Annotated in this window: 99 protein-coding genes (1 of these 99 running past the window's edge); 38 read left to right on the top strand and 61 right to left on the bottom strand. The window is 62.2% G+C overall.

Going from position 1 to position 115,343, the window contains the following annotated elements; genetic code table 11:
* The 4 genes from dgcA to J2X24_RS17245 all read right to left on the bottom strand — a co-directional run.
* Positions 1-422, bottom strand: partial view of an N-acetyl-D-Glu racemase DgcA gene (gene dgcA, locus J2X24_RS17260; protein WP_209724385.1) — the start only. Its footprint begins 556 nt before the window's first position; only the first 422 of its 978 coding nucleotides appear in the window; it begins with the start codon at positions 420-422; the stop codon falls past the left edge of the window.
* Positions 423-595: 173 nt separating this feature from the next.
* On the bottom strand, positions 596-3,232 hold the full coding sequence (locus tag J2X24_RS22815) for a tipN (protein WP_281064972.1): 2,637 nt from the start codon (positions 3,230-3,232) through the stop codon (positions 596-598).
* Positions 3,233-3,530: 298 nt separating this feature from the next.
* Positions 3,531-3,701 (bottom strand): hypothetical protein, encoded by a 171-nt coding sequence (locus J2X24_RS17250; protein WP_209724381.1) that lies wholly within the window; start codon positions 3,699-3,701, stop codon positions 3,531-3,533.
* A gap of 111 nt (positions 3,702-3,812) precedes the next feature.
* Complete coding sequence (locus tag J2X24_RS17245) at positions 3,813-4,334, bottom strand: DUF805 domain-containing protein (protein ID WP_209724379.1); 522 nt, start codon at positions 4,332-4,334, stop codon at positions 3,813-3,815.
* Positions 4,335-4,430: 96 nt separating this feature from the next.
* On the opposite strand from J2X24_RS17245, the gene J2X24_RS17240 reads away from it, so the two are divergent.
* Positions 4,431-5,438 carry a cupin-like domain-containing protein gene (locus J2X24_RS17240; protein WP_209724377.1) on the top strand — a complete coding sequence of 336 codons (1,008 nt, stop codon included), beginning with the start codon at positions 4,431-4,433 and terminating at the stop codon, positions 5,436-5,438.
* Here the strand turns inward: J2X24_RS17240 and J2X24_RS17235 are convergent.
* The 10 genes from J2X24_RS17235 to J2X24_RS17190 form a co-directional block, all read right to left on the bottom strand.
* Entirely contained in the window at positions 5,435-5,950 is a 516-nt protein-coding gene (locus J2X24_RS17235; RefSeq protein WP_209724375.1) for a DUF805 domain-containing protein, read from the bottom strand. The two genes, J2X24_RS17240 and J2X24_RS17235, sit on opposite strands and share 4 nt — an antisense overlap.
* Before the next feature lie 57 nt (positions 5,951-6,007).
* The gene (gene hisIE, locus J2X24_RS17230; RefSeq protein ID WP_209724373.1) at positions 6,008-6,652 is read right to left on the bottom strand and encodes a bifunctional phosphoribosyl-AMP cyclohydrolase/phosphoribosyl-ATP diphosphatase HisIE; all 645 of its coding nucleotides are present in this window, start codon (positions 6,650-6,652) and stop codon (positions 6,008-6,010) included.
* 6 nt (positions 6,653-6,658) lie between these two features.
* Positions 6,659-7,426 carry an imidazole glycerol phosphate synthase subunit HisF gene (hisF, locus tag J2X24_RS17225; RefSeq protein ID WP_209724371.1) on the bottom strand — a complete coding sequence of 256 codons (768 nt, stop codon included), beginning with the start codon at positions 7,424-7,426 and terminating at the stop codon, positions 6,659-6,661.
* Complete coding sequence (hisA, locus tag J2X24_RS17220; protein WP_209724369.1) at positions 7,416-8,147, bottom strand: 1-(5-phosphoribosyl)-5-[(5-phosphoribosylamino)methylideneamino]imidazole-4-carboxamide isomerase; 732 nt, start codon at positions 8,145-8,147, stop codon at positions 7,416-7,418. The genes hisF and hisA overlap by 11 nt, the downstream gene beginning before the upstream one ends.
* Positions 8,144-8,731, bottom strand: coding sequence for an imidazole glycerol phosphate synthase subunit HisH (hisH, locus tag J2X24_RS17215; RefSeq protein ID WP_209724367.1), 588 nt, complete (start codon positions 8,729-8,731; stop codon positions 8,144-8,146). Before hisH ends, hisA begins: the two co-directional genes overlap by 4 nt.
* On the bottom strand, positions 8,728-10,212 hold the full coding sequence (gene hisB, locus J2X24_RS17210; protein ID WP_209724365.1) for an imidazoleglycerol-phosphate dehydratase HisB: 1,485 nt from the start codon (positions 10,210-10,212) through the stop codon (positions 8,728-8,730). The genes hisH and hisB overlap by 4 nt, the downstream gene beginning before the upstream one ends.
* 3 nt (positions 10,213-10,215) lie before the next feature.
* Complete coding sequence (gene hisD / locus J2X24_RS17205) at positions 10,216-11,520, bottom strand: histidinol dehydrogenase (RefSeq protein WP_209724363.1); 1,305 nt, start codon at positions 11,518-11,520, stop codon at positions 10,216-10,218.
* Positions 11,521-12,402 (bottom strand): ATP phosphoribosyltransferase, encoded by an 882-nt coding sequence (gene hisG / locus J2X24_RS17200; RefSeq protein ID WP_209724361.1) that lies wholly within the window; start codon positions 12,400-12,402, stop codon positions 11,521-11,523.
* Positions 12,403-12,405: 3 nt separating this feature from the next.
* Positions 12,406-12,693, bottom strand: coding sequence for a YerC/YecD family TrpR-related protein (locus J2X24_RS17195; RefSeq protein WP_209724358.1), 288 nt, complete (start codon positions 12,691-12,693; stop codon positions 12,406-12,408).
* Between the two features lie 128 nt (positions 12,694-12,821).
* Positions 12,822-14,060 (bottom strand): Hsp70 family protein, encoded by a 1,239-nt coding sequence (locus J2X24_RS17190; RefSeq protein ID WP_209724356.1) that lies wholly within the window; start codon positions 14,058-14,060, stop codon positions 12,822-12,824.
* Positions 14,061-14,197: 137 nt separating this feature from the next.
* On the opposite strand from J2X24_RS17190, the gene J2X24_RS17185 reads away from it, so the two are divergent.
* Positions 14,198-15,325, top strand: coding sequence for a serine hydrolase domain-containing protein (locus J2X24_RS17185; protein WP_209724354.1), 1,128 nt, complete (start codon positions 14,198-14,200; stop codon positions 15,323-15,325).
* 1 nt (position 15,326) lies between these two features.
* On the opposite strand, the gene J2X24_RS17180 is transcribed toward J2X24_RS17185, so the two are convergent.
* From J2X24_RS17180 to J2X24_RS17170, 3 genes are read right to left on the bottom strand one after another with little or no spacing between them, the layout of a single operon-like run.
* Entirely contained in the window at positions 15,327-16,022 is a 696-nt protein-coding gene (locus tag J2X24_RS17180) for a TPM domain-containing protein (protein ID WP_209724352.1), read from the bottom strand.
* An 11-nt stretch (positions 16,023-16,033) separates the two neighbouring features.
* The gene (locus tag J2X24_RS17175; RefSeq protein WP_209724350.1) at positions 16,034-16,855 is read right to left on the bottom strand and encodes a TPM domain-containing protein; all 822 of its coding nucleotides are present in this window, start codon (positions 16,853-16,855) and stop codon (positions 16,034-16,036) included.
* Between the two features lie 26 nt (positions 16,856-16,881).
* A complete protein-coding gene (locus J2X24_RS17170; RefSeq protein WP_209724348.1) occupies positions 16,882-17,553 on the bottom strand; it encodes a LemA family protein in 672 nt (223 codons plus the stop codon).
* Positions 17,554-17,815: 262 nt separating this feature from the next.
* On the opposite strand from J2X24_RS17170, the gene J2X24_RS17165 reads away from it, so the two are divergent.
* Positions 17,816-18,169 carry a CPBP family glutamic-type intramembrane protease gene (locus J2X24_RS17165; protein WP_209724346.1) on the top strand — a complete coding sequence of 118 codons (354 nt, stop codon included), beginning with the start codon at positions 17,816-17,818 and terminating at the stop codon, positions 18,167-18,169.
* Here the strand turns inward: J2X24_RS17165 and J2X24_RS17160 are convergent, their stop codons facing one another.
* Positions 18,170-18,667 carry a GNAT family N-acetyltransferase gene (locus J2X24_RS17160; RefSeq protein ID WP_209724344.1) on the bottom strand — a complete coding sequence of 166 codons (498 nt, stop codon included), beginning with the start codon at positions 18,665-18,667 and terminating at the stop codon, positions 18,170-18,172.
* A 290-nt stretch (positions 18,668-18,957) separates the two neighbouring features.
* Positions 18,958-19,452, bottom strand: coding sequence for a GNAT family N-acetyltransferase (locus tag J2X24_RS17155; RefSeq protein ID WP_209724342.1), 495 nt, complete (start codon positions 19,450-19,452; stop codon positions 18,958-18,960).
* A gap of 128 nt (positions 19,453-19,580) precedes the next feature.
* Here J2X24_RS17155 and J2X24_RS17150 point away from each other — a divergent pair, with 128 nt between their 5' ends.
* Positions 19,581-20,447, top strand: coding sequence for a tetratricopeptide repeat protein (locus J2X24_RS17150; RefSeq protein ID WP_209724341.1), 867 nt, complete (start codon positions 19,581-19,583; stop codon positions 20,445-20,447).
* Here the strand turns inward: J2X24_RS17150 and ald are convergent.
* A complete protein-coding gene (ald, locus tag J2X24_RS17145; RefSeq protein WP_209724339.1) occupies positions 20,444-21,541 on the bottom strand; it encodes an alanine dehydrogenase in 1,098 nt (365 codons plus the stop codon). The genes J2X24_RS17150 and ald overlap by 4 nt on opposite strands.
* A 109-nt stretch (positions 21,542-21,650) precedes the next feature.
* Between ald and J2X24_RS17140 the strand changes: the two genes are divergently transcribed.
* Positions 21,651-22,115: an Lrp/AsnC family transcriptional regulator gene (locus tag J2X24_RS17140; RefSeq protein ID WP_209724330.1), complete on the top strand. Its 465-nt coding sequence runs from the start codon at positions 21,651-21,653 to the stop codon at positions 22,113-22,115.
* Between the two features lie 103 nt (positions 22,116-22,218).
* Here J2X24_RS17140 and J2X24_RS17135 read toward each other — a convergent pair whose 3' ends face one another.
* The 5 genes from J2X24_RS17135 to J2X24_RS17115 form a co-directional block, all read right to left on the bottom strand.
* Positions 22,219-22,641, bottom strand: a complete 423-nt coding sequence (locus J2X24_RS17135) for a periplasmic heavy metal sensor (protein ID WP_209724328.1) — start codon at positions 22,639-22,641, stop codon at positions 22,219-22,221.
* Positions 22,638-22,934, bottom strand: a complete 297-nt coding sequence (locus tag J2X24_RS17130; protein WP_209724326.1) for a hypothetical protein — start codon at positions 22,932-22,934, stop codon at positions 22,638-22,640. Before J2X24_RS17130 ends, J2X24_RS17135 begins: the two co-directional genes overlap by 4 nt.
* On the bottom strand, positions 22,927-23,541 hold the full coding sequence (locus tag J2X24_RS17125; RefSeq protein WP_209724324.1) for a sigma-70 family RNA polymerase sigma factor: 615 nt from the start codon (positions 23,539-23,541) through the stop codon (positions 22,927-22,929). Before J2X24_RS17125 ends, J2X24_RS17130 begins: the two co-directional genes overlap by 8 nt.
* Positions 23,542-23,620: 79 nt before the next feature.
* Positions 23,621-23,806 carry a hypothetical protein gene (locus J2X24_RS17120; protein WP_209724321.1) on the bottom strand — a complete coding sequence of 62 codons (186 nt, stop codon included), beginning with the start codon at positions 23,804-23,806 and terminating at the stop codon, positions 23,621-23,623.
* Between the two features lie 218 nt (positions 23,807-24,024).
* Positions 24,025-24,225, bottom strand: coding sequence for a DUF465 domain-containing protein (locus J2X24_RS17115; protein WP_209724319.1), 201 nt, complete (start codon positions 24,223-24,225; stop codon positions 24,025-24,027).
* A 165-nt stretch (positions 24,226-24,390) separates the two neighbouring features.
* Between J2X24_RS17115 and J2X24_RS17110 the strand changes: the two genes are divergently transcribed.
* From J2X24_RS17110 to J2X24_RS17100, 3 genes are all read left to right on the top strand, one after another.
* Positions 24,391-24,981, top strand: coding sequence for a UbiX family flavin prenyltransferase (locus J2X24_RS17110; RefSeq protein ID WP_209724318.1), 591 nt, complete (start codon positions 24,391-24,393; stop codon positions 24,979-24,981).
* Positions 24,971-25,444 carry a TIGR02444 family protein gene (locus J2X24_RS17105; protein WP_209724316.1) on the top strand — a complete coding sequence of 158 codons (474 nt, stop codon included), beginning with the start codon at positions 24,971-24,973 and terminating at the stop codon, positions 25,442-25,444. Before J2X24_RS17110 ends, J2X24_RS17105 begins: the two co-directional genes overlap by 11 nt.
* Positions 25,445-25,539: 95 nt before the next feature.
* A complete protein-coding gene (locus tag J2X24_RS17100; protein ID WP_209724313.1) occupies positions 25,540-25,941 on the top strand; it encodes a DUF465 domain-containing protein in 402 nt (133 codons plus the stop codon).
* Between the two features lie 76 nt (positions 25,942-26,017).
* On the opposite strand, the gene nagA is transcribed toward J2X24_RS17100, so the two are convergent.
* The 6 genes from nagA to J2X24_RS17070 form a co-directional block, all read right to left on the bottom strand.
* A complete protein-coding gene (gene nagA / locus J2X24_RS17095; protein ID WP_209724312.1) occupies positions 26,018-27,166 on the bottom strand; it encodes an N-acetylglucosamine-6-phosphate deacetylase in 1,149 nt (382 codons plus the stop codon).
* Between the two features lie 83 nt (positions 27,167-27,249).
* Positions 27,250-28,317 (bottom strand): SIS domain-containing protein, encoded by a 1,068-nt coding sequence (locus J2X24_RS17090; RefSeq protein WP_245344814.1) that lies wholly within the window; start codon positions 28,315-28,317, stop codon positions 27,250-27,252.
* A 31-nt stretch (positions 28,318-28,348) separates the two neighbouring features.
* Positions 28,349-29,089 (bottom strand): GntR family transcriptional regulator, encoded by a 741-nt coding sequence (locus J2X24_RS17085; protein ID WP_209724310.1) that lies wholly within the window; start codon positions 29,087-29,089, stop codon positions 28,349-28,351.
* Positions 29,090-29,137: 48 nt separating this feature from the next.
* Positions 29,138-29,938 carry a copper homeostasis protein CutC gene (locus J2X24_RS17080; RefSeq protein WP_209724308.1) on the bottom strand — a complete coding sequence of 267 codons (801 nt, stop codon included), beginning with the start codon at positions 29,936-29,938 and terminating at the stop codon, positions 29,138-29,140.
* A gap of 3 nt (positions 29,939-29,941) precedes the next feature.
* The gene (locus tag J2X24_RS17075; RefSeq protein WP_209724305.1) at positions 29,942-30,871 is read right to left on the bottom strand and encodes a glucosamine kinase nucleotide-binding domain-containing protein; all 930 of its coding nucleotides are present in this window, start codon (positions 30,869-30,871) and stop codon (positions 29,942-29,944) included.
* A gap of 9 nt (positions 30,872-30,880) precedes the next feature.
* Entirely contained in the window at positions 30,881-32,158 is a 1,278-nt protein-coding gene (locus tag J2X24_RS17070) for a sugar MFS transporter (RefSeq protein ID WP_209724303.1), read from the bottom strand.
* Positions 32,159-32,555: 397 nt separating this feature from the next.
* Here J2X24_RS17070 and J2X24_RS17065 point away from each other — a divergent pair, with 397 nt between their 5' ends.
* A complete protein-coding gene (locus J2X24_RS17065; protein ID WP_209724301.1) occupies positions 32,556-35,198 on the top strand; it encodes a TonB-dependent receptor in 2,643 nt (880 codons plus the stop codon).
* 330 nt (positions 35,199-35,528) lie between these two features.
* Positions 35,529-37,820: a beta-N-acetylhexosaminidase gene (locus J2X24_RS17060; protein ID WP_209724299.1), complete on the top strand. Its 2,292-nt coding sequence runs from the start codon at positions 35,529-35,531 to the stop codon at positions 37,818-37,820.
* A 203-nt stretch (positions 37,821-38,023) separates the two neighbouring features.
* Here J2X24_RS17060 and J2X24_RS17055 read toward each other — a convergent pair whose 3' ends face one another.
* Together J2X24_RS17055 and J2X24_RS17050 are read right to left on the bottom strand one after the other, a co-directional pair.
* Positions 38,024-39,763, bottom strand: a complete 1,740-nt coding sequence (locus J2X24_RS17055; RefSeq protein WP_245344812.1) for a tetratricopeptide repeat-containing sulfotransferase family protein — start codon at positions 39,761-39,763, stop codon at positions 38,024-38,026.
* Between the two features lie 60 nt (positions 39,764-39,823).
* The gene (locus tag J2X24_RS17050; protein ID WP_209724297.1) at positions 39,824-40,999 is read right to left on the bottom strand and encodes an acyltransferase family protein; all 1,176 of its coding nucleotides are present in this window, start codon (positions 40,997-40,999) and stop codon (positions 39,824-39,826) included.
* A gap of 83 nt (positions 41,000-41,082) precedes the next feature.
* Here J2X24_RS17050 and J2X24_RS17045 point away from each other — a divergent pair, with 83 nt between their 5' ends.
* Positions 41,083-41,943, top strand: a complete 861-nt coding sequence (locus J2X24_RS17045; protein ID WP_209724295.1) for a LytTR family DNA-binding domain-containing protein — start codon at positions 41,083-41,085, stop codon at positions 41,941-41,943.
* Positions 41,944-42,228: 285 nt separating this feature from the next.
* On the opposite strand, the gene J2X24_RS17040 is transcribed toward J2X24_RS17045, so the two are convergent.
* The 8 genes from J2X24_RS17040 to J2X24_RS17005 form a co-directional block, all read right to left on the bottom strand.
* Positions 42,229-43,242: a sulfate ABC transporter substrate-binding protein gene (locus J2X24_RS17040; protein WP_209724293.1), complete on the bottom strand. Its 1,014-nt coding sequence runs from the start codon at positions 43,240-43,242 to the stop codon at positions 42,229-42,231.
* A 78-nt stretch (positions 43,243-43,320) separates the two neighbouring features.
* The gene (locus J2X24_RS17035) at positions 43,321-45,690 is read right to left on the bottom strand and encodes a TonB-dependent receptor (protein WP_209724291.1); all 2,370 of its coding nucleotides are present in this window, start codon (positions 45,688-45,690) and stop codon (positions 43,321-43,323) included.
* 89 nt (positions 45,691-45,779) lie between these two features.
* Positions 45,780-45,983 (bottom strand): YezD family protein, encoded by a 204-nt coding sequence (locus tag J2X24_RS17030; RefSeq protein ID WP_209724289.1) that lies wholly within the window; start codon positions 45,981-45,983, stop codon positions 45,780-45,782.
* Between the two features lie 47 nt (positions 45,984-46,030).
* The gene (locus tag J2X24_RS17025) at positions 46,031-46,450 is read right to left on the bottom strand and encodes an RrF2 family transcriptional regulator (protein WP_245344810.1); all 420 of its coding nucleotides are present in this window, start codon (positions 46,448-46,450) and stop codon (positions 46,031-46,033) included.
* A gap of 414 nt (positions 46,451-46,864) precedes the next feature.
* A complete protein-coding gene (locus J2X24_RS17020; RefSeq protein WP_209724287.1) occupies positions 46,865-47,899 on the bottom strand; it encodes a sulfate/molybdate ABC transporter ATP-binding protein in 1,035 nt (344 codons plus the stop codon).
* Positions 47,900-47,904: 5 nt separating this feature from the next.
* Complete coding sequence (gene cysW, locus J2X24_RS17015; protein ID WP_209724285.1) at positions 47,905-48,750, bottom strand: sulfate ABC transporter permease subunit CysW; 846 nt, start codon at positions 48,748-48,750, stop codon at positions 47,905-47,907.
* Positions 48,747-49,640 (bottom strand): sulfate ABC transporter permease subunit CysT, encoded by an 894-nt coding sequence (cysT, locus tag J2X24_RS17010; protein ID WP_209724283.1) that lies wholly within the window; start codon positions 49,638-49,640, stop codon positions 48,747-48,749. Before cysT ends, cysW begins: the two co-directional genes overlap by 4 nt.
* 155 nt (positions 49,641-49,795) lie before the next feature.
* On the bottom strand, positions 49,796-50,974 hold the full coding sequence (locus J2X24_RS17005) for a BaiN/RdsA family NAD(P)/FAD-dependent oxidoreductase (protein ID WP_209724281.1): 1,179 nt from the start codon (positions 50,972-50,974) through the stop codon (positions 49,796-49,798).
* Positions 50,975-51,116: 142 nt separating this feature from the next.
* Between J2X24_RS17005 and J2X24_RS17000 the strand changes: the two genes are divergently transcribed.
* From J2X24_RS17000 to J2X24_RS16985, 4 genes are all read left to right on the top strand, one after another.
* A complete protein-coding gene (locus J2X24_RS17000; RefSeq protein WP_209724279.1) occupies positions 51,117-51,245 on the top strand; it encodes an entericidin A/B family lipoprotein in 129 nt (42 codons plus the stop codon).
* An 86-nt stretch (positions 51,246-51,331) separates the two neighbouring features.
* Positions 51,332-51,457 carry an entericidin A/B family lipoprotein gene (locus J2X24_RS16995; RefSeq protein WP_209724277.1) on the top strand — a complete coding sequence of 42 codons (126 nt, stop codon included), beginning with the start codon at positions 51,332-51,334 and terminating at the stop codon, positions 51,455-51,457.
* A gap of 171 nt (positions 51,458-51,628) precedes the next feature.
* Entirely contained in the window at positions 51,629-52,222 is a 594-nt protein-coding gene (locus tag J2X24_RS16990; protein WP_209724275.1) for a DUF1287 domain-containing protein, read from the top strand.
* 15 nt (positions 52,223-52,237) lie between these two features.
* Entirely contained in the window at positions 52,238-52,813 is a 576-nt protein-coding gene (locus tag J2X24_RS16985; protein ID WP_209724273.1) for a hypothetical protein, read from the top strand.
* Here J2X24_RS16985 and J2X24_RS16980 read toward each other — a convergent pair.
* Positions 52,775-53,803 (bottom strand): adenosine deaminase, encoded by a 1,029-nt coding sequence (locus J2X24_RS16980; protein ID WP_209724271.1) that lies wholly within the window; start codon positions 53,801-53,803, stop codon positions 52,775-52,777. The genes J2X24_RS16985 and J2X24_RS16980 overlap by 39 nt on opposite strands.
* A 139-nt stretch (positions 53,804-53,942) precedes the next feature.
* Here J2X24_RS16980 and J2X24_RS16975 point away from each other — a divergent pair, with 139 nt between their 5' ends.
* Positions 53,943-55,019, top strand: a complete 1,077-nt coding sequence (locus tag J2X24_RS16975; RefSeq protein ID WP_209724269.1) for a sterol desaturase family protein — start codon at positions 53,943-53,945, stop codon at positions 55,017-55,019.
* A gap of 99 nt (positions 55,020-55,118) precedes the next feature.
* Here the strand turns inward: J2X24_RS16975 and J2X24_RS16970 are convergent, their stop codons facing one another.
* Positions 55,119-55,841, bottom strand: a complete 723-nt coding sequence (locus J2X24_RS16970) for an SDR family oxidoreductase (protein WP_209724267.1) — start codon at positions 55,839-55,841, stop codon at positions 55,119-55,121.
* A 188-nt stretch (positions 55,842-56,029) separates the two neighbouring features.
* On the opposite strand from J2X24_RS16970, the gene J2X24_RS16965 reads away from it, so the two are divergent.
* The 3 genes from J2X24_RS16965 to J2X24_RS16955 all read left to right on the top strand — a co-directional run bounded on the left by J2X24_RS16965 (position 56,030) and on the right by J2X24_RS16955 (position 59,305).
* A complete protein-coding gene (locus J2X24_RS16965) occupies positions 56,030-56,602 on the top strand; it encodes a TetR/AcrR family transcriptional regulator (RefSeq protein ID WP_209724265.1) in 573 nt (190 codons plus the stop codon).
* Between the two features lie 152 nt (positions 56,603-56,754).
* A complete protein-coding gene (locus J2X24_RS16960; RefSeq protein WP_209724263.1) occupies positions 56,755-57,444 on the top strand; it encodes a YoaK family protein in 690 nt (229 codons plus the stop codon).
* An 88-nt stretch (positions 57,445-57,532) separates the two neighbouring features.
* Complete coding sequence (locus tag J2X24_RS16955; RefSeq protein WP_209724261.1) at positions 57,533-59,305, top strand: chloride channel protein; 1,773 nt, start codon at positions 57,533-57,535, stop codon at positions 59,303-59,305.
* Positions 59,306-59,443: 138 nt separating this feature from the next.
* On the opposite strand, the gene J2X24_RS16950 is transcribed toward J2X24_RS16955, so the two are convergent.
* The 8 genes from J2X24_RS16950 to rhmD all read right to left on the bottom strand — a co-directional run bounded on the left by J2X24_RS16950 (position 59,444) and on the right by rhmD (position 68,669).
* Positions 59,444-60,061 (bottom strand): SOS response-associated peptidase, encoded by a 618-nt coding sequence (locus J2X24_RS16950; RefSeq protein ID WP_209724259.1) that lies wholly within the window; start codon positions 60,059-60,061, stop codon positions 59,444-59,446.
* A 4-nt stretch (positions 60,062-60,065) separates the two neighbouring features.
* Positions 60,066-60,641, bottom strand: a complete 576-nt coding sequence (locus tag J2X24_RS16945) for a uracil-DNA glycosylase family protein (RefSeq protein ID WP_209724257.1) — start codon at positions 60,639-60,641, stop codon at positions 60,066-60,068.
* A 36-nt stretch (positions 60,642-60,677) separates the two neighbouring features.
* Positions 60,678-61,979 (bottom strand): sugar porter family MFS transporter, encoded by a 1,302-nt coding sequence (locus J2X24_RS16940; RefSeq protein ID WP_209724255.1) that lies wholly within the window; start codon positions 61,977-61,979, stop codon positions 60,678-60,680.
* Positions 61,980-62,047: 68 nt separating this feature from the next.
* The gene (gene metE / locus J2X24_RS16935) at positions 62,048-64,384 is read right to left on the bottom strand and encodes a 5-methyltetrahydropteroyltriglutamate--homocysteine S-methyltransferase (RefSeq protein WP_209724253.1); all 2,337 of its coding nucleotides are present in this window, start codon (positions 64,382-64,384) and stop codon (positions 62,048-62,050) included.
* 140 nt (positions 64,385-64,524) lie between these two features.
* Positions 64,525-65,412: an amidohydrolase family protein gene (locus J2X24_RS16930; RefSeq protein ID WP_209724251.1), complete on the bottom strand. Its 888-nt coding sequence runs from the start codon at positions 65,410-65,412 to the stop codon at positions 64,525-64,527.
* A 146-nt stretch (positions 65,413-65,558) separates the two neighbouring features.
* Positions 65,559-66,305, bottom strand: a complete 747-nt coding sequence (locus J2X24_RS16925; RefSeq protein ID WP_209724249.1) for an SDR family NAD(P)-dependent oxidoreductase — start codon at positions 66,303-66,305, stop codon at positions 65,559-65,561.
* Positions 66,305-67,177: a 2,4-didehydro-3-deoxy-L-rhamnonate hydrolase gene (locus J2X24_RS16920; protein WP_209724247.1), complete on the bottom strand. Its 873-nt coding sequence runs from the start codon at positions 67,175-67,177 to the stop codon at positions 66,305-66,307. The genes J2X24_RS16925 and J2X24_RS16920 overlap by 1 nt, the downstream gene beginning before the upstream one ends.
* Before the next feature lie 295 nt (positions 67,178-67,472).
* Positions 67,473-68,669, bottom strand: coding sequence for an L-rhamnonate dehydratase (gene rhmD, locus J2X24_RS16915; RefSeq protein WP_209724245.1), 1,197 nt, complete (start codon positions 68,667-68,669; stop codon positions 67,473-67,475).
* Positions 68,670-68,844: 175 nt separating this feature from the next.
* Here rhmD and J2X24_RS16910 point away from each other — a divergent pair, with 175 nt between their 5' ends.
* The 5 genes from J2X24_RS16910 to J2X24_RS16890 all read left to right on the top strand — a co-directional run bounded on the left by J2X24_RS16910 (position 68,845) and on the right by J2X24_RS16890 (position 74,313).
* Positions 68,845-69,654: an IclR family transcriptional regulator gene (locus tag J2X24_RS16910; RefSeq protein ID WP_209724243.1), complete on the top strand. Its 810-nt coding sequence runs from the start codon at positions 68,845-68,847 to the stop codon at positions 69,652-69,654.
* A gap of 18 nt (positions 69,655-69,672) precedes the next feature.
* Complete coding sequence (gene lra1 / locus J2X24_RS16905) at positions 69,673-70,449, top strand: L-rhamnose 1-dehydrogenase Lra1 (RefSeq protein WP_209724241.1); 777 nt, start codon at positions 69,673-69,675, stop codon at positions 70,447-70,449.
* Between the two features lie 42 nt (positions 70,450-70,491).
* A complete protein-coding gene (gene rhaT, locus J2X24_RS16900; RefSeq protein ID WP_209724239.1) occupies positions 70,492-71,547 on the top strand; it encodes an L-rhamnose/proton symporter RhaT in 1,056 nt (351 codons plus the stop codon).
* Between the two features lie 133 nt (positions 71,548-71,680).
* Positions 71,681-72,832, top strand: coding sequence for an FMN-dependent L-lactate dehydrogenase LldD (lldD, locus tag J2X24_RS16895; protein ID WP_209724237.1), 1,152 nt, complete (start codon positions 71,681-71,683; stop codon positions 72,830-72,832).
* Between the two features lie 74 nt (positions 72,833-72,906).
* On the top strand, positions 72,907-74,313 hold the full coding sequence (locus J2X24_RS16890; RefSeq protein WP_209724235.1) for a rhamnogalacturonidase: 1,407 nt from the start codon (positions 72,907-72,909) through the stop codon (positions 74,311-74,313).
* A 458-nt stretch (positions 74,314-74,771) separates the two neighbouring features.
* Here the strand turns inward: J2X24_RS16890 and J2X24_RS16885 are convergent, their stop codons facing one another.
* The 3 genes from J2X24_RS16885 to J2X24_RS16875 all read right to left on the bottom strand — a co-directional run bounded on the left by J2X24_RS16885 (position 74,772) and on the right by J2X24_RS16875 (position 81,773).
* On the bottom strand, positions 74,772-76,379 hold the full coding sequence (locus J2X24_RS16885; RefSeq protein WP_310004443.1) for an MFS transporter: 1,608 nt from the start codon (positions 76,377-76,379) through the stop codon (positions 74,772-74,774).
* 180 nt (positions 76,380-76,559) lie between these two features.
* Positions 76,560-77,750, bottom strand: a complete 1,191-nt coding sequence (bglB, locus tag J2X24_RS16880) for a beta-galactosidase BglB (RefSeq protein ID WP_245344807.1) — start codon at positions 77,748-77,750, stop codon at positions 76,560-76,562.
* Positions 77,751-77,768: 18 nt separating this feature from the next.
* The gene (locus J2X24_RS16875; protein ID WP_245344799.1) at positions 77,769-81,773 is read right to left on the bottom strand and encodes a beta-galactosidase; all 4,005 of its coding nucleotides are present in this window, start codon (positions 81,771-81,773) and stop codon (positions 77,769-77,771) included.
* Between the two features lie 162 nt (positions 81,774-81,935).
* Here J2X24_RS16875 and J2X24_RS16870 point away from each other — a divergent pair, with 162 nt between their 5' ends.
* Positions 81,936-83,030: a rhamnogalacturonan acetylesterase gene (locus tag J2X24_RS16870; RefSeq protein ID WP_245344798.1), complete on the top strand. Its 1,095-nt coding sequence runs from the start codon at positions 81,936-81,938 to the stop codon at positions 83,028-83,030.
* A gap of 8 nt (positions 83,031-83,038) precedes the next feature.
* Positions 83,039-83,353, top strand: a complete 315-nt coding sequence (gene rhaM / locus J2X24_RS16865) for an L-rhamnose mutarotase (RefSeq protein ID WP_209724231.1) — start codon at positions 83,039-83,041, stop codon at positions 83,351-83,353.
* 184 nt (positions 83,354-83,537) lie between these two features.
* Here the strand turns inward: rhaM and J2X24_RS16860 are convergent, their stop codons facing one another.
* Both J2X24_RS16860 and J2X24_RS16855 read right to left on the bottom strand, forming a co-directional pair.
* Positions 83,538-84,356 carry a DeoR/GlpR family DNA-binding transcription regulator gene (locus tag J2X24_RS16860; protein ID WP_209724229.1) on the bottom strand — a complete coding sequence of 273 codons (819 nt, stop codon included), beginning with the start codon at positions 84,354-84,356 and terminating at the stop codon, positions 83,538-83,540.
* A gap of 183 nt (positions 84,357-84,539) precedes the next feature.
* The gene (locus tag J2X24_RS16855; RefSeq protein ID WP_209724227.1) at positions 84,540-85,943 is read right to left on the bottom strand and encodes an FGGY-family carbohydrate kinase; all 1,404 of its coding nucleotides are present in this window, start codon (positions 85,941-85,943) and stop codon (positions 84,540-84,542) included.
* Positions 85,944-86,091: 148 nt separating this feature from the next.
* On the opposite strand from J2X24_RS16855, the gene J2X24_RS16850 reads away from it, so the two are divergent.
* The 10 genes from J2X24_RS16850 to J2X24_RS16805 all read left to right on the top strand — a co-directional run bounded on the left by J2X24_RS16850 (position 86,092) and on the right by J2X24_RS16805 (position 104,981).
* A complete protein-coding gene (locus J2X24_RS16850; protein ID WP_209724225.1) occupies positions 86,092-88,200 on the top strand; it encodes a bifunctional rhamnulose-1-phosphate aldolase/short-chain dehydrogenase in 2,109 nt (702 codons plus the stop codon).
* A gap of 112 nt (positions 88,201-88,312) precedes the next feature.
* Positions 88,313-89,629, top strand: coding sequence for an L-rhamnose catabolism isomerase (gene rhaI / locus J2X24_RS16845; protein ID WP_209724223.1), 1,317 nt, complete (start codon positions 88,313-88,315; stop codon positions 89,627-89,629).
* 165 nt (positions 89,630-89,794) lie between these two features.
* Complete coding sequence (locus J2X24_RS16840) at positions 89,795-90,547, top strand: DUF1961 family protein (protein WP_209724221.1); 753 nt, start codon at positions 89,795-89,797, stop codon at positions 90,545-90,547.
* Positions 90,548-90,630: 83 nt separating this feature from the next.
* Positions 90,631-92,568: a sialate O-acetylesterase gene (locus J2X24_RS16835; RefSeq protein WP_209724220.1), complete on the top strand. Its 1,938-nt coding sequence runs from the start codon at positions 90,631-90,633 to the stop codon at positions 92,566-92,568.
* A 10-nt stretch (positions 92,569-92,578) separates the two neighbouring features.
* Positions 92,579-93,892: an oligogalacturonate lyase family protein gene (locus J2X24_RS16830; protein ID WP_209724218.1), complete on the top strand. Its 1,314-nt coding sequence runs from the start codon at positions 92,579-92,581 to the stop codon at positions 93,890-93,892.
* 507 nt (positions 93,893-94,399) lie between these two features.
* Positions 94,400-98,140, top strand: coding sequence for a TonB-dependent receptor (locus tag J2X24_RS16825; protein ID WP_209724216.1), 3,741 nt, complete (start codon positions 94,400-94,402; stop codon positions 98,138-98,140).
* A gap of 172 nt (positions 98,141-98,312) precedes the next feature.
* On the top strand, positions 98,313-101,039 hold the full coding sequence (locus J2X24_RS16820) for an exo-rhamnogalacturonan lyase family protein (RefSeq protein WP_209724214.1): 2,727 nt from the start codon (positions 98,313-98,315) through the stop codon (positions 101,037-101,039).
* 30 nt (positions 101,040-101,069) lie between these two features.
* Entirely contained in the window at positions 101,070-102,626 is a 1,557-nt protein-coding gene (locus tag J2X24_RS16815) for an alpha-N-arabinofuranosidase (RefSeq protein WP_209724212.1), read from the top strand.
* 4 nt (positions 102,627-102,630) lie between these two features.
* Entirely contained in the window at positions 102,631-104,199 is a 1,569-nt protein-coding gene (locus J2X24_RS16810) for an alpha-N-arabinofuranosidase (protein ID WP_209724210.1), read from the top strand.
* A complete protein-coding gene (locus tag J2X24_RS16805; RefSeq protein WP_209724208.1) occupies positions 104,151-104,981 on the top strand; it encodes an alpha/beta hydrolase in 831 nt (276 codons plus the stop codon). The genes J2X24_RS16810 and J2X24_RS16805 overlap by 49 nt, the downstream gene beginning before the upstream one ends.
* On the opposite strand, the gene J2X24_RS16800 is transcribed toward J2X24_RS16805, so the two are convergent.
* The 3 genes from J2X24_RS16800 to J2X24_RS16790 form a co-directional block, all read right to left on the bottom strand.
* Positions 104,978-106,051 carry an aldose epimerase family protein gene (locus J2X24_RS16800; protein ID WP_209724206.1) on the bottom strand — a complete coding sequence of 358 codons (1,074 nt, stop codon included), beginning with the start codon at positions 106,049-106,051 and terminating at the stop codon, positions 104,978-104,980. The genes J2X24_RS16805 and J2X24_RS16800 overlap by 4 nt on opposite strands.
* Positions 106,052-106,394: 343 nt before the next feature.
* The gene (locus J2X24_RS16795; protein WP_209724204.1) at positions 106,395-106,883 is read right to left on the bottom strand and encodes a hypothetical protein; all 489 of its coding nucleotides are present in this window, start codon (positions 106,881-106,883) and stop codon (positions 106,395-106,397) included.
* Positions 106,884-106,886: 3 nt separating this feature from the next.
* Positions 106,887-108,038 carry a zinc-dependent alcohol dehydrogenase gene (locus J2X24_RS16790; RefSeq protein WP_209724202.1) on the bottom strand — a complete coding sequence of 384 codons (1,152 nt, stop codon included), beginning with the start codon at positions 108,036-108,038 and terminating at the stop codon, positions 106,887-106,889.
* 273 nt (positions 108,039-108,311) lie between these two features.
* Between J2X24_RS16790 and J2X24_RS16785 the strand changes: the two genes are divergently transcribed.
* On the top strand, positions 108,312-108,836 hold the full coding sequence (locus J2X24_RS16785; RefSeq protein ID WP_209724200.1) for a hypothetical protein: 525 nt from the start codon (positions 108,312-108,314) through the stop codon (positions 108,834-108,836).
* Positions 108,837-108,868: 32 nt separating this feature from the next.
* Here the strand turns inward: J2X24_RS16785 and J2X24_RS16780 are convergent, their stop codons facing one another.
* Together J2X24_RS16780 and J2X24_RS16775 are read right to left on the bottom strand one after the other, a co-directional pair.
* Entirely contained in the window at positions 108,869-110,413 is a 1,545-nt protein-coding gene (locus J2X24_RS16780; RefSeq protein ID WP_209724198.1) for a tryptophan halogenase family protein, read from the bottom strand.
* A gap of 114 nt (positions 110,414-110,527) precedes the next feature.
* Complete coding sequence (locus J2X24_RS16775) at positions 110,528-113,530, bottom strand: TonB-dependent receptor (RefSeq protein ID WP_310004464.1); 3,003 nt, start codon at positions 113,528-113,530, stop codon at positions 110,528-110,530.
* A 659-nt stretch (positions 113,531-114,189) separates the two neighbouring features.
* Here J2X24_RS16775 and J2X24_RS16770 point away from each other — a divergent pair.
* Entirely contained in the window at positions 114,190-115,032 is an 843-nt protein-coding gene (locus tag J2X24_RS16770) for a PhzF family phenazine biosynthesis protein (RefSeq protein ID WP_209724197.1), read from the top strand.
* The last annotated feature ends 311 nt before the right edge of the window (positions 115,033-115,343 follow it).

The following is a 115,343-nucleotide window of genomic DNA, read 5'->3' as shown; positions in this document are numbered from 1 at the left end:
CGAGCGTTTTCGGCGGCCTGTGCGCCCATGGCTTCGGGCGCGGCGAGGCTGAGCGTATAGGCCGTCTTCAGCGGATCGAGCCGCTTCAGTCCGGCGGTTTTCCAGGCGGGAACGCCGCTTTGCTTGGCGCGCAGATCCCACAGTGCGCAATCGAGCGCATTGCGCGCCGCGCCCGGTTTCATCAGGCTTTGCAGCTGTTCGATCGTGATCCCGGCCTCGACCTGACCGCGCACGGCTTCCAGCTCGGCCAGCGATGCCTCGATGCTTTCGCCGTAGCGCGCATAGGGCACGCTTTCCCCGCGGCCGACATGACCGCCGTCTTCGACCTCGACATAGACGACGTGGGCCTCGGTCTTTGATCCGCGCGCAATGGTGAAGGTGCCCGCTATTGGAAAGGTTTCAGCGCGAAGGGTGAGTTGCATGGGGAGGGCTCGATTTACTTCCCTCCCTGTTTACGGGGAGGGGGGACCGCGAAGCGGTGGAGGGGAGGGCCACAGACACCGGTGATTGTCTATCCTACAGTTTCCCCCTTCCGTCATTTGCTCCGCAAATGCCACCTTCCCCGTAAACGGGGAAGGAAAGGCGCAATGTTGGATCAAATGATGTCGGCAATCGCCGCGTCGATCAGCAGATAGGCGCGACCCTTGTCATTGCCGAGCACTTCCTGCAGCCCGCGCGAGGCGTCCTTCGACATCAGGGCGATATTGACCTGCTGGTCGTAGGCAGTGACGAACTCCGAGGCATGCTGGCGCAGGACCGGATCGGACATCAGGCGCCGGTTCAGGCGGCGGACCGCGGCCGGGGCGATGCGGCGGACAAGGTTGCGCGCGCCTTCGTTATTCTCGGCCATGATCGAAGTGATCATCTCGTCGATGCGCGTACGGCTGAGGAGCGAGGCGGCGTCGACACCCATGGCGCTGACCTCGCCGACCATGACCTCATCGAGATCGTCATCGAAATCGGCATCGACTGGCGCCTGAGGCGCCGAACGTGCGCCCGTGTCCGCCGGGATCTCCAAGGGATCGCGTGCCGGATTGCCGTTGCTGTCCATGCCGTTCAGAAGGTCGCGCCACGACCAGCCATTCGATTCGTTGGCGCGGGTTCCCTGCGGCTTTTGGCCCTGGGGCGACTGGCGCTGGGGCTGCGGCGCCGGACGCGTTTCGGCCGGAAGCGGTGTCAGGCGCAACCGCGATTGTTCCCGTGCCGGCTGGGGCGTCGGGGTCGGACGCGGCATGGCCTGGGGGGGCTGCGGCGCGGCGCGCGACATCGGCGGGGGTGGCGTACGCGGATCGCGCGTTACCGGCGGCGGTGTCGGCGCCGACAGATGGGCGGAGGAGAGGGGCTGGTCGCCGGAAATGACGCCCATCAGGCGCACGGCTTCGGTCAGCATGTCGTAGTTGCGGCGTACGCGATCCTGGAAGGCGCTGTCGACGGCCTCGGTCTCGAGCGCGGCCTTGCGTGCCGCCGCCGTCATGGCCGCCAGACCTTCCTCGACGGCGCTGCGAATCTCGTGCAGGCGGTCCTGGGCCATCAGCGGCAACTGGTCGGCGCTGTGCGTTAGCTCGTTGAGCGCCTCATTGACCTCGGCGATCGTCTGGCGGGTATGGGCGAAACTGTTGTCGAGCCGCTCGGCGGTCTGGTCGCCCGCCTGGTTGATCAGTTCGGCCGAGTCCTCGATCAGGCGGCGCGCGGCGGCAAAGCGCGAGTCGAAGACTTCGTCGGCCTTCTTCGAGGCTTCGAAGATCGACTCGTTGAGGCGGTCGACGCGGCCCTGAGCGACCTGCGCGGCCGTGTCGGCGGCCTTCTTGGCCTCGCCGGCGGCGGTCGTCAATTGCTCGAGAGAACGGCGCGTCTCATTGATCAGGTCGTCGCGTGCATCGGCGGCCATGACCGAGATGTTGGAAAGCGTTGCGTGGATGCGCGTCTCGAACGAGGTGCGCTCATTCTCCGCCACGCCCAGCACGGCGCGGAACTGTTCCTGGGCCGACTGGACGATGTCGCGCAGGACGTCTACGCCGCGCGCCGAGGTCTCGCCGAGATCGACGGTCGCCACGCGGGTGATGGCCAGGGCCTCGGTCAGCTGTGCGCGCTGATTTTCGATATGGACGGCGAAGTCTTCCTGGTCGGCGCGCAAGGAAAGGGCGGCGGCAACCAGGCCGGCGCGTTGCTGCGACAGGCCTTCCTCGACCGAACGGATCTGGCCTGCGACACCCGAACCCGCCGTTTCCAGGCGCTGGGTCTGGCGGTCCAGATCTTCGCTGATCAGGCGGGCATTGGTCGATACGTCGTTGGCCGCCGTCATCATGTCCGTAGCGCGAACGGCCAGGGTCGCTTCGGCTTCGCGGAGTTGCGTCTGCGCCAGGTCGGAGGCATCGGCGACCATGCGCGCCTGACGGTCGACGGCCTCGATAATGCCGTTGGCCTGCTGCGCCAGCTGCTCACTCATGCGTGCCACGGCCTCGCGTTCCTGCTCCATGGCGCGGGTGACGCTCATGGTGGTGGCGCGGGCGATGTTGGCGGCGTCGTGCAGCCGGTCGGTCTCGCTCTTCAGCTTGGCCTGAAGTTCGGTAATGTCGGCGTGCGCCAGGCGAACGGCGCGGACAGCGTGATCGACCTGGGTGCGCAACTGATCGACCAGTTCGTGCGTCTGCATGGCCGCCGAAGTTGCCGGCGCCAGCATCGAATCGGCCAGGGCGGCGGCACGGGCGGATTGGCGCGACAAGGCGGCGGCGTTGCGCAGCGCAAAGGCCGAGGCGAAGATCAGCCCGACCGGGAAGACCGCCAGGAAAGCGATCACGATCATACGGAATGGTTCGACGGTAAAGGCGCCGCTATTGTTCTGGGCGCCAACCATGAAGGCGGCCAGACCACATGCCCACAACAGGCTGATGAAACCCGTGGTGCCCCAGAACAGCATGGGCGACGCGCCGGTGGCCTTCAGCACGCCTTCGGTTTCCACGCGCGGCGTCAGGTCGCGGCGCAAGCCCGCCTTGGGTTCATCCTGGGCGGTCGCGTCACGGGCAGTGAAACGCGCCGGAGGCGTGTCCGGCGGCGGAGGGGGCGAGAAATCCATGGCGGGCGCGGCGTGCGGGATGTCGAGATCGGCCGTGGCTTCCGTATCCACAGGCGTTGGATTAGCTGCATTCAGGGGCGCGTTGAGGGGCGCGTCCAGGGGCGCTTCGAGCAGGTCGTCAGCGGAGGCATCCAGGTCGGCATCCGCGCTGGTATCCATGTCGGTCTCTGAACGGTTTATCCCGGATTCCAGGCGCGATCTTGTGCGGGTACCGGAGGTGTTCAAAGGGGGGCGTCTCGATTTCATCTAACAGTCCTGCAACCCCGCCGCCTCAGCCGGAATACACATCTCCGGCATCGCCCCGACAGGTTCTCCCATGAGGCGAAAGCTATCTCTAACTCATGTTGAAGGCAAAGGAATTTGTCAGAATCCCGCGTTCCGCCGCGGCGAATCCTGTCCTTTCACGGACAAATTAACGGCCGTGACCACCAGGCTATCCCGCATCGACGCGTGCGAATCAGGCGTCGCCCTGATCGGACGAGGAGGTGGCGGAGTGATTCGCCGGCTGTTCGGCCGGCACGGGCTCGGGCTCGGCGGCAATCGCATCCTTGTCGCCACCGAAATGCAGGAAGGCCGCCGACACCAGAAGCGCGATAAACGCCGTGATCATGTCGATAAGCGAAGCCATTCGCACGTCTGCCCGTTAATTGCCCTGAAAGGCTTATGACGCAGGCGGGGATGCCGCGCAAACAAAACCGTCACATAGGCATGATGACGCGTTAACCCTGCGGCAATTCGGTCACTCGGCGGGCGCGGAATCGTAGCGGTTCGGGCCGGGCGTGGAATTGGCGTTGAGGTTGTACTGGATGAACAGGCTGTAGCAGACCATGGCCACCGCCGCCAGAATGCCGTAACCGCCCAGGCTGAAGGCCAGTCCGACGAGCGGCTGGGTGAGTTCCCACAGGTTCCACAAAAAGCGCATCAGTCCGCCTTCGTAAAGAGCACCCATCAGGACCGTGCTGGCGGTGCCGATGACGAACAGCGTGAACAGCATGATCGGCCACAAAAGCCAGCCCGGCAGGTTGCGGTCGTGCAGCCGGCGGATGGCCAGCTGTGCGTCGCGATATTGCAGATAGAGGATACCGGCAATAACGACCGCCACGACGGCCAGTGACACATAGGTGTTCTGTTTGGTAAAACCCAGCACGACGCCGGCGCCAAGAATGATGGCGATCAGCGAGCTTACGCCGATCTTGGTCTGCGCGGCGCGATAATCCTGGCGGCTCAGACGGCCCCTGGTGTCCCATCCCAGCTTCAGCATATCCGTGTTCCCATAACCCCGTTAACCAAGTCTAAGCCCAAACCGCTCCGGCTGTAAACGGTTGTTGCCGGGCAGGGGCTGCGTTATGCCTTGGCGATGCACCCGTTTCCGTCTGTCGAATCCTGCAGTGATGTCGTCCCCGCCGGCCTGTCCGCCGCTATTAAAGGGCGGGACAGGCCCATGATTTTCAAGGGGCTGGTGCGCGACTGGCCGATCGTTCAGGCAGCGCTTTCCGGCAATGGTGCGCTCATCGACTATCTGAAGGCGCGCGACAATGGCAAGCCGCCGGAGACCTTCCGTCAGGCGCCAGGCGGCGACGGCAAGTACTTCTACGGCGAAGACGCAAAGAGCTTCAACTTCGCCCGTGCCCATGTGCCACTGCGCATGACCCTCGACCGGTTGCTTGGTCTTTCCGGCCAGGCCGGGGCCGAACGCATCTACGTCCAATCGGCGCCGCTCAGCGATTATCTGCCGGCGGTTAAGACTGAAAACGCCTTGCCGGGCATTGCCGCCGAACCGCGTATCTGGATCGGCAATCGCTCGACGACGCAGATCCATTTTGACCTTTACGACAATCTGGCCTGCATGGTGGCGGGCTCCAAGCGCTTCGTGCTGTTTCCGCCCGAGCAGTTGCCGAACCTCTATATGGGGCCGTTCGAGGCGACGGTGTCGGGCGTGCCGACGGCCATGGCCAATCTGGAAAACCCTGATTTCGAAAAGCATCCGCGCTTCGCCGAGGCCTTGAAGACGGCGACCGTAGCCGAGCTGGAGCCCGGCGATGTTCTGTTCGTGCCGTACATGTGGTGGCACCACGTCGTCTCGGACGACGATCTTAACGTCCAGATCAATTACTGGTGGAACTATGCCCCTCAGGAGATGGGCGTACCCATCCAGGCCCTGTTCCACGCCATGCTGTCATTGCGCGATCTGCCGGCGCAACAGAACCGGGCGTGGAAGGCCATGTTCGACCACTTCGTCTTTCACCAGAGCGATCCGGTGGGGGAACACCTGCCGGCTGAGGTCCGCGGTTTCCAGGGCGAACTGACGCCTGAGCAGCGCGCAGCCTTTCGCAAGCAGATCGGCAAGAATCTTTCGGAGGATTAGCCTTCGAGGATTTTAGGCTTGGGCAGCGGGTCGCCGAGATTATTGCTGCCGTATTTATTGGGGCCGCGCGTGCCTGGAACGAACAGCAGCAGAAGGTGCGCGATGAGGATGGCGCCACCCAGGCCCATTCCGATCGTGGCCAGTATTTCCGGCTGAAGATTGAATTCTTCCAGCGGAGGAACAAAGCTGAAGACGACGTAGAAAATGGTCTCGCCAAATAACGGCACTGCGAGGAGAGCTGGCAGGTTCAAGTCGTGGAGGCGTTTGGCGTAGATGCAGAACTGGCCATAAAGCAAGGGCAAGACCACCAGCGTGAGATAGATGGCGGGATACTCATTGATATAGCTCTGGGCAGTGTCGCCTAATATGGCCGAAAATGCCAGGAGCGGCCCTTGGATAACGACGCTTATAATGCCGAGAATCGCGCCGTATATGAAATAGGTCAGCCGATCAATCCGACCTTTCGGATTGAAAATGTCCTTGATCCCTAATGATAAATAGCCCCGACGCATCCGTGCCCCCTGCATTCGCCGAACAGGCAGGAGAGCACATAATGCCGTTATTGTAAATCAGCCCTTGTGGCGTTCGCGCAAAACGTCGAGCACGGCCTCTAGCGACGTGTCGCGCGCCATTAGCAGCACCGACAGGTGATAAAGCAGGTCGGCAGCCTCGTTGTGCAGTTCGTCGAGATCACCGGCGCGGCCTGCCAGTGCCGTCTCCAGGCCTTCTTCTCCGACCTTCTGCGCGATCTTGGCGATGCCCTTGTGCATCAGGCGCGCCGTATAGCTGTCGGCCGGATCGGCGGCGGCGCGATCCTTCACGATCGCGGCCAGATGGCCCAGGAAACCGATGCCGGGCGCGTCTTCGTGGCCGAAACACGAGGTCGTCTTGGTGTGGCAGGTCGGGCCTTGCGGGCGGGCGTAAACCAAAAGCGCGTCTTCGTCGCAATCGGTCAGGATGCGGTCGAGTTGGAGCGTATCGCCCGAGGTCTCGCCCTTGGTCCACAAACGCGACTTCGAGCGCGAGAAAAACGTCACAAGGCCGCTGTTCAGCGTCTGCGTCAGCGCCTCGGCGTTCATGTAGCCGAGCATCAGCACTTGCAGCGTATCGGCGTGCTGGACGACGGCAGGCACCAGCCCGCCTTCCTTGGCGAAGTCGATTTTGGCGATATCGGCGATCGTCAGTGGATCGGGCAGTATGTGGGCGTCTGGCATGGTGCTTTACAGTCTGACGGCGATGCCGTCTCCGCGCAATTGCTGCTTGAGATCGGGGATGGCGATGATCTTCTTGTGAAAGACGCTGGCGGCCAGGGCGCCGGAGACGTCGGCCTGGTCGAAGACGTCGCGGAAGTGCTCGGGCGCGCCGGCGCCACCGGATGCCACCAGCGGGATGTTCAACAAATCGCGAACCTTACGCAACTGGACGATGTCGTAGCCTTTGCGCACGCCGTCCTGGTTCATGCAGTTGAGCACGATTTCACCGGCGCCTCGGCTTTGGGCTTCGACGACCCAATCGAGGGTGCGACGGCCGGCCTGGCGGATCTTGTCCGGATCGCCGCTGTACTGGTGGACGTAGTAGTCGTTGTCCATCTCGCGGCTGTCGATGCCGACGACGACGCATTGCGAACCGGCCATTTCGGCCAGTTCGTTGATCAGGTCGGGCCGTTCCAGCGCCGGCGAGTTGATCGACACCTTGTCGGCGCCCGAGTCGAGGCACTTGACCGCCTGTTCCGCCGAGCGGATGCCGCCGGCAACGCAGAAGGGGATGTCGAGCGCACGGGCGATGTCGCGCACCCAGTTGTAGTCGACTGTACGGCCTTCCGAAGACGCCGTTATGTCGTAAAGCACCAGCTCGTCGGCGCCTTCGTCGCGGTAACGCAGCGCCATGTCGACGGCATCGCCCAGGACTTCGTGACCAACGAATTGGACGCCCTTGACGACCTTGCCGTCCTTGACGTCGAGGCAGGGGATGATGCGTCTAGCCAACATTGAGGGCAGCCTTGAGATCAATGAGACCTTCGTAAATTGCCTTGCCGACGATGGCGCCGTGCACGCCCAAAGCCTTGAGATCATAAAGGTCTTCGACCGAGCGCACGCCGCCCGACGCCTGGATTTCCAGGTCCGGACGGGCTTTGCGCAGCGCCTTCATCAGGTCCATGTTCGGGCCCATCAGCATGCCGTCGCGCGACACGTCGGTGACCAGAATGCGCTGGGCGACATTGGCGGGATACTGGTCGAGCACGCTCCACAGCGAGATACCCGAGCCCTCGGTCCAGCCGTGCAGGGCGGCGTCAAAGTCACCGTCTTCGGTCGGCAGGACGTCGAGCGCCAGCGTTATCCGGTCCTTGCCGAAATCGCGCAGCCAGCCGCGCACTTCTTCGGGATTCTTGACCGCCGCCGAGCCAACGACGACCGCCGACACACCTTCATCCAGCAAGGTTTGAACGTGTTCGCGCGTACGCACACCACCGCCGGTCTGGATTTTGGCGCGCGATGCCTTGGCCAGGCGGCCGATCAGTTCGTGCTGCTGCGGAGATCCGGCTTTGGCGCCGTCGAGGTCAACGATGTGAACCCACTTGGCGAACTCTTCATTGAACATGTTGAGGCGCTTGAACGGATCGGAATCGTAACGCGTCACGGCGTCGAAACGCCCTTGCGCCAGGCGGACACATTCACCGTTGATCAGGTCGATGGCAGGATAAAGGATCATAGCTCTACAAAATTCTTCAGGATGTTGGCGCCGACCGACTGGGAGCGTTCCGGGTGGAACTGGCAGCCCCAGACATTGTCCTTGCGGACCATGGCGGCGAAAGGTGCGCCGTAGGTCGAGGTGGCGAGCGTCCAGTCATTGACCGGACAGACGTAGGAGTGGACGAAATAGGCGAAGTCGCCGTCCTTGATCCCGGCGGTCAGCGGATCGGCCTTGGTGACCTCAAGCTGGTTCCAGCCCATGTGCGGCACGACCATGTCGTTACTGGCTTCCATCTTGGTGACGCGGCCGGGGATGAGGCCCAGGCACTCGACATCGCCTTCGTCCGAGCCGTCGAACAGCAATTGCTGGCCAAGACAGACGCCCAGCAAGGGCACGGTCAGGCCGCGAATGGTGTCGAACAGGCCCAGTTCGTGGATGCGCGACATGGCAAAGCCGGCAGCGCCAACCCCTGGCAGGACAACCTTTTTCGCGCCGGCGATTTCGGCCTGATCCGACGATAGCTTGGCTTCAGCGCCCAGGCGATCGAGCGCGAACAGGACGGAAGCGGTATTGGCGCAGCCGAGTTCAATAACGGTGATCACGCCAGCATTCCCTTGGTAGACGGCAGGGCATCGCCTTCGATACGCGTTGCCTGACGCAGCGCTCGGCCCAAGGCCTTGAAGCAGGCCTCGGTCTTGTGATGGTCGTTGCCGCCTTCGACCTCGACATGGATTGAGGCGCCCAGCGTTTCCGACAGCGAGCGGAAGGCGTGCGAGGTCATTTCGGTCTGGTAGTCACCGATGTGCGTCGATTGAAAGTCGCCCTTGAAGACGCAGAACGGCCGGCCGCCGAGATCGACCGACACCTTGGCCTCGGTCTCATCCATCGGCAGGACAAAGCCGAAGCGCGCCATGCCGACCCTGTCGCCCAATGCCTGTTTCAACGCCTGTCCAAACGCGAGCATGCAGTCCTCAACCGTATGATGCGCATCGATTTCCAGATCCCCTTCACAGGCCAGCTGCAGCGAGAAGCCGCCATGGGTCGCCACCTGGTCGAGCATGTGGTCGAAGAAGCCAACGCCGGTATGAACCTTGACGGGCTTGGGCTCGTCGAGATTGACCAGGACCGAAATCTTGGTCTCTTTGGTGTCGCGCATGATTTCGCCGGTGCGCGGCGCGGGACCATCCATCAGCACATCCAGCGCCTTTAGGATGCGGTTGTTGGTGGCCTTATCGCCCAAAGCCAGCAGCAGGCCGTTGGCCGTATTCTGCGTCGACAGACCAAGCTTTTTCAGCGCCGTCTGGGTCTTCAGCAGGTTGACCGGCCTCAGCAGCATGAACGGCCCGTCGTTGAGATCGAAGCTGTCCAGTTGCGGCGAGCGCGCCAGGGCATCACGCAGACGCGCCTGCTCCGCGCGGATCAGGTCGATCCGCGCCTGGACGCTTAAGGACCGCGATGGCGACAGGGCCGCTTCGGCGGCGCGCACCGACAGGGTCGGGATCGGATGAGGCTCGCAGAACTTCAGCAAACCCTGCAAGGTCTTGGTGTTGGCGATCAACGCGCCGACGCGGGCGCCGGCCATGCCGAACAGGTAGGACAGGCTCTTCAGCACGACGACATTGGGTTCCGACACGGCAAGTTCGACCATGCTGGCGGCGCTCGACGCGTCGAAATAGCTCTCGTCAATGACCAGGATCGAAGGGAAGATATCGACCGCCAGGGTGCGCGCCTTGACCAGGTCCCACGCCTTGCCGTCCGTCTGTTGCGGGTTGTGGACCAGATAGAAGCCCGCGCCCTTCGCAATGGTGCCGGACGCCGGCGGCGTGCGCACAGTCAGATTGTAAACGGCGCCCAGGTCTTCGAGATAATGGTCGGCCGGCGCCCAGATGAACTCATGACCGTGCGTGCGCAGGCGGCGCATCAGCACCTCCATGGCGTGCGACGCGCCACGCGTCACCATCAGTTGATGGGCTTCGACGCCGTAGAAGGCGGACATGCGCTCACGCAGAGGTTCAAGCGACGGCGGCAGCGATTCGAGGCCGGAGCCGGAAGAGGACAGTGAGGCAAAGGGTGAGTTGAACATGGGTTATAACTCAGCGTTCAGGCGGAAATCGGCCGCCAGGGCGTGGGCTTCCAGTCCTTCCAGCCTCGCTAAGCGCGCTGCGGCAGGCGCGATCGCTGCGGCACCTTCGCGGGTGGCTTTCTGGACGACAAAGCTGGTGAGATAGGAACGGACGGTGATGCCGTCCCAGGCGCGGGCAGCACCATCGGTCGGCAGGACGTGGCTGGGGCCTGCGGCATAGTCGCCAAAGGTTTCCGCCGCATAGGTGCCGGCGAAGATGGTGCCAGCGGCCGTCAGTTGCGGGATGATGGCGTCGACGTCCGCGACTTGGATAGCCAGGTGTTCCGGGCCGTAGAGGTTGGAGACCTCGGCGGCTTCAGCCAGTGACGAGACGATAAACAGGCGGGCCTGATCGAGCGACGCCTTGGCGATCGCGGCGCGTGGCAGGCGTTCGACCTGGGCGGCGACTTCATCGGCGATGCGCGCGGCGATATCGGTCGACAGGGCAACGAGAATGACCTGCGCGTCGGCGTCGTGTTCGGCCTGGCTGAGCAGGTCGGCGGCGACCAGTTTCACATTGGCCGTGTCGTCGGCGATGACCAGCAGTTCCGACGGACCCGCGGGCATGTCGATGGCTAGGCCCGACACGCGTTCGGTGGCGTAACGCTTGGCTTCGGCAACGTACTTGTTGCCCGGGCCAAAGATCTTGTCGGCAGCCGGCAGGCCTTCGAGGACACCCAGCGCCATGGCGGCAATGCCATGTGCGCCACCGACGCGCCAGACGGCATCGAGGCCGGAAGCCGCGCCCGCTGCAATCATCATAGGGTGGATTGAGCCGTCCTTCGCTGGCGGGGTAATGCAGATGCGGTTGGGCACACCGGCGACAAGCGCCGGCACAGCGGTCATGATCAGGGTCGAAAACAGCGGTGCCAGGCCGCCCGGCGCATAAAGTCCGGCCGTCGCAATCGGACGATAAACGCGTTGAAGGCTCAGGCCCGGCTTGGGCGCGATCAGCGGCCCGTCGCCCGGCAGTTCGGCCTGCTGGAAGGCGCGGACATTCTCGACCGCCAGTTCCATGGCGGCCAGATCTTCCGACGTCAGTTGCGCGCGGGCGGCATCGACCGTCTTAGCATCTAGGCGCACGGCGTCGGGCGCATGGCCATCCAGCTTTACGGCCCAGTCTGTCAGGCCGGCAAAGCCGCGCGCTTCGACGTCATCGAAGATCTCCCGCACGCGTTCCAGCACGCGCGGATCGCGGCGGTTTTCGGGGCGGCTAAGGCTCGCCTTGCGTTCCGTTGAGGTCAGGTCTTTCCAGACAAACGTCTTCATCTACTTCATCATTTTTTCGATCGGCAGCACCAATATGGCCGATGCGCCGGCGGTTTTCAGCTTGTCGAGCGTGTCCCAGAAAACATTTTCCTGGCAGACGGCGTGGACGGCCACGGTATCGTCGCGCCCGGCCAGTTGCATGATGGTCGGGGCGTCGGCACCGGGGATCATCTTGATGATCTCATCGAGATGCGCCTTGGGAGCATTGAGCATGACGTACTTGGCGCCGGTCGATGCGACCACGCCGTCAAAGCGGCGCAACACCATGTCATACGTATGTTCCAACTCGGGCGGTGGGGCGTGCGGCGCCTTGATCAGGACGGCTTCGGACTTGAGCACCAGGTCGGTGGCGCGCATGCCGTTGGCTTCCAGCGTCGCGCCGGTCGAGACCAGATCGCAGATGGCGTGGGCGATCTTCATGCGCGGAGCGACTTCGACGGCGCCGCGCATTTCGATGATTTCGGCCGAGACGCTGTTCGCCTTCAGCCACTTGCCGAGGATGTTCGGGTAGGAGGTGGCGATCCGCTTGCCTTCCAGGCTTTGCGGGCCGTCATAGACGGCGTCGTTCGGCACGGCGATCTTCAGCGTGCACGAACCGAAGCCCAGACGCATGACGATCATCGATTCGACATCGCTGTCCGGGAAGTGTTCGCTCAACACGTTCAGGCCGACTATGCCCAGTTCGGCGACATTGTCGGACACGAAGGTCGGGATGTCGTCGTCGCGTACGCGCAGCAGCTCGATCGGCTGGTTTTCGATGCGGTACAGCAGTTCGTTGGCGCCCTTCAGGACGCGCAGGCCCGCGCCCGAGATCAGCTCCAGCGAGCGATCGGCCAGGCGGCCCGACTTCTGAACGGCAATACGGAGTCTCGGTTCACTCATTTCTCAGTCTTTCATTCGGTCCAGCACCAGCCGGTATCCTTGATGTGGCATTTCGCGCAGGAACCTGGCGACGCGCGTCACGGTCGTGGTCGAAGCGCCGGTTCGCTCGGAGATTTCGCGATAGCTGAGCTGGCCTTCGTCGAGCAGCCGCGCCACCTTGAACCGCTCGGCAAAGGCGCGCAGTTCGGCCGGCGTGCACAGGTCATCGAGAAAGGCGCGCACCTCCCCGACGTCCTTGAGCATCAGTATGGCTTTCGCCACCGCATCTCTGTCTTCGGCATTGTCGCGCATCTGTATCAACGTGTTAGTGTGTTAGCGTGCTGATACAGATGTGAGGGTGGCTTTGCAAGCGGTTTTCAAAGCAATGTCCGAAAAAGTGTGCAGCGGTTTTCGTTAGATCGGTTGCGACAAAGCAAAAATCACTTTCCGAATCTTTGCTTTGCGGCCAGACCAAGCCCACTGGCGACGCTGGAGAAGCGGTCGCCGTAATGGACGCGGGCATTGGGGAAGGCGGCGCGCATGGCCGCTTCGAAGCCGGGCAGGGCGGTCGAGCCGCCCGTCATGAACAGGGTCTCGATCGCTTCAGGCGTCAAGCCGGCGCGGGCAGTGACGGTGTCGGTCGCGGCGTTCACGACCTTTTCGACGTCATTGTAGGTGGCGCCCAGAAGCGCGGCTCGGCCAATGATATGCGTCCAGCCCTTGTCGACGGCATTGAGATCGACCGTGGTCATCTCGGCATCCGACAGGGCGATCTTGGCCAGTTCGACCTTGTTGGCGATCTCATGGCCAGAATGGTTTTCCAGCACCTTCATCAGGCGCTCGGTCATCGACCGGTCTACCGCCTGATGGTGCAGTTGCCGGACGCCCAGCATCGTCTTTTGCGTATAGAGGAAGTTGATCAGGTGCCAGGTCGAAAGCTGGTGATAGTAGAGGCCGGGCATTTCCAGCCCGCCCTTCAGCTGGCTGCGATAGCCGAGATCGCGCATCAGCGTGGCGAGGCTGAGGCGGGTATCGAAGTCGGTGCCGCCGATATGGACGCCGCCATTGGCCAGGATATCGGAGCTGCCGGGCGCCAGTCTTAGCACGGAGAAATCCGAAGTGCCGCCGCCGATATCGGTGACCAGAACGGTTTCGGCGCCGGTAAGGCGTAACTGGTAATCGCGCGCGGCGGCCAAAGGCTCGTATTCGAAGGCGATGTCCCGGAAGCCCTGCGCCTCGGCAATGCCGCGCAGTTCGGCCTCGGCGCGGGCATCGGCGACATCGTCATTATCGACAAAGCGCACCGGCCGTCCCAGCACGACCTGATCTATACTGTGACCAGTAAAGCGTTCGGCGCGGTCTTTAAGTTCGGCGATATACATGCCGATGATGGCGCGGAAATCCTTGCGGCGATTACCGACCTGGGTCGTTTCGCCGATCAAGCTGGAGCCCAGGATCGACTTCAGGGCGCGCATCAGGCGGCCGTCGTAATGGTCGAGATATTCGGCAACGGCTTGACGCCCAAAGCGCGTCTCACCCGTCTCGAAATTGAAGAACAGCGCCGACGGCAGGGTGACGGAGTCGCCTTCGATCGGCACCAATTGCACGTTCTCGCCTTCTCCCACGCAAACAGCGGAATTGGACGTACCGAAATCGATACCGCAATAGGGTCGGGACATGGCTTGCAACACGAGACAGGAAAGGGGCGCGGTGTTTAGCGTTGTCGCCGCCGAAAAGCGATAGGAAATGTTTGAAATTGGTGGTCACAAAAGCGCTGCAATCGCTTCATAGCGTCGTTATTTCACGGGAGGGCATTATGCGCATTTTCACCATCAGCTTTTTGCTTGCGTTCGCAGCCCCGTCCGCCATGGCTGCATTGCCAACGGATAACCCGCAGGCTTCCGCTTTAGACAATGCGGTGCAGGCGGCGTCGGAGACTTTCTTCGCCGACACCTGCCATGTCGGATTGGCCATTGGCGTCTACAACCAGGGCAAGGTCAGTTTCTACAACTATGGCACGACATCCAAGGTCAAACCCGCTCTCCCCACCAAAGACAGCCTGTTCGAGATTGGCTCGGTCACCAAGACCTTTACCGGCACGCTGGCGGCGAGGGCTCTGCTCGACGGTAAGATGACGCTGGACGGCGATTTCAGGACCTACCTGAAAGACGCCTATCCCAATCTGGAGATGAACGGCAAGCCGATCACCCTGCGCACCCTGGCGGCTCATACGGCCGGGATGCCGCGTGATATTCCCAATAGCGAGGACCTGTTCAAAAATCCGGACTTCGAAAAACTGCCCTATCAATTACAGGCACGCGAAAAGGTTTACGACCGCGACCGTTACCTGAAGGAACTGCGTGATGCGCGCCTGGTCACCGAGCCAGGCCAGACGATGAGCTATTCCAATATCGGCATCAAGCTGGTCGGCTTCGGTCTCGAAGACGCCTACGGCAAGAGTTATTCCGCGCTTCTCGAAGACCAGGTTTTCAAGCCGCTGGGCATGGACGACACCGGCCTGACGGTATCCCGGAAAAACAAGGGCCGCAGGGCGTTGGGCTATGGTCCCACCGGCAAGCCCGCTCCCTATGTCCTGCCAAACCTCGGCGCGGCGGGAGGGCTGATTTCCAGCACGTCAGACATGATGAAATACGCCGCCTGGCATCTGGATGAGGCCAACCCGGTGGTGCGGACTGCGCACACCGTCATTCACGGCGATGAAAAGACCTACGGTGAAACCTTGATGTGGCAGGTGATCACGACCGAAGACGGCGAACGCAAGCTGTGGCAGAGCGGCGGTGTCTTCGGCATGTCAAGCGCGACCATCCTGTTCCCGGACGCCAAACGCGGCTACGTCCTGTTGGCCAATGACGCCTGTTTCGACACTCAGAGCCAGCTTCAGACTCTGGCCCTGTCGGTCCACGCGGCGTTGAAGACGCAGTAGATCAGATCTCGATCAACACGTCGGGCAGTTCATTCGGATTGTTAGGATTCGGCGGGAAATGTCCTGCCAGGGCCACGCCGCAAGCGGCGACCGCTTCGACAAAGCCGGTCGTCAGGTCGCCCGCCTTGATGTGCTTGAGCAACACCGCCACAGTGTCGTTCCACAACGCCTTATCGACCTTCGAATAGATACCTTCGTCGGCGATGACCTCGACGAAGTGCTCTTCCAAAGCGCAGAAGATCATCACGCCGGTACGGCCGGCGGTCAGATGCAGACCGCGTGAATAAAACTGCTCCATGGCCTTTTCGTGCGCCTTTTTCAGGCGTGTCGCCTTGGGCGTCAGCCAGACCTTCAGTGGCGTGAAATTGATAACTGCCCAAGTAATAGCAAACACGACGACCTGCAGGGCGGTCAGGCCCAGCGCCATCTCCCACGTGGCGTACTGGCCGCTGACGCCGATGCTGTGCCAGCCGAGCACGCGGCTGAGCAGGGGTTCGAGCCAGGCGTGCGGCATCAGGCCCATGCCAGCGGTCACCAGCGGCGCCAGAAGCGTCAGGGCTGCCGCCCAGCCGATTGGCGTGGCGCTGTAATCCAGAGCCTTGGCGCGGACGACGCAGGTGATTTCGCCGGAGGTCGTGGCTTCCGCCTGGGCGATGGCCGCATTGACGCGGGCGTGGTCGATTTTCAGCTGTGACATGTCCGCTTCCCCTACCAGCTACCCGACGATCCGCCGCCGCCGAACGATCCGCCGCCGCCGGAGAAGCCTCCACCGAAGCCGCCGCCGCCACCACTCCAGCCGCCGCCACCACCGCCACCAAGGACGTTGCCCAGCAAGAACCACGGCAGCCAGCCGCGCGAGAACAGGATGAAGATGATAATAATGAAGATGATAACGCCGATCGGCAGGCCGCCGCGTTCACTGCGTTCGGACTGGACGTTGGCGGCCGCCTGCGCCTTTTGAATGGCGACATTGCGATCGATCGACAACTGCTGGATGACGGCGTCCGTGCCGGCTTCGACGCCGCCGTCATAGTCGCCCGACTTGAACTTAGGCAGGATGTCGCCCTGGATAATCATGTGCGACATGGCGTCGGTCATGACTGGCTCCAGGCCGTAGCCGACCTCGATCCGCACCTTGCGCTCGTTGGGCGCGATCAGCAGGATCAGCCCGTTGTCCTTGTAGGTCTCGCCCGTCGAAGCCTTGACCTTGCCGCTTTGGCCCACACCCCAGTGGCGGCCAAGCTTGTAGCCATATTCCTCGATCTCGTAGCCCTGCAGGCTGTCGACCGTGACCACCAGCATCTGATCGGTGGTGGTGTCCTCCAGGCCCTTCAGCTTGAGTTCGAGATCCTGTTCGGTGGCCGGCGACAGGATATTGGCCTGGTCGACCACGCGCTTGCCGCCGTGGTCGGGGAATTTCGGATCGGCCAGCGCTGCCGTGGCGATCCATGCCAGCGCAAAGACGATAAGCGCGAGCCAGGGCAAGGCCACCCGGTTCAGGCGGGTTTTATGGATAGAAAACGCCGTCATGGCTGAGTGGCCTTGTTTTTATGGATTTAGTGAGCCGAGGCTGGAGCGGCAGGCGCTGCCGGTTGGGCCGGTTGCGCGCCGATGTCGGAGAAGTCGACGGTCGGGGCGTTGGCGGCGGCCGGCGCGGCGGCGAAATATTCCATCGGCTTGGACGAACCATACATGGTCTTGGCCCAGATGATGGTCGGGAAGGTACGCAAGGACGTGTTATAGTCCTGGGCGGCGGTGTTGTAATCGCGGCGCGCCACGGCGATGCGGTTCTCGGTGCCTTCCAGCTGGCTTTGCAGCGACATGAAGGCGGCGTTCGACTTCAGGTCCGGATAGCGCTCCTGGATGACCATCAGGCGGCCGAGCGCCGACGACAGGCCATCCTGGGCGGCCTGATATTCCTTGAACTTGGCGGGATCGCTGACGGTCGACGCATCGACCTGGGCGGTGATCTGGGTGGCCTTGGCGCGGGCTTCGACCACTGCGGTCAGCGTCGTGCGCTCTTGCGCCGCGGCGCCCTTGACGTTCGCGACCAGTTGCGGCACCAGGTCGGCGCGGCGCTGATACTGGTTCTGAACCTCGCCCCAGGCCGCCTTACCGGCTTCTTCCTTGGTCGGGATGGTGTTCATGCCGCATCCGGCCAGACCGAATGCCAGGGCAGCCCCGGCGGCAAGGCCGGCGACGAGACGGACAACGCGCTTCGAAATCATTTAGGACTCCCTCTGTGACCTATTTTGACAGAGAGCATATGATACGCCCCCCGCATCAGTCTGATATGGTGGGTCATACCCCATTTTGTAAAGCCTAGGAAGGGGAATGGTTAACCGCCTGATCTCAGCTCTCAGGACATGGCCCGACGCCGGGGGCTGAAGGCTGTGCGCGGTCGTTTCCACTGTGGGGCTGGCGGGGATCGCCGTCGTCGCGGGCCTTTCGGGCCTTGCCCGCTGGCAGCCGGATTTTACGGACTGGCCGGTGCGTTTCGCCACCATCCTGCTGGTGCCGGCCGTGACCGAAGAACTCATCTTTCGCGGCCTTTTGACGCCCACGCGCGGCGAGAGCGGCCATGACCCGTGGTGGTTGCTGGCCGGATGGGCGGCCTTCGTCGTATGGCATCTGGTCGAGGCACTGACCTTTCTGCCCGGCGCGGCGTATCTTTTCCTGCGGCTGGATTTTCTGGTCTGCGCCGGATTGCTGGGGGCGGCGTGCGCCCTCATGCGCTATCGCACCGGCTCGCTGTGGCCGGCGGTCCTGCTGCACGGCGTGACGGTCTTTATCTGGCAGACGGCGCTGGGCGGGCCGGGATTCGCCCGCCTCCAGGCCGGATAATCAGTTGCGCAGGTCCTTGTGCATCAGATAGTCGGTAAAGCCGTAGGCGCCGATGCTGACAGGCACTTCGCGGTCGATATTGAAACCATGATGCAGGCAGAAATCCACTGCCGCCTCCTGCACCTTGTGCACGCAGACCGACATGGCGTGGGCGGGCAGGAAATAGTCCTGAACCGCCTGGATGAGAATCTTGCCGAGACCCAGGCCGCGATAGTCGGACAGGACGTAGAGCTTGGTGATCCAGACGCGGCCGTCTTCCATGTGCGCGGCGGCGAAACCGACATCCGTCTGGCCGATGCTGACGACCCAGTAGATGTGGCCGCTTTCGGTCATATCCTGTTCCAGGACGTCGAGATCAAACTGACTGGTCAGCATCTCGTCCATATGGTCGGGAGGAATGAGATTGTGGTGGCACTTCGGCCAGATCTGCAGGGCCAGGTCGCGGACAATATCGAGTTCGGCAAGGCTGATCGGACGGGTACGGGGCGTATAGGGCATTTGGGCTCCCTGTTGTCTATACGTTAGTACGGGCAAGTCAGGACGTCGCGGGTCTGTGCCGGCTTGAGCCGTTAAGGCGGCGTTAACCGCGTTTAACAGCGTATTAATATCTACCATGGATGAGAGTCGCCGGACAGGCGACGAGCGCCGAAGTCACGCGTTTGTTTACGCGAGACGGATAGTTGTGAGCAGTGAAACGCGTGCAATGCCTGGTCAGCACTACCGGTACGATAAGAAATTTCGTTAAGAGGCGGTAACCAATCGTCGCGAGAATAGTAATCGCTGAGCAGCTAGACTGCCTTCTGCATCACATAGTCGGTAAAGTCGTAGGGGCCCATGGTGACCGGAACCTCGGCCTCGACCTGAAAGCCTGAACGCAGATAGTAGTTGATCGCCGGTGTATTGTCGCGATTGACGTACAGCGCCATGTCCTGGATGGTCAGGGATTGGAAGTGCGCCAGCGCGGCCGCGATGAGCGCCTTACCAAGACCAAGTCCCCGGTGATCGTCACGGACATACAGCTTCTTGAGCCACAGCCGTTCGCCGTCGCGATAGGCGGACGCATAGCCGACATCGACGTCGCCGTAGCGCACGACCCAGAAGACATGGCCCTGTTCCAGCATCTCGCGCTCAAGCGCGTCGGTGGCGTAAAGGACGGCCAGCATGGCGTCCACGCGATCGGGACCAATGATGTTGCGGTAGCATTTCGGCCAGATAACCAGCGCCAGTTCGCGCACGATTTCCAGTTCGTCGACGCCAATTCTGCGGACGCTCGATGTCGTCATGTCCGGATCCCTGTGTCTTGTTCTATAGGGCCTGTTTTTTGTCACTATGGGGACAAATGAACTGATTTCCAAGACGTAAGGGCCGTTTTTGCGTTAAAAGCCGACCTATTCGCGCCTTTGGAGGGGAAATGAAACGACGGATCGCGGCCATGACGTGCCTGCTGCTGGCGGCCTGCGAAGGCCAGCGCGTCGACACGGTCGACCAGGCGCTGGCTTACTGTAACGCCCGGCCCGCCGGAAAGCTGAGCGAGACGGACGCGAAGGACCTCTTCTGCAAGGGGCGCGATGGTGAAACTCCGGCGGAGCTTGGCGATCTCAGGAAAAGCGCGGAGATGGGCTATGCGCCTGCCCAGGTCTATCTCGGCTACAGCTATCACCATGGCGAAGGCGTCACGGCGGATGGCCGCGAGGCGCTGAAATGGTACCTGAAGGCGGCCGAGCAAGGCTCAGCCGAGGGGCAAAACCAATATGGCTATGTGCTTTTCTACGGTGACGGCGTGCCTGAGGCGCCGGCGAAGGCCGTACCATGGTTCCGCAAGGCGGCCGCTCAGAACTATACCCACTCCCAGACCCTGCTGGCCGAGGCCTATTATGAAGGCAAGGGCGTGGCAAAGGATTATAATGAGGCATTCCGCCTCTACAGCCTGGCCGCCGACAACACCCATTCCTTCGCGATCTTCATGACCGGGATGCTTTACATTCGCGGTCACGGCGTGGCGAAGGACGAAGCCAAAGGCGCGCGGTTGGTTCAGAGGGCCGCGGAGATGAACATCGTCGATGCCCAGGTCGAACTCGGCCGGCTTTATGAAAAGGGCATCGGCGTTAAGGCAGACGATAACGCCGCGCTGATATGGTACGAAGTGGCGGGCATGAACGGCAGGGATACGGCGGACGAAGTTGCCGCCATCTCGGCGCGCCTGTCGCCCGAGGAGGTCAGGCAGGCGCAGGCCGACGCCGAAATCAACCTGACCCAGGCCGAGCGAAACGCGGGTTAGGCCGCCGATGGCAAGTTTAGCGCCTCGGCGACCGCCTTATAGGTAATCTGACCGGCCGAGACGTTCAGCCCTGCGCGCAGGTGCGGATCGGCGGCCAGGGCCGCCGACACGCCCATCTGCGCCATCTTCACCACGAAGGGCAGGGTGGCGTTGTTGAGCGCCAGCGTCGAGGTCCGCGCCACGGCGCCGGGCATGTTGGCGACGCAGTAATGCACGATGTCGTCGACGATGAAGATCGGATCCTGGTGCGTTGTCGGATGCGAGGTCTCGAAACAACCGCCCTGGTCGATGGCGATGTCGACAAGCACCGCGCCGGCTTTCATCGTCTTCAGCATGGCGCGGCTGATCAGCTTGGGCGCGGCGGCGCCCGGGATCAGCACCGCGCCGATGACGAGGTCGGCTTCCGTAACGGCCTGGGCCAGGGCGGCGCGCGACGAATAGGCCGTCTTGACGCGACCGCCGAACATCTGGTCGATCTCCACCAGCTTGCGGGCATCGACATCGAAGACCGTGACATCGGCGTGCATGCCTGCCGCCATCTGGGCGGCATTGATGCCGGACACACCACCACCGATGATGACGACCTTTGCGGGCGCCACGCCCGGCACGCCGCCGATCAGCACGCCACGGCCGCCGAATGCCTTGTGCAGATAGGTCGCGCCGACATGGACCGAGATGCGGCCGGCGACTTCGGACATGGGCCTGAGCAGGGGCAGGCCGCCCTGGGCCTCCGTGACCGTCTCATAGGCGATGCAGGTGGCGCCCGACGCCATCAGCGCTTCGGCCTGGGGCTTGTCGGCGGCGAGATGCAGATAGGTGAAAAGGGTTTGATGCGGTTTCAGCCGCGCGCATTCGGGCAGTTGCGGTTCCTTGACCTTGACGATCAGATCGCCGGCCGCGAAAGTTTCCTCCGCCGTGGGACAAATGTGCGCGCCGGCGGCGATATAGTCGGCGTCGGAAAAGCCGATGGCGGCGCCGGCGTCGTGCTCGACAAAAACCATGTGGCCAAGGCGCGTCAGCTCCGCGACGGAGTTGGGGACCAGTCCGACGCGGTACTCGTGGGTCTTGATTTCCTTCGGTACGCTGATCTTCATGGCGGTCGCTCCAAACCGGTTGAAAATGAAATTATAATCCGGTTCTGGTGGCAAATTTTCGAAACTTAATGATTTGCCACGGCGGTCGCATGGAGATATTCTCAATTTCATGGCTGGCAGTGATAAATTTTCCGATCTGGATTCTTTCGACCGCGAACTGATCAAGGTCCTGCGCGGCGACGCCCGCGCCACCTCGGCCGACCTCGGCGAAGCCGTCGGCCTGTCGCCGTCGGCCGCTCATCGCCGCGTCAAGATTCTCGAGCAGAAGGGCGTCATCACCGGCTATCGCGCCGTCATCGCCGAGAATGTCCAGGGCAAGCAGGGCACGGTCTTTGTCCACGTCACGCTGCAGGACCAGCGCCGCGAGACCTTTGAAAAGTTCGAGAAGGCGGCGGTCGCCTGCGCAGCCATCGAGGAATGCCACCTGATGTCGGGCGAGGCGGACTATCTGCTCAAGATCGTCCTGCGCGAAAGCCTGTCCTACGAGGACGTCCATCGTGATGTCCTGTCGACGATGCCGGGCGTGTCCAAGCTGGTGTCGCAGTTTTCGATCCGCACTGTAAAGATGGGCTAAGGGCACGCGCTAGATAACTCTTAGACAACCCCTGGCTTTTGATTGGCTGCGGAAGGGGGATTTCCGGAGCTAAACAAATAGCTCAATCTAAAGTCATTATGCTTCAGGATCGCCCGTCGACCGTTTTCAGAATTAGCGCGCGGTCCTTCGGCGACAGCTTGTCGGCGGCGTCGAGCAGCATGCCCTCGGCCACGCCTTGTGCGGCATTAGTCTTGGCGCGCAGATCCTCGAACCGTTTTTTCGCTTCGGCGCGGTTATAGTTGGGGCTGGCGATATAGTGCGCCAACTCGCGTCTTGCCTGATGCGCTTCCTTTAGGCGCTGATGCAGCAAGGGCCGCGCCTGTTCCAGACTGGGGCGGACAGCGTCCTGCGAGACTTGGGGCAATTGCTGGATGTGTTGTTCGGTGAGCGTAACCGGGGCGGGCTCCACCTTATGTGTCCGCATGCGCAGCAAGGCCGCGCCCTGAACGAGATTGAGCGCGATTAGCACGGCGATGACGCCGCCGATAACAAGGCGGTTATTCATGTCGCGGCGTCCGCCATCAGCGCCACTCCGGCGACATTGACGGGAGCGTCTGTCGGGACGCCGCCCATCCCGAAGCCCAGCAGCAGGCAGGCCATGCCCGCCGCCAGCTTGTAACCCAGGCCATAACGCCAGTCCGAAAGACCGCGCGTCAGTTCGTCCATCAGCCTTTCCGGCCACGGGCGCACCTGAGGCAGGGTCAAAGCGCCGGACAGCATGCGATCGGCGGCGGCGGGAGCCATGCCGGGCACTTGCCATTGCCGCAATCGCGTCTTGAGTTCGTTGTCTTCAGACATCGCCTAAACTCGCTTTCAGGGCCTTGCGGGCGCGACACAGCAGCCCTTCCACTTGCTTGAGATTGAGAGACATGATGCGCGCCGCCTCGGGCTGCGTAAAGTCTTCGTAATAGCACAGCACGACCGCCGTCTTCTGCTGTTCGGGCAGGGCGGCGACCGCGGTGGCGATGCGCCGGGCCTCAAAGCCGCGCATCCAGGCGGCGTCGCTGCCTTCTTTCGCATCGGCCAGCTGTTCGGCCAGGTCGTCGATATCCGCAGCGTCGGGCGGGCGCCGGCGCATGCGGTCGAGCGCACAGCGGACAATTATGCTGTAGAACCAGGTGGAAAAGGCCGCACGGCCGGCATCAAAACGCGCAGCGTTGCGCCACACCTTCGACAGGCCGTCCTGGACGGCCTCTTCGGCGTCCTCACGATTGTGGGTGATGCGAAAGGCTATGGCATGGCCCTTAGCCATATGGCGGCCAGCCAGCAGCCGGAAGGCCAGGGCATCTCCGCGGGCCACGCGGGCCATCAGGTCGGCATCGGACGGCGAAACCGTGCTGGTGACGGTCGCGGCACGTGCCGGAAGCCGGAACAGGTCAGGAAAAGCGCGGACAGCCTGGGGCATCGGGAAACACAACCTGCGTGGCGCTTGGGGTAGACCGGGAGACCACGCCACGCAGGTTTGCACTCCGCCTGTGGCGGAATTAGGCCGGCTTGTTCGCGGGCTTTTCAGCCTTCTTGTGGTGCTTGTGCGCCTTGGCCGGCTTTGCCGTTGTCGAGGCGGCGGGGGCCTTGGTGGCCGGCGACGCCGCCGGCGCGGCAACGACGCTGCCGGCCAGAAGCGCGGCGGCGACGAACAGGGGGGCGGCGATCAGAGTTTTCGAGGTCATGAGCTGTGTTCCTTAGGGTGCCAGAACAGGCGGGGATCATTGTCCGCCTGTCTCTGATACGCACGCTTTCGGCGGTTCCCCCTCGAACAGACAAAAATTTTTTCGCTGCCTCTCACGGCAATGAAAAACTCCCGAAAGCCCAGCTTTCGGGGGTTTTCGAAGTCCCGGTCTCCACCCTGCAGGCGGTCGTCCGGGCCTTGATTAGGCTTGGATGAGCGTCACTGTAGCGTCGGCTCCACGACTTCCTGTCGCATGAGCGACTTGATACGCTCGATTTCTTCCTTCAGCTTGAGCTTCTTTCTCTTAAGCTCGCCGAGGTATAAGGAGTCCACGGAGGGCGAACGCTCTTCGCGGGCTATGATGGATTTGAGGGATTGATGACGTTGGTCGAGTTCGCGCACTCTCGCTTCAATGGTCATTAGGTTATCCTTCGCTTCACGCCGGACACCGCGTCCGGCGTGACTATGGAACACCCGTAAACGGGGAATGTAGAATCACTTTGAGTTACATAAGCATCACGGAAACGAGAGAAACTTGGTTAGACAAAGCTTAAATGCGAATTGTCCGTAGCCTGCATAAAAACCATGACAGAAAATAAAGTAACACAAAGACTTACTGTTGCGATTAGCGGTGCCTCCGGCGCCATCTACGGTATCCGGGCGCTTGAGATGTTGCGCCGTGCAAGGATCGAGTCGCACCTGGTCGTTTCCAAGGCGGCAAGCCTGTCCCTGACGGCTGAAACCGACCTGACCCTGGCCGAAGTTCATGCCTTGGCCGATGTGGTGCACAAGTCCGCCGATATCGGCGCCTCGATCGCCTCGGGCTCGTTCAGGACGCTGGGCATGCTGATCGCGCCGTGCTCGATCCGTTCGATGAGCGAGATCGCCACCGGCGTGACCTCGTCGCTGATCAGCCGCGCCGCCGATGTCTGCCTCAAGGAGCGCCGGCGCCTGGTGCTGATGGTGCGCGAAAGCCCGCTGCACCTTGGACATTTGCGCACCATGGCGGCGGTGACCGAGATGGGCGCCATCGTCGCCCCGCCCATGCCGGCCTTCTATACGCGGCCGCAGAGCCTCGACGAAGTCATCGACCAGAGTGTCGCGCGCGCGCTCGACCTGTTCGGCATCGAGACCGGCATGAAGCGCTGGGGCGAGGACATCAGCCTTGACGACTGACCTCTGGGACTGGGCGGTGAGTGTCTATGGTCGCAATGAGGTGGCCGAGGCCTGCCTTGTGCTTCAGGACGATCACGATCAATGCGTGCCGCTGCTGCTGTGGGCGGCGTGGCGGGCGCATGAGGGGCGCGGCATCGATGCGCCGGAGGCCGTGAAGGCGGCGGGAATCGCCCGCATCTGGGCCGATGAGGTCATAGCCCCCTTGCGGCAGGTGCGCCGCCGCCTGAAAACGCCGCTGGAAGAGGGCGATGAGGCCCTGCGTCTGCCGCTGCGTGAAAAAATAAAAGGGATGGAACTGGAAGCGGAACGTGCGCTCATGCGTCGGTTGAGCGACGTGTCTCAAGAAAAACCTTATTTAAAACAAAGAACTGATGAGGCGCTTGTGGCCGTGGCGCGCGCATGGGCGGCGAATGTGCCAAAAGAGAGGCTTAACCGTCTTGCCGAGGCCCTTACCAAGGCGTGATTTTTGCGTTATGATGGCGGGGTTCCGGGCGCCTTTGGGCGTCCATTATGTCCTTATACGTCAACCCCTTAGGGCAGAGAGGAGTCGTCTTTCTCATGCACGACGACAGCAACATCCGCAGCTTGCGCGCAGGTGACGGCCTGCATCTGATCAAGACCGAGGGGGATGTGGGCAAGGGCGATGTGGAAAGACGTGTGGCGCAACGCCGTGACGGTGAGCCGGTCCTGGGCCTGGTGCCCAATATCGAACTGGCCCAGCCAGACGATATGGACCCCACGGTCCGTGAGTTGCCAATCAGCGCCGAAACCGTGGCGCTGCGCAGCCAGGCCGCGCTACTGAAGCAGGAACACAAGGATCTCGACGAATCGATCCTGGCGCTGGAGGCCGTGCCGCAACCCGACCAGATTCTCATCGCCCGCCTGAAGCGCAAGAAGCTGGCCGTGCGCGACAGGCTTTCGACGATCGAAGACAAGATCAATCCGGATATAATCGCTTAGCGATAGACCTTTACAGAGGCATCAAAAAGCCCGCCGGTCTTCGCAACCGGCGGGCCTTTGCATTCAGGTTTGGCGTTTAAGCGGCCACAGCCTCGTCCACACTGGCGCCGATGAAGGTGCCCTGAATTGCCAGATCCTTGTCCAGCCAGACAATATCGGCGCGCTGGCCGACGGTCAGGCTGCCGCGCGCCGCGCAAAGCCCCAGGAACTCCGCCGGCGCCGTCGCCGCCATGATCGCCGCGTCGACGAGCGAAGCGCCGGCCAGGTGGACGGCATTGCGCACCGCCGTGACCATGTCGAGGTCCGACCCCGCCAGGGTCCCGTCAGGTCCGACGCAGACACCGTTTTCGACGTGAATGGCCTGGCCGTTGAGCACAAAGGTCTTAGTCGTGGATCCGACGGTCGGCATGGCGTCGGTCACCAGCATGAAGCGGTTGGCCGGGCGGGTCCGCAAGGCCACCTTCAGCACCGGCCAGTCAACATGGTGGCCGTCCATGATCAGCCCCGAGAAGTTGTCGAGGTTCTCTAACGCCGCACCAACGACGCCCGGGGCGCGGTGCAACATGGGCGACATGGCGTTGAACAGGTGCGTAAAGCCGGTGACGCCGGCGTTCAGCGCCTCGACCGTCTGGGCATAGGTCGCATTGGTGTGGCCGGCCGCGATGATGACGCCGGCGGCGCGCAGTTCGGCGATGTCCTCGGGCGCGCAACGTTCGGGCGCCAGGGTGACCATGGTCTTGCCGCGCTTCAGGCTCTTCAGCAGCGCCTTCGATTCGGCGTCCAGCGTCCGGAACAGGTCTGGATTGTGGATGCCCTTGCGTTCCTTTGAAATGAACGGGCCTTCGATATGGATGCCGAGCACGCCCGGCACGCCCTGTTCGACAGCGGCCTCGACGGCGCGCATGGCGCGGTCGATGACGCTCAGTTCGTCGCTGATCAGGGTCGGCAGATAGCCGGTGGTGCCGTAGGGACGGTGCGCCCGGCCGATGGCGGCGATGCCGTCGACATGGGTGTCATCGTTGAACAGGGCGCCGCCGCCGCCATTGACCTGGGTGTCGATGAAGCCGGGCAGCAGGTAGCCGCCGCGGACGTCGACCGTATCGCCGCCGTGTCCGGTCTCCCCCGGCAGGATCTGCGCGATGGTCTCGCCTTCGCAGACGAGGGCGCCCTGGATAATGCCCGAAGGCGTAACGATCTGCGCGTTGTTGAATACGGTCTTTTTCATCTTGGTCCTGGTCGGCGGCACCGCCGGTGCCACGGCCTTTTGAAAGTGCGAATGGTGTCCGATGAAAGACGGACACCCTAAAATTAAAGGGTCTTTGTGACCTTGTTGAGGTGCGGCGGGCTGTCCGGATCGAGGCCGCGCGCCACCGACAGGCTGTTGGCAAGGCGATAAAAGCTTTGGATCTGCAGAATTGGCTCCAGCGCCGGCTCGGTAGAGAGCGCCGGCAGGTGGATGGCGCCGTCCAGCGCCGCGCCACTGGCCAGCATGACCTTGGCGCCACGCGACACGAATTCGGCGGCGACTTCACGCACGCCTTCGCCGGCGATGTCCGAAGTCGTAAACGCCAGGACCGGGAAGCCGTCATTGACGATGGCCATCGGGCCGTGGCGGACCTCAGCCGACGAGAAGCCCTCGGCGTGCAGCGCGCACGTCTCCTTCAGTTTCAGCGCCGCTTCCTGGGCGACGGCAAAACCATAGCCCCGGCCGATGACAAACAGGTTACGCGCGTCGGTGAGGGCGGGCAGGGCGGGCGTCCAGTCGAGCGCGAAAGCGGCCTTGAGCTGTTCAGGCAGGGCCGGCAAGGCGTCGCTCAAAGCCTCGTCACCGGCCCAGGCGGCGACGATGGCGGCCAGGCCGACCAGCGAGACGATATAGCTCTTGGTGGCGGCGACCGACTTTTCCGGACCGGCCTTCAGCGGCAGCAGCTCATCGGCCAGCGCCGCCAGCGGGCTTTCCTCGTCATTGACCAGCGCGATGACGAAGGCGCCCGACTTCTTGTGCGCCTCGACCGTCGACAGCAGGTCGGGCGAGCGGCCTGACTGGGAAATGGCGATGCACAGTGAGTCGCTGGCCACCACGGGCGCGGCATAGATGGACGCCACCGACAGTGCGGCCGAGGAGGTCGGCACGCCCGTAAGGGTCTCGATCAGGTACTTGCCGAAGGTGGCGGCGTGGTCCGACGATCCGCGCGCGCAGGTCGTCACCGAACGCGGCGGCTGGGCCTTGAGGCGCGTCGCGATGCGCTTGAGCGTTTCGCGATTGTGCGTCAGGAAACGCTGCGCCGCGTCGCCGGCTTCGGCGCTTTCGGCGAACATCAGCGTGGCCTCAGGCTTCAACGTGGAGGGCTTCAACATGGCGTCATCGTGTGGCATTTTTTATTTCCTTGGAGGCGTAGATGGGGGCTCAGCCGAGGTCGTTCAATTCGGCGACGACGTCGTAGGCATCCCCCCGGTAGTAGGATTGGGTGAATTCGGCCGCGCGGCCGTCAGCCAGGAATCCGCGGCGTTCGATGAACAGGCCGGCGTCGCCAGGCTTGATGCCCAGACGTTCGGCCTGGTCGACGGAGAAGTTGACGGCGCGCAGGCGTTGCAGGGCGCGGACGGGGCGGTGACCGGTCTTTTCCAGCGCCTCATAGAGCGAGGCGCCGACCATTTCGACTGACGGCAGGCAGTAGCCCGGAATGGTCGAATATTCGAGCGCCATGGTCTGGCCGTCGGCATAGCGAAGGCGGTGGAAGCGATAGACCAGAGCGCCGGGCGACAGGCCCAGCGACAGCGATTCTTCCGGTGTGACGGCGCCCGCCGATTTCGACACCCATTCTGAATGGGGCTTGCGGCCGCGCGACATCATGTCTTCGGAGAAGGAGGACAGTTTCGAGAAGCTCTTTTCGACGCGGCTGGCGACGAAGGTACCAGCGCCGCGACGGCGCGTCAGCAGGCCTTCGGTGACCAGGCCGTCGATCGCCTTGCGCACGGTGATGCGCGACACGTCGAAGTCCTCGGCCAGGTCGCGTTCCGGCGGAATGGCGTCGTCCTGATGCAACTGGCGGCTCTGGATGGCCTCACGCAGGACGCGCTGCAATTGCAGGTACAGGGGAGAGGGGTCGTCCTTGGCCAGGCGGCCAACGGATTCAGCAAAGGACATCAGGCGTTCCCATGTTTTCTGGATTGGTGGTCTTCCCGGTCAGGCAGCTCATTGGCGGCCACCTTGACGTAACGTCGTTTCTATCGATTCCAGCGCGCCGCGCATAGCCTTGATAAGGTTTTCGTCAGTATCGCGCTGGCCTGCGCGCAACTGCTGGTCCAGCCAGTCACGGGCGTTCGCCGCCGTCGTGGCCGCAAAGGCGGGTGTGGCGCACGAGGCGTGGACGCTGCGCACGCCGCTTAAACGCACGATGTCGGCGACATTGTCCGGCGTAACACCGATGCCCGCCAGGATTTCGATCCGGCCCGCCGCCTGGGTCACCAGGGCTTTCAACCCGTCCGTGCCGTCGCGCGCCGTACGCGCGCCGCCGGCGGTGAGAATGGTCTTCATGCCAAGGCCTATAACGGTTTCGAGTGCCGCGGCCTGATCTGGCACGAGGTCGAAGCTGCGGTGGATGGCGGTTTCAAGGCCGGCGGAATGGTCGCACAGGATGCGCAAGGTCTCTTCGTCAAGCTCGCCCGATGCGTGGTTGGCGCCAAAGACCACCCCGGCAAGGCCGAATTGAAGGGCGATATCGATATCGGCGCGCATGGCGTCGACCTCATCGGCGCTGTAGGTGAAATCGCCGCCGCGCGGACGGATCATGACGCGCGTGGGCACACCGCAATCCACAGCCAACTGCATCAGTCCGACCGACGGCGTGACGCCGCCGATCGCCAGGGCGGAACACAGTTCGATCCGGTCGGCGCCGCCCGATACACCCGCGCGCACGCCGGCGGCCGTATCGGCAACCAGTTCGAACAGGATACGCGAGGTCAGATGCTTTTGGGGCGGGCGGGCGGTGTCCACGGCTCAGACCTCCACCGGTAGCGGGGTCAGGCCGTTGCCGATGCCGTTCTCATGGCCGTGGGCCATAAGGATGGCGCCATCCAGCGCGTCCAGTTCCGGTTCAGCCAGGATGGACGCGGTCCACGGCGCTAGCCAGGGCGCCATCGGCTTGGCCATGCCGCCGACCAGGCAGACCTTGGCGCAGCCGAGCTCATTGAGGCGGTGGATATAGCGGCCGAGGTGCTGCGACGACTGCTCGACCAGTGCGACGGCGACCGAATCGCCTTCGTCGGCATGGAGCATGGTCAGCGGTGCCAACTGGCCGAAATCACGCGGCTTGGCGGTCGTTACCCAATGGACGATGTCCGCCGGATGGCCGCCAAAATGCGCGATGACGGCGCGGGTAAAGTGGGTGGAGGGCCCAAGACCGTCCCAGGCGTGCAACGCGGCGCGGATGGCCTCGCGGCCCAGCGACGCGGCCGAGCCATCATCTCCGACTTCAAAACCCCAGCCGCCGACCGGGTGACCGCGGCCACCGACCCAGGCATAGGCAGCCGATCCGGTGCCGGCGATCAGAAGACCGCCGTCCCGTCCCGAAAATGCGCCGAGGCACGCCGTGTGGGCATCTGTCGCAGCGTCGATGCGGGCGAAGCGCGGCCCCGCCTTGATGGTCTTTTCCACGTCTGACGCGTCAGCGATTCCCGCAAGTCCCAGGCCGATGCTGATCCGGTCCCACGATACTGACGGCTGGTTGGCCTGGCTCAGCGCCTGGTCGAGCGCGGCCAGGATATTGGTCCACACCAGGTTCAGGCCCAGCCGGATATTGCCCGGGCCGCCTTCAGCCTGGCCCAGCAGGCGTCCGCTGGCGTCGCGCAGACGGACACGGCAGTGGGTGCCGCCGCCGTCGACGCCGGCAAAGAGCAAGGGCTTGGGAGTATTTGGAAGGACAGACATGAACCAACCTTAGGCTTTCTTGCCCTGCGCGCCGGCGAACAGGCTGAAGAACAGGATATAGGCGTAGCAGGGCACCATCAGCGCCATGAAGACGAGCTGGAAGTCATAGTGCTGCTTCAGGACGCCGTAGAGCGACATGATGACGCCGCCGCCGGCGATGCCCATGACCAGGAAGGCCGAACCCAGTTCCGTCAGCTTGCCCAGGCCCTTGATGCCCAGCGGGAAGATGGCCGGCCACATCATGGCGTTGGCGAAGCCGAGCGCGGCGACGAAGCCGACGCTGACATAGCCCTTGGTCAGGAAGGCGCCGACCGTCAGGACGATGCCGAGGATGGCTGACCAGGTCAGGTATTTTTCCTGGCTGATGAAGCGCGGAATGGTGATCAGGCCGACGATGTAACCAACGATCATGGCAACCAGGGTGGCCGAGGTGAAATACTTGGTCACATCCAGCGGCAGGCCGAAACTGTTTCCATAGGTGGTGATGGCATCGCCCGCCATGACTTCGGCGCCGACATAGAAGAAGATGGCCAGGAAGCCGAAAAGCATCTGCAGGATGGCGGCGCCGGAGCCCTTGCCCGAATCGGGGTTGGCGTCGTCGCCGAGCGCCGGCAGGGGCGAGAACCAGACAAAGACGGCCAGGGCGACCAGGAAGGCTGCCATGCCCAGGTAAGGCATGTGGATGCGCGCGGCGAAGGCGGTGAGAATCGCGTCGCGCGCGGCCGGGTCAGCGGCGCTTTCGACCTGGGCCGCCAGGTCGCCGATGCCATGCAGAATAAGCGTACCGACGACGATCGGCGCCAGGAAGCCCGCGCCCTTGTTGAACATGCCGAGCACGGCAATGCGCTGGGCGGCGCTGTCGATCGGACCGAGCACCGAGATATAGGGGTTGGACGCGGTCTGAAGAATGGAAAGGCCGCCGCCGATAACAAAGAGGCTGGTCAGCGTGCCGGGGAAATGACGCCCGGAAGCGAATTGCGCGAAGCAGGCGGCGCCGATCGCCATGACGACCAGGCCCACGGCCATGCCGCGTTTCATACCGGTCTTCTTAAGAAGAAGGGCGGCCGGGATCGAAAGAAAGAAATAGGACAGGTAGAAGACCGATGGGACCAGCAGCGCCACGCTGTCGCTGACATTGAAGGCGACCTGCGCGAAGGTGATCAGCGGGCCGTTCAGCCACGTCACGAAGCCGAAGATAAAGAACAGCAGGCAGAACAGCAGCACGGCGCCCCAGGGCGTCTTTTGCGGCGCTGCGCCGGATGCGGTTGTGGACGGTGTCACTGGCATGGGTGTGGTTCCTCCCCCGTTATAATACCAATTGGCATAAGTGGTATGGCTTATTTAAATCCAAATTGCAATCGACGTAATGCAGAATCTACCATTAGCCGTCCTAATCCGCCAAATTAATGTTATTTCCTTAATTTAATAGGCGGCGAATGCCTTTCTCGCGACATTATTATCACAAGGCTTTTGGGATTTGACACTTTCGCGCTGCAGCGAAAAATTAAAGTTGACACTTTTTTAAATCCAAAGTTAGCGTCAGGTCCCAAGATAGGTACTTTAATGGTTCCATGTGGTATTGTTATGGTCCGCTCTGGTGCCTTTCGAGCAGAGTAATGCGGCAAACAAAATCGGGTTTGGGCTGGCCTATGCCGCAGGCGAGCACAATTAGGGAAAGCATCATATGAAATTCAAGCGTCATATCCTTATGACAAGCGCCGTGGCATCGATGGCATTGGGCCTGTCGATGGGCGCCGGCGTGTCCGTGGCCCAGGCCCAGGACGCCGCGGCCTCCGACGCCGATACGGTCGTTGTCACCGGCATCCGCAAGTCGCTGCAAAGCGCTCTGAAGCAGAAGCGCAACTCGGACCGCGTGTCTGAAATCATCACGGCCGAAGACATCGGCAAATTCCCCGACAAGAACGTCGCTGACAGCCTGGCGCGCGCCACCGGCGTCAACGTCGTCACCGGCTCGGCCAATGCCGGCGGCTTCGGTGAAAACGAGCGCATCTCGATCCGCGGCACCGATCCGACGCTGAACCTGACCCTGATGGACGGCCACAATGTCGCGACCGGCGACTGGTTCGTGCTGGATCAGACCAATGGCGGCCGTTCCTTCAACTACACCATGCTGCCGTCGGAAGTCGTCGGCACGGTCGAAGTCATCAAGGCCTCGTCGGCCGACCTGCCCGAAGGCGGCATCGGCGGTACGGTCGACGTTCACGTCCGCAAGCCACTGGACCTGAAGGCCGGCCAGCTGAACTTCTCGGCCCAGGCGCTTTACGCCACCCTGGCCGAGGAATGGACGCCCAACGTATCGGGCATGTATTCGTGGAAGAACGACAATAAAGACTTCGGTTTCCTGATCGGCGGCTACTATGAAAAGCGCCAGTTCCGTCGCGACGGCCAGGAAGTCCTGGGCTACGCTTCGGTCGCCAACTTTGCCGGCTCGGGCCAGACCCTGCTGGTGCCGTCGCTGATCGGCTCGGCCTACTTCACGCAGGAACGCGTCCGCAAGGGCGCCAACTTCATGATGCAGTGGAAGTCGGACAAGCTCGACCTGGCCTTCTCGGGGCTCTACACGCACCTGGAAGCCGACAACGAAAACCACAACTTCATGCTGTGGGGCTCCAAGTTGTCGGGCCAGACGCCGAACAGCTACACCACCAAGGACGGCTTTGTGACGTCGGCCACCTGGGATGCGGCTGACGCCGCGGCCGCCGGCGGCGCCATCGTCCAGGACGACATCTTCCGCAAGGCGCACTCCAGCACCTACGTCCTGAACCTCGATATCGGCTATGACTTCACCGACAGCTTCTCGATGGACGCGCAACTGGGTTTCACCTCGGGCGAAGGCGTCACCGACGACACCGCCGCGTGGGAAACCTATTGGGACAATGTCGGCGCCAGCTACACGCTCGGCAAGGTGACCAATGTCGCCTTTGCCGGCCTGCCGACCGATCCGACCTCGGCCGCCTACCTGAACAACAAGTTCAGCTGGTCGTGGGGCGGCACCATCAAGTCGCCGGACAAGGAAGCCTACGCCAAGCTCGACTTCAAGTATGACCTGAACAGCGGCATCTTCAAGTCGATCCAGTTTGGCGCGCGCTATACCGACCACAGCCGCGTCCTCGACTACCTGGCCTATGCCTGGGGTGGTAACGGCGCCAACAGCGGCGCTTCGGTTGCCGATCTCGGTTCGGTCTTCAAGGGTGGCGTGACGCCGGACAACTACGCCGACGATATCGGCAACATTCCCGGCTACTCCTATGCCGACGCCGACGCCGTCTACGACTATCTGGACAGCAACAACGGCGGCCGCACCTTCGCCTTCTATCCGCCGCTGAGCTTCAGCGTCGAGGAAAAGACAAGCGCCTACTATGCCATGACCAAGCTGGGCGGCGACAACTGGCGCGGCAATGTCGGCCTGCGCGCCGTCAAGACCGAAACGACCTCGACCCAGTGGTCGGCCAATGCGCCGGTCAAGTCGGTCACCAACGTCTTCGGTTCGTGGGGCTCGGAAACGACGGACAAGGAATACTGGGACTACCTCCCCAGCGCCAACTTCGTCTACACCGCGTCGGATACCTTCCTGATCCGCGCCGGCGCCGCTAAGGTCATGACGCGTCCGGGCTATGCCCAGCTGGCCGGCGCCTTCTCGCTGGTCGACTCGAACCTGACCGGCACGGCGGGCGGCAACCCGAACCTGGAACCCTACCGCGCATGGCAGACTAATCTGGGCGCGGAATGGTACTACGCGCCCGAAGCCCTGGTGTCGTTCGGTGTCTTCAATCTCGACATCGACAACTACATCACCACCGAGACCTTCACGCAGTTCTTCACGACGCAGCAGACGCCGCAAGGCGCCCTGTTCACCATGTCCGGACCCGCCAACGGCGGCAAGGCGACGGCGAAGGGCTTCGAATTCAGCGTGCAGCAGCCGCTGGCCTACGGCTTCGGCTTCATCTTCAACTACACCTATGTTGATGCGAAGTACGAAAACGGCGATCCGTTGGACGGCAACTCGAAGAATACCTTCAACCTGACGGGTTACTTCGAAAACGACCTGATCACGACGCGCCTGGCCTACAACTTCCGCTCCAAGTTCAACTCGGGCAAGGATCGCGGCACGGTCATGTGGCAGGACGACTACGGCACGCTCGACGGTTCGTTCAGCTATAACCTGAACGAACACGTCGCTCTGACGCTCGATGCCCAGAACCTGCTGGGTGAAAACCTCTACTACTTCGTCGGTACGCCGGACATTCCGCGCGCCATCTACGACAACGGGCAATCCTTCTACGTTGGCGCCCGCTTCAAGTACTAACCTGTAACTGCGTCAGCCGGGCCGGAGCGTTGCACCTTTGGCCCGGCTTCCTTGTCTTCTTCCCGTTTGCCGGCGGCTTCCCTCTTTCGCGGCCGGTCTGTCTGGAGCCCGCATGGGCACATCAGCGGGATGTTGGGCGCCTGACCCGGTGATGTCCTTTGTGTCCATCCGCTGATGGCGAAAAGGTCAGGCGAATGCCCGGCTCCCGCCCGTGTTTCAAACGGCTTTGGCTTTACTCGACGAGCAGGTCCCACCCAGTGGGCCTGCTCTTTTTTTGAGACGCTCCTGATTCCGGCGTCTATGCTCTCAAAATCATAAGGGGAAACGCCGATGACCTTTACCCGCCCGTTGCTCGTGTCGCTGGCCGTCCTGGCATTGGCCGCGCCTGCACTCGCCGCACCTGCACCGGCCATTACACCCATGCCGGCGAAGATGACCGTCAGTGACGGTGCCTTTGTTCTCAGCAGCGCCACGCGCATCCATGTCCCCGCGGGCGACGCCGAACTTCTGTCGGTGGCGGAATACCTGCGTGGCATGTTGAAGACGCAACGCGGTTTGACTCCGAAGATCATTACCGCCGCACCGAAGGACGGGGAAAGCGTCATTCGGCTGACGCGCATTCAGACCCTGGTCGCCGAAGACAACGAAGCCTATCACCTGACGGTCGCCCCTGACGGTGTGACCATCGGAGCGGTCAGCCGGGCAGGGGCGTTTTATGGAGCCGTATCGCTGTGGCAACTGGCGACTTCCGAAGCCGGCAAGGGGAAGGTCGAGCTTCCGGCCGTCAGCATCTTCGACACGCCACGCTTCAAATGGCGCGGCCTGATGATCGATTCGGCGCGCCATTTCCAGACGGCCGACGAGATCAAGCGGATCATCGACGCCATGGCGTCGCAGAAGCTCAACATCCTGCAATGGCACCTGACCGACGACCAGGGCTGGCGCCTGCACATCAACGCCTATCCCAAGCTGACCGAGGTTGGCGCGTGGCGGCAGCCGGCGGGCGCGGCGGGCTTTGACAAGGCCGGCAAGCCCGTGCGCTACGGCGGGTTTTATACCCAGGAAGAGGCGCGTGACGTTGTCGCCTATGCCGCCGCGCGCAACATTACCGTCGTGCCGGAAATCGACATGCCGGGTCACGCCACTGCCGCGATTACCGCCTATCCGGAGCTGGGCAGCGAAGGGACGCCGCCGAAGCAGGGCATGTCCGACTGGGGCGTCTATCCCAACCTCTATAATGTCGACGACAGGACCTTTACCTTCCTGACAACAGTGCTGGATGAGGTCATGGCCATCTTCCCCAGCCCCTATATTCACATTGGCGGCGACGAGGCTATCAAGCCGCAGTGGGAGCAGAGCCCGGCCATACAGGCCAAGATGAAGGAACTGGGCCTGAAGGACGAGATGGAACTGCAAAGCTGGTTCATTACCCGCATCGGCAAGCACATCTCGGACAAGGGGCGACGCATGATCGGCTGGGACGAGATACTGGAAGGCGGCATAGCGCCCGACGCCACCATCATGAGCTGGCGCGGGCTGGACGGTGCGGTCGCGGCGGCCAAGCTGGGGCACGATACGGTCCTGTCGCCGGCGCCCGACCTCTATCTCAACCATCGCCAGAGCCTGTCGGGCGACGAGCCGCCGGGCCGCGGCCAGGTCGTGACGCTCAAGGACTATTACGGCTTCAATCCGGAACCGGCCGCCATCGACCCCGAGGCGCGCAAGCATATCCTCGGGCTCCAGGCCAATATCTGGACCGAGCATGCCCGCACCACCGAACGCGTCGAGCGCCAGATCTTTCCGCGCCTGACCGCCCTGGCCGAAGTCGGCTGGAGCGCCGCCGATATGCGCTCCTGGGACGGCTTTGCCAGGCGCCTGCCGGCCAACCTCAACCGGCTGGATAAGCTGGGTATCCGCTACGACAAGGCGCCGTTCGATCCGGTGCCGGCCCTGACCGCGGCCGACGGTGGTGTCGCGGTCAGCTTCACCCGCAGCCTTGAGTTGGGACAGGTGCACTATACGACCAACGGCAAAACGCCGTTGGCTTCGTCGCCGGTCTATACCAGCCCACTGACCTTGCCGGTCGGCACCAGGCTGACGACGCGCACCTATCTCGACGGCAAGGCGCTGGGGACAGCCAAGACCTTCACGCTCAGCCGAGAAGCGATCGAAACGCGCACCAGCCAGCAGATGGGCACCTGCGACAACAAGCTGGTGCTCAATCTGGAGGACGATGGCGGCGAGCGCGCCGTGGTCCTGACCGACATCCTGCATCCGTGCTGGCTGTGGCGCGGGGCGGATACGTCGAAAGGTTTGGCGATCACGGCTGAGGTGGGCTCGATGCCGTTCAACTTCCAGCTTGGCAATCACCCCGAGCCGCCGAAGGTCGACGCGCCGGTATCGGCGGAAGGCGAACTGAACCTCCATCTCGGTACATGCGAGGGGCCAGTCGTGGCCGCCCTGCCGCTGGGCGACTCTGGCAAGACTCCGGGCATTTCGGTGCTGAAGGGGACTGTGCCCGCGACCGCCGGAACGAACGACCTGTGCTTCAGCTTCGGCCAGAAGGCGCCGCCGCCGCAATGGGTGCTGAAGAGCGTCCGACTGACCGTACACGGGAAATAAGAAAGAAGCCCCGCCCACCATTTGCTCCGCAAATGGTCCCTCCTCCCCATTTATGGGGAGGGCGAAGATGAGTGACAGTCGGCTCCCCAAAAGTTCACAAAATGCTGTGAGCTTGGACATTTAAAACTGTGAAAGTTTCGCCCTCCCCATTTATGGGGAGGGGGGACCGCCGTTAGGCGGTGGGCGGGGCCTCTTCGCAAATTCTACGCCTCGTTGGCGTAGAGACTATACCCCAGCGCCTCGACCACCGGTGCGATCTGGCCGAACCAGGGCGACAGTTGCCGTTCATAGTGGCGCCAGCGGCTGACCGAGCGGTCGTTCAAAGGCTTCGACACCTGCGCATAAGACGGCGTCGGCGCATGACGGCGATTCTCATGGAAGCGCAGGGTCGCCTCGTCGAAGCTCAAACCGCACCAGTCGAGTACCTGGCGCGTCACGGCCTCCTGATCGGCGATGAAAGTCTCGTAGTGCACTGTGAGGACCGGGTGATCCAGCACCTCATCATAGTGCGCCGTCATGTCATGCATGGTCACCATGTGGCGGATGATGCTGTCGATCGCATAGCCGCTGTTATGACCGTGCGTCAGGTTGTGCGACAGCATCGAAACCGTGACATCGAGCGGATGGCGAACCATGCGGAGGATCGGTGCATGCGGGAAGGCCAGGCGGATCAGCGGCAGATGCGCGTCGTTCAATGGCATCTTGTCGGTGAACAAAGGCCTGGCCTCGCGCGTCACGCCATAGACCTCGGCGCGGCCAAGGTAGTAGTCGCGCATCAGGCCAGGGACGTAGTGATAGTCGGCCGCCGCGATGTGCACCAACCGCTGTGGGAAGGGCTCCGTGCCGGGCAGGACATTCTCGATCAGGCTTCGCCATTCATGCACAAACGGCAACTCGCCGCCGGCCGCCACATCCGGGTGGCTGTTGAGCATTTGCTCGATCATGGTCGTGCCAGAGCGCGGGAAGCCCAGGATGAAGATCGGCTGCGGACCCGAGCGGACTGTGGCGCGCGGCAGGCGTTCCAGCGTCTCGCGTGTAAAGACCGATTTCAGCGCTGCCGCCTCAGCCTCGACGTGCGCCGCATCGTATTGCGCACCCATTTCGCGCGCCAGCCGCGCCTTGGCCTGGATGAAGCCTGTCCACGCCTCTTCGTGCCGCTCCAGCCGGTCGAGCAGGCGCGCGCGATCGAGCTGCGCGGCGGCGCTCATGGATGCCGGTGGGCCGCGCTTGTCGAGGAGGTCGAGCGCGTCCTTCACCTTGTCGCCATTGCTCAGGTACAGCGCGCGCAGGAGCGTAAAGTCTTCGCCCGTCTTCTTGCCGGCCTGTTCGGCGCGGTCGAGCCACAGCCAGGCGTTGACCATGTCGCGCCGCGCTTCATAGACGCGCGACAGGTGGGCCATGGTCATGGCCTGCGGCTCCATCCGGCACGACTGCAGCAGCAGAGGCTCGGCCTCGTCGAGCCGGCCCTGGTTGTAGAGGCAGAGCGCCAGGTTGATCAGCAACTGCGGATGCGCGCCGGCCAGTTCGAGGGCGCGGCGGTTATGAAACTCCGCCGCCGGCAGGTCGTCCTTTTCCCCGAGAATGACGGCCAGTTGCAGGTGCGCCTGCGGGTCGTCGGGGCGGGCGATCAGGGCCTGGCGCGCGGCGGTTTCGGCGCCTTTGCGATTGCCTGTGCCGTGCAGCAGTTGCGTCAGGTCGTGCAGCGCCCACGGGCAGGCCGGATCGTAGCGGATGGCCTGGCGCATCGTCTCTTCGGCGCCCTTCGTGTCGCCGCGCGCCTGGAGGATCACGGCCTTCAGTTCCAGCGCGTCGAGATCGTCGGGGTGTTCCTTCAGACGCATGCCGCACAGGCTTAGCGCCGCCGAAAAGTCGCGGGCCTGGTAAGCCTGTCGGCCGCGCAGCACCAGGGGGTGGGCGGCCGGTCCGGGTTGGAGCAGAGACAAGGGACGCGCCTCATTGAACCGATAATACCGCTGTTACAGTATGCAGATTCCCTGAAATGCTCAAGCATTGCCTGACGCGGTGTTTTTACCCCTGGAAAACGTCAGTCCAAGCAACGGTCGCAGCGGTGGAATGGCGCGGATGACCAGGTAGCTGAGCCAGCAACCGGCGGCGGTGGCGATGACCAGGATCGTGGCCTCTAGCGTGGCTGGCAGATGCAACTGATTGAGATTATAGGCGAAAACGACGATCAGGGTCTGGTGGACGATGTAGAAGGGGAAGATGGCCTCGGTCAGGGTCCGGCGAATGGGGCCATCGGAATTGGCGAGGTGGCGTCGCGCGAAGCCCAGCAGGGCGAACATCATGAAGACGGCCTGACAGGATTCGGTGAAGCTTCCGATTGCCCATGCCACTTCGAACGGCCACGGCAGGGCTTTGGCGTAGAAGAGATGGCGCAGCCAGTTCAGCAGCCCATAGGCGATGAGGCCGATAGCAAGGCTCAGCCAGCGTGACTTTGCGGCGATATCGAACAGGCGGTCGAAACGTGCTGACAATGCACCCAGCAAGAAAAAGCCGAAGGAATGGGTATGGACGGTCCAGTCGCCGACGAAGGCGTGCGTGTCCTCGAACTGGCGTTGCAGGACGGCTTGCGCGAACCAGTAGAGCGCGATCGGAAGCGCGAAATAGACCGGGGCAGGCAGGCGCGCTGCCCAGCCGAGCGGAATGCGCTTCAGTAGCGGCCACAGTACGGCGAAGATCAGGCTGTAGGCCAGGAGATAGGCGACGTACCACAGGTGGTTCCAGGTCGGCACGGTCAGGCAACCGTCCTGGTCGCACCAGCCATTGTAGGCGGTGAGATACTTGCCGTAGAAGTCGAGATAGCCACCCGAGAACTGGATGTCCGAGACGATCTCGTAATAGCTTTGCGGCGGCACGATCACCGCCATGCCGAATAGAAGCGGCCAGAAGAGCCGGGTGAAGCGCGAGCCGGCCAGGCGCAGCGCCCCCAGCTTTTCGGCCAGGAAGACGGTGGCCACCCCCGAAATGAAGAAGAGCAGGTCCAGCCGCCAAGGGTTGACCAGCAGCATCAGGGGTTCGATGGCAGGACCGGCGTGGTCGCTTTTCACGTGCCACCCCCACGTCACGTAGAACATGCCGATGTGATAGAAGATCAATAGCCCGAAGGCGATGATGCGCAGCCAGTCGAGATCGTAGCGGCGGGTGGCGGATGTGGTCATGTAAGGCTCCCGTGTATGCTCACCTCCTGACACGACGTGCGATTTGCGCTAAGGTCGCAGACACGAGCGGATTTGAGGCTGGGATGAACGGGGAGACGGTTGGGACAGGCGGCGGCGGGCCAGGGACGAGCGGGGACCGCCTGTTCTGGTGGCGATTCCCATCGTTGTGGTTGTTCCTTGCGGCCTTTCTGATTGTCGCCTGCGGTGTCAATGTCTCGTCGATTCTGATAGAGGATCCACCTGGCGAGCGTAGCTTCCACGTCTGGGAGCCGGTTCTGTGGGAAGGCTCCAGCGTTGTCGCTATCCTCGCCCTGTTTCCGCTTGTGTGGATGGCCTATTGGCGCCTGCACTGGCGCGGCCGGCCGCTGTGGCAGGTCCTGGCCATCCATGCCGTCATCGGCGTACTGTTTTCGCTGGGCCACATCGGCCTGATGGTGTTGATACGGATCGCCGGCTATGCCGTGGATGGGGCGCGCTACGACTTCGCTCAGGGCGACCTGGGTCTTCAGATAATTTACGAGGTGCGCAAGGATGCCATCAGCTATGCGGTCCTGTTCGCCATCTGCTGGGTTCAGGACCGTCTGATGGCACGCCAGGTGCCGGCCCCCCCTGCGCCCGAACGGTTGGAGGTCAGGGCCGACGGACGCACCCTCTATCTCGATCCGACTGAGGTTTTGGCCGTCGAGGCGGCGGGCAACTATGTCGAATTCCATCGCACCGGTACGGACAAGGCGTTGCTGGTGCGCGGGACGCTCAACCAATTTGAGGCGGAGCTGAAGCCGCACGGCTTTGTGCGGGTTCATCGCTCAAAGCTGATTAATCGCGGCCGTATCGCGGGCTTCGAAGGCACGCCATCGGGCGACCTGCGCATCCGCATGACAGATGGCCGGGAAATCTTCGGTAGCCGACGGTATCGCGAGAATTTGGAGACGGGAAAGGCGTAGAATTGTTTGAGCCTTCACCTCTCCCACCTTGGGGGGAGAGGACGAGAGCCGAGTGTAACGAAGGCGATCGGGTGAGGGGCAGTATCCCCGGTTACTCCAGACATGTCACTCTGGCGACACCTCATCTGCGAAATCTGTGAAATCTGTGGACTTCGTTCTTGCGGTAGAATGCCCGTCACCCGATCGCGTCGCTTTGGCTCCGCTCTCGTCCTCTCCCCGTGATGCCTGCCGGCGAGGCCGGGGAGAGGTAAAAAAACGGCGGGTCCGTGAAGAACCCGCCGTAACTTACTTCCTGGTGATGCGGTCAAAGACGCCGCCGTAATCGAACTGTTCCTTCTGGACCTTGGCCCAGCCGCCGAAGTCCTGAATGGTCGACAGCTTGGTTTGCGGGAAACGATCGGCATACTTGGCGGCCACGGCCGGATCGGTCGGGCGGTAGTAATTCTGCGCCACGATCTCCTGGCCCTCGGGGCTGTAGAGGTAGTTCAGATACTCCTTGGCGACCTCGCTCGAGCCCTTCTTGGCGGCGATCTTGTCGACGACCGCGACCGGCGGTTCTGCCAGGATCGACACCGATGGTACAACGATCTCGAACTTGCCCTTGCCGAGCTTGTTGACCGACAGGTGCGCCTCGTTTTCCCAGGCGATCAGCACATCGCCGACGCCGCGTTCAACGAAGGTAACGGTTGAGCCGCGCGCGCCGGCGTCCAGCACCGGCACGTGCGCGAACAGGGTCTTGAGATATTCTTCGGCCTTGGCGTCGCTGCCGTAGGTTTGCTTCGCCCAGGCATAGGCGGCCAGGTAGTTCCAGCGCGCGCCGCCCGAGGTCTTGGGGTTCGGTGTGATGACCTCGACGCCCGGTTTCACCAGGTCGCCCCAGTCCTTGATGCCCTTGGGATTGCCGGCCTTGACCAGGAAGACGATGGTCGAGGTGTAGGGCGAGGAATTGTGCGGGAACTTGGTCTGCCAGTCCGCGGGCAGCAGGCCCGACTTCTGCGAGATGGTGTCGATGTCGCCGGCCAGCGCCAGGCTGACGACGTCGGCGTCGACGCCGTCGATCACGGCGCGCGCCTGGGCGCCGGAGCCGCCATGGCTTTGGCGCACCGAGACGGTCTGTCCGGTCTTGGCCTGCCAGTGCTTCACAAAAGCGGCGTTATACTGCTCGTACAGTTCGCGCGTCGGGTCGTAGGAGACGTTCAGCAGTTCCACCGCGCCACCCTTGGCCGCAGGCTTCTGGCCGCACGCGGTGGCGGTCAGGGCGATGGCGGCGAAGGCCAGGAGAATGTGTCTGCGTTGCATGAGATATGTCCTCTTTGCGGGCGCCCGGTTTTGATCGGGCCGGAGACTAGGGCAAAATCTCCGGCCGCACTACGTAAATCAGAAGCTCTTCTTGACCGTGATGCCGAAGGTGCGGGGATCGCCCGGCTGGCCGAAGATGGCGCCGGAATTGCCCTGCTGGATGGTGAGGATCGTCAGATACTCTTCGTCGAAGGCGTTCTTGATCCAGAAGTAGGTATCCAGACCGTTCGGCGTGCGATAGCCGACGCGGAAGTTGGCAACCGTCGAAGCTTCGATGACGGCGTACTTCGAAGCCGAAGCATCAGAATTCCAGTCGGAGCGGTAGTTGGCGTCGCCGCTCAGGTAAGCCTGGCCGTCGATGCCGTTGAACGGCGCGTCGATCGTGTAGTCGAAGCCGAAAGCGCCGGCCCATTTGGAGACGCCCGGCAGTTGCGCGCCCGACAGATCGACGACCGAGTTGCCCGAAGCCTGAAGTTCCAGCGGCGCTGGCGCGTTGGCGAACGAGGCATACTTGCCGTCCGTATAGGCCAGGGCGCCGTAGAAGCTTAGGTTATCCGAAGCGCGGAAGCGGGTATCGACTTCGAAGCCGTTGACTTCGACCTTTTCGACGTTGGCGAGGTAGCCGCGCAAGCTGCCAAGGCCCGAGTCGACGACGTTAGCCTGATAATCCTTGATCGAGGTCGTGAAGGCCGCGATGTTGATGGTGGCGCGACGGTCGAAGAACTGCGACTTCAGGCCGAGCTCAAAAGCGTCGACCTCTTCCGGACGCAGCACGGCGCTGGCCAGGATCGGGTTGCCGACGGCGTCCGTCGGAATGCCGGCTGCGTTGATGCCGCCCGACTTGAAGCCCTTGGAATAGCTGGCATAGGCCAGCACGGTCGGCGTGAAGTTATACGACGCGCTCAACAGGCCCGACGGCTTGGAATCTTCCAGTTCGGCGGTATAGGAATAGGTGCGCGAAATGCCGTTCTTGGCGGCGATGAGGGCCGCGTTGGTCGTGGCGAGACCGCCGGAAGCGACCTGTTCGTAGATCTGGCTTTTGGTCTCGGTGGTGTAGCGCAGCCCGGCGGTGACGCTTAAGCGTTCGGTCGCCTTCCAGGTCAATTGGCCGAATGCGGCCAGCGAGTCGGTCTTGGAGACGGCATGGATGCTCTGCGTATAGCCGTCGAGCAGGTCGGTCGGGACGGCGACGGCCGGTGTGCCGGTCGTATTGCCGATCAACCAGCGGGCGGCGTCCGCGCCCCAGGCTTCAGTCCCGTTGGTTTCAACGCGCTGCGTGAAAGCATAGAGGCCGACGACCCAGTTGAGCGCGCGGTCGCCGTCCGACGCCAGGCGGAACTCCTGGCTGGTCTGGCGCTGTTCCGACGGATTTGAAGACCGCGTGCGGATCTTCAGCGAGGTATAGTCGCGGTCGTTCTGCGGCCACCATTGCCAGGCGCGATGCGCCGTAATCGAGGTGAAGGTAACGTCGCCCAGATCCCAGTTGACGGTCGCCGAATAGCCCTTCACGCGCTGTTTGGCCTGGATTTCGCCGTCGACGTCGACCAGGCGGTCATAGACATTTTGCGAGGCGGGGCTATAGCCCACCTGGGCGGCGAGGTAAGGATACTGGCGGTTGGCGTTACGCAGGGTGGCGCCATAACGCACAAAACCTTGCGTGTTGGCTTCCGGGTCCGACAGCGAATAGTCGCTCGACAGCCTGACGCTGAGCGTGTCGGACGGCGTGAACAGCAGATGACCGCGCAGGACCTGGCTGTTCAGGTCGTTCTGCTTGGTATTGGTCGTGACATTCTTGTACAGGCCGTCGCGGCGGGTCGAGCCGAACGAGATGCGGCCGGCCAACAGTCCGTCGATCAGCGGTCCGTTCAGAGTCGCCTTGGTCTGGACATAGCCTTCGCTGCCCAGCGAGACTTCGAGATTGGCTTCAGGTGTAAAGGTCGGAGCGCGGGTGACGATGTGGATAGCGCCGGCGGTGGTGTTCTTGCCGAACAGCGTGCCTTGCGGACCGCGCAGGACTTCGATGCGCTCGATGTCGACCAGGTCGATCAGGGCCGAACCCGGGCGGGCATAGAAGACTTCGTCGACATAGATGCCGACGCCCTGTTCCAGGCCGTCATTGGTCAGGCCGATGGTCGAGCCCAGGCCGCGGATGGTCGTGGCCGTGTTGCGCGGGTTGGAGGTGATCAATTGGATGGTCGGCTGATAGCGCTGAAGCTGGTCGATATTGTTGACGCCGGTCTTGTCGAGCTGTTCGCCGCCGACAACCGAGATGGCGACGGGGACGGTCTGGACGCTTTCCGAACGGCGGCGGGCGGTGACGAGGACTTCGCCGTTCTGGTTGTCGGGCAGGATGGCGGCTTCGGCGGCAGGCGCATAGGCCGATGCGCCGGTGAGGATAAGGCCTAAGACAGCGCTAAGCGCGGTACTGGCCAGGATGTACGATTTCATGGAAGATATTCCTATGGTCATGTGCACATCACCTCCAGTGGGTCTGGTCAGCGACTTATTTGTTTTTATTTGTAATTTTTGTCCTGAAATCAGGACAGGCTTTCACTCAGGGGCTTGCCTTTGACATCGAAGCGCACCTTTTCGCTGCGTTCGATCTGAACGACACGGGAATCGTGGATGACGATCTCCAGCGTGCCGAAGCGGATTTGCTGCAGGCTCTGCAGGATGTGACGTTCGATGTCGCTCAGTTCGGCGACGTTTGGGCGCACGGGGGCGATGGACGATACACTCATGTGATCCTCGTCTTTGAATAGCGGTGAAACTGTGAAATCAGACGGTGTTAGGCGGCCTTGACGCCGATGAGATCGGCCAAACATCGACCGTCGAGAATGTTTGACATGGCGTTGCGCACATCCAGCATGACGTGGCGCAGGCGGCATGCCGCTTCATCCCGGCAGTCTTCGCACTTCTGGTAGGCGGTTAGAGACGCACAACGAATGGGGGCCAGCGGGCCATCGATAATGCGGATAATATCCCCCAGGAAAATGTCCTTTGGGGACTTGGCCAGGAAGTAGCCGCCGAAGATTCCACGCTTGGAATCGACGATGCCGTTCTGGCGCAGTTCCTGGAGGATATTGTCCAGGAACTTCTGGGGTATGTTCTCCGCTTCCGCGATCTGCTTGCTGGGCAGCTGGGGAGCATCACTCTGAGCCATGTAAATAAGCGCCTTCAACGCGTATTTGGCTTTCATGGATAGCATGTGTTGCCTCTCCTGCTGCCGTATTCAATCTACACTGATTTAATATGATTTAGTCCAAACTGTGTCAATGAAGTTTAATCTCTACTAGATTGGTTTATATTAAGGCCCGAGTTTAGATTGGCTAATCGAAGCCGGTGCAGTTTGGCTAATCTGCCAGCGTCGTTAGACTGTCCGAGCGCCAATACAAAACGGCCGCGAACAGGTTCGCGGCCGTTCAGGCTACTGACAAACCCCCTATCTTTTTTGAGAAGGGCCAATTGCCACAATTTGATTCCGATATGTTCACCGCTTGATTCCGAGACGTTCCGTGAATCAGGTGGCAATATACCGCATGAAAATTGTCCACAGACTTTGTCAGCAGCCTGAACGGCCGCGAACAGGTTCGCGGCCGTTTTAAACAGGACTGCAATGCTATCATGCGAAGGCGTAGACCTTGGTCGGGCGGACAAAGACGTCGTCGCCGGCATGCAGGGTCGAGGCATCCGAGCTGTGGGCGTGCTGGGTCTCATAGACCGTGCCATCGGAGAGGCGCACTTCCAGGCGCAGGTTGGCGCCGGCAGGCAGAACCGAGAGGACCTTGCCGGCAAAGCCAGGACCGGTGCGCGAGACTTCGCTGTCGAACGGGCGGAAGCGCACCGTGACCTGGCCGTCGGCGGCCGAGGAAGCGGCCGGCACCGAGAAGCCGTCGAAGGCCACCTTACCGCCGGACAGGGCGCCTTGCGCGATATTGGCATGGCCCAGGAAGTCGAAGACGAAGGCGGTCCTGGGCTGGCGGTACAGCTCCAGTGGCTCGCCGATCTGTTCGATCTCGCCGTCTTTCAGCACGACGACGCGGTCGGCGAGGTCCAGCGCCTCTTCCTGGTCGTGGGTGACGAAGACGGTGGTGACGCCGGTCTCGTCGTGGATCTTGCGCAGCCAGCGGCGCAGGTCCTTGCGCACCAGGGCGTCAAGCGCACCGAACGGCTCATCGAGCAGCAGCAGGCGTGGGGAGATTGCCAGGGCGCGGGCCAAAGCCACGCGCTGACGCTGGCCGCCCGACAACTGGGTCGGGAAGCGTTTGCCGAAGTCTTCCATCTGGATCAGGCTGAGCAGGCTTTCGACCTTGGCCTTGATGTCGGCCTTGGACGGACGCTCCTTGCCCGGACGGACGTCAAGGCCGAAGGCGATGTTCTGGGCGACCGTCATGTGGCGGAACAGGGCGTAGGACTGGAAAACCATGCCGACGCGGCGTTCACGCGCGTTCAGTTGCAGGAAGTCCTCGCCCTCGAAAGTGATCGATCCCGAGTTCGGCTGGTCGAGGCCGGCCAGCAGGCGCAGCAGCGTCGTCTTCCCCGAGCCCGATGGGCCCAGGAGCGCCAGGAATTCACGCGGGCGTGCCTCGAACGACACTTCGTGCAGGGCAGCGAAGTTGGTGAAGCTCTTGGAAACGTTTTGAACAATCAAAGACATAAACTTCAGTGTCTCCGGTGGGCGGCCAGTTCGCCGGCAAAACGCCACTCAAGCAGGGTCTTAAGAACCAGGGTGATCAGGGCCAGGCCCGTCAGGATGGAGGCGCAGGCAAAGGCCGCGACCGATTCATATTGATAGTGCAGGATTTCGATCTGCAAGGGCAGGGTATTGGTCAGGCCGCGGATGTGGCCCGACACGACACTGACCGCGCCGAATTCGCCCATGGCGCGGGCGGTACAGAGCAGCACGCCATACAGCAGGGCCCACTTGATGTTCGGCAGCGTAATGCGGAAGAAGACGTCCCAGCCGCGCGCGCCCAGCGTCACGGCGGCGACCTCCTCATCGGTGCCCTGGTCGATCATCAGCGGGATCAGCTCGCGCGCCACGAAGGGCAGGGTGACCAGCACGGTCGCCAGCACCAGGCCGGGCAGGGCGAAGACGATCTTGATGTCGTTCTCGCGCAACCAGCCGCCGAACCAGCCATTGGCGCCGAACAGCAGGATCCACACCAGGCCCGAAATGACCGGCGAAATGGTGAAGGGCAGATCCAGGATGGTGAGCAGGATGCCCTTGCCCTTGAACTCGAAACGCGTGATGCACCATGCGGCCGCAAGTCCAAAGATAGCATTGAGCGGTACGGCGATGGCGGCGACCAGAAGCGTCAGTTGGATCGCCGAGATGGTGTCGGGCTGGGCGAGGGCCGCCAGATAAGGCGATGGCCCTTCCTTGACGGCTTCGAAGATAACGACGACCAACGGCAGGACGATGATCAGGCCCAGCCACAGGATGGCCGTGGCGGTCAGGCCGATGGCGCCGGCGGTCTTGGGCAGGGTGGGGGCGCGGGCGCTCATTTCGCGGCTCCCTGGCCACGGCTGGAAATCCACAGCTGGATCATGTTGAGCACGATCAGAACACCGAATGACATCATCAGCATGATCAGCGCCACGCTGGCGGCGCCGGCATAGTCGAATTCCTGTAGCTTGATGATGATCAGCAACGGAGCGATTTCGGTGACGTTCTGCTTGTTGCCGGCGATGAAGATGACCGAGCCGTATTCACCGACGGCGCGTGCCAGAGACAGCGAAAAGCCGGAAATCAGGGCGGGCGTCAGGCCAGGCAGGATGACGCGGATGGCGGTCTGGATCGGCGTGGCGCCCAGCGTTCGGGCGGCCTCCTCGACTTCGGCGTCGAATTCGGCGAGGACGGGCTGAACGCTGCGGACAATGAAGGGCAGGCCGACAAAGACCAGGGCGATAAAAATGCCGAGCGGCGTATAGGCGACCTTGATGCCGAGCGGCGTCAGAAGCGAGCCGATCCAGCCGTTCGGTGCATAAAGCGCGGTCAGCGCGATGCCGGCAACCGCGGTCGGCAGGGCGAAGGGCAGGTCGACCAGCGCGTCCATCAGGCGCTTGCCGGGGAACTCATAGCGCGTCAGCACCCAGGCGATTGCCAGGCCGATGAACAGGTTGAGAAAGGCAGCCGCCGCCGCGACGCTGAAGCTCAGGCGCAGGGCTGACAAGACGCGGCCATCGGTCAGGTTGAACAGGAACCCTTGCAGCCCGTGTTCCCATGGCCGCGCCGCCAGCGCCGCCAGCGGGATCAGGACGATCAGCGACAGATAGGTCAGGGTAACGCCCAGCGACCACTTGAAACCCGGCAGGACGCGGGTGTGCAGGCTGGCCTTGGGGGGCTTGAAGCCTTCGGGCACAGGCGCGCGCGCGGGCGTTGCGGATGACGTCATGCGTGACCTGAATCAACGAAAACAATCGTGCGGGTGAAAGAAAACTTCCCCGGTAGAGTATCGCCTATAGCCCACCGGGCGGGCAACGTCATATCAGAAATCATCGGCGCTTTCATCAGAGTCTCTAACCCATACGCGCGATAGGCGCGTGACACTTACGTGTCGGCGAGGACATCCCGCGCCGCCGTGACCGCCGTGGCGAAGGAGGCCTGGAGCAGATAGCCGCCCGTGGGCGCTTCCCAGTCGAGCATTTCGCCGATGGCATGGACGCCGGGGAGGGCCTTGAGTTCAAAGCCCGGCGTGACGGCCTCGAAGCGTATGCCGCCGGCCGAGGAGATGGCGCGGTCCAGCCCCTGCATGGCGCTCAAACGCAAGGGCACGGCCTTGATGTCGCTGGCCTTGGTTTCGTGGACCAGGCCGATGGCGGCGGGCGACAGGTTAAGCGCCTTGCGCAGCCGGTTGCTGAGGCTGTCCTTGGCTGAGGCGCGGCCGAGCTTTGACGCAACCTGGCCGGCATTCATGTCGGGCCGGAGATCGATCATCAGGTCGGCGTGGCCATAGCTGGCGATCGCGTCGCGTAAAGGTCCCGACAAGGCATAGACGGCCCCGCCTTCCAGCCCGGCGCGCGTCAGCATGGCTTCGCCGCGCACGGTCTTGCCGCCGAAGCTGAGCGCAATGTTCTTGAGCGGCTCACCCGCGAATTTTTCGGCGAAATGCTGTGTCCATTGCGTGGTGAAACCAGCGTTGGCCGGCCTGAACGGTGCGATTTCTACGCCCTTGCTCTCCAGCAATGGCATCCAGCCGCCGTCGCTGCCGAGGCGTGGCCAGCTGGCGCCGCCGAGCGCCAGGATCGTCCGGTCGGCGGCAACGCGTAACGGGCCATCGTGGGTATCGAACAGCAATGCTTCGTCGTCCCAGCCGCGCCAGTCGTGGCGGAGATGAATGACAACGCCCAATCCTTCCAGCCGGTTCAGCCATGCGCGCAATAAAGGCGAGGCTTTCATCGCCTTCGGGAACACCCGGCCCGACGTGCCGACAAAGGTTTCGGCGCCCAGGCTGTCGGCCCAGGCGCGCAGGTCCCTGGGCGTAAACGCGTCCAGGGCCGGTTTGAGTACAGCAGAGCGTTTGCCGTAGCGGCCGGCAAAGCGGTCCATCGGCTCGGAATGGGTGAGGTTCAGACCGCCGCGTCCCGCCATCAGAAATTTACGCGCCACCGAAGGCATGCGGTCGTAAACGGCGACGCGCGCGCCGGCTTCGGCCAGGACTTCGGCAGCCATTAAGCCGGCGGGGCCTGCGCCGACAATGGCAACGGAAAGGGCAGGTGATAACGACATCCGCCCGTCTTAGCCCTGCACGCCGCGTGCGCCAACGGCCCATTTCGCGCTTTTTACGTTTTTGCCAGCGAACCTCATCGCAAACTGACCGCGCCGTGGGGATACTTCCTGTGTGTAATTTGGCACAGAAGGAACTTAAGCTATGAAACGCCTTGTTATCGTGTCCCTGCTTTGTCTTGCCCCGCTCGTCACCACTGCCTGCCATACGGTACAAGGCGCCGGCAAGGACGTCACTTCGGTCGGCGAAGCCATGGAAGACGCCGCGAAGTAACCCAGTAAACGGCTCAGAAGGGTGATCTCGGCAAACCCGAAAAAGCGTGTTATGGACGCATATCTCAGTGAGAGGAGATAGATTCTATGAAACGCATCGTGGTTTTTTCCCTGATCGCCCTTCTGCCTTTGATTTCGGCGTGCAACACCATCAAGGGCGTCGGCAAGGACATCACCTCCGTCGGCAACGCGATGGAGAATGCGACGAAGTAATCCGTTACGGATTATGGCCACCTGAAAAAAGGTGGCCTTTTTCATATTGGCCTGCGCCTTTTTTAGAACACGAACCCTTCTCATGACTATGGACGTCCGCGTGTGGCTTAAAGCCCGGCGACGGATGCGCGAAATCGTGTTAATCACGATTGTCTCAGCACGGGGAGGCCAATGGATCGAAGGGCATTTCTGGCCGCTTTGCCGGCCTTGGGTTTAGCCGGCTGCGCGCGCGCCTCTGTTGCCGTCGAGGGCAAGGCGGCGCTGCTACTGAAAGGCGCCCACAGCCAAATTTCGAAGACCCTGGCCTACGATCCCGCCTATACGCGAATTCCTTATCCTAATGGCGACGTGCCGCTGGAAAAGGGCGTGTGCACGGATGTCGTCATCCGCGCCTATCGCACGATCGGCATCGACCTGCAGCAGCGCGTCCACGAGGATATGGCGGCGAACTTCCGTCTTTATCCCAAGGCCTGGGGGCTGAAGCGGCCCGACAGCAATATCGATCATCGCCGCGTGCCTAATCTCCAGGTCTTCCTGACGCGCTTCGGCCGCAGTCTGCCGGTCAGCCAGAACCCAGAGGACTACACGCCGGGTGACCTGATCACCAACCTTCCGGGTGGTCGGCCTCATATCGCCATTGTCAGCGAGGTGCGCTCGACCTTGACCAAGCGGCTAATGGTCGTCCAGAATATCGGCCTGGGCACCCAGCTCAATGACGACCTGCTCAGCTATCCGATGACGGGGCATTATCGCTATGCCGTGTAGCAAGAAAGGGCGAGCATGACCTTCCGGCGCTTCATCGCCTGGATCGCCGAGAAGCTGCTGGAGTGGCAGCTGTTCGTCCTGCTTTTGCTGGGCGTGAAGTTCCTGCTGCCGACCGACCTTGCCAGCTACCAGACTTTCGACACCTTTGTCGCGGGCGCGGAATCGCAATGGTACGCCTCGCTCGATGAGGCGGCCTTCATCACCAATGCCTTCATGGGCGGCTCCTACGCTTCCTATGTCTGGAAGGCCTGGGTGGCGGCCGGCTGGCTGGTCGGCATCCACCTTTATTTCTGGAGCTTCTACCTCTTCACCTCGATCTTCGCAGGGCTACGCGGCCCAAAAGGCTATACGCCGCGCGCCGTGGTCGCCTTCCTGATCAGCGCCGGCATACTGGCGTGGCGGCAAAGGGCGGTGTTCGACATCCAGGCCCTTTATTTAGGCGGCGCCCTGCTGACGGGGGGACTGCTCGTCGTCCTGATCTCGACGGCCTTCGGTAATTTTCTCGATGCCCGCATGGCCGGGCAAAAGACCGCGCGTCCGGGGAGGCCCCAGTCAGCGCGTGGCCGCGTACGCCTCGATTTCAGCCATTAACTGCGCCTTGCGCTCAGGGACGGCGAAGGAGCCTGCGATGCTGTTGCGGGCCAGGGTCAGGCAGTCGTCGCGGCCGATCAGGCCCAGCCGTGTCAGGGCTTTGAAGTTGTCGTTCACATAGCCGCCGAAATAGGCCGGATCGTCGGAATTGATCGTCGCCTTCAGGCCGTATTTCAGCATCAGCGGAATGGGGTGGTCGCGTAAGCTTTCGACCACGCACAGCTTGTGATTCGACAGCGGACAGACCGTCAGCGTCAGCCCGTCACGGACGATGCGCGCGACCAGATCCGGGTCTTCCAGCGACCGGTTGCCGTGATCGATGCGGTCGATCTTCAGCAGGTCCAGCGCCTCATAGACGTATTCCGGCGGGCCTTCCTCGCCGGCGTGGCAGGTGAGCTTCAGCCCCATATCGCGGGCGCGGGCAAAGACGCGGGCGAACTTCGCCGGCGGATGGCCGACCTCGGACGAATCGAGCCCGATGCCCAGAATCTGATCGAGATAGGGCCCGGCCATCTTAAGACTCTCGAACGCTGCCTCTTCGCTCAAGTGCCTGAGGAAGCTGTGGATGATCGACACCGACAGGCCCAAGGCTTCGGCGTCTTTCGCGGCGCGCAGCAGGCCTTCGATGACGACGGAATAGGGGATGCCGCGATCGGTGTGGGTTTGCGGATCGAAGAAGATCTCGGCATGGCGGACGTGATCGGCGGCTGCCCTTTGGAAATAGGCCATCGCCAAATCGTAGAAATCCTCCTCCTCGCGCAGCACATTGGCGCCCTGATAGTAGATGTCGAGGAAATCCTGCAGGTTCGAGAAGTCGTAAGCCGCCCGCACCGCCTCGACGCTGTCGAACGGCAGGTCGATGCGGTTGCGCTTGCCGAGCGCGAACATCAGCTCCGGCTCCAGCGAACCTTCGATATGCAGGTGCAGTTCCGCCTTGGGCAGGGCGGAAACGAAGGCGTCGAGGGCAGAGGCGCTGTGCGTATCGGGCATTAATCAAACCTTTGACGAGATGGATTATCACAAGCACAATCCGACTGTTTTGCAAAGCTGGTCTGGCCTGACTTTTGCATCCTGACAGGCGAAAACGGGCGGACGCGGTTCGCCTGACCGATTAGGGGACACTAACGCGATGACACCCGAGACGCCCGGCGCCGGATCGCCCCAGATTGCAACGCCGTCTTTGAGTTTGTCCGCCGGAAGGCTGGCCGCCTGGGGCTGGCGCGGTTTGGCGCTTCTCGGCTTTGGCCTCTATCTCTGGGCGTGGTGGGCGGTGTGGAAGCTCATCGAGCCCATGATACCGGACACGATCACCGTCGATCTGGTGGTGCGCACGATCACGGTTGAGGAAATCCGCCATAAGGTGCTGGATGCGGCCTCGCTGCTGGTCGCCATGATCCCGTTCGTGCTCTATGTCGAAGCCATCCTGGTCGGCTGGGAAAAGAGCTCGGTTCGCCGTATTCTCTTCGCCCGCACCGAAAGCATCAAGATGGACTTGGCCTGCCTCGCCGCCGGCCAGACCCCGGTCATGCGCGTCATCGGCAAGGTCCTGACCTTCGGTCTGTCGGCCGGTTTCGGCGTCTGGATCCACGATGAACTGTCGAAAGCGGTGGGGTTCAATATCGGTCTCGGCTTCATGCCGGACATCGCCCAAGTCTTCTTTTACTTCTGGCTCTACACCTTCTTCGACTACTGGACCCATCGCATCGACCATACCTATTTCTTCTGGCCGCTGCACCGCTATCACCATTCGACCGAAGACTTCTGCGTCATCACCTCGCTGCGGTCGCACCCAGCGGCCTTTCTGGGCGTCTTCATCATCAACGCGCCGATGGCCATACTGGGCGCGCCGGTATCGGTCATGATCTCGGTCAACCTGATCGTCACCACCATCGGCCTGCTGATCCATTCGGGCATCGATTCCGACTGGGGCTGGTTCGGCAAGTGGGTGATCCAGTCGCCCAATCATCACCGTCTGCACCACATCCTGGACTACAAGACGCACGGCGTCGGCAACTTCGCCATCGCGCCCATCTGGGACCACCTGTTCGGCACCTATAAGGGCGAGGCGGGGCCTGAACTCGCCATCGGCGTCGACAAGCCGCTGTACCGCCAGGGCTGGTTCTTCTTCATCGACCTGTTCCGCGACTACTGGGACTTCGTGAAGACCTACGCCCTGTTCGTAGTGGGCAAGCGCCGGATCGACTAGGTTTTCAACAGCACTTCCGCGTCGGGAGTTATGCTTCGCCGACTATGCAATTGCGGCCATTGAAATGAAAAAGGCGGGAGTTACCCCGCCTTCTACATTTTACGCCTCGCCGACGAGCGCCGTATCGAGCGCATGGCCATCGCTGGCCCACAGAGCGCCGATATGCTTGGCGACGGGATCGGGGAAGATGTAGTCCTGGTCGGCCTCTAGCCCCTTCACAATCTCCGAAGCAGCGTGCTCGGGCGTGGCTTTTTCCAGCGGAATGTCGCGCGCCATGTCGGTGTCGATCGGGCCGGGATAGATGCCGAGAACGCGAATGCCCTTGTCCTTCAAGGTGACACGCAGGGTCTGGGTCGCGGATTGCAGGGCGGCCTTCGAGGCCGAATAGCCGGCAAGGCCGGGCGCCGAGGTCAGGCCGACGACGCTGACCACATTGGCGATCGTTGCCTGGCCGCGGGCTTCCAGTTGCGGCGTGAAGGCGCGGATGACGCGCAGCGTGCCGTAGTAGTTGGTGTTCATGTCGCCGCTGATCAGCTCGATCGGGCTGTCGACGAAGTTGTTGAAGACGGCGGTGCCGGCATTGTTGAGCAGGATATCGACGTCGGGCGCGGCCTTGGCGGCGGCGGCCACCGAGGCGTCGTCGGTGATGTCGAGGGCCACGGGAACGATGCGGTCGTCATTGAAGTCGGGCAGGGACGATGGTTGGCGCGCGGCGGCATAGATTTTCTTCACGCCGGTTTTCAGCAGTTCGCGGACGGTGGCGGCGCCGATGCCGCGATTCGCGCCGGTGACGAGGACGGTTTTGCCTGTGAGGAGGGACATGGCTTTAAAGCTCCGAAGTTCGGCCGGATCGTTGCGAGGCGGCGCATAAGTAAACTGATCTGTTTACAATGGCTCATGTAGACAGATCGGTTTACTTCGTCAAGGGCAGCGCCTATATAAAATTCAAGCGCAAGATTTCTTGTCGTTGCCCCGCCTCGAGAAGGTTCGGAATTGTTTGGAGTATCGTCATGGACAAGCCTTTGTCCCGTCAGGATATCAAGCGTCAGGAAATTCTCGATCAGGCCCAGCGCCTGTTCTGGTGCTCAGGCTTTCACGCCACGGGCGTTGATACCGTTCTGGCCGACACCGGTATTTCCAAGCGCACCCTATACAAATATTTTCCCTCGAAGGAGCATCTTATCGAGGCCGTGCTGGATCAGTATGCCAGCGCGGTTGACGGCGCCTTGTTCGCGCCGGCCTTTGCGCGGTCGAGTGATCCGCGCGGGCGGATACTGGCCTTGTTCGACGTCCGCCGCGAGATGATGGAGTGCAGCAGCTTCCAGGGCTGCCTGGCCATCAAGGCCGGTCAGGAATATGTCGGCAAGCACGCCGGCATCGAGGCGCGCAGCCGCGACTCGTCACTCTATATCGAAGGCCGTTTCGTGGAGCTTTGCCGTGCGGCGGGCGTGGCCGACGCCGAAGAGGTGGGGCGGCAGGTCAACCTGGTATTCCAGGGGGCCGTCATGACGGCCCAGATGCGCCGTTCGACGGATGTGTTCGACGCGGCCAAGGCGACAGTGCGGCGGCTGGTTGGGTTGTAAGGTTTAGCCACGAGATGCAGTATTTCCCTCCTACACCTCTCCCCGCAAGCAGGGAGAGGTGTAGGAGAAGCAGACTGCGCTTTGGCTAAACCCTTCCTAACCATAAATTTCCCATGCCTTGCCGATTTCAAGCGCGTGGCTAAAATCGTCCGATGACGGATGAAAAGCCTCACGAAACCCTGCCCGTGGCGGCGCTACTGATCCTGGCCGCGGGACAGCTCGACGCCTATACCTATGTCGCGCATGGCGGGGTGTTCGCCAATGCCATGACCGGCAATATCGTCATCATGACCGTGCGGTTTACCGATGGCGACTGGCACAGGGCCATCCCCTTTATCGGACCGCTCGTCGCCTATGTGCTTGGGGTGATGATGGCCGCATGCCTGAAGCGCCCGCCGATGCGCCGAATACTGCCGCATCCGGCGGAGTCTGCACTGGCGCTCGAGATTGCCTTCCTAATCCTCGTTGCCTTCCTCCCCGACGGCGTGCCGGACATGCTGATCGTGTCGGGGATCGCCTTTGTCGCGGCACTGCAGGCGACGGCCTTTACCCGGATCGAATCCTTCGACTTCACCTCGGTGACGATCAGCGCCAATCTGCGCCGTTTCGCCGAAGGCTTCATGGCGTCGGTCGTCTTTGATGAGGAAGGCAAGTCCCGCCGGCAATGGCGCTTCTTTCTCACCATCGTCCTCTGCTTCATCGTGGGCGCGCTGATGAGCGCCTTTGCCACGACAATCTGGGGTAACCAGGCTGTCTGGCTGCCCATGATCACGCTCAGCATTGCCTTTGTGCTCTGCCTGTCGTGGCGCAAGCAACTGGCATCCGTGCTGTCGGAACATTGATACATGACAATTGGCGATAAGGCTTTCCAATGGCTTCGTACGGGCTTACCTTAAGGCCCGCGAGTCCCCTTCGCAGAGTCCGCCTGTCATGCCGTTCCAAAACGATGCCATCATAGGGAAAGCCGTCGGCCGGCCGGTCCTGCGCGGTATTGCCTGGCTCCGCCGCGAAATCCAGACCAGCCCCATGTGGTTCATCGTGCTGGCGGCCATAGTCGGCCTGTTCGCCGGCGCCTCAGCGGCGCTGATGGGCCATATCTCGCACGGTATGCAAGTCCTGCTCTACGGCTTTTCGCCCGACCTGCGCCTCAGCGAACTGCCGGCTTTGGAGCCCTGGCGGCTTTTGGCCCTGCCGTTGGGCGGCGCGGTGCTGGGTCTGACGCGCGTCATCTTCGCCAAGCGCCGCGCCCCCATCGACGCCGTCGAAGCCAATGCCCTGCACGGCGGGCGCATCCCGGCGCGCGACACGGGCGTGGTGTCGCTGCAAACCCTGATTTCCAACGGCTTCGGCGCCTCGGTCGGACTTGAGGCCGCCTATGCCCAGATGGGGGGCGGCATCGCGTCCAAAATCGGCCAGTGGCTGGACCTGAAGCGCGCCAATCTGCGGACCCTGGTTGGCGCTGGCGCCGGTTCCGCCATCGGCGCGGCCTTTGGAGCCCCCCTAGCCGGCAGTTTTTACGCATTCGAGATCGTGCTCGGCGGCTATACGGCTTCGGCCCTGGCGCCGGTGGCGGCCGCCTCGCTGACGGCCGTGGTCGCGGCGACCCTGCTCGATATCGAGCCGTTCGTCATCGCCTCGACCATCGGCCGCGATATCCCACTCAGCAGCTACCTGCTCTATGCTTTCTTAGGGGTGCTGTGCGCCGGCGTCGGCATCGTTATCGTCCGCGCGGTCGCCAGCGCCGAGACCCTGGTGCGCAAGCTGCCGATCGGCGAAATCTGGCGGCCGTTCGTCGGCGGTATCTGCCTGATGCCCCTGGCATGGATGATGCCGCAGATCCTGTCGTCCGGCCACGGCGCCATGCATCTCTATCTCGACCACCAGACCCTGATCGTGACGCTGATGATGGTATTTGCGCTCAAGCTCCTGGCATCGATCCTGTCATTGGCGTTTGGCTTTCGCGGCGGTCTGTTCTTCGCGTCGCTGTTCCTGGGATCGCTACTTGGGTCGTCGTTCGCGCAGCTGATCAACGCCGTCTATCCGGCGGCGGGGCTTGACACCACCAATGCCGCACTGGTCGGCATGGCGGCGCTGGCCGTGGCGATCGTCGGCGGGCCAATGTGCATGTCGCTGATGGTGCTGGAAGTCACGCATGACTTTGCGCTTACGGCCGCGGTGGTGACGGCGTGTCTGTGTTCCAGCGCCATTGTGCGTGAGCGTTTCGGCTATTCGTTCTCGACCTGGCGGCTGCACCTGCGTGGCGAAGCGGTGCGGACCGCCCGCGATATCGGTTGGATGCGGTCGATGACCGCGCGGACCCTCATGCGCAAGAACCATACGACATTAAAGGTTACCGCGACCGTCGGGGAACTGCGCCAAAAGGTGCCCCTCGGCTCGACCAGTCGTGTGCTGCTGATTGATGGAGCGGGTGACTATCGCGGCATGGTCCAGACCGCCGAAGCTTATGCGGATACATATGCGCCCGATGTGCCCCTGTCGCAGCTGGCCAAGCAGACCGATGTCTATGTCCGTCCGGACATGGATATTTCGGCGATCCTCAGGGTGTTTTCGCATTTCAGCGTCGATGACCTGGCCGTGGTCGATGACCATCACAAGCTGCTCGGCTTTGTATCCGAGAAGTATGTCAACCGCCGCTATGTCGAGGAACTGGAACAGTCGCAGCGCGAGTTCTTCGGGGAGTAGGCCCCGCCCACCGCCTTCGGCGGTCCCCCCTCCCCATAAATGGGGAGGGCGAAGATCGACGTGATCCAATTCCGCCCACTCCATTTATGGGGAGGGGGGACCGTTCGCGGAGCGAATGGTGGGCGGGGCCTGCGATCGTTAGAACAAGCTCAGAGTTTGGCCGCTTTTGGCTTCGTCCACGCGGCTCAGCCGCAGCGGCGTTGACGTCCTGAGATCCACCGGCCGTATCCGCATCCAGTCTTCCCAATGGTCCGGCCCAAGCACCACGGGTTCGCGCGTATGGATGGCCGACATGTCAGCGCCAGCCGCCCGTGTCAGCAGGCTGAAGCTGAACACTTCACCTTCCAGCACATCGGCCTGATCCCAGATGCCGGCAAAGGCCAGCGGCTGGTTGTCGGCTCGGGTGATCCGCCACTTGGTGCGGTCGGTCTTCGGACCCGACCACTCGAAGAAGGCCTCGGCCGGCACGACGCAGCGGCGATAACGCCAGGCGCCCTTGAAGGTTGCCTTGGTATCGACCTCCTCGATACGTGCATTGAAAGTCGTTGCTGTCCAGTCGCGGAGCGATTTGCGATACCAAAGAGGCACCAGGCCGAAGCGCATCGTCGCCATCTCGATGCCGCCATGATCCGGGTTCGCGATGAGACACGACGCCCCGAGCGTCGGCTTGACGACCTGGGATTCGGCAGGACCTTCCAGCCGCATCTCGTCCATCAGCTTATTGGCGAAGATCAGGGCTTCGAACTGTCCGCACATTGTCTTACTCCGCCAGAAGGACTTGGACGCGCTCGCGCATCGCCGGCACGATCTCGGCCTCGAACCACGGATTGCGGCTCAGCCAGATGCCATTGCGCGGGCTGGGATGGACGAGCGGCAGCAGGCCGTCTTCGGCATAGTCCTGCCACGCCCGCACGGTTTCGCCAAGCGTGGCCTTGCGCCTTTCACCGAGATAGCGTCCTTGCGCATGCGCGCCGATCAGCAGGGTGAGTTTGATATCGGGCAGGGTGCTTAAAACGCGATCATGCCACAGCGGCGCGCATTCCGGCCGGGGTGGATTGTCGCCGCCCGAGCCTCGGCCCGGATAACAGAACCCCATGGGCACGATGGCGAACAGCGCCGGATCGTAGAAAGTCTCGGGCGTCACGCCCAGCCAGTCGCGCAGGCGTTTGCCGGAAGCATCGTCCCACGGAATGCCGGAGGCATGCACCTTGGTGCCGGGAGCCTGGCCAACGATCAGGATACGGGCACGCGGATCGATCCTGACCACGGGACGCGGCCCCAGCGGCAGATGGACTTCGCACAGCCGGCAGGCGGTGATTTCGGAGAGGAGAGACACTGCCCACAGATAGGAAACGTGTCTGCGTCTGCAATCCTAGATTCGCTTTTCCATCTCTTCCAGCTCGACGCCCTTGGTCTCGGGGAAAAATTTGGCCACGACGACCAACTGGATCACCGTGCAGACCGCAAAGAAGACAAAGGGCAGGGCCTGGGTCTTGGCGGCGATGACCGGGAAGGCCGCCGCGATCAGGGCGTTCATGATCCAGTGCATGGCGCTGCCGAGACTCTGGCCGGTGGCGCGCACCGGCGTCGGGAAGATTTCGGCCAAATAGACCCAGATCACCGCCCCCTGGCTGAAGGCGAACGACACGATGAACAGAAGCAGCATCCCTAACAGCAGTGACCGGCCTTCACCGGTGGCCATGATGACCGCTACGCCGCCGAGGGCGATGGCTACGCCAACGGCGCCTGCGATCAGCAGGGTCTTGCGGCCCAGCTTGTCGATAAAGCTCATGCCGATGACGGTGGCGATCAGGTTGGCGCCGCCGACCGCGATCGACTGCCAGTCGGCGGACAGGCGGTCAAAGCCCGCCGCAGCGAAGATGTCGTTGAGATAGTAGAGGATGGCGTTGATGCCGGTCAGCTGGTTGAACATGGCCAGCAGGATGGCGAAGATGATCGGCTTCCTGTGCTGGGTCCACGACAGGCGGGCCGAGGTCTTGGCATCGGCCGCGGCGAATTCGGCGACGGCCGCGGAGGCATTGGCGACGCCCAGTTGCGTCAGGCTGGCCACGGCCTCCTCGATGCGGTTCTTGGCCGCCAGCCAGCGCGCGCTTTGTGGGATGGCGAAGAGCAGGGCCAGGAAGAGGGCGGCAGGGGCCGCGGCGACGCCCAGCTTCCACCGCCAGACATCGTCAACGGTGATCAGCGAACCCACTGCGAAGTTGCTGACATAGGCCATCAGGATGCCGAAGACGATATTGAACTGGAACAGGCCGACCAATGCGCCGCGCCGGTCCGCCGGCACGATCTCGGCGATATAGACGGGCGCCAGGACGGACGATCCGCCGACCGCCAGGCCCAGTACGAAGCGCGAGATGACAAAGGTGTTGAGGTCGGGCGCCAGCGCGCAGCCCAAGGATGAGACGACATACATCAGGCCGATGATGCGCAGTGCATCGCGGCCACCGATGGCGTCACCCAGCCGCCCCATGAACAGCGCGCCGACAAAGGTCCCCCACAGCGCTACTGAGACCGCCCAGCCTAATCCTTGCGCATCGAGCGCGAAGACGGTGCGGAGCGAATCGGTGACGCCGGAGATGACGGCGGTATCGAAGCCGAACAAAAGTCCGGCGAGCGACGCAATGGTTACGCTCTTCAGGTTGACCTGAGCCATGTGTTTCTTCCCGGGTTTATTAATTATATTTGGAAGAAGTATTCAGCTTAGATCGCTCTAAAGTCAAATCACGCCGTTTCGCGAAGGCTCCGGGCGGCTTCAACCATGTTGATGAGTGCCGCTTTCGTCTCGTTCCAGTCGCGTGTCTTCAGCCCGCAATCCGGATTGACCCACAACTGGCGGTCATTGAGGCGCTGGCGCGCCAGCGACAAAAGTTCCGTCATTTCATCGGTGTCGGGCACGCGCGGACTATGGATGTCATAGACGCCCGGCCCGATATCGTTCGGATATTTGTGCGTGCGGAAGGCATCGAGGAGCTCCATGCGCGATCGCGACGTCTCGATCGAGATGACGTCGGCGTCCATGGCCGCCACGCTGTCAAGGATGTCGTTGAACTCCGAATAGCACATGTGGGTGTGGATCTGGGTTTGATCGCTGACGCCCGAGGCGCTGAGGCGGAAGGCATCGACCGCCCAGTCGAGATAAGCCTGCCAGTGGCGGCGGCGCAACGGCAGGCCTTCTCGCAGGGCCGCTTCGTCGATCTGGATCATGCCGGCGCCGGCGACTTCCAGGTCCTCGACCTCGTCGCGGATGGCCAGGGCGATCTGGCGGCAGACTTCGCTGCGCGGCAGGTCGTCGCGCACAAACGACCAGTTGAGGATCGTCACCGGCCCGGTCAGCATGCCCTTGACCGGCTTATCCGTAAGCGACTGCGCGTATTGCCACCACGCGACGGTCATGGCGCGCGGTCGCGACACATCGCCATAGAGGACGGGCGGACGGACGCAGCGTGAACCGTAGGACTGCACCCATGCGTGTTTGGTAAAAGCAAAGCCCGATAGCTGCTCGCCGAAATACTGGACCATGTCGTTGCGCTCGAATTCGCCGTGGACCAGGACGTCGAGACCGATCTCCTCCTGCCAGCGGATGGCGCGTTCGGTCTCCTCTTTCAGAAACTGGTTATAGCCGGCGTCGTCGATCTGGCCCTTGGCGTGGGCCGATCGCGCCTGGCGAATCTCGGCGGTCTGTGGGAAGGAGCCGATCGTTGTGGTCGGAAAGGCCGGCAGGTTGAAACGCTGGCGCTGGAGGACGGCTCGGGCTTCGAACGGGCTGTGGCGCTGGCTGTGTTCGGGCGTGACAGCCTTGAGGCGATTGGCGACTGAGCGGTCATGCACTTTGCGCGAATTGCGCCGCGCCGCCGCCGCTGAGGTCGCGGCGTTCAGCGCATCGCGGACGCTGTCGCGGCCGTTGGTGAGCGCCTTCGACAGGGTGTCGAGTTCGCTCATCTTCTGCACCGAGAAGGCCAGCCATGAGCGAACATCGCCGTCGAGCGCCTCTTCCTGGTCGAGATCGATCGGCGTATGCAGCAGCGAACAGGACGGCGCCAGCTGGAAGCGGTCACGGCCGTGAGTGGCGATGACGGGTTCGAGCCAGTCGAGATTACGCGCCAGATCGGCGCGCCAGATATTGCGGCCATCGATGACCCCCAGCGACAGGACAAGGTCCTTCGGCGCCTTAGCAAGGACAGTTTCAAACTGGTCCGACGCGCGAACCAGGTCGATATGCAGGCCTGCGATCGGCAGGGCGACTGCGATATCGAGATTGTCCTCCAGCCCGCCGAAATAGGAGGCGACCAGCAGTTTCAGCCCCGGCACTTCGTGGGCAAAGGTGGCATAGGCTTTCTGCAGGGCGGCGGAGGTGGCGATATCGCTGTCGAGCGCGAGGGCCGGCTCATCGATCTGGACCCATTCGGCGCCGGCATCACGCAGGCGCTTGAGCAACTCGACATAGACCGGGATCAGCCGGTCGATCAGGACGATAGGGTTGCCATCCTCGCTCTTGCCGAGGCGCAGATAAGTAACCGGCCCAAGCAGCACGGGGCGGGTGCGGTAGCCGAAAGCCTTGGCTTCTAGGAACTCATCGACCGGCTTCTGCGAGGTCAGGACGAACCTTTGGTCAGCGGTGAATTCCGGCACCATGTAGTGGTAGTTGGTGTCGAACCACTTGGTCATTTCCAGCGCCGGGATGCCGCCGCTATGACGGACCGTACAGCCGGCGCCGCAGCCTTCCAAATGGCCGTTTGAACCCCGCGCCATGGCGAAATAGGTGTCGAGCCCGACATTTCCGCCTTGCCAGCCATAGCGCGCCGGGATGGCGCCGACCATCACCGAGGTGTCGAGCACATGATCGTACAGCGAAAAGTCGTTGGACGGGAGGATGGCAACGCCGCGCGCCTCCTGACGGCCCCAATTGACGGCGCGCAATGCACGCGCGGCCTGATGGAGGGCGGCTGCATCGGACTTGCCGGCCCAGAAGTTTTCGAGCGCGGTTTTCAGTTCGCGGCGCAGGCCGATACGGGGCGTGCCCAAGGTAGCGACGGGGAGGGCGGGGGCGGAGTGTGACACGGCGGTTCCTTAAAGCAATGGCGTGAATGGCCGATTGCTAACGCCGAAGATTTCGAGAGTCAATAAAGATATAAAGATATCTTTATATGATTATATGATTGGGGCGCGATGAGGCGCGACCTGTTTCGGGGAAAATCCTTTCAGATCCGGTAGATGCGCTCGGCGGTGGTAGCGAACAGGGCGTCGCGCTCGGAGGCGCTGAAGCCAGATGTGATGTCGTCGTAGGCGCGCAGGCCGTAGGAATAGGAGTTGAACAGTGTGTCGGTCGGGAAGTCGCTGGCGAAGGCGCAGCGCTCCGGGCCGAAGCGGTCGATGGTTTCCAGCACCAAGCCGCGCATCGATTGCGCCGTCCAGCCGCGATCGACAAAGCCGAGGCCCGAGATCTTGACGGCGGCGTGTGGCAGTTCGGCCAGCTTCGTCATGCCCTCACGCCACTGCGTCAGGTCGGCGTCGACCGGCATGCCCATATGGTTGAGGATGACCGGCGTGTCCGGGTGTTGCTTGGCCAGTTCATAGGCCTGGATCATCTGACCGGGATAGATCTGCAGGTCGAAGGACAGCTTGTAGCGCGACAGCAGGCCGTAGCCGCGCGCGAACGCCGGATCTTCCAGCAGGTTACGTGGCGTATAGGTGCGCTTGGGGTTTTCGTGCCAGTTGATGATGTGGCGGATGCCGCGGACATTGCGGCTTTCGACGTGCTGGGCCAGCAAGGGCTCGACGTCGGCGTCATTCAGCGCGGCAAAGGCGACGATGGCGTTGGGGAAGCCCGTCTCATCGGCCAGCGATTGCAGCCAGCGGGTTTCATTGAGCGCATCGGAGGCTGCGGCGCCGGCGTCGATATGGACGACCTTATCCACCTTGAAGCCTTCGGCGTCGGCGAAGTAGTCAGAGAGGACATAGTCTTTCGCGATCGGCTCGACGCTGCCGTTCGGGCCATCATCGGAAAAGGGCGGGGTCAGCCAGGCATAGGACAGGCGGTTCAGTTGCCACAGATGGATGTGGGCATCGACAAAGCGCTGGATAGCCATGGGGGTGTCCTCTTTTTCTTCCCTGTAAGTGGAAGGCCGGAAGAGGGGATCGGCGTTTTGGGTGACGTGTTTTTGCCCCTCACCCGGCCCGATGGGCCACCCTCTCCCCGGCCTCGGCGGCAGCCAAAGCAGGGAGAGGGAGTTTACTAGTAGGTCGTCCGTCCTCCAGACGTGTCGAAGACCGACGCCGTGGTGAACGAGCACTCTTCCGACGCCATGAAGCAGACCATGGTCGCCGATTCATCGACAACACCCAGGCGGCCCATGGGGATCTTGGAGCGCATATAGTCGACCTGGCTTTGCGGCAGCTGCGCCAGGATCGGGCTCTCGAACGTCGCTGGCGTCAGGGCGTTGACGATCACGCCCTTGGTCGCCAGTTCCTTGCCGAGGCTCTTGGTGAAACCGATCACGCCCGCCTTTGATGCCGAATAGGCTGAGGCGTTCGGATTGCCTTCCTTGCCGGCAACGCTTGCGACATTGACGATCCGGCCGTAGCCGTTTTCCAGCATGAAGGGGATGATCTCACGGTTGCAGTAGAACAGGCCGTTGAGATTGATATCCATGACCTTCAGCCACGAATCGACCGGGAATTCCCACGCTGGCACGGTAGCGCCGGTGATGCCCGCCGAAGCGATCAGGATATCGATCTTGCCAAGGATCTCGGCCGACTTTTTTGCGGCGGCGGAGACCTCTTCAAGCTTGGAGACATCCAGCGCCACGAAGCCGGCAGCGCCAACTTCCTTGGCGACGGCTTCCAGCGCCTCGGGGTTCAGGTCCCACAGGACGACCTTGCCACCTTCGGCGATGATGCGCGCGGCCGCAGCCTTGCCCAGTCCACCTGCGCCGCCGGTGATGACGGCGCAGCGATTATCAAAACGGCCTGCGTAGGTCATTAGCCGATAATCTCCTGGCCTTCGAGGCTGAACGGCACCACAGTCTGGCGCTGTTCACCCAACTTGGCGATGCCGAGGTGCATGGTGTCGCCGGCATTGAGATAGATCGGGTTCGGCTTCTTGCCTTCGCCCACGCCTGGAGGCGTACCGGTGATGACCAGGTCGCCCGGTTGCAGGGTGATGAAACGCGAAATGTAGCTGATGCAGTGGGCGACGTTGAAGATCAGCGTTTTGGTGTTGCCGGTCTGCATGCGCTGACCGTTGACATCCAGGAACATGTCGAGGTTATGGACATCGCCGACTTCGTCCGGCGTGACCAGCCACGGACCGGTGGGGCAGAAGGTGTCGCAGCCCTTGCCCTTGACCCACTGCGTGCCGCGTTCTTTTTGAAAGGCGCGTTCCGAGACGTCGTTGACCAGGACGTAGCCGGCGACGTGGCTGAGCGCTTCGGACTCTTCGACGTAACGGCAGGTCTTGCCGATGATCAGGCCCAGCTCGACTTCCCAGTCCATCTTGGTCGCGTCGCGCGGCTTCATGACTTCGTCGTTCGGGCCGGTCAGCGAGGTGACGGCCTTGGTGAAGAAGATCGGCTCGGGCGGAACTGGCAGGTTCGATTCGGCGGCGTGGTCGGCATAGTTCAGGCCGACGGCGATGATCTTGCCGATCTTGTTGACCGGCACGCCGTAGCGCGGCTGGCCTTCAACGACCGGCAGGGCGTTGATGTCGGTGGCGGTCAGCTTGGCCAGTTGAGACAGACGCACCGTGTCCGGCGTCAGGTCGGAGACAACGCCCGAGAGGTCACGGATGCGGCCGTCGCTATCGACGACACCGGGCTTTTCCTGGCCCTTGGGGCCAAAACGGCAGAATTTCATGGGGGAGGTCCTTTGGTGATTGGTTCGCCGCGAACGCCACGATCATTGGGATAGCTTCGGGATCCCTTCCCCTCCCCGTCCCTGGGATGGGGAGGGGGACCGCGAAGCGGTGGTGGGGAGGGGGAGTCGTCTGGCACCGGCTGAGCGTGTTGAAGTCTGAAGATTGACCCCACCACCGCATCTCACCGGTGCAAGCACCGTCTCGTGCGGTCCCCCTCCCCACCTTCGGTAGGGAGGAGAAGAGCAGTGTGTTGCCCTGATCTTAAGTGTTCGAAGCGTTCGTGATTTAAATTCCTTAGTGCGTGTACGGGCGGTGAAGCTTCACGTCGGGGTTCAGTTCCACACCGAAGCCCGGCTTGTCCAGCTTGTTAACGTTCAGGCGGCCATTTTCCGGCACCGGTTCCCCCAGCAGCTGCGGGTGGAACATCGGCGCGACGTGATCGGCCTTCGGCGCCATCATCAGGAACTCGGCGAACGGCGAATTGTGACGCGTGATGACGAAGTGGTAGGAATAGACCGATGAGCCGTGCGGCACGACCATGACGCCGCGCGAGTCCGCCAGGGCCGAGATCTTCAGCAGTTCTGTGACGCCGCCGCACCAGCCGACATCGGGCTGAATAATGTCGCAGCAGTCCATCTCCATCAGCATGCGGAAGCCCCAGCGCGTGGCTTCGTGCTCGCCGGTGGTGACCAGCATCCCGGGAGGGACATTCTTCTTCAGTTGCTGATAGCCCCAGTAGTCGTCCGGCGAAATCGCCTCTTCTATCCATTTCAGGCCGTACTCATGACACTTATGCGCCAGCTTGGTGGCGTAGTTGACGTCGAGCGCCATCCAGCAGTCGTACATCAGCCAGAAGTCTTCGCCGCACTTGGAACGCATGTCGGCAATCAGCTCGACATTCTTCTTCAGGCCTTCATCGCCTTCGATCGGACCGTGATAGAGCGGCAGCTTGCCGCCGATAAAGCCCATCTGCTTGGCCAGGTCGGGGCGGGCGCCGGTGGCGTAGAATTGCAGTTCGTCGCGCACGGCGCCGCCCAGCAGCTGGTGCACCGGTTCCTGACGCAGCTTGCCCATCAGGTCCCACAGTGCGAGATCGACTCCCGATATGGCGTTCACCACCAGGCCCTTGCGGCCATAATATTGCGAGCCGAAGTACATCTGGTCCCAGATCTTCTCGTACTCGAATGGCGAACGGCCTTCCAGGAAGCGGGCGAAGTGCTTTTCGACCATATAGGCGGCCGGCTCGCCGCCGGTCGTCACCGCGAAACCGGTCGTGCCGTCTTCGCATTCTATCTCGACGACCAGTGTGCCCAGAACGTTGATGCCGAACGATTTGCGGCTCTGGCGGTATTCGGGATAACGGCCCATCGACGTGGCGATGTGGTTGTCGATCCAGTGGCCTTCGCCTTGGTCGTGATAATCGGCGCCACCGCCGCCTTCGCCTCCTTTGATAACAGATGCTCTGACTTCTCTGATCTTGGGATTTTTCATGGCGGGCCTGACGGTCGTTATGATTTCGGGTGATCGATAGTGATTGGTATTTTGATTGTCAATGATCTAAATTCATTATATAGCCTGTTTGGACGGCGAATCCATCGCCTCATGATATGCGAAATGCAATTTCGCGCAAAGATTAATCCCAAATTCCGGACCTTCGTCGCGAATAATGGCAACTAGACAATCGGCTCTGCATCCACTGCGGCGCACCGCCGGGGAAGGTTCCCTTGCCGGGGCGCAGACCCTGCTGCGCGGCCTCGACATTATAAAGGCCGTTTCGCAGACCGGCATGAACCTGCCGCAGTTGTCCGAAGCCGTCGGCCTGACGCGCTCGACCACGCACCGTCTGGCCGCGACGCTTGTCGAGCAGCGCTTTTTGAACTTCACGCCGCGTGTTGGCTATAGTTTAGGCCCCAAGCTTCTGGAACTGGGGCATCTGGCGGCGCGCCAGATCAGCCTGCCGCGCCTGGCGCACGATCATTTGGTTCACCTGGCCCAGCAGTCAGGCGATACGGTTCACCTCGGCATCCTCGACGGCGATCGCGCCCTCTACCTGGATAAGGTCACGGGCCGCCGTCGCATCGAAATCAGCTCGCATATCGGTGAGCGTCAGCCGCTGCGCTCGACCGGTCTCGGCAAGGCGCTGCTGCTCGATGAAACAGACGCGCGTTTACGCGAAATCTATGCCCGTGAAGCGCCCGACTGGCCGAACTACGGCGTCAGCGAAGCCATCTGGATGGAGCGTATGCGCCATTACCGCCAGGCCGGTTATGCCTTCGACCTGGAAGAAAACGAAGACCGCATCCGCTGCGTGGCGGCGCCTATCCGCGACGCGGCCGGCGCCATCATCGGCTCGATCAGCGTATCGAGCGCAGCACAATATATGGACGACGCCCGCATGAACGGGCTCGCCACTCAGGTACTCGATACCGCACACGCGATTTCCGCCGAATTCGGCTGGACCAAGACAACAGACTAACAGGGAAGACGGAAACCCATGCTGCTCGAAGGACAGAAGGTATTGATCACGGGGGCGTCGCGCGGCATCGGCCGGGCGACGGCGATCGAATGCGCAAAGCATGGCGCCGATGTCGCGCTCAACGTCTTCAATGACGATGAGATGGCGCAGTCGCTGGTCAAGGAGATCGAAGCGCTGGGCCGCAAGGCCGTGGTCTTCAACGGCGATGTCGCCGATCCGGCCTCGGCGCCGGCCTTTGTCGCCGCCGCGGTCGCGGGCCTCGGCCGCGTCGACGCCATGGTGTCGAACGCCGGCATCTGCCCGTTCCACAGCTTCCTCGACATGCCTCAGGACGTGTTTTCGCGCACGCTGAACGTCAACTATACCGGCGCCTACTTCATGTGCCAGGCCGCCGCCCAGCAAATGGTCAAACAAGGCAAGGATGCGCAGGGCCGTGGTGGTTCGATCATCGCCGTGTCGTCGATCTCGGCTCTGGTCGGCGGCGAGCTTCAGACCCACTACACGCCGACCAAGGCCGGTGTGCACTCGCTGATGCAATCGACCGCGATTGCCCTGGGCCGCCACGGCATCCGCTGCAACTCCGTCATGCCCGGAACGGTCGCCACCGACATCAACAAGGAAGACCTCTCCGATCCGGCCAAGCGCGCCTACATGGAAAAGCGCATTCCGCTGGGCCGCCTGGGCCGTCCGGACGATATCGCCAAGGTCGTCGTCTTTCTGGCTTCGGACCTGTCGGGCTACGTCACGGGCGCCTCGGTGCTGACCGACGGCGGCCTGTTTGTGAATCTGCAATAAGTCTGTTTAGCTACGGATAACTGACAAAGAGGGGAGGACGGAATGACACCCAATCCGTTGATCGGCGTATTCTTTCACTGGCTGGGCGGCCTGGCCTCGGCCAGCTTCTATGTGCCCTATAAGCGTATCCGCCTGTGGTCATGGGAAATCTTCTGGCTGACCGGCGGCATCTTCTCGTGGGTGTTCGCGCCATGGCTGTTCGCCTCGATCCAGACCAAGGACCTGCTGGGCGTTATCGGCTCGGCCTCGCCCGACGTGCTGTGGGCATGTATCGGCTGCGGCGCATTGTGGGGCATGGGCGGCCTGACCTTCGGCCTGACCATGCGCTACCTGGGCCTGAGCCTCGGTATGGCTGTCGCGCTGGGCCTGACGACCGTCATTGGTACGCTTGGGCCGCCGCTGTTCAATGGTACGCTCGGCGAGGTCGCGACCAAGCCCGGCGCCGTCTATACCTTTGTCGGCATTGCTGTCGTGCTCGTCGCCATAGTCGTTGTCGCCATGGCCGGTCACCGCAAGGAGATCGAACTGCCGGGCGAAAAGGAAGGCTTGAGCGAGTTTCACCTCAGCAAGGGCCTGATGGTCGCCGTTTTCTGCGGTGTCATGTCGTCCTTCTTCGCCTTTGGCCTGGAACGCGGCACGCCGATCAAGGACGCGAGTCTTGCCGCCGGCACGGGGCCGCTGTGGGCCGGCCTGCCGGTGCTGTGCGTCGTGCTGATCGGTGGCTTCCTGACCAACCTCGTCTGGTCGGGCTACCTGATCCTGAAGAACAAGAGCGCCGGTGAATGGGTAGGCCGAGCCAAGGAGCCAGGTACCAAAATCCCGCTGCTGCTCAACTACGGCCTTGCGGCGCTCGGCGGCACCCTGTGGTACTTCCAGTTCTTCTTCTACACCATGGGCGAAAGCCAGATGGGCGCCTATGGCTTCTCGTCCTGGACCCTGCACATGGCCTCGATCATCCTGTTCTCGACACTCTGGGGCTTTGCGCTCAAGGAATGGAAGGGCACGTCGGTCAAGACCAAGGCCTATGTGTGGACAGGTATCCTGGCCCTGGTGGCGTCCACCGTCATCATCGGCTATGGCAATATGCTGGCGGGTTGATCCGTTATCTCCTCCCTGTCGCACAGCGATGGGGAGGGGGACCGCCAGCGTAGCGCAGCGGTGGTGGGGGATTCCTCTGTCCGCGATTACCCCTCCGGCCTTGGCCGGGTGAATATGAGTTAGCTCGACCGAAATGATCATTGCCTCCCCGACCGATTACCGCGAAGCCGCCCGCCGTAAGCTGCCGCCCTTCCTGTTCCACTACCTCGACGGTGGCTCAGGCGCGGAACAGACGCTGAGCGCTAATGTCGCCGACCTGAACCAGGTGGCGCTGCGCCAGCGCGTGCTGAAGGGCTCCGAGACGCTCGATCTCAGCGCGGAATGGTTCGGGCTCAAGTACAACCTGCCGATCTGCCTGGCGCCGGTTGGTCTCACCGGCATGTATGCCCGTCGTGGCGAGGTCCAGGCGGCCAGGGCGGCCGCCGGCAAGCACATCCCCTTCATCCAGTCGACGGTGTCGGTCTGCTCGTTGAAAGAAGTCGCCAGCCAGTGCGACAAGCCGATCTGGTTTCAGCTCTATGTCCTGAAGGATCGCGGCTTCATGCGCGACGTCCTGCAACGCGCAAAGGACCTGGGGGCAGGGGCTCTGGTCTTTACCGTCGACATGCCGGTGCCGGGCTCGCGTTACCGCGATCCGCATTCTGGCATGAGCGGTCCCAATGCGGAAATTCGCCGCATGATTCAGGCGGTCATGCACCCGGAATGGGCGTGGGATGTCGGCCTGCACGGCACGCCGCACGACCTTGGCAACATCTCGACCTATTTGGGTAAGGCGACGGGCCTGGCCGACTATATCGGCTGGTTGGGCAACAATTTCGACCCTGGCATTTCGTGGAAGGACCTGCAATGGATCCGCGACGAATGGCAAGGGCCGATGCTCATCAAAGGCATCCTGGACGTCGAAGACGCGCGTGACGCCAAAAGCTTTGGCGCCAACGGCATCGTCGTGTCGAACCACGGCGGCCGGCAGCTCGACGGCGCCCTGTCGTCGGCCCGGGCGTTGCCGGCGATCGCTGAGGCGGTCAAGGACGACCTGACCATCTTCGCCGATGGCGGTGTGCGGACGGGCCTCGACGTCATGCGCATGCTGGCGCTCGGCGCCGACGGCGTGCTGCTGGGCCGCGCCTTTGTCTATGCTTTGGCGACAGCCGGCCAGAAGGGCGTCGAAAACCTGCTGGCCCTGCTGGAAAAGGACATGCGCACGACCATGGTTCTGACCGGCACGAAGTCCCTGCGCGAAGTCGATTCTTCCATTTTGGCCGGCGATCATGCCGGGGCCCGGTAGGCTCGACATGATCGCGGTTTTTAGTTTATCGCGCAATTTATCCGAAAACCGGAAGCCACTTGTCGGATTGCGCGATGTCGTTCGCTGATATCCGCGATTTCGGCGCCACGGGGAATGGCACGGTCGATACCGCTGCCATCCGCGCCGCCATTGCCGCCGCCGACAAGGTCATCTTCCCGGCCGGACGTTATCTGAGCTTTTCCGTGCCCCTGCGCAGCGGCGTGCATATCCACCTGGCCGAAGGCTGCGTATGGGAGGCCGCCGATCCGGCCATCCACGGCGGCAGCTACGACCCTGCTGAGCCCAATCCGCACGACCTGTGGCAGGACTTTGGTCATAGTCATTGGCGGAACAGCCTGATCTCGGCCGTCGATGTCGAGGATATCCGCATCGACGGTCCGGGGCTGATCGATGGGCGCGGCCTGACGCGCGAAGGGCCGGGCTCGCGCTGGCGCAAGCAGGCGGGGGAGTTTCCCCTAAGTATGCGCAACCTGTCCGCCGAGGAGATGGCCATTCTGTCGCCCCAAGTTTCGGCCATGGTCGGGCTGGGCAATAAGACGATCGGCCTGTGCCGAGCGCGCAATGTGACCCTTCGCGACTTCACCATTCTGAACGGCGGGCACTTTGCTGTGCTGGCGACTGGCGTTGATGACTTGACGATCGAGAACCTGTTTATCGACACCAATCGCGACGGGCTGGATATTGACGGCTGCCGCCGCGTGACGGTGCGCGGCTGCCGGGTCAACACGCCCAATGACGATGCCATTGTCCTCAAGGCCGGCCATTCGCTGGGCGTGCCGCATCCGACCGAGGACGTGCTGATCGCGGACTGTTTCGTCAGCGGCTTTGATGAGGGCACGCTTTATGACGGAACGCGCGGCCGCACTCAGGAACACGCGCCGGATCAGGACCGCGTCACGGGGCGTATCAAGCTGGGTACGGAATCGGCCGGTGACTTCCGCCGCATCCATATCCACGACTGTACGTTTGAGCGCTCGCGCGGCCTGGCGATCGAAACCGTCGATGGCGGCACGATCGAAGACCTTGTGGCCGAGCGTTTGACCCTTAGTGAGATCACCACGGCGCCTCTGTTCTTGCGCGTCGGCGCCCGCCTGCGCGCGCCAGAAGGCGCGACGCCCGGCGCGATACGCAACGTCACCATCCGGGACGTGACCGCCGAAGGCATCTTGCCCGACTACAGCGCCTTGATCATGGGCTTGCCCGGCCACGAGATCGAGAACGTGCGGCTCGAGAATATCCGCCTGAGTTATGCCGGTGGCGGCACTGCAGAGGACGCCGCGCGTAATCCTCCAGACCTGGCCGATTCCTATCCCGAACCCAGCATGTTCGGCCGCACCCCGGCCTTCGGCCTGTGGACGCGCCACGTACGCGGCCTCTCGCTGCACAATGTCGAGATGACAACAACGTCGCCCGACGCCCGCCCCGTCGCGGTGCATCAAAACACAATCTTTGCCGACTGAAACGGCTTTAGGAACCACGGAAAGGCGCTGACGCGCCTGCACGGAAGATAGACGGAATTCAAGCTCAACGGGCCAATCCAGAGCGCGTGGTGGCGATCTTGGAGGGAATCCACAGATGCACACAGATCGCTGCTGCGCAGCGCACAGATGATCCGCGTAGTTTGAAACTGAAGCGCGAAAATTATTCGAAATAATGACGGCGCCTTGCGCTGTCGGGAGCTTCGACAATTAAGGCTCGTGATATCCATTTGTTCGGATCATCTGTGTTTGATGCGCGTCAGCGCATCCATCTGTGTGCATCTGTGGATTCGCTTAACGCAGGTTCCACGCACGCAACCTTAGCAGACAGGTCAAGAATTCCGTGCCTTTTCCGTGCCGCCTCGCTCAAGCGAGGCTTTCAGTGCCTGCCCGTGGTTAAAAAAAATGGCGGGACATCGAAATGCCCCGCCGTTTTTGTTTTAAGCCTTCTTGGGCTTGCGGCCCCAGAGATGCTCCCATTTCCAGCCAGTCAGGTCCTCGACGATCCGTTTGGACTCTTCCGACTCCGGCTCGGTCTCCCCGGCGCGCAGGCGTTCGACCTCATGGACCAGAACGGCGTGGGTCTTGGCATTGAGCTTGAAGCTCCACGATGCCCAGGCGCCCAGCACCATCATCAGGATCGGACCGCCGACCAGGACCAGAACGATGGTCTGGACCGCCTGCGGCGTCTGCACGACGAACTCGGTCGCTTCCTTGGGCGTGGCGACATAGCCGCCGGCATCGATGGCCCAACCGGTGGCGATCAGAGCCAGGGACTGGGCCGCCTTGCGCGTGAAGGTCATGACGCCGGCAAAGATGCCTTCGCGGCGCTGGGCGGTAACGGCTTCGTCGACGTCGGGCAGGTAGTTATAGACCGACCACGGCACGAAGTTGAGCGTCCCACGGCCAAGACCGGCCAGGATGATCGGCACGAACAGCCAGAACATGACGCCTAAGTTCGATTGGCTGAAGGCGACAAACAGGTCGCCATTGAGCGGCGCCAGGCCTTGCGCAAAGTCTGCGGGCTGAGTCAGATAGAAGCCGGCAAACAGCAGGACCGAGGCGATCACAAAGCCGATGGCGATGCGATAAGCCATGGTCGGGCCGGTGCGGATGACGACCTGGATGGCGACCATGACCGAGATCAGCTGGGCGATGTACATGGTTGTCATCATGCCGGCGATCATCGACGTGGTGTCGTCCTTGGTCATGGCAGCGCCCGCGGCCAGGACGGTGGCGACGAAGATCGGAAGCGCCGTGTTGAAGATGTCCTGCGACAGATAGCCACCGAGATAGATGCTCAGGTGCTGGCGGAAGGCCTTCAGGCGCAGGGTCGAGAACAGATCGCCGAACATCTTGAACGGGATGAGCAGGGCGGTCTTCAGCGACAGGGGCTCGCCCTTATAGGCCAGTTCTTCCTCGCTGTAGGGGCGCTCCCACGAGAAGATCACCACCAGAATAACGACCAGTGAGAACAGGACGCCGAAGATGGCGGCCATGATCAGGAAGGTGTCGGGTGAATTCTTGCCGCCCATATTGTCGATGATCAGCTTGGGCAGGTAGGAGGCCAGGATGGCGGACGATTGCGCGATGATCATCCGCGCGCCGGCGAACTTGGCCTTCTGCTTGTAATCCTTCGTCATTTCCGCAGCCAGGGTTTCCCATGGGATGAGGAACATGGTGTAGACGAACTCGAAGAAGATGAAGGTCAGCAGGTAGTACCAGAAGGTCTGGCCCGTCACGAAGATCAGCGCAAACGAAGGCAAAAGCGGGATGGTGATCATCAGGAAGATCTTGCGCCGCCCGATCTTTCGACCGATCCAGGTGTGGCGCAGATTGTCCGAGATGTAGCCGATCAGCGGGCAGGTGATGGCTTCCAGCAGGCGCGGCAGGCCCAGGATCAAACCGGCTTCGACGGCCGTCAGGTCGCAGAAGGTTGTGAAGAAATAGAACAGCCAGCCGGTGATGACGGCCTGTGCGCCGGCGCCCAGCATATCGCCGGAGCCCCAGCCCCAGTGATTGACCCAACTGATTTTACGCTCCGCCACTGGCGTCACTCCCCTGTATGATTTCTCCTCCCCATTTCATGGGGAGGTGGCGCGCTTGTCGCGCCGGAGGGGGCGACTCCGACAGAAATACCCCTCCACCGCTTCGCGGTCCCCCTCCCCACCTTGTGGGGAGGAGAAGAACGATGAACCTCTCCGCTGTGAGCGACGGAGAGGGGAGACTTAAATAAACCGGTACATGAACTCCGTCATAGTCAGCAGTGCCATGGCCTGGCCGAACGGCATGCTGGTCAGCGGAATGTCCTTGTATTCCTGGATCGAGTTGAAGACCGGCGTGCCGAACGACACCTGGGTCAGTTCACCGGCGTCCGAGATATGCGCACGCACGGCGCGGGCGCCCTTCAGGCCGATCTCTTCGTAATCACGCGAGATATACCCCTTGCGCACGGCCTTCAGGATGCCATAGGCGAAACCGGCAGATGCGGCGGCTTCTTCGTAGGACGTCTCGTCGTCGAGGATGGTGCGCCACAGGCCCGACGGCGCCTGGACCTTGGCCAGGGCAGACACCTGCGCTTCCAGCGTGTCGATCAGGAACTGACGCACGGCGTCGTCCTTCGGCAGATCCAGCAGCTCGATAAATTCCGGAATGACGATGGTAACCCACGAATTGCCGCGGCCCCACAGGGCATTGGCGAAGTTGTGGCGACCGTCGAAGGTCCAGCCGTGGTACCACAGGCCGGTCTTGCGGCAGGTCAGGTACTTGATGTGGATCAGGAACTGGCGCTTGGCCTCTTCGACATAATGCGGGCGGTTGAGCAGCAGGCCGATCTTGGCCAGCGGCATGACCGACATCATCAGCGTGTCGTCCCAGAGCTGCTGATTGTTGACGCTGTTGTAAACGATGTGCTGGAAGCCGCCTTCTTCGGTACGCGGCAGGTCGTTCATCACCCATTCGGCCCAGACGTCGAGATAGGGCAGGTATCGGCGGTCGCCGGTGCGCTCATAGAGATAGGCGAGCGTCAGGAAGGGCGCGACCGTATTGATGTTGCGCGACGGCATGCCTTCCTTGAAGCGGTCTTCGAACCAGTTGACCATGATGTCCCAGGTCGCCTGGTCGCCGGTCATCTCCCACACCTTGTACATGCCGTAGAGGCCGACGCCGTGGGTCCATTCGAAACCGTGCCAGCTCTTGGTGTCGATCACCCGGCCGTCTTCGAGGCGCAGCAGGAACTGGCCGCTTTCGTCGCGGATGTTGACCAGGTTGTCGATCAGCCGGTGCGACGCGTCGAGGATGTCGTTGCGGTCGGCACCCAGCGTCGCGGTCTGGTGACGCAGCAAAGGATGGATGCGGTCCGGATGGGGCGGGGTGAGGATCTGGTTGTTCATCTGCGTCTTGGGGAAGGGGACGTTCATAACGGTACTCGGGGAGGATTAGCGTTGTAAATTGGAGGGGGACGGCACGATCTCGAGCGGCACGCCGCCGCGCACGGCGTTCATGACCACCAGCCTGATCGGCTCAAGCGCGTTTTCGGGCTTGCCGTCCGAAGTGATGGCCAGGGCAATCGTGTTGTTGCCGTTGGGATTGAGGATGCCGGCCGGCAGGACAAAGGTGCGCTGCGGGCCGATATGCGAGATGAAGTTGCCCATGTTCCAGCCATTGACGAAGATCAGGGCGCGCATCTGCGGTGCCGACTGCGGCTTGCTGGGGTCACCGAATTGCAGGCCCAGCTGGATGTCGTGGCCCTTGGGCAGGTCGAGCGGCAGTTCGGTTTTCAGCCAATAGGTGCCGGGTTGCGGCGGGGCATCGCCCGGTTTGGCCGCCGTCCAGCCGGCGGTGTCGGGCTTTGCGGTATAGGGCAGGTGCCAGCCGACGCGTTCACCGTACAGGCCGCCATTGTTCATCGGACCGCGCACCAGGTCGGCGATGCGTTCACCGCCCTTATTGCCCTGGATCTTCCAGGTGATCGGCGTTTTTGCGACCGGGTTGGCGGCGGGTGAGCCGGACAGAATCGCGCTGATCAGGCCGCGCGCTTCTTTGTGCTCGTCGTCGGCCGCCAGGTCCCAGTTGTGCGAATTGTTGCGCACCATGACCGACAGGACATGGTTGCCTGGCTTGAGATTGGCGGGCAGGGTGAACTGCGCCTTGGCGGTCGTTTCCGGGCGCGGCTTGCCGGAGGGCACTTCCGACTGGCCGATAAACTGGCCGTCGAGCCAGGCCTGCAGAATGCCCGAACCGCCGCCGCCGTAATGCACATCAAGCGTCTGCGGGACGGTGTGGGCGTTTTTCTTGCCGGCCTTGACCTCGAAACGGCCGCGATACCAGACATCGCCGTGGTGGAAGCCGTACTGGCTCATGTCGAGCACGGGCTCACCGGCCGGTGGCGCGGTGTTCTTGGTGGCGGTCGTCGTCGTCAGGTCGGCCTTGCGCCAGTCCTTGTCGTCGAAGTCGGGCTTGGCCTCGGGCGAATCCGCGCGACGTAGCCATTGCGCCTGCATCAGGTCGGGAAGGTTGACCGCTTCGGGACCGGGGACCGCAGCAGACGTGAAGCTGCCGTCCGGATTGGCGGTGAAGGTCAGGGGCACGCCGTTGAATGTCAAAGCCGTAAAGGCCTTCGGCGACCAGATTTCGATTGGCGAATCCGCCGAGGTGTCGCCAGTCAGGGCCAGCGTCCCGCCCTTGAACTTGGCTTCGCGGATCAGGGCGCCGGTCTTTTGCAGGACCGCGCCTTCCGGCGTCTTCTGCTGCCAGAACTGCTGGCCGGCGGCATCGTCGCCGAGGAAGAGCAGAAGCTCGGGCTTGCCGCCGCCGGAAATGCGCAGGCGGATCAGACCATCCTGCTTGTAGTTCAGGCGCAGATCGCCCGACTTCTTGTCATAGACCGTCGTGGCGGTACCCGCCAGGATCTCGACCTTGGGCTTCTTGGCATAGCGCAGCACGGTTTCGCCGTCTTCGCCCGGCCGGCCGGTAAAGATGGCGATGTCGCGATTGCCCTGTTGCAGGTGGGTTTGCAGGTCCGAGGTCGAATAGACAAGGTGCTGGCGTTCCAGCGCATAGGCCGCGAGCATCATGCGCGCGTCCTGGCCGACCAGGCGCAGATTTCCGGCCTGCGGAAGCTTGTAGGTGCCGTCCTTCGTCGTCAGGGTGAAGCCGAAATCGTCGGTCGTCACGGCATTGGACGGATTGTGGACGGCAAAGATCATATGGCCTTCGCCGCCGGCGCCGACGCTGTGGACCAGCTGCACATTCGGGTTGGTCGAAGCGATGTCCGGGCCCTTGTCGAGGTGCGTGATCAGGGGGGCTGTAGCCTGGGCGAACTGGCCCATCTGCTTGAGCTGCCAGGCCTTGGGGCGCAGGGCGCGCGCTTCGGTGATGCCGGAACCGTAGTCATACGAGGTAAAGACGACGCTGGCTGGCAGCCAGCCCCACGACGTGCCGCCTGCCGCCATATAGACATTATGTATGGTCAGACCGTTGACCAGGCTGGAGCCATAGAAGAGGCGCTGATATTCCGAGCCGATGCGCTTGGCCGTGCACTCATAAGTGCCGACGCTGCCCCAGTAGTCGAACCAGCCGCTGCCGATTTCGGCGGCAAAGCCGGGGGTCTTGGGCGACGACAGGGCGCCGACCTTGGTGATGCCGTCGGCGGCCGGCTTGGGGACGCCGTGGATGCCCCAGTTGGGCACGATGTTCGGCTTGCCGACCTCGCCCTTGTCGGTGCAGCTTCCGCCCGGGTAGCCGTCGAACGCATAGAGGTCGGTCGGGCCCTGCACGGCCCATGGCGCTGTCGATTCCGGCGGTGTCCAGTTGGGCAGGCGGCCGGCGGAGTTGTGGAACAGCGGAACCGTAATCCCATCGGCGCGCGCCTTGTCCGCCAGATATTGCATGTAGCGCTTGCGGGCGTCGGACGTGTCGCCCAGCTCGTTCTCAAGCTGGAAGGCGATGACATTGCCATTGCCTTCGGTCAGCTGGTGGCGGGCGACGATGGCGTTGATCTGGGTCTGCCATTCGTCAACGGCGGCGATATAGTCGGGGTGATCGGTGCGCGCCAGTTCCGGCTGACGGTTCAGCCAGCCCGGGAAGCCACCGCGCGTCAGTTCGGCGTTCACGTAAGGGCCGGAACGGATGATGATGTAGAGGCCTTCTTCCTCGGCCATCCGGATCACGCGTTCCATGTCGCGGATGCCGGTGAAGTCGTAGGAGCCCTTTTCGCCGGTGTGATAACCCCAGTCGAAATAGAGGCCGACGCCGTTATAGCCGGTGGCCTTCAGCTTTTGCAGCAGGTCGCGCCACAGCGACGGCGAAGGCAGGCGGAAGGGATGGATTTCGCCCGACCAGACGATGATGCGCTCACCATCGACTTTAAGCGAGTACTTGTCCCAGGTGATTTTCTTGCCGGGCTTGGGCGCGACGATCTGGTCGATGCGCGCGGTCGGTTCGGGGATGACGGTGAAGTGGCGGACGGCGCCCGAGACGCCCCCCAGCTTCTGTTTTGGCGTCCAGGTCTTCAGGCCATCGAAGCTGTCGGAATACCAGTAGTCCTTCGAGCGATATTCGTCGAAATAGATGCGCCAGCCGTCCTTGCCATCCTTCTTGATTGGCGTAAGCGCCGGGCCTTCGATCCAGTCGCCCCAGCCGGCCCAGTTACCGGTCTTCTCGATCGTCCACGGACCGGTCAGCGACGTGGCGGTCGCCAGCTCCAGCGTCTTGTCCGTCTCGTTCTTGGTGATGGCGACGTAACGGTCGCCGTCCTTGATCGTGAAGGTGTCGATATGGTTGTTTTCGAGACCCTGCATCGGTTGTGCGGCCGTGAAGCTGGTCAGGCTGGCATCGGTCGCCGTCAGCACATGTGGCGCGAACGGACCCTTGGTGCCACCCTTCGACAGCGAGACGACGATATGGACCTTGCCGTCCGTGTCTTTGAACCATTCCGGCGCCCAGACGTTTGTCAGGCCCGGCAATTCAATCGTGACATCCTTCAGATGCTCCCACGATCGCAGGTCCTTGCTGCGCGCGATGCCGAAGGTCTGGCCGTCCCAGCCAGTGGTATAGACTATATAGTATTGGCCATCGTCGGCGCGCAGGATCGACGGATCGCGCAGCAAACCCTTGGCCGGCTTGTAGGTTTCGACGGCAAGCGTCGTGAAGGTCGCGCCGTCATTCGAGGTGAACAGGCTGAGCGAATTCTGCGATGTCGCGTTGAACGCCGACATCAGATAGGTGGTTTCGCCCTTTTTCGACACAACCGGAATGCGGCCGCCCGGTACCGCGGCACCGGCCTTTTGCTGGTTCGTCAGGCCCAGCGTGTCCATAAAGGCATCGCCGCTTTGCGTGCCGTCTTGGGGGCTTTGGGTGAGGGCGGGCGTGGCCGTCAGGCACAGGACCGCCGCCAGGGTTATAAGTCCCGCGCGCGTATAGCCCAGACGTTTCATCCGCATCCCTGCCTCACCTGATTTCGTTAATTGAATTTGACATTGACAGTGTGGGATATCAATGAAAAATATCAACATCAATCACAAATATCGCGGTTTGCGCATATAAAGGCCCTTGAATCGATCATGTTCGATCAAAAATCTATGGTCGCGATGGCGGCACTCTTAATGACCGCGACCGTCGCTTCAGCTCAGACCGTGACCGATCCGGCCTTTGTCAGCCCGGTCGCCGCCCGTCCCGACCTGGCCGCCAACTTCAAGCCTGCCGCGCCCGGTGACTATGAAGTCACTGTCGCTCTGCGCGGTACCGGAACGCCGGCGGCCATCTGGGCTGAGGACCGGCGCCTGATGGTTGCGCCCGTTGCGCTGAAAGCCGGTGAGACGAAAAGCGTCAAGGTGATCGTCAATGTCCGCAATCCCTATCTGGTCCAGGCCGAGCAGGATGTGGCCAAGGGACCGAAGGTCGGCCTGCGTGGCTCCGATGAGAAGGACTTCAGCTGGGATGATCAGTTGATCCTGCGCGTGACCGGCGCCGAACTGGTGGGTTTCGAACTGACGCCGGTTAGCGCGCGTCGTATTTTGATCGCCGGCGACAGCACGGTCGCAGACCAGAACGGCAGTGACTATGCTTCGTGGGGGCAGATGTTGCCGCGCTTCCTCGATGCGAAGCTGTCGGTCGCCAACCACGCCCGCAGCGGCGAGACGATGAAGTCCTTTGTCACCTCGCTGCGCTGGGACAAGCTTCTGAGCGAATTGCGCGCGGGCGATGTCGTGCTGATCCAGTTCGGCCACAACGACGAAAAGAAGCAGTGGCCGCGGACCTATGCCGCCGCGGATGGCGCCTATCCGGCCTGGTTAAGCGCGTTTGTCGCCGATGTCCGCCAGCGCGGCGGCCAGCCGGTTCTGGTGACGCCGGTGGCGCGCCGTGCGTTCAAGGACGGCAAGGTCGAAAACACCCACGCCGGTTATGATGCGGCCGTGCGCGGCGTCGCCAGACAACTGAATGTTCCGCTGATCGACCTGACCGAAAAGACGACGCGGATGTATGAGAGCCTGGGGCCGGACGTGTCGTTGCTGGCTTTCGGCAATAAGGGCGCGGACAAGACGCACCATAACGGCTACGGCGCCTACACCATCGCCTGCTACGTCGCGAAGGAGTTGACCGGGTTCAAGGACCTGAAGGTCGGCGCGGCTGTCGATATGCCGGCCTGTTCGCCCGATAAGCCGCAGGATCCGAAGACCTTCACCATCACGCTGCCTTGAGGTTACCCATGCAGACCCACGCCTTTACCATGCAACTGAAGCCCGGCTTTGAGGCTGAATATCAGCGCCGCCACGATGAGATCTGGCCGGAGCTGTCGGACCTGCTGCATGAGGCCGGCGTGTCGGACTATTCGATCTTTCTCGATGAAAAGTCGCTGGTCTTGTTTGGGGTGCTGAAGCGTACGGACAACCACACCATGGATGATTTGCCGAACACGCCGCTGATGAAGAAGTGGTGGGCCTATATGGCCGACATCATGGATACGAACCCCGACAACTCGCCGGTCGCCGTGCCGCTGAAGTCCGTGTTTTATATGGCGTGAGAGTTCCCTCTCCCCGCTTGCGGGGTATAGCGCCAGCGAAAGTATAGCTTTTGCCAGCGTTGGGTTAGGGTGAGGGGCAATTGGAAGATGTGGCGTGTGCGGACAGCGTTTTGCCCCTCATCCGGTCCTTCGGACCACCTTCTCCCCGGCCTCGCCGGCAGGCAAAACAGGGAGAAGGAAAGGCTTAAGCCGCCGCGGCCTGGTCGGCTTTCACAATCCGCACGTCGATATCATGCGCCTTCAGCCAGCGCACGGCGTCCGCCGAAATCCCGTCGTCGGTGATCACCACGTCTATCTGCGACAGCGGACACACCGACAGCGAGGCCGGCGCGTCGATCTTGCTCGAATCGGCCAGCACCACGACTTCCGAAGCGCGTTCCATCAGCCGGCGCTCGGACTGGACCAGCAGGGTATCCGTCTGCATCAGGCCGTTCTTGGTCAGGGCCTGGCAGCCGATGAACATCCGCGCCGCCGCGAAATGCTGCAGGATGCCGTCTTCGTAAGGATTGAGGATAATGCCCTGGTCGCGGAACAGCTCGCCGCCGGGCAGTGTCACCTTCACGCGCGAGCGTTCGAGCAGGCATTGCAGGATCGGCACCGAGGTCGTCAGCACATTGTACGAATCGTCGTTCATCATCGACGCCATCATCCAGGTCGTCGTGCCGCCGTCGATGATCATCGACAGGCCGGGCGTGATGTAGTCGAGCGCAGCTTTTGCGATGGCGCGCTTGGCGCCGGCATTGGCGATGACGCTGTCCGAGAAGCTTGACTGGCCGCGCAAACCTTCCGATCTTTTTTCCTCGCGGCCGCTGTAGAGCTTGCCTTCGGAGCGCATGGCGCCGCCACGCACACGCAGCAGGTGCCCCAGCTCATGCAGTTCATTGAGATCGCGGCGGATGGTGGCCGGTGATACACCGAGCCTTTCCGTCAGTTCGTCCACCGAGGTCACGCGCTCGCTGCTCAGTTCGTCGATGATGCGCTTCCAGCGGTCCTGAAGATGCATGAATAGTCCTGTTCGTCCGTCAAAATCACACGAAAACGCTCTCATGTGATTGCTCTTGATCGAATCTTATAATGTGGAATTTGCCGGCTGTCGATAGCGCTATCTTGTTAAGCGATATGGCGAAAAGTGCAAAAAAGCGTTTCTGCGGTTTTCGCCTTAAATATCGCGACAAAACGAAGGCGATCAAGCGGCGACGGGCGTCCCGCAGGCTTGCAGCCACAGGTCACGATAGGCGCGGAATTCCCCAGCCAGCAAGGGGTGGACCTGGCGCAGGCGCAGGCGCGGCAGCGGCACCTCGTCGCGATAGGCCAGGGCCGACGCGCCCAAAGTCACCGCCGAAACCGAAGCGGTGCAGACAACGGGGCCGTCGTGCAGCGCCGCGATCAGTCGGCACAGCAGCGGATTACCCGCCGCCATGCCTTCGATGACCAGGGCGCGGCCCGACTGGATCATGCTGAGGCAGGTGATGCTGAGGAGCGCCTGATAGAGCACCCCCAAGGCGGCGCGCGCCTGCGGCGTGTCATCTCGCAGGCCGCGGATTTCCCCGCGCATGTGCGGGAAGGGGCCGCCGGCCTCCAGGAAGCTGGGCAGGGCCAGGGCCGATTCGCGCATGACCGTGTCGAGCATGGCGATATCGACGGTCTCGGTCGCGCCGCCGGTAATCGTCTGATAGGCGCGCCCCCCCATGAAGCGCGCGCATGGCACCGGCCGGCCGAAGACGTCGACGGCACCCATGCAGTCGCGATCAGCCTGGAGGTTGTCGAGGCGGCCGTCGGGCGCCATGGCAATAAACCAGGTGCCGGTCGACAGCATGGCCGGCGGCTCGTCATTGTGCCAGCCGGACAAGAGCGCGGCGAGCGCCGAATTGCTGTCGTGAACGCCGACGCAGACGCGCGTGCCTTCCGGCAGGCCGGTGGCACGGGCAATCACCGGCCGCAGCGTTCCGGCGGTTTCCCAGGCGCCGCGCATGGCGGGGAAGCGCTCGGCCCAGCCCTCGTTGCGCGCCAGCGAGGAAAATCCGTTCGTGGCCGGCGACCACAGGTCGGTATGGCAGCCGAGCGTACTGACTTCGCTGACCAGGGCCCCGCTCAGGCGCCAGGTCCAGTACTGCGCATAGGGCAGGATCCAGCGGACGCGCGCAAAGGATGCCGGATCGCGGCGGCTGTGCCAGAAGAGCTGCGCCCCCAGGTTCATGCCTTTGGGCAGGCGCGGCGACAGGGTCTCGGAAAATGGCGGCCGCGACAACTCATAGGCGGCGACCATGGCAGCCGGGATGACGGCCTCATAGTCCTGGACCGGCATGACCAGGGCTTCGTTTTCGTCGAGCAGGGCGCAGGCGGCGCCGTGCGCCACGGGGATGATGCGGTCGATCCTGTAGTCGCCCAGCGCTTTCAATTGCGTCAGCAGCCAGTCGAACAGTGCGTCGGTGTCGAAGGCGTCATAAAGGGTGTTGCGCAAGCCTGGCGTCGCGGTGCGGCGATCGACCAGAATCTCGCCGCCGGGCGTGACGACGCTCAGCTTGGCGAAGCTTTTACCGATGTCGAAGACGGCGCAATTGCCTCGCGCGGCTTCCCTTACGTTTCCCATCTCCGCGACCCTTCGAGTCATGGCGATTAATCAGCACTTTTGTTTTTGACCGATAATGATTGAAAGCTTTCGATAATCGCTGTATCGTCGTTTCCAAGCATCAGGACTGTTATTCCTGAGAGACTACAATAGGCAGTGGGGTTATTCAATGAGCTTGTCGCAGGACGCGTTGATCGGACGGATCCAATCCGGGCCGAAGTCCGCCGGCTTGATTTTCAACAGGCCCGCCAGCCGCTGGGACGACGCTGTCGCCGTAGGCATGGACGAGGCGGAGCTTCTGCTTTATCGCTCAAACCTTCTGGGTTCGGATCTTTCGGTCACCAATTTCGGCGGCGGCAACACCTCGGCCAAGGTCGCGGGCGTCGACCCGCTGACCGGCGAAACGGTCGAGGTCCTGTGGGTCAAGGGCTCGGGCGGCGATCTCGGCTCGATGAAGGCCGACGGCTTCGCCACGCTTTATCTCGACCGCGTGCGCGGACTTGAACGCCTCTATCGTGGCCGCGCGCACGAGGACGAGATGGTCGGCCTGCTGCCGCACTGTACTTTCGGGCTCAATCCGCGTCCGGCCAGCATCGACACGCCGCTGCACGCCTTTATTCCCTATAAGCACGTTGATCATCTTCACCCCGATTCCGTCGTGGCCCTGGCGGCGACCATTGAATCCGAGGCCCTGACACAGGAAATCTACAAGGGCGAGGTCGGCTGGATCGGCTGGCAGCGACCGGGCTTCGACCTGGGCCTGCGCATCGGCGAGGCTGTCCGGGCCCATCCGCACTGGCGCGGCCTGGTGCTGGAAGGCCATGGCCTGTTCTGCTGGGGCGATACGGCGCGCGACTGTTATGACACCAGTATCGCACTGATCGGCATCGCGACGGACGCCATCAATGCCCGAGCCCAGGCGGTGACTCCGGCGATTCCGGAGCAGGGCGTGGTGCTGAAGGCCATCACCGCGCTGCGTACGGAGCTGAGCCGCTCGACGCTCAAGGTTTGCGAGATCATCAGCGGGGCCGACCTCCAGGCCTTCCTGTCATCGCCGGCTCTGCTGCTTGAGGCCGCCAAGGGCGCGGCCTGTCCGGACCACTTCCTGCGCACCAAGCCGTGGCCGCTTATCCTCGATCCCGAGCCACTGCAGGGCGAAGGGGCAGGGGACTATCTGAAGGGCGCGGTCGAAGCCTATCGTGACCGTTACCGCGCCTATCATACGCGTTGCCGGCACCCGGACAGCCCGGCCTTGCGCGATCCCGATCCGGTGGTCGTGCTGATCCGCGACACTTGCGCCCTGGCCTTTGCGCCTGACCGCACCGCTGCGCGCATTGCCGGCGAATATGTCCGCAATGCCGCCAACGTCGTGCGCGGCGCGGTGGCTCTGGGTCACTACCAGGCGCTGGCCGAACAGGAGATGTTCGACATCGAGTACTGGGCCCTGGAAGAGGCCAAGCTGAAACGCCAGCCCAAACCCGGCCCTTTCGTTGGCCAGGTCGCCTACATCACCGGCGCCGCCGGCGGCATCGGTCGCGCGGTCGCCGAACAGATCCTGGCCGGCGGCGGCTGCGTCATGCTGACCGATATCGACGAAGTGCGGCTGGAAACCGTGCGCGCCGACCTGATGCGCAGCCACCGCGCCGACCTGATCCGCACCTTCGTCAATGATGTCGCCGATGAAGCCGCGGTGCGCGCTTCGTTCGACGCCTGCGTGCTGGCGTTCGGCGGCATCGACATTCTGGTCGCCAATGCCGGCATTGCCTCGGCCGCCGCCATTTCTGAAACCACGCTCGATCTGTGGCAGGCCAATTTCCGCGTCCTGGCCGAAGGCTATTTCCTGCCGAGCCGCGAGGCCTTCCGGCTGATGAAGCCTTTGGGGGGCGCTATCGTCTTCGTGGCGTCGAAGAACGCCCTGGCGGCCTCGGCCAATACGGCGGCCTATTCGGCGGCCAAGGCGGCGGAATTGCAACTGGCCCGGGTTCTCGCTCTGGAAGGCGCGCCGCACGGCATCCGCGTTAATGTCGTCAATCCCGATGCCGTGTTGCAGGGCTCGTCGATCTGGACCGGTGAATGGCGCCAGCAGCGCGCCGCCGCCTATAATCTCAAGGATGACGAGCTGGAGGAATTCTATCGCCTGCGCAGCCTGCTGAAACGCTCGGTCCTGCCGCAGGACGTGGCCGAGGCGGTCGTTTTCCTCGCCGGGGCCGGAGCGGCCAAGTCGACCGGCAACATCCTCAATGTCGACGCCGGCAATGCGGCGGCGTTTACGCGGTAAGCGCGGGCGGCGCTAAACCTTTGGTGATTTGACTAAAGCCGCCGGCCGTGGCCATGTATTACCTTAAAGGTCCATAAGAGACCAGTTAGGGCATGTTAAGGGAGCAGGGCAGATGGGCTATGTGGCCATCGACCAGACAGTGCTGGGTATTCCACGGGATGTCATCGACAAGGACAATGCGCGCCTGATGGACGCGCACCTGGCGGACTATGAGGCGCTGGCCGTGCGGCTGGCGCGTTCCGGCATCGATATCGAAGACATCGTTTCCAAGCTGATGTCGCTGGAAGTCGGCCTGCCGAGCTGGGGCATGACGTCGGGTGGCACGCGTTTCGCCCGCTTCCCGCTGGCCGGTGAGCCCAACGACGTCTACGAGAAGATCGAGGACTGCTCGGTCGTCCAGCAACTGACCGGCCTGACGCCGCGCGTTTCGCTGCACTTCCCGTGGGACCTGACCGAGGACTATGTGGCGCTGCGCCAGTTCGGCGAAGCGCACGGCATGGGCTTCGACGCTATCAATTCCAACACCTTTCAGGACCAGGTCGGCCAGAAGCGTTCCTACAAGTTCGGTTCGCTCAGCCACGCCAATCCGCAGACGCGCCAGCAGGCGATCGACCATAACCTGCAATGCATCGACATTGGCCGCCAGCTGGGCTCGAAGGCGCTGACCGTGTGGATCGGCGACGGTTCGAACTTCCCCGGCCAGTGCGAATTCACCGATACGCTGGAACGCTATCTCGAATCCCTGCGGGCTGTTTATGCCGAACTGCCGAACGACTGGCGGCTGCTCATCGAGCACAAGATGTACGAGCCGGCGCTCTATTCGACCGTCATCCAGGACTGGGGCACCAGCATCCTGTGCGCCCAGGCGCTGGGCGACAAGGCGCAGTGCCTGGTCGATCTCGGCCACCACGGGCCCAATGTGAACATCGAAATGATCGTGGCGCGGCTGGCCCAGTTCGGCAAGCTGGGCGGCTTCCATTTCAACGACTCGAAATATGGCGACGATGATCTCGACTCGGGTTCGATCAATCCGTTCCAGCTATTTCTTGTTTTCAACGAGCTGGTGTCGGCCGAGCGCCGCGCCAAGGGCAATTACAATCCGTCCTATATGATGGATCAGTCGCACAACGTCACCGACCCGATCGAAAGCCTGCTGAACTCGGCGCGGGCGATTGCGGGCGCCTATGTCAAGGCGTTGATCGTCGACCGCGAGGCGCTGAAAGGCTATCAGGCGGACAATGACGTCATCATGGCGCACAACTGCCTGCGCCTGGCGTTTGAGACCGATGTCCGTCCGGCACTGGCCACGGCGCGGATGCGCAAGGGCGGCGCGATCGATCCGATCGCCTGTTATCGCGCGTCGTCCTATCGCGCGTTGAAGGCGGAAACGCGGGTGTTCAATCCGAACCTCGGCGGCGGGATTGTTTGACCTTTCCTTCTCCCTGTTTTGCCTGCCGGCGAGGCCGGGGAGAAGGTGGGCCGCAGGACCGGATGAGGGGCGAACATAGCCAGTTGCGCGCGCCTCGCTTACCAATTGCCCCTCACCCTAGCCCTCTCCCCGCAGGCGGGGAGAGGGGACTAAGGCTGGAGCCACATGACTGAATTCAATAGAAGAGACCTGCTGGCCGCGACCATAGGAACAGGCGTCGTAACCGCCTTGCCCGCCCGTGCGGCTGGTGATGTCATCTATCGCAATCCGCTCGCCACCCCCGCCGACATCAAGGGCTTCCAGCTCGAAGGCGAGGCCCTGATCGATTTCGAACTCGGCCGCATGCGTTTGCGCAACAAGCTCTCGGCCGAGCAGGGCCAGGCGTCGAACTTCGTCTTCTGGTGCCCGGACGTCTTCCCGGACAATGTCGAGATCAGTTGGAACTTCTGGCCAATCGAAGAGCCCGGCCTGTGCATCCTGTTCTTCGCGGCGCGCGGCCTTCTTCCAGGCGGCGGCGACGCCCATGTGCTCGACAAACGCCTGAAGGCACGCGCGGGCATCTACGACCAATATACCCAATCCGACGTCTCGGCGCTTCAGATCGCCTATTTCCGCCGGCGCTGGCCGGAAGAACGCGCCTTCCATCTTTCGAACCTGCGCCGCGCGCCGGGCTTCGAGCTTCTGGCGCAGGGCCCCGATCCGCTGCCGGACGTGAAGGACGCCACGCCCCCTTATCGCATCCGCGTGCGCAAATCGCCGCGAGGCGTGCGTTTCCTGATCAACGATTTGCCTGTCGTATCTTGGAATGCCGAGGACGACAAAACGGTGCCGGGACAGGGAAGTATCGGGTTCCGCCAGATGGCGCCGCTGATCGCCGCCTATTCCGATCTCGAAGTCCGCAAGCTTGCTGATCAATGATGCGCTAATTTGATTGATTTTGTCGCTGCCTGTCGTAAGCTATTGGTCAAACCAGTGCGCAGACCCTGGACAGCGAGGACATCATGAAGATCGCAATGTCGTTTATCGGCGCCTGCCTGGCGCTGGCCGCCGGCAATGCCTGCGCGCAGGAACGTCCGCTTCTTCATCCCCTGTTTCAGGACCACGCCGTCCTGCAGCGCGACCGGCCGATGAGGATTCACGGCTGGGCCAAGCCGGGCGCTGGTGTCACGGTCACCCTGGCCGGCAAGAGCCAGACCGCCAAGGCCGGCAAGGACGGCGCGTGGTCGGTAGGTCTTCCGGCCATGCCCGCCGGCGGTCCGTACGATATGTCGGTCAAGGCGACGGACGGCCAAGCGGCGGACCTGCACGATCTGCTGATCGGCGACGTCTTCCTGTGTTCGGGCCAGTCGAACATGCAGTTCACGATCGCTCAGTCACGCAACGCCGCCGACGAGATCAGCAAGGCCGATACCCCGAATATCCGCTACCTGCATATCGACCGGCGCGGATCGCCGCAATTGCGTGACCTGCCGCTGACGCCGGTCAAATGGGTGGCGGCCAGCCGCCAGACCGCAGCCGATTTCTCCGCCGTCTGCTATTTCTTCGGCCGCGAGATCGCAAAGACGCATAATGTCCCCGTCGGCCTGATCCATTCGAGCTGGGGCGGCTCCGTCATCCAGGACTGGCTGCCGGCCGAGGCGCTCAAAAAGGTCGGTGGCTTCGACGATAATCTGAAGCTGCTTGACGCCTATGCCAAGGACCCGAAGACCGCCGAACAGATCGTCCTTGCCGGCACTGTGCCGTGGGCCGAAGCCAATGATCCCGGCACGAAAGATAAATGGTACGAGGCGGGCCTCGATGACGGCGGCTGGGGCGAGGTCTGGCTGCCGCGCGTCTGGGAGGACCAGGGGCGCGATGATCTGAATGAACTCGACGGCGTCGTGTGGTTCCGCAAGTACGTGACGCTGACGGCGGAGCAGGCGGCGGCATCGGCCACGCTCAATCTCGCCACGGTCGATGAGCGCGACACGACCTTCGTCAACGGCGTCAAGGTCGGCGAAACGCTGGGGCCGGCGATAAAGCGCGCCTATGCGATCCCGGCCGGCGTGCTTAAGGCCGGTGACAATGTCATCGCCGTGCGCGCCATCGACGAGAGCGGCGGGGGCGGGTTGCGCTCGACGCCCGAAGAGGTCTTCCTGGCGGTGGGCAACGACAAACTGCCTTTGGCCGGGACATGGAAGTATAAGGTGGCGGTCGATTTTCGCACTGGCGCGGCCCATCCGCCTTTCGTGCCGTGGGTGCCGACACGCGGCAATACCAACCTTTATAACGCCATGATCGCTCCCGTGGAGACCTATGGTTATACGGGTGTCCTGTGGTTCCAGGGCGAGCAGAATACCGGTCAGTCGCAGCTTTATGCCAAACTTCTGCCTGAAATGATCCGAGGCTGGCGCCAGCGTACCGGCCAGCCCCTGCCGTTCCTGATCGCCCAACTGACCGGCTATGGCGCCATGACGGCCGAGCCGGGGCAATCGGGCTTCGCAGAAATCCGCGAGGTCCAGCGCCTGACGGCCAAGGCCCTGCCGCGGACCGGCCTGGCCGTGACCATTGATCTCGGCAATCCGCGCGACATCCATTCGCCGGAAAAACAGGAGGTGGCGCACCGTCTGGCCTTGGAGGCCAATCGCGTGATTTACGGGAAGGAAGGTCCTGCGTCGCCCTTCCCCGCATCGGCCGTCCGCGAGAGCAATACGATCCGCATCCGCTTCGATCATGTCGGCAGGGGGCTGATCAGCTATTCGGGCACGGCGGTGCTCGGTTTTGAGGCGTGCGGCCAGACCTGCGCCTTTGTGCCCGCGAAGATCGATGGCGACACCGTCGTCCTCGATGCGCCCAAGGACGCCACGCGCGTCCGCTATGCCTGGGCGGGAACGCCCATCGTCAATCTCTATAATCGTGACGGGTTGCCGGCGAGCCCGTTCGAACTTCCCGTAAAATAAGAGGAACGCCATGAACAAACGCGACTTTCTGAAAAGCGCCGCCGCCATCACCGCCGTCGCCGCCATGCCCGTTATCGCCGCCGAACCTTCTAAGCCCTTGCCGAAAGACTGGATAGACAAGGACACCGGCCACCGCATCATCCGCATCTCGGAAGAGGACGATTCGAAGTCACTCTATTTCCACGACAGCGCCTTCACCGCCGACGGCAAATGGATGGTCTATGATTCGCCCTCGGGCATCATGAAGGTTGACCTCGCCACCTGGAAAAGCACGGTCCTGGTGCCGGGCAAGGCGTGGCGGACCCTGATGGTGTCGCGTACAAAGCCGATCCTCTATGCCCGCCGCTTTGTCAGGGGCGCGGACGGCAAGCCCGGGGGCGCGGAACTGGCCTCTGTCGACATGAGCACCGGCAAGGTCACGGGCATCGCCAAGGACATCAAGGGCGGCATTACCACGGTCAACTCGGACGACACGCTGCTGGCCGGGACCTGGGCCGAGCGCAATTACGAGCTTCAGCCGGGGCCCAAGGTCGCCGGCACGGACGGCGGTTATAACGCCGTGGGGCCGGACGGCAAGCCGCTGACCTTCGCCGCCGCCAAGGAGGTCCGCATGGCCGACCGCCTGGCGCAGAACATCCCGATGGAGATATTCACGATCGACATCAAGACCGGCGAACGCAAGGTGGTGACGGCCTCGACCGACTGGCTGAACCACGTCCAGTTCTCGCCGGCCGATCCACACCAACTGATGTACTGCCACGAAGGCCCCTGGCACAGCGTCGATCGCGTCTGGACGATCCGCACCGACGGCTCGCAGAAACAGAACGTCCACAAGCGGACGATGAATATGGAAATCGCCGGCCATGAGTTCTTCAGCTTCGACGGCCAGCAGGTGATCTATGATCTCCAGACCCCGCGGGGAGAGGACTTCTGGCTGGCGACCTATGACCTGAAGACCCACAAGCGTATCTGGTACCATATGGAGCGCGACGAATGGTCGGTGCATTTCCAGATCAGCCGCGACGGCAAGCTCTATGCCGGTGATGGCGGCGACGAGGAGATGGTCGCCAAGGCGAAGAACGGCAAATGGATCTACCTCTTCCGTCCGGAAATCATCGAGGACCTGGGCGTGTCGGCACCCAATGCCGCCGATCTGGTACGGCCTGGCGTACTGCGGTCTGAAAAGCTGGTCAACATGAAGACCCACGACTATCGGACCGAACCCAACCTGCAGTTCACGCCGGACGGCAAGTGGCTGATCTTCCGGTCCAATATGCACGGGCCGATTCACACCTATGCCGTAGCTGTCAATAAGGCGGCGTGATTGTTATTAATCAATTTCAATCATAGTCATTTTTGACACAATTCATGAAATTGGCCGTTGTTTGTCCAACAATTGGACGCGCAGCGGCCTTTCGCTTCAAAGGCATTAATCTTTTAAGGTTTAATAAAAAAAATAAATAAATTCAATTGTTTATTGCTTTGTCTCAGTATTTGGAAAAGTTCTCAGTGTGATGGGCGTGTCGGATAGCGGAACCGGAAATTTGGCGGAGTCGTGTCATTTGTGTGATTTTTTTACTACGTACACGCCGCGAAATAATCAAAACACGCTGTGTGCATGCGCGAAAGGTCACGGTTTTGATTGACTTGTCATTATCAATCACGCAAGCATAATCACTAAAGTCCACCGGGTGTCTTAGACTCCTGTCCGTGATCCGTTCTTACACGACCGGCGCGGGCCAGGAGGCTCAGGACGGCGGGCAAACCAGAAATAAGGCCTTAAGGCTGCTTCAGGAGGAGTATCAAAGTGATCAGGGGTTCCAATAAAAATTTGTTCGCTAAGTATCTGCAGGGCACGACGGCCCTGGTGGCGCTTAGCCTGGTTGCGTTCCCGGCCGCATCATTCGCTCAGGACGCCGCGCCGGCAGATCCGGCCGCCAGCAATGACGACGCCGTCGTCATCGTTGGTACGCGTGCATCCCAGCGTTCGTCGATCGACCGTAAGAAGCGCGCCAAGACGGCGACCGATTCGATCGTCGCCGAAGACGTCGGCAAGTTCCCGGACGCCAACATCGGTGAAGCCATTTCGCGTATCGCCGGCGTAGCGTTGAACCGCGGTGACTTCAACGAAGGCACGGACGTCACCGTTCGCGGCAACTCTTCCGATGTCACCAACGTCGAAATCGACGGCCTGGGCGTCCTGGAAAACTCGACCACGGGCGGCCTGTGGGCCGGCGGCAGCGGCCGCAGCAAGGATTTCCGCGAATTCCCGGCCGACATGATCAAGAGCGTCGACGTCGTCAAGGGCTCGACCGCGGCCATGACCGAAGGCGGTCTGGGCGGCTCGATCGTTATCAAGACGCGGACCGGTCTCGACTTCAAGAAGCCCTATGTCTCCTTGAGCCTGCGCAATACCATGAGCTCGATCAACGAGCGTCAGACACCGAGCATCAACTTCGTCGGCGCCCGCAAGTTCATGAATGACCGCCTGGGCATCCTGGTCAACTATTCGCAGTCGCGCGTCATCAACGACAACCACGCGACGGAAAACGCCACCAGCCGTAACGCCGGGCAATTCCGTCTGATCGATTTCGACAATTCGCCGAACAAGACCTTCTCCTTCGATCAGGACCTGGTTCGTCACGCGACCGCCAACAACGTCATCGCCGACAGCACCGCTTTCACGGCAGGCCCCTTCGCGGGTCAAGCCAAGACGGCCTCGACGATCGTTGGAGCCTCCGAAGCCGCTCAAACCAAGGCGGACTGCTACGCCTGGTTCCAGCCGATTGACGGCAACAACAACGCTTCGGCGCGCCGTACGCAGGAACTGCAGACCTGCCTGAACCAGTGGAACGATTATACGCCGTCGCTGACGCGCTATATCATCCGTCGCGATGACGAACAGCGTCAGGCGCTTGATCTGCGCGCCGACTATCGCGTGTCGGACAATCTGACGGTTTTCGGCAAGTTTGCCTATAGCCGCCGTAACGTCGCCAACCATCAGCTGACCTACGATCTCGGCACGGTCAACATCAATCCGACCACGGTGACGACGCCGTCCTATAACGGCCGTACCTTCTCGGATACCACCACCTTCCCGCGTCAGCGTTCGGCCGTGGCCGGTTCCGGCTACTACCTCTATGACGGCGTTAGCCAGGGCACGGTGTTGTCGAATGCCACCAACACGGTGGAAGGCAACCGCTACGTGCGCGGTATTGTCGCCAACATCGTTCCGGGCAGCGTGGTTGTCGACAGTGCCCACCACCTGACGAGCTTCGATATCACTGACGGCCGGGCCTCGATCAACCAGATCCAGAACACCAACGACTGGAAGACGAAGACGCTGTCGTTCGGCGGCAACTATCATGGCGACAAGCTGAACATCGACTTTATCGCCGGCCGTTCGGAAACCGAATACAGCCGTTACGACCGCCGCATGGGCCTGGGCTATACCTACGGCGCAGCGACCTTCAATATCGATCCGACTTCGGGTCTTTGGACCATTACGCCGAAGTCCGACGTCGATCTGTATAACGCCTCCAATTATGTCATCATGGCCGCCCAGACAACCGGCCAAACAGCCGTTCCGGCAGGCGGCACCGTTGCCAATGGCACATCCAATGGTCTGAACCCAAATGCGGTGCCGGCCTATACCGCGGCACAACGGCCGTGGGTCAGCCCCAGCATCGAAATGCAGTATTCGCCGAAACTGCAAAATTCTAACGAAACGACTATTCGCCTCGACGCCGACTACGATGTCGAAGATCGTCTGCCCTTCTTCACCAAGGTCTATGCTGGCTTCAACGCCCGCGAATTCGAACAAAGAAGCTGGGGCGGCGGTTCGCTGACCGTGTCTCCGGCAGTCAACCGGAATCCGACAACTGGCGCGGCGATCCCCTATGGTCAACCGGGTTATGTCAATCCGGTGGTCGTGCCGGACTCGACCTTCCGCGGTCAGATTCGCGCTTGTGACAACACGCGTTATGGAGCGGCAGGCACGGCGGCTCCGGCCGGCGCGCAGTCCTGCGATTATGGCTTTGTCCCCTTCAACGACCTCGCCAATAGACAGGAAGGCGTCTACACCGTTACCCAGGCCGATCTGACCAACATGATTGGTCAGGTTTTGGGCGACCCCTGGGATACCTTCTATAACTCCTATCCGGACCGCGGAAACCTGCTGGAAGGCTGGCCGACGATCGACGTCGAAAAGTTCTACAGCCTGGTGTCCGAGTCCTCCAAGGACGCGAAATATTCGGCCGGCGGCGACCCGTTGGGCAAGTATAATTTTGACTGTCTAAAGGTATGTACCGGCAGCGACGGCAAAGAATACAACATGCCGTTCTCCTATGCGAAGGAACGCACCATCGCCGCCTACTACATGGTTGACTTCGAAGTAAACCTGCCGTGGACGATGCGCTTCGACGGTAACGGCGGTTATCGTTACGTTCGGACCGATGTCGAAGGTAACGGTTTCATGACCTTTACCGCGATCAAGAAGACATCGGCTTTCAACGCGGCGGATCCAAACGCTGTGGCGGGTATCGCCTCGGCCAGCATCACCAAGCAGGTCACGATGCAGTCCACGACCGAAGACTGGACTCCAAGCCTCAACCTCAACCTCTGGGGCTTCAACGACCAGGTCGTCGCCCGCTACAACTGGGGTGAAGTCGTTGCGCGTCCGCCGCTCAATCGTCTGCTGCCGTCGGGCACCTGTACCTATGACCAGCGTGACGTAGACAATGGCACGACCAATGACTGTGGCACCGTCGGTAACCCGGGCCTTCTGCCGCTGGAGTCTCTGAACCAGAACTACAGCGTCGAATACTACCCGAACCGCGATACCATGTTCTCGCTGGCCTACTTCAAGAACAAGATCATCCGTGGCGGTCCGATCAGCCGGAACTTCACCGGCAAGGTCCTTGAAGGCACCGGTGCCGTCGACCCGATCACGGGCGCGTCGCTGGAGGATATCGAATTCGTCTATCCGACCTGGGTGAACAGCGCGGGCCTGACGCGCAAGGGGATCGAAGCCTCGACCAAGATGGCCTTCACCTTCCTGCCCTGGAAGTTCAAGTATCTCGGCTTCGACGGCAACTACGCCAAGATCGAATCGTCTCTGACGGCCGACGGCTGGTACGATCTGCTGACGGGCGCTCCGCTGCCGCCGCAGAACGAACCATCCTACTACTATAATGCTTCGTTGTGGTACGACGACGGCACGACGACGGCCCGTCTGGCCATACAAGGCCGCGACCGCGTCTTCAACGACATCTCGGCCGCTAACGCCAACACCGTCAACAACTACCCGAACCCTGCGGAAGGCCGTATCACGGTCTTGCCGTACAACCCGGGTTCGCCGATGTTCACGGAGAAGACCACCTATATCGACTTCAAGATCACACACAATGTGACCAAGGAGCTCGAACTGTTCTTCGAAATGCGTAACGCCAACAACGAGCTGGTCCTGCAGACCCAAGGCGAGTTCGCACAGTTCGCCGACGGTACGCCGAGCGTCCTGAACAACAGCTGGCCGGGCTACCGCGTCACTTACGGCATCACCTTCCGCCGCTAACCGCAGCGAGGGTAATTTCTTAAAGCCGCCGTCCGGTCACCCGGATGGCGGTTTTTTGTTGGTATGGAATGATCGAAAGTGGCCAAGTCTGATTAAAGTTGAAAAGTTTTCGCGCCGGGTTCAGACTGTTTCCGCGTTCAAAACCTAACAGGGTTCAGGGAGGCGAAACGCCATGACGACCACTATCAAAGCAACGCGCCGGGGTATTCTGGCGGCGGGTTCGGCGCTTGGCGCACTATCCGTGACGGCGGCTGCTAATGCCGCGAAACCTGTCGCAGCGCCTGTGACCGAGACGGTCTGGCTGGATGGCGAAGCTCCAGCCCATATCGACGGAGCGACCTTCGGCGTGCCGTGGCCCCAGGGCGCGATCAAGGCCAATGCCAGCTTCGCGCTGGGTGATCTGGCCGTGCAATCGTGGCCCCTGGCGACCTGGCCGGACGGTTCGCTCAAGTGGTCAGGGCACGCCGTGGCCGCAACTGAAACACCTGCGGAATCCTATCCTTTGACGGCCGGAAAGCCGGCCGCGTCGAAGACACCGTTGACGGTGAGCGAGACCGGTGCTGCGTTCACTATCACCTCGCGCGACATTGTCTGGACAGTCCCAAAAACAGGCAAGGCTTTGATCTCCGGCGCCACGCGCGCCGGAAAGCCGGTCATGGGCGCGGTGACGCTTGGCGCGCTGGCCCAGGACGCGGCCTCGCTGGAAGACAAGCCGAGCCTCACCCAGACCGCCTACGATGGCGTCACCCAAACGGCGGTGCTGGAACAAAAAGGTCCGGTGCGCACGGTCATCAAGCTCGATGGCGTCCATTCCGGCATGTCTGCTTCCGGGCGCAGGGACTGGCTGCCGTTCAGCGTCCGCCTCTACTTCTATGCCGGTGCGGCATCGGTGCGTATCGTCCACAGCTTCATCTTTGACGGCGATCCGCAGAAGGACTTCATCCGCGGCCTGTCGGTGCGCGCTGGAGTGCCGATGCGCGACGAAATGTACAACCGCCACGTCCGCTTCTCCGGTCAGAACGACGGCATCTGGGGCGAAGCGGTGCGCTCGCTGACCGGCCTGCGCCGCGACGCCGGCAAGACCGCCAGGGACGCTCAGATCGCCGGCCGTTTCGTCAATGCCGCCGACATCAGCCCCCAGGTCACCAAGGGGCTGAAATGGATTCCAGCATGGAGCGACTTCACGCTGTCGCAGGCGACCGCCGACGGTTATGCGATCCGCAAGCGCACCCTGGAAGGCCACGCCTGGGTCCCGGCCGCCGGCGACAACCGCGCCACGGGGCTTGCCTATGTCGGCGGGACAGGGGGCGGCGTCGCCCTTGGCATGAAGGATTTCTGGCAGCGCTGCCCGTCGCGCCTCGACATCCGTGGCGCCGCCTCCGACGAAGCTTCAGTCACCGCCTGGATGTGGTCGCCCGATGCGCCGGCCATGGACATTCGCCCCTTCCGCCCTGTCTGGGGCATGGAGTCTTACGCCGCCCAGAACGAAGGCCTCGACATCACCTACGAGGACTATGAACCCGGCTGGGACCAGTCCTACGGCATCGCCCGCACGACCGAGTTCACGCTGTGGGCGCTCGACGCCACGCCGTCTCGCGACCGTTTCGCCGCCATGGCGCGCAATGTGTCGCAAAGCCCGTTCATGACCGTGTCGCCCGAGCGCCTGCACCAGGCCGGCGTCTTCGGCGAATGGAGCCTGCCGGACAGCTCGACGCCGGTGAAGGCCGCGATTGAGAAAAAGCTGACCCACCTGCTCGACTATTACATCGCCCAGATCGACCTGCACCGCTGGTACGGCTTCTGGGACTATGGCGACGTCATGCATACGTATGACAATGACCGCCATGTCTGGCGCTATGATATCGGCGGCTTTGCCTGGGACAATTCCGAACTGTCGACCGACATGATGTTCTGGATGGCCTACCTGCGCTCAGGCCGCGCCGACGTCTTCCGCCTGGCCGAAGCCATGACGCGCCACACCGGCGAGGTCGACGTCTACCATATCGGCCCTTACCGCGGTTACGGCACGCGCCATGGCGTCCAGCACTTCAGCGATTCGTCCAAGCAGGCGCGCGTCAGTCAGGCTGCCTTCCGCCGCTATTACTACTATCTGGCCGCCGATGAGCGCTGCGGCGACCTGATGCGTGTCCTGGCCTATTCCGACGACGCCCTGACCCGCGTCGATGTGGCGCGCAAGACCGGCCGCGTGGCGCCGCAGGACCCGGAAAAGATGAAGGTGACGCCGCATTGCAGCTTCGGGACGGACTGGGGCTCGTTCACCGCTGCCTGGCTGACCGAGTGGGAGCGGACCGGCGACACCAGGTGGCGGGATCGCATCGCCAACGGCATGCGCTCGATCGCGACATTCAAGAACGGCTGGTGGACCGGCGGCGCGCCTTTCGACGTCAAGACCGGCACCTTCATCGATCCGGGCGACAAGATCAGCGTTTCGCATTTGAATGGTGTCTTCGGCGTATTTGAAATCCACATGGAACTGCTGAAGCTGATCGACATCCCGGCCTATAAGGCGGCCTGGATCGACTATTGCAAATATTACAATGCCCCCGACGCCGAACTGATCGCGCGGTTCGGCCGCGTGCCCAACGGCCGTAGCCTGCGTGACGCGCATTCGCGCTTCACGGCCTACGCGGCGCGTGAATTGAAGGACCCGAAGCTGGCCGCGCGCGCCTGGGAGGAATTCCTCGATGGGTGGCGCGGGCGGGCCAGCACCGAGTTCACCACGCAGACGGTCAAGGGACCGAACGTCCTGCATGAAACCGTTGAAGACATGGGTGTTTCGACCAATGCCACGGCGCAGTGGGGATTGGCGGCCATCGAAAACCTGGCCATTAATGGCGAAATTGTGGAGACAGCCGGAGCTAAATATCTTAAGACGTAAATGTCCGACAATTATAATATGGGAGTTTACATGCTTAAGACGCTGACCGCCGCCGCGGTCTCGGCCCTGCTGTTTGCCGCATCCGCCGCATCCGCAGCCACCCTGACCGCCGAAGCCACGCTTAAGGCCGACCAGCCCGGCCCCAAGATCGACAAGTACGTCTATGGCCAGTTTTCTGAACATCTCGGCGCCGGCATCTATGAAGGCGTCTGGGTTGGCGAAAATTCCAAGATCCCGAATGTCCGTGGCATCCGCACCGACGTCGTCAACGCCCTGAAAGAGATCAAGGTTCCGCTGATTCGCTGGCCGGGCGGCTGTTTCGCCGACGAATATCACTGGCGTGACGGCATCGGCCCGCGCGACCAGCGTCCGTCGCGCAAGAACAACTGGTGGGGTGGCTCGCCCGAAAGCAACCACTTCGGCACGCACGAATTTTTTGACTTCGCCGAACAGGTCGGTGCTGACGCCTATGTCTCGATCAATGTCGGTTCGGGCGATCCCACCGAGATGCGTGAGTGGATCGAGTATATGACCTCGCCGGGCGAGGACACCCTGGCCCAGGAGCGCCGCAAGAACGGCCGCGACAAACCTTTCAAGGTGCCGGTGATCGGTATCGGCAACGAGACCTGGGGCTGCGGCGGCGGCATGACGCCGGAATATTATTCCAACGAATACCGCCGCTTCAATGAATTCTTCCACAAAGGCACGGATAATCCGGCGCTGCGTATCGCCGTCGGCCCCAGTGGCGGCGACGAAAACTGGACCGAAGTGGTGATGAAGCAGATCGGCAACCGCCGCATGGAGGGCCTGTCGCTGCACTACTATACCCTGCCGACGGGCAATTGGGACAAGAAGGGCGCGTCGATCAACTTCGACAAGCAGGCCTGGGCCGACACCTTTGCCCAGACCCTGAAGATGGAAGATTTCATCGTCAAGCACAGCGCCATCATGGACAAGCACGACCCTGAGAAAAAGGTCGCGCTGTATGTCGACGAGTGGGGTACCTGGTACGACGTCGAACCGGGCACCAATCCGGGCCACCTCTATCAGCTGAATACCCTGCGCGATGGCGTCCTGGCCGCGGTCAACTTCAACTTCTTCCACAAGCACGCCGACCGCGTGAAGATGACGGCGGTTGCCCAGACGATCAACGTCCTGCAGGCCATGATCCTGACCAAGGACGACAAGATCCTGCTGACTCCGACCTACTATGCGTTCAAGATGTACGTGCCCTTCCAGGACTCGACGTCTCTGCCGCTGGATCTGAAGGCTCCGACCTTTACCTTCGGTGACAAGACCCTGCCGGCCATCAACGCTTCGGCGGCCAAGGGTAAGGACGGCAAGACCTATATCGGCCTGGCCAACATGAACCCGGACGATGAGGTCAAGCTGACGGTCGATCTCGGCACGCTGAAAGCCACCAAGGTTTCGGGCGAGGTTCTGACCGCACCGAAGATGGACGCACGCAACGAAATGGGCCAAGCCGCCACTGTCGTGCCGGTCAGCTACAAGGGCGGCAAGATCACCGGCAACAAGCTGACCCTCAGCCTGCCGGCCAAGTCGGTCGTCGTGGTCAAGTTGGACTAACCCCATGAGAGTCTGGGCGAGCCTCGCTGTAACCTTCGCCATCGTCTCAGTCGTGCCTGCGGGTGCGGCTGAGGCGATCGACGCCAAAATCGTCGTGCATGCCGACAAACTGGGCGCGAAGATCGACCGCAATATCTACGGTCACTTCGTCGAACACCTCGGGCGCGGCGTCTACGAAGGCATCTGGGTCGGTGAGGACTCGCCCATTCCCAACACGCGCGGCATCCGCAAGGATGTCGTCGCGGCGTTGAAGCAACTGAACCCGCCAGTCGTGCGCTGGCCGGGCGGCTGTTTCGCCGACAGCTACCACTGGCGCGATGGCGTAGGGCCGCGCGACAAACGCCCCGCCTCGATCAATGGCTCATGGGGCAATGTGCCGGAAAGCAATGCTTTCGGCACGCACGAATTCATGGACTTCGCCGAACAGGTCGGCGCCAAGCCTTTCGTTTCTATCAATGTCGGCTCCGGAACAGTCCAGGAAGCCGATAGCTGGATGCAGTACATGACTGCGCCGGCGGACTCGCCGCCGGGCAAGGAGCGCGCGAAGAACGGCCGCACCGAGCCGTGGAATGTGCCCTATATCGGCGTCGGTAACGAGACCTGGGGCTGCGGCGGCAATATGTTCGCCGACACCTATGCTGATGAGTTCAGAAAGTACGCCGCCTTCGTGCGTACCTGGTCAGGGCCGCGTGGCCAATTGATCGCGGTTGGCGCCGATACCGACGAATATGCCTGGACCGAGACCATGATGAAGCGCGCCATGTTGTGGCGGCCAGATCCGTCGCCCATGGCGTATAATGTCGACCGGCCCCTGATGCCCATGTTGTCGCTGCACTTCTACACCTTCGCCGGCACCTGGCAGAAGAAGGGCGCATCCACCGGCTTCGGCGAGGACGGCTGGAAGGCCGGCTTGAAGCGCGCCTATGTTATGGACGAGCTGATCCGCAAGCACGGCGCCATCATGGACAAGTACGACCCCGAAAAGAAGGTCGGCCTGGCGGTCGATGAGTGGGGCACGTGGTGGGACGGCACCAAGGGCGCCTCGACCCTTTATCAGGAAAACACCCTGCGTGACGCCATCATCGCTGGCATGACGCTCAACATCTTCCATGACCACGCCGACCGCGTGCGCATGGCCAATATCGCTCAGACCATCAATGTCCTGCAGGCCATGGTATTGACCAAGGGCGAAAAGATGATCGTAACCCCGACCTGGCATGTCTTTGAGATGTATAAGGTTCACCAGGATGCGACGCGGTTGCCGGTCGACGTCACGGCGCCGGCTTACGGCGACTTGCCGTCCTTGAGTGTTTCGGCATCACGTGATGCAGCCGGCCTAGTCCACGTCTCGATCGTCAACCTCGATCCAGAAAAGGCCGCGCGTATCGACCTGAGCGGCGTGGGCAAGGTTACCGACAGCCGTATGCTGACGGCTGATGCCATGGACGCCCATCCGGCGTTCGATCAGGCCGATCCATTCGTGCCGGTGGCGCTCAAAAACATCAAGGCCAAAGGAAAAGCGGTATGGCTGGAAGTCCCGTCGAAGTCGGTCACCGTCCTGACGGTGCAGTGACAGCCGAACCAACACGCGTGATTGCCCTGTCCGAGGGCGTCGATAATGTGCTGGGTAGCCAGTGGCCGGATCGCGTCTTCACCGCTGTCAACCGCGCTGAGTTGCACGCTTTCGAAGTGCCGAACGCCAAGGGCTCGGCTATTGTCTGCGGGGGCGGAGGCTACCTGCAACTTGTCTATGACCGCGAAGGTACTGACGTCGCGCAATGGCTGAACGGGTTGGGCTATAATGCCTATGTGCTCGTTCATCGACTGCCGGGTTCTAATAATGGCCTGGGTGACGTACACCCGAAAGACATCGCCCTGACTGATGCCATGGCGGGTCTGGGTCACATCCCGCGCGACCTGCCCCTGTTCGTGGTCGGTCTGTCGTCTGGCGGACACCTGGCCGGGACGATTGCCTGTCAGCCGGACGTTGATGCGAAGGGCGTGATCATCGCCTATGCGCCGATCAACGCCAATCACTCAAAGTACAAGGCGCCAGCCGGAAAGCCCGACTATCCGCCGGCGGAAAAGCAGGCCTTCTACGACGATTGGGCGATCGGCATCACGACCGAACCGCACGGCATCCCGCAATGTCCGGTCTTCCTGGCCTATGCGCTGCATGATCAGGCGGTGCCGGTCGAACACGCGCTCAACCTGATCAAGACCGTCCGCGACGCCGGCGGAAAGGTCGACGCCCATATCTTCGCCGACGCACCGCACGGCTTTGCCCTGCGCGACCGGGAAGGGACGCATGCGGCGTGGGCAGGTCTGGCGGCGGACTGGCTGAAGCAGAACTAATCGACATCGAAGCTGAAGGTTGTCTGCGAACTGAACGTCTCACCCGGCCGGAGCACCGTTGATGGAAAGTCCGGGCGGTTGGGTGCATCGGGATGGTGTTGGGTCTCTAACGCCACGCCGGCACCCTTGACCAGCGGACGGCCTTCGGAATCCTTCAGCGAGCCATCGAAGCTGTTGGCGGTGAAGACGACGACGGCGGGTTCCGTCGTGGTGACGGTCAGGGTCCGGCCCGAGGCCGGGTCGCTCAGGCGGGCAGCGGGTTGGCCGTTCAGGATAAAGCTGTGATCCAGACCCTTGGCCATCTTGATCGAGGCCTCCTTGGCATGGACGACATCGCCGATCCGCGCGCCGGGGCGCAGGTAGAGCGCGCCGTTGACCGGCAGGATGTCGCCGGTCGGCACACGCTTGTCATCGGTCGGCAGCCAGTGATCCGCGGCAATCTGCAGGCGGTGGTCAAAGACATCCGGCTTTTCGGACAGGTTGAAATAGACGTGGTGGGTCAGGTTGAGGACGGTCGGCTTGTCCGTCGTGGCGCTGTATTTCAGCGTCAGGGCCGACTTTTTGACCGTATAGAGGACGCGAACCTTGACCGTGCCGGGAAAGCCGTTGTCGCCGTCGGGGCTTTCCAGCGACAGTTCAACGCCGCACCCCTGGCGCTTAACGTTCCAGATGCGGCTGCCGAAACTCTTCGGGCCGCCATGGCTGACGACGCCGTCGGGCCGGCCTTTCAGCTCGTAACGCTGGCCGTCGAGCGTAAAGCCGCCACCGGAAATCCGCCCGGCATAGCGGCCGACCAGGCTCGAGAAATTGTCGCGTTTTTCGTAGGTCGCCAGGCTGTCGAGATTGCGCACGACATTGATCCGCTTGCCGTCGCGATCGGGCGCCTCGATGCGATATAGGATGCCGCCGAGACTCAGTACGGTCACGGTCAACCCCTTGTCGCGGATGGTCCAGGCATCGACCGCCTGGCCCGACGACAGCGTGCCGTAACTTGCCTTTTCGACACTGCATCCGGCATGGGCGAGGGACGGCGCCACCAGCGCCAGGAATGGAATCAAAAGCAGCTTCATCGGCGTCTCCTGTTTTGGTAGCAGTCTAGAGCATGATGCGTTTAAGTTGAACCGCCATCATGCTCTAGGTTTTTGTTTTATAGCGATATTTAGCCAAAAACCGCTGCACACTTTTTGGCATATCGCTCTAACGAAACACAGGCGCAAAAAAAGAGGCCGTTTCGCGTCAAGCGAAACGGCCCAAACTATATCTGCCCTCAGGGAGGTGGGGGGAGATAGGCGACACAATTAGGGAATGTCGAAGGCTTATTTTGTCAGACTAATTAAATCAGGTCAAGCAAAATGATCGATTATGATCTATTTGTCATAATCGATCATAAGTCCTTTCTGGTCGAAAGTGAGATCAGAACCAGCCGCGACGCTTAGGCTTGGGCTTGAGCAGAAGATAAAGCCCTATGCCCGCCACCGCTGCGACGCCGATGCGCGAGGCAAAGCGCACCGGATTGTGCTTAAGCTCGGCCTTCAGTCCCATCTCTTCGAACAGATTGGGCACATGGCCGCGGCTGAGGTCTTCGCCGATCGCCTCGATCATCTGGACGCGGTCGGCGGCGACCAGCATGACCCAGTGCGGCATCTGCGATTCTGAGAATTTGAACGCCAGGCGGCGCATGTGTCCGCTCAGGCCCTTGGGCGGCACTGTGGTGCCGAAGACCGCCGTCAGGTTCGGCCGCTCGTTCGAATGCAGGACTTCGACCGTGGCGTCCTGTTGCGTCGGCCTCTGCCAGCTTTGTCCCTTGTGTTCGTCGCCGCTTTCCTGGCGCATGGGGAAGGCCGGCCAGTCCTTGGCGTTCATTTCGGTTTCGTGTTCGATGGAGTCGAGTTTCGCGTCCATGGTTTAAATCCCAGCGTTCGCCGGCACCAGGACCGGCTTGATACAGTTGTCGAGCTTGTCGGCGAAGATGCGGTAGGCGTCGGATATCTCCTCCAGCGGGAAGCGGTGGGTAATCATCTCGCTGGGCTTGAGCCGGCCGGCCATGACGTGTTCGACCAGGACGGGGAGGTGGCGTTTGACGGCCGCCTGGTTGGCGCGGATGGTCAGGCCCTTATTGAGGACATTGCCGATGGGGACCAAGGTGTCGATCGGGCCATAGACGCCGACGATCGACACGACACCCCCCTTGCGCACGCCGTTGATCGCCCAATGCAGGCCCGTGGCGGCCCCGCCGGTGAGCTTGAAGACCCGGCTGAGCGCCGACTGCATGGTGTTGCCCGAGGCCTCTGCGCCGACCGCGTCGATGCAGACGTCTGGCCCCAGCCAGTCCGTGGCCTTCTTCAGGAACAGGACCGGATCGCCTTCCTTGAAATTATAGGTCTCGGCGCCCGAGAACTTCGCGGCGAATTCGAGCCGGTAATCGAGATGGTCGATGATGATGACGCGGCTGGCGCCGAACAGGAAGGCGCACTTGGCGGCCATGATGCCGACGGGACCGGCGCCGAAGACCGCGACCGTATCGCCGGGCTTGATGGCACCCATCTCGGCCGCCTGGTAGCCGGTAGGCACCACGTCGGTCAGCAGAACGGCGTCCTCGACATCCATCTCGCGGGGAATGACATAGGGGCCGACATCAGCATAGGGCACGCGGACATATTCGGCCTGGCCGCCATCATAGCCGCCGGCGGTATGCGAATAGCCGAAGGCGCCGCCGATCGCCGTAGCTTCGGGCGAGGCCTCATGGCAGTTGCCATACAGGCCCTGCTTGCAGAAGAGGCAGCGGCCGCAGGCGATGTTGAACGGGACCAGGACGTGGTCGCCGACCTTCAACGTCTTCACCTCGGGGCCGACTTCCTCGACAATGCCGCAGAATTCGTGGCCGAAGGTCTGGCCGATGCGCGTGTCGGGCACCAGGCCGTGATAGAGGTGCAGGTCCGAGCCGCAGATGCACGAGCGCGTAACGCGGACGATGGCGTCTTCCGGATGCTCGATCTTGGGGACAGGTTTGCATTCGAGGCGTACCCGGTTGGGGCCCCGGTAGGTCATGGCAAGCATGGATCGGTCCTTGGCAAAAATGGGCGTGGCGCTGGTTCGAGCTTTAGCGACGGCGGCCATAAAAATGATATGAGACGGCACCTTGCCTGCCGTTGTGTCTGCGTCAGGACGCGAAGCACGGGTGATTTTCACCTCATGCGCGAAAACGATTTCACGTCTTATGTGGCGGCCAAAGCAACGGCATCGCCAATTTATTTTTGCCGGTTCAAGCTTCCGATCTCATGGCTCAGCCGCGGTGCGGGCCGGACAAGCATGTGAATCAGGAGTAAACCCATGACGATCAAGACCTTTCTGGCGACCGCCGCCGTATCTCTCGTCGCCTTTTCCGCCCAGGCCCAGCTTCTTGGCGGCCAGGCCGGAGGTGGCCTCACCGGTGGTGTGACTAGCCCGGTCGGCCAGGTTACCGGACAGGTCCAGGGCGACACGCAGGTCAATCCGGGCTCGGCGATCACCACGACCGAAGGCGCGGTCCGCGACACCACGGCTCGGTCGCGCGGCGTCATCGAAGCCACCGGGCAGGATGCGCGTGGCCTTGGCGATGCCGCCAAGGATGTCGACGTCGCCGGGGGTGTCAACGGCAATGGCCAGGTTTCGACCGATGGCGTTACCGGGCAGGCGAGCGCCAATGCCGGCGTTACAGGCGTCGACGGTGTGACTTCCGCGACCAGGGACACGGCCAGGAATGCCGGTCAGCGCGCCAAGGATACGGCCAAGGGCGTGGCGTCGACGCCGCTTCCGGACGTGCCGGTCAGCGGTTCGGCTTCGGGTAATGCCTCGGTCAAGACCGACGCGCAGTAAGAACCTGAAAGGCGCCTGCGGGCGCCTTTCGTTTAAGCAGACACCTGTTCCTTCGCCAAGGCGCCCAGTTTTTCCAGGTACTGACGATGAGTCGGCATGGCGGCCGCGAGGTCACCAAGGTGCTGTTTCATCCGTTCAAAGCCCGTGCGCAGTGTGCCCAGGTCCTCGTAGGCCAGCAGAGGATCGTAGCCTTGGGGCTCAACGCCCTGGCCCATCATTACGGCCATCCACGACGTCGGGGTGAACATTTCCTCGGCGGCATTGGCGAAGGTCCCACGCTCGCGGAAGACGGCCAGCTTGTGCGCCAGGGTATCCGGGATGTCCATGGTACGTACATAGTCCCACAGGGCGCCGTCGCGCCGGTTGGCGTGGTAGTGCAGGATGATGAAGTCGCGGATGCGTTCATAATCCAGGTGCTGGCGGCGGTTGTAGGCGTCGCTATTGGCGGGAGCGAATGAGCGATCGGGGAAGTGCTGCAGCAGCTTGTTGATCCCCGACTGGACGAGGTGGATGCTGGTCGATTCCAGCGGCTCGATAAAGCCCGAGGCGAGGCCGAGCGCCACAACATTCTTGTTCCAGAATTTTTTGCGCCGGCCGGTGACGAACTTCAACCGGTTGGAGGAGGCCAGCGCCTCGCCTTCGAGGCTACCGCGCAAAACGGCTTCGGCGTCGTCGTCATCGATGAAGCGACTGGAGTAGACATAGCCGTTGCCGACGCGGTGCTGCAGCGGGATGTGCCACTGCCAGCCGGCGTCACGCGCCATCGAGGTCGTGTAGGGGCGGATAACGGGATCACCATTCTGATCGTGCGTGCCGTGGGCGCACGGCATGGCGACGGCGCGGTCCATGGGCAGCCAGTGCGACCAGTCTTCGTAGCCGCTCGACAGCGCCTGTTCGATCAGCAGGCCGCGAAAGCCCGAACAGTCGATGAAAAGGTCGCCCTCGACATTGCGGCCATCGGCCAGGGTGACGTCGTTGACGAAACCCGTTTCGGTGTGCAGGTTGACCTCGGCGATGCGGCCTTCGATACGCGTGACACCACGCTTTTCCGAATAGGCGCGCAGGTAGCGCGCATAGAGGCCGGCGTCGAAATGATAGGCCGAACCGAAGTTCGCCATGACCTCGCGGACATCATCCGACTGTTTCTCCATGCGCCCGGCCTTTGCCGCCAGGGTACACAGCGAATAGTCCTCGATCGACGATATATCGCCCGCGGCCTTCACGCGCAGCCAGAATTGCAGGAAGTGGCCGAGCTCGGTCTTGAGGCCGTAGACGCCGAAGGGGTGGAAGTAGCGCTGACCCTCGGTGAGCCACCCCTTGAATTCGATACCGAGCTTGTAGGTGCCTTTCGTCTCGCGCATGAATTCGGCCTCATCGAGGCCCAGCATGGCGTTGAACAGCTTGATTGGCGGAATGGTGGCTTCGCCGACGCCGACCGTGCCGATCTCCTCGGATTCGATCAACGTGATCTTCAGGTGCTGCCCAAGATTGCGCGCGAACGCTGCCGCCGCCATCCATCCGGCGGTGCCGCCGCCGACGATGGTGATGTGCCGGATGGGATCGGGATGTGCGACCATGGAGACACCAGATAAAAAGGACCGGCTCTTAGGGATTAGGAGCCGGCCAAGAGTTATGGGAGACGATGGGCGGGTCAAGTGCACTTAACCCGCCCCCGTCAGTTCCGGTAAGGCTTACTTACCGAAGGTGTACCGCACGCCGAGAACGATACGACGTTCGCCGGTGGCGTAGCGGAAGGGCAGGTTCTCGAATTGCAGGTAGCGGCTGGTGGCTTCTTCCGTCAGGTTGATGCCTTCCAGTGTGACCTTCAGGCTCGGCGTGAGCGCATAGCCGATCTGGGCGTCGAGCTGGCCATATGCGCGTTCCCACGTACCCGCCGTAACGGTGCCGCCGGCCGCCGCGCCGGAGGAGAAGGCGAAGTTGCCGTAATAGGCCTTGTCGCGCCAGGCATAGGAAACGCGGGCTTCGAGGCCGTTGTTTTCATAGAAGGCCTGGACGTTATAGGCGTGCTTGGAGACGCCCGGGATCGGCAGGTTGTCTTCGAAATCGTTGAAGTTCGACGATTCGGAGTCGGAGTAGGTGTAGTTCGCCTGGAAGCCGAAGCCGGCATCGAAAACGTACTGACCGGCCACTTCGAAGCCCTTGATTGAGCCGCCTTCGCCGTTCACAGGCGCCGCGAACGGACCTGACGTACAGCCGGCGGCCGACTGGTCGGCAACGCAGACATTGATCGTGTCGGTCTGGATGAAGCTGTCGACGCTCTTATAGAAGTAGGCGCCCGAGACGAAGCCCTTGGAACCGAGGTAGCGCTCATAGGCGACGTCGAACTGCGAAGCCCGGTACGGATCAAGCTCGGGGTTACCGCCCGAACCGTTGGTATACAGGAACTTGTCGAGGTCCGGCCCCGGCGTCGACGACCGGGTGAAGTCGTAGCTGGAGCCCTGGCCGAGTTGGAACAGGTTCTGGCGCGACACGACGCGGGCGGCCGAGGCGCGCAGTTTGTCGGTGTCGTTGACGTCGAACACGGCCGAAGCGGACGGCAGGACATCGGTATATTCACGGACCGTCGTTTCCTGGTCCGGGTTCTTCAGGATGCCGTTCCAGTTGTCCGTCCCCCACCATAGCGGCGTGACCGGGGTGCCCGAAGCATCGACGGTCAGTTCGGTCGAGACGACGCGGACGCCGGCATTGAGGTGGAAGCGGTCGCCGCGTTCACCGACATCGGCCATCAGGTAACCGGTCTTGGTCTTTTCCTCGACGCGGAAAGATTCGAGCGGGTCCCGGTAGAAGGCGAACGGCGTATTGGGGTACAGGCCCTGGATCCAGGCGGCCGCGTCCGTCATGCCCGAGGCCTTGTTCACCAGGGCGTTGATGCCCAGGATGTTCACGCTTTCGAAGCGTTCGGGGTTGGAGGCGGCCGTGTCGTACGGGTTGGTGGCGTCACGGTAGGCCGTGGCGCGCGAATCGCCGAAGCGGCCGCACGGCGAGCCCGCGCCGTCACACCATTTCAGGCCGATCGCGCCGTCCATGAAGTAGCCATAGGGCGTCCAGTTGATGAAGGTCGAACCCGGCGTGTTGGTCGACGAAACAACGGGGTTGCCGCCGGCAAACGTCAGGTACTGGCCTTGCGCCGACGCCGGCAGTTCGCCACGGCCCGACAGGTCGGCCAGGTAGCGGCCGTATTCGGAATCGACTTCGCGGTCGGCATAGCGGGCGCCGAAGCTGATGACGAGGCCTGCGTCGGCACCGAATTCCGGCGTCCACTTGAAGTCGGCCGACAGGGCCGTGTTGTTGATCTCGGTGTTTTCACCGAAGGCCCAGTGCGACTTGGCGAAGACCATGGCTGGCGTCGTGAAGGCCGTGGCGTTCGGACCCGACGGCGTGAAGGTCGGCAGGTCGCCATTGGTGTAGGCGAAGGTGAAGGTCGCCGGCGCAGTGGCGTTCGGCGTGATGCCGGCGCCGCCATTGACGGCGCGGACGCCATATTGCGTATAGCGAACGTCGGCATTGGCCGATGAGCTTTCATACTCGGCCTTGGACATGGCCAGCTTGACGACGCCCGACAGGTTGCCGCCGTTGTCCCACTTGGCCGCCAGCTGGAAGTTGTCGGTCGAGACTTCGCCGTTCTGCACGAAGGTGATCGACTCGGCCGAATTGGCCGTGACCGTGCCCGTTTGCAGGACATTGTCGCTGTCGATGGTGAGGCCCGACGCGGCATAGGTCGCGCCTTCGTTGGCGAAGGGGAACTTCAGCGAGGCTTCGTTGGTCAGGATCGACAGATCGGAGTGGAACCAGTCGGCGGTCAGCGACAGGTTTTCCGAAACGCGGTAGTCGGCGCTCAGCGAGAAGCCGATACGTTCGCGTTCCTGGTTGCGGTTGGTCGCGTAGCGGTATTCGGGCGAATAGACCGTCGTCGTGCCGGTCGAGGTCGGACGCTCGAGCAGCCGCCAGCCGCCACGGTTTTCACCGCCCAGGACGTCCGTGTGGATGTCCGTGCGGTCGTACGAAATCGTCGCCAGGATGCCGAAGTCATCGCTGAACTTCTTGCCGAAGACCAGCGAGCCGACCGGAGTCGCATCGCCGTCGCCACCCTTGTTCAGGCGAAAATCGCCCGAGAACAGGGTGTCGCGGATGGAGCGGGGCGAACGGGTCTTGAGGTTGATGATGCCGCCCAGGCCGCCTTCCAGCAGCGAGGCGTCGGGCGACTTATAGACGTCAACGCCGCCGATCAGTTCCGACGGAATGCCTTCCAGCGAGCTGTCCTGACGGATATTGCCTTCGCCGAGACGGAAGATTTCCATGCCCGAAACGAAGATGTCGTTGTTCAGGACGGTGACGTTCTGGTCCAGGCCCCGGATGCGGACCTTGGTGCCCTGGCCGTTTTCACGGTCGATCTGGACGCCGGGCAGGCGTTGCAGCGATTCGGCGATGTTCTGGTCCGGGAACTTGCCCATGTCCTCGGCGGTGACGGACTCGATGATCAGGTTCGAGTTCTTCTTGGTGTTCAGGCTGTTTTGCAGCGAAGCGCGGAAGCCGCGCACGACGACGACATCGTCTTCGGCAGGGGCTGCTGCTGCTGCGGCCTGGTCCTGCGCATGCACGGCGGTGGCCGCGGTCATGGCAAGAAGCGAGACGGCCGCCATCAGCGCCGCCCGCGGGTGCGTTATTGTTTTCACTGTGGTCTCCCCAACTGGTTGATAGCGCGAACTGTTACGCGTTCGCTGCTGTACTTTTTCGTCTTGTTATGATAGCGCTGTCAATCAGGGTATACCAATGATATCGATGGCATAAAATCAAATTGGATTAATTAAATTTTAGATGCGCATAACCTGTTGAAAATTAATTAAAAATGTTTGGCAGTGCGTGCGCTGTTGTGGCTAATTGGTAACAGATAAATTATGGTATCGCTACCGCAACTGTAACAGTTTTATGCATAAAAGGGATAGCGCTAACACGGACGCGCTACACCAATGCAGGGCAGGGTTTGCTCGTTCTGCTTGTGTGCGGCGAAGACGGCGCCGAGTAACGAAAGCGGCCGTTCTGTCCGCGTCTTGCGAGACATTTTGTCCACTGGACAAAATGAACCCCGTGTGGTCACGGCCGTGGATCGGCCCGGCGGTGCTTTCACATCTTCGCTGAAATTTTTGAATACGACTATTCCAACACCACTGCCGATCGCCAGCATTCTTGACGGGACGCTTGGTAAGGCCACGGCGACCACATCATGGCGGAAATTCTGACGCCGCTACGCCTGACTCATCGCCGCGCATGTGTGAGGTTGACACGATCCTTGTCAGCGGCTTGATGGAACCCCAGGCAGCAAAGGAAGAGTGGCATGAGCGTTTCGGTGGCGATGATCGACGTGTTCGGAGCGCAGGCCTTCTCCGGCAATCCGCTGGCCGTGATCAGCGGGGCAGGGGATATATCGACCGAGGAGATGCTGCGCATTACGCGCTGGTTCAATCTGTCGGAGACGACCTTCCTCCTGCCGCCAACCGATCCGGCGGCGGATTACCGCGTGCGCATTTTCACGCTTGAGCGGGAAATGCCATTCGCGGGGCATCCGACGCTTGGCACGTGTCATGCCTGGCTTGAAGCCGGCGGTGCGCAAAAAAATGGCGGTGAAATTGTCCAGGAATGCGGGGCAGGGCTTGTCCGCATCCGGCGGGAAGCGGGCAGGCTGGCGTTCGCGGCGCCGGCGCTTGTCCGGTCAGGACCGCCATCGACCGAAGATCTGGCCGAGGCGGTGCGGTTTCTGGGTATCGCTGCGGATGGAGTCATCGACGCCGCCTGGGTCGATAATGGGCCGGGGTGGCTGGGCATCCGGCTGGCATCGGCGGAACTGGTATTGGCGCTTAAGCCATCACGCAGCTGGCCCGGCCGGATTGACATCGGGGTGGTGGGGCCACATGCGGCAGGTGGCGACGCGACGTTCGAGGTCCGCGCGTTTTTCAGCGATCACACGGGCGCGATTATCGAAGACCCCGTGACGGGGAGCCTCAATGCGTCGCTGGCGCAGTGGCTGTTTGAGAGCGGTTTGGCTGATGCGGACTATGTGGCGGCTCAAGGGACATGTCTTGGCCGCAAGGGACGGGTGTACGCAAGCCGGGATGGGGAGGGGCAGGTGTGGATTGGTGGGGAGACGCGCACGCACGTCGCGGGGCAGCTCTCGTTATAGGCGCGTGTCTTCTACGGCGGGCGGACAGAGAGGGATTGGCTTTGCTGCGCTCCGCCGAAACCTCTTTTTTGCTTATCGAGGGTTCGAAGCCCTCGGGCCGATATTCATGAAAAAAGGCTCCCGAGGGAGCCTTCAGACTGCTGACAAACCTCTGGCGTAAGTCGGGGGTTTCTGATTCATTGAGGTATGCTCAAAGCGCCGTCAGCCGAACAAACTGCCCTTGAGATGGTTACGCTCGAAGGCTTGGTTCCGAAGGATCATCTGCTTCGCAAGATCGAAGCTGTGATCGACTTTTCATTTATTCATGACCG

It is taken from the genome of Asticcacaulis solisilvae, from assembly GCF_017875235.1.
Lineage (GTDB): Bacteria > Pseudomonadota > Alphaproteobacteria > Caulobacterales > Caulobacteraceae > Asticcacaulis > Asticcacaulis solisilvae_A.
This window is presented reverse-complemented; position numbering and strand designations above follow the sequence as displayed.

Excerpts from the sequence above, each read along its gene's own strand:
- J2X24_RS16950 (WP_209724259.1), bottom strand. The coding sequence starts at position 60,061 with ATGTGCGGACAGTTCGAAGCCCTGATCTTCGCCAATAAGCTGATGGAC.
- J2X24_RS17005 (WP_209724281.1), bottom strand. The coding sequence starts at position 50,974 with ATGTCGTTATCACCTGCCCTTTCCGTTGCCATTGTCGGCGCAGGCCCC.
- hisF (WP_209724371.1), bottom strand. The coding sequence starts at position 7,426 with ATGTTGGCTAGACGCATCATCCCCTGCCTCGACGTCAAGGACGGCAAG.
- J2X24_RS17035 (WP_209724291.1), bottom strand. The coding sequence starts at position 45,690 with ATGAAATCGTACATCCTGGCCAGTACCGCGCTTAGCGCTGTCTTAGGC.
- J2X24_RS17180 (WP_209724352.1), bottom strand. The coding sequence starts at position 16,022 with ATGTCACAGCTGAAAATCGACCACGCCCGCGTCAATGCGGCCATCGCC.
- J2X24_RS17070 (WP_209724303.1), bottom strand. The coding sequence starts at position 32,158 with ATGCCAGTGACACCGTCCACAACCGCATCCGGCGCAGCGCCGCAAAAG.
- J2X24_RS16910 (WP_209724243.1), top strand. The coding sequence starts at position 68,845 with ATGGCAACTAGACAATCGGCTCTGCATCCACTGCGGCGCACCGCCGGG.
- J2X24_RS16960 (WP_209724263.1), top strand. The coding sequence starts at position 56,755 with ATGACGGATGAAAAGCCTCACGAAACCCTGCCCGTGGCGGCGCTACTG.
- hisB (WP_209724365.1), bottom strand. The coding sequence starts at position 10,212 with ATGTTCAACTCACCCTTTGCCTCACTGTCCTCTTCCGGCTCCGGCCTC.
- hisG (WP_209724361.1), bottom strand. The coding sequence starts at position 12,402 with ATGAGTGAACCGAGACTCCGTATTGCCGTTCAGAAGTCGGGCCGCCTG.
- J2X24_RS16965 (WP_209724265.1), top strand. The coding sequence starts at position 56,030 with ATGGACAAGCCTTTGTCCCGTCAGGATATCAAGCGTCAGGAAATTCTC.
- J2X24_RS17085 (WP_209724310.1), bottom strand. The coding sequence starts at position 29,089 with ATGTCCTTTGCTGAATCCGTTGGCCGCCTGGCCAAGGACGACCCCTCT.
- J2X24_RS17040 (WP_209724293.1), bottom strand. The coding sequence starts at position 43,242 with ATGCAACGCAGACACATTCTCCTGGCCTTCGCCGCCATCGCCCTGACC.
- J2X24_RS16875 (WP_245344799.1), bottom strand. The coding sequence starts at position 81,773 with ATGCGGATGAAACGTCTGGGCTATACGCGCGCGGGACTTATAACCCTG.
- ald (WP_209724339.1), bottom strand. The coding sequence starts at position 21,541 with ATGAAGATCAGCGTACCGAAGGAAATCAAGACCCACGAGTACCGCGTC.
- rhaI (WP_209724223.1), top strand. The coding sequence starts at position 88,313 with ATGGGCTATGTGGCCATCGACCAGACAGTGCTGGGTATTCCACGGGAT.
- rhaT (WP_209724239.1), top strand. The coding sequence starts at position 70,492 with ATGACACCCAATCCGTTGATCGGCGTATTCTTTCACTGGCTGGGCGGC.
- J2X24_RS16970 (WP_209724267.1), bottom strand. The coding sequence starts at position 55,841 with ATGTCCCTCCTCACAGGCAAAACCGTCCTCGTCACCGGCGCGAATCGC.
- J2X24_RS17045 (WP_209724295.1), top strand. The coding sequence starts at position 41,083 with ATGAACGGGGAGACGGTTGGGACAGGCGGCGGCGGGCCAGGGACGAGC.
- J2X24_RS16985 (WP_209724273.1), top strand. The coding sequence starts at position 52,238 with ATGACCTTCCGGCGCTTCATCGCCTGGATCGCCGAGAAGCTGCTGGAG.
- nagA (WP_209724312.1), bottom strand. The coding sequence starts at position 27,166 with ATGAAAAAGACCGTATTCAACAACGCGCAGATCGTTACGCCTTCGGGC.
- J2X24_RS17175 (WP_209724350.1), bottom strand. The coding sequence starts at position 16,855 with ATGACGGCGTTTTCTATCCATAAAACCCGCCTGAACCGGGTGGCCTTG.
- rhaM (WP_209724231.1), top strand. The coding sequence starts at position 83,039 with ATGCAGACCCACGCCTTTACCATGCAACTGAAGCCCGGCTTTGAGGCT.
- J2X24_RS16840 (WP_209724221.1), top strand. The coding sequence starts at position 89,795 with ATGACTGAATTCAATAGAAGAGACCTGCTGGCCGCGACCATAGGAACA.
- J2X24_RS17235 (WP_209724375.1), bottom strand. The coding sequence starts at position 5,950 with ATGCGTCGGGGCTATTTATCATTAGGGATCAAGGACATTTTCAATCCG.
- J2X24_RS16855 (WP_209724227.1), bottom strand. The coding sequence starts at position 85,943 with ATGGGAAACGTAAGGGAAGCCGCGCGAGGCAATTGCGCCGTCTTCGAC.
- J2X24_RS17120 (WP_209724321.1), bottom strand. The coding sequence starts at position 23,806 with ATGACCTCGAAAACTCTGATCGCCGCCCCCCTGTTCGTCGCCGCCGCG.
- J2X24_RS17160 (WP_209724344.1), bottom strand. The coding sequence starts at position 18,667 with ATGCCCTATACGCCCCGTACCCGTCCGATCAGCCTTGCCGAACTCGAT.
- J2X24_RS17050 (WP_209724297.1), bottom strand. The coding sequence starts at position 40,999 with ATGACCACATCCGCCACCCGCCGCTACGATCTCGACTGGCTGCGCATC.
- hisIE (WP_209724373.1), bottom strand. The coding sequence starts at position 6,652 with ATGCCAGACGCCCACATACTGCCCGATCCACTGACGATCGCCGATATC.
- hisA (WP_209724369.1), bottom strand. The coding sequence starts at position 8,147 with ATGATCCTTTATCCTGCCATCGACCTGATCAACGGTGAATGTGTCCGC.
- J2X24_RS16890 (WP_209724235.1), top strand. The coding sequence starts at position 72,907 with ATGTCGTTCGCTGATATCCGCGATTTCGGCGCCACGGGGAATGGCACG.
- J2X24_RS17170 (WP_209724348.1), bottom strand. The coding sequence starts at position 17,553 with ATGATTTCGAAGCGCGTTGTCCGTCTCGTCGCCGGCCTTGCCGCCGGG.
- cysW (WP_209724285.1), bottom strand. The coding sequence starts at position 48,750 with ATGAGCGCCCGCGCCCCCACCCTGCCCAAGACCGCCGGCGCCATCGGC.
- lra1 (WP_209724241.1), top strand. The coding sequence starts at position 69,673 with ATGCTGCTCGAAGGACAGAAGGTATTGATCACGGGGGCGTCGCGCGGC.
- hisD (WP_209724363.1), bottom strand. The coding sequence starts at position 11,520 with ATGAAGACGTTTGTCTGGAAAGACCTGACCTCAACGGAACGCAAGGCG.
- J2X24_RS16830 (WP_209724218.1), top strand. The coding sequence starts at position 92,579 with ATGAACAAACGCGACTTTCTGAAAAGCGCCGCCGCCATCACCGCCGTC.
- J2X24_RS16860 (WP_209724229.1), bottom strand. The coding sequence starts at position 84,356 with ATGCATCTTCAGGACCGCTGGAAGCGCATCATCGACGAACTGAGCAGC.
- J2X24_RS16810 (WP_209724210.1), top strand. The coding sequence starts at position 102,631 with ATGAGAGTCTGGGCGAGCCTCGCTGTAACCTTCGCCATCGTCTCAGTC.
- J2X24_RS16835 (WP_209724220.1), top strand. The coding sequence starts at position 90,631 with ATGAAGATCGCAATGTCGTTTATCGGCGCCTGCCTGGCGCTGGCCGCC.
- J2X24_RS16930 (WP_209724251.1), bottom strand. The coding sequence starts at position 65,412 with ATGGCTATCCAGCGCTTTGTCGATGCCCACATCCATCTGTGGCAACTG.
- J2X24_RS17240 (WP_209724377.1), top strand. The coding sequence starts at position 4,431 with ATGCACCCGTTTCCGTCTGTCGAATCCTGCAGTGATGTCGTCCCCGCC.
- J2X24_RS17130 (WP_209724326.1), bottom strand. The coding sequence starts at position 22,934 with ATGTCTGAAGACAACGAACTCAAGACGCGATTGCGGCAATGGCAAGTG.
- J2X24_RS16980 (WP_209724271.1), bottom strand. The coding sequence starts at position 53,803 with ATGCCCGATACGCACAGCGCCTCTGCCCTCGACGCCTTCGTTTCCGCC.
- J2X24_RS16800 (WP_209724206.1), bottom strand. The coding sequence starts at position 106,051 with ATGAAGCTGCTTTTGATTCCATTCCTGGCGCTGGTGGCGCCGTCCCTC.
- bglB (WP_245344807.1), bottom strand. The coding sequence starts at position 77,750 with ATGAACGTCCCCTTCCCCAAGACGCAGATGAACAACCAGATCCTCACC.
- J2X24_RS17115 (WP_209724319.1), bottom strand. The coding sequence starts at position 24,225 with ATGACCATTGAAGCGAGAGTGCGCGAACTCGACCAACGTCATCAATCC.
- J2X24_RS17150 (WP_209724341.1), top strand. The coding sequence starts at position 19,581 with ATGAAACGACGGATCGCGGCCATGACGTGCCTGCTGCTGGCGGCCTGC.
- J2X24_RS16790 (WP_209724202.1), bottom strand. The coding sequence starts at position 108,038 with ATGCTTGCCATGACCTACCGGGGCCCCAACCGGGTACGCCTCGAATGC.
- J2X24_RS16795 (WP_209724204.1), bottom strand. The coding sequence starts at position 106,883 with ATGGACGCGAAACTCGACTCCATCGAACACGAAACCGAAATGAACGCC.
- J2X24_RS16870 (WP_245344798.1), top strand. The coding sequence starts at position 81,936 with ATGACCGCGACCGTCGCTTCAGCTCAGACCGTGACCGATCCGGCCTTT.
- rhmD (WP_209724245.1), bottom strand. The coding sequence starts at position 68,669 with ATGAAAAATCCCAAGATCAGAGAAGTCAGAGCATCTGTTATCAAAGGA.
- J2X24_RS16955 (WP_209724261.1), top strand. The coding sequence starts at position 57,533 with ATGCCGTTCCAAAACGATGCCATCATAGGGAAAGCCGTCGGCCGGCCG.
- J2X24_RS22815 (WP_281064972.1), bottom strand. The coding sequence starts at position 3,232 with ATGGATACCAGCGCGGATGCCGACCTGGATGCCTCCGCTGACGACCTG.
- J2X24_RS16780 (WP_209724198.1), bottom strand. The coding sequence starts at position 110,413 with ATGGTCGCACATCCCGATCCCATCCGGCACATCACCATCGTCGGCGGC.
- J2X24_RS17030 (WP_209724289.1), bottom strand. The coding sequence starts at position 45,983 with ATGAGTGTATCGTCCATCGCCCCCGTGCGCCCAAACGTCGCCGAACTG.
- J2X24_RS17075 (WP_209724305.1), bottom strand. The coding sequence starts at position 30,871 with ATGTCTGTCCTTCCAAATACTCCCAAGCCCTTGCTCTTTGCCGGCGTC.
- J2X24_RS16815 (WP_209724212.1), top strand. The coding sequence starts at position 101,070 with ATGCTTAAGACGCTGACCGCCGCCGCGGTCTCGGCCCTGCTGTTTGCC.
- J2X24_RS17185 (WP_209724354.1), top strand. The coding sequence starts at position 14,198 with ATGCGCATTTTCACCATCAGCTTTTTGCTTGCGTTCGCAGCCCCGTCC.
- J2X24_RS16975 (WP_209724269.1), top strand. The coding sequence starts at position 53,943 with ATGACACCCGAGACGCCCGGCGCCGGATCGCCCCAGATTGCAACGCCG.
- J2X24_RS16785 (WP_209724200.1), top strand. The coding sequence starts at position 108,312 with ATGACGATCAAGACCTTTCTGGCGACCGCCGCCGTATCTCTCGTCGCC.
- J2X24_RS17245 (WP_209724379.1), bottom strand. The coding sequence starts at position 4,334 with ATGCTGAAGCTGGGATGGGACACCAGGGGCCGTCTGAGCCGCCAGGAT.
- J2X24_RS17060 (WP_209724299.1), top strand. The coding sequence starts at position 35,529 with ATGACCTTTACCCGCCCGTTGCTCGTGTCGCTGGCCGTCCTGGCATTG.
- J2X24_RS17025 (WP_245344810.1), bottom strand. The coding sequence starts at position 46,450 with ATGCTATCCATGAAAGCCAAATACGCGTTGAAGGCGCTTATTTACATG.
- J2X24_RS17110 (WP_209724318.1), top strand. The coding sequence starts at position 24,391 with ATGACAGAAAATAAAGTAACACAAAGACTTACTGTTGCGATTAGCGGT.
- J2X24_RS17155 (WP_209724342.1), bottom strand. The coding sequence starts at position 19,452 with ATGACGACATCGAGCGTCCGCAGAATTGGCGTCGACGAACTGGAAATC.
- J2X24_RS17125 (WP_209724324.1), bottom strand. The coding sequence starts at position 23,541 with ATGCCCCAGGCTGTCCGCGCTTTTCCTGACCTGTTCCGGCTTCCGGCA.
- J2X24_RS17140 (WP_209724330.1), top strand. The coding sequence starts at position 21,651 with ATGGCTGGCAGTGATAAATTTTCCGATCTGGATTCTTTCGACCGCGAA.
- J2X24_RS17135 (WP_209724328.1), bottom strand. The coding sequence starts at position 22,641 with ATGAATAACCGCCTTGTTATCGGCGGCGTCATCGCCGTGCTAATCGCG.
- J2X24_RS17000 (WP_209724279.1), top strand. The coding sequence starts at position 51,117 with ATGAAACGCCTTGTTATCGTGTCCCTGCTTTGTCTTGCCCCGCTCGTC.
- J2X24_RS16925 (WP_209724249.1), bottom strand. The coding sequence starts at position 66,305 with ATGACCTACGCAGGCCGTTTTGATAATCGCTGCGCCGTCATCACCGGC.
- J2X24_RS16920 (WP_209724247.1), bottom strand. The coding sequence starts at position 67,177 with ATGAAATTCTGCCGTTTTGGCCCCAAGGGCCAGGAAAAGCCCGGTGTC.
- lldD (WP_209724237.1), top strand. The coding sequence starts at position 71,681 with ATGATCATTGCCTCCCCGACCGATTACCGCGAAGCCGCCCGCCGTAAG.
- J2X24_RS16995 (WP_209724277.1), top strand. The coding sequence starts at position 51,332 with ATGAAACGCATCGTGGTTTTTTCCCTGATCGCCCTTCTGCCTTTGATT.
- J2X24_RS17065 (WP_209724301.1), top strand. The coding sequence starts at position 32,556 with ATGAAATTCAAGCGTCATATCCTTATGACAAGCGCCGTGGCATCGATG.
- J2X24_RS16990 (WP_209724275.1), top strand. The coding sequence starts at position 51,629 with ATGGATCGAAGGGCATTTCTGGCCGCTTTGCCGGCCTTGGGTTTAGCC.
- J2X24_RS17250 (WP_209724381.1), bottom strand. The coding sequence starts at position 3,701 with ATGGCTTCGCTTATCGACATGATCACGGCGTTTATCGCGCTTCTGGTG.
- J2X24_RS17190 (WP_209724356.1), bottom strand. The coding sequence starts at position 14,060 with ATGTCCCGACCCTATTGCGGTATCGATTTCGGTACGTCCAATTCCGCT.
- J2X24_RS17100 (WP_209724313.1), top strand. The coding sequence starts at position 25,540 with ATGCACGACGACAGCAACATCCGCAGCTTGCGCGCAGGTGACGGCCTG.
- cysT (WP_209724283.1), bottom strand. The coding sequence starts at position 49,640 with ATGACGTCATCCGCAACGCCCGCGCGCGCGCCTGTGCCCGAAGGCTTC.
- J2X24_RS16820 (WP_209724214.1), top strand. The coding sequence starts at position 98,313 with ATGACGACCACTATCAAAGCAACGCGCCGGGGTATTCTGGCGGCGGGT.
- J2X24_RS16770 (WP_209724197.1), top strand. The coding sequence starts at position 114,190 with ATGAGCGTTTCGGTGGCGATGATCGACGTGTTCGGAGCGCAGGCCTTC.
- J2X24_RS17195 (WP_209724358.1), bottom strand. The coding sequence starts at position 12,693 with ATGCGCGACAATGCCGAAGACAGAGATGCGGTGGCGAAAGCCATACTG.
- J2X24_RS17090 (WP_245344814.1), bottom strand. The coding sequence starts at position 28,317 with ATGCCACACGATGACGCCATGTTGAAGCCCTCCACGTTGAAGCCTGAG.
- J2X24_RS16940 (WP_209724255.1), bottom strand. The coding sequence starts at position 61,979 with ATGGCTCAGGTCAACCTGAAGAGCGTAACCATTGCGTCGCTCGCCGGA.
- J2X24_RS17020 (WP_209724287.1), bottom strand. The coding sequence starts at position 47,899 with ATGTCTTTGATTGTTCAAAACGTTTCCAAGAGCTTCACCAACTTCGCT.
- J2X24_RS16805 (WP_209724208.1), top strand. The coding sequence starts at position 104,151 with ATGGCTGGAAGTCCCGTCGAAGTCGGTCACCGTCCTGACGGTGCAGTG.
- J2X24_RS16850 (WP_209724225.1), top strand. The coding sequence starts at position 86,092 with ATGAGCTTGTCGCAGGACGCGTTGATCGGACGGATCCAATCCGGGCCG.